Source organism: Xanthomonas vesicatoria ATCC 35937, assembly GCF_001908725.1.
GTDB lineage: Bacteria > Pseudomonadota > Gammaproteobacteria > Xanthomonadales > Xanthomonadaceae > Xanthomonas > Xanthomonas vesicatoria.
This window is the reverse complement of the sequence record NZ_CP018725.1, coordinates 4,055,736-4,171,078: the sequence shown is the minus strand read 5'-3', so window position 1 is coordinate 4,171,078 and position 115,343 is coordinate 4,055,736. Positions and strand designations below refer to the sequence as shown.

Annotated in this window: 101 protein-coding genes, 5 tRNA genes and 3 pseudogenes (2 of these 109 cut by a window edge); 23 read left to right on the top strand and 86 right to left on the bottom strand. The window is 62.9% G+C overall.

Annotated features, from left to right (window positions below; translation table 11 throughout):
• From BJD12_RS18145 to lpxH, 3 genes and pseudogenes are all read left to right on the top strand, one after another.
• A pseudogene (locus BJD12_RS18145) lies at positions 1-654 on the top strand (glycosyltransferase family 4 protein); it begins 482 nt to the left of the window's first position.
• On the top strand, positions 635-1,177 hold the full coding sequence (locus BJD12_RS18140; protein ID WP_039426039.1) for a phosphatase PAP2 family protein: 543 nt from the start codon (positions 635-637) through the stop codon (positions 1,175-1,177). The pseudogene BJD12_RS18145 and the gene BJD12_RS18140 overlap by 20 nt, the downstream one beginning before the upstream one ends.
• A 194-nt stretch (positions 1,178-1,371) precedes the next feature.
• Positions 1,372-2,115 (top strand): UDP-2,3-diacylglucosamine diphosphatase, encoded by a 744-nt coding sequence (lpxH, locus tag BJD12_RS18135; RefSeq protein ID WP_005997319.1) that lies wholly within the window; start codon positions 1,372-1,374, stop codon positions 2,113-2,115.
• A gap of 416 nt (positions 2,116-2,531) precedes the next feature.
• On the opposite strand, the gene BJD12_RS18130 is transcribed toward lpxH, so the two are convergent.
• The 11 genes and pseudogenes from BJD12_RS18130 to BJD12_RS18080 form a co-directional block, all read right to left on the bottom strand.
• The gene (locus BJD12_RS18130) at positions 2,532-2,951 is read right to left on the bottom strand and encodes a hypothetical protein (RefSeq protein WP_005997317.1); all 420 of its coding nucleotides are present in this window, start codon (positions 2,949-2,951) and stop codon (positions 2,532-2,534) included.
• A gap of 130 nt (positions 2,952-3,081) precedes the next feature.
• Positions 3,082-4,335, bottom strand: a complete 1,254-nt coding sequence (locus BJD12_RS18125; RefSeq protein WP_039426049.1) for a zinc-dependent metalloprotease — start codon at positions 4,333-4,335, stop codon at positions 3,082-3,084.
• A 1,023-nt stretch (positions 4,336-5,358) separates the two neighbouring features.
• Positions 5,359-6,183: a ferritin-like domain-containing protein gene (locus BJD12_RS18120; protein ID WP_005993993.1), complete on the bottom strand. Its 825-nt coding sequence runs from the start codon at positions 6,181-6,183 to the stop codon at positions 5,359-5,361.
• A gap of 129 nt (positions 6,184-6,312) precedes the next feature.
• Positions 6,313-7,779, bottom strand: a complete 1,467-nt coding sequence (gene purF / locus BJD12_RS18115) for an amidophosphoribosyltransferase (protein WP_005993992.1) — start codon at positions 7,777-7,779, stop codon at positions 6,313-6,315.
• A gap of 30 nt (positions 7,780-7,809) precedes the next feature.
• On the bottom strand, positions 7,810-8,565 hold the full coding sequence (locus BJD12_RS18110) for a CvpA family protein (protein WP_005993990.1): 756 nt from the start codon (positions 8,563-8,565) through the stop codon (positions 7,810-7,812).
• A 227-nt stretch (positions 8,566-8,792) separates the two neighbouring features.
• Positions 8,793-9,857 carry an SPOR domain-containing protein gene (locus BJD12_RS18105; protein WP_005993988.1) on the bottom strand — a complete coding sequence of 355 codons (1,065 nt, stop codon included), beginning with the start codon at positions 9,855-9,857 and terminating at the stop codon, positions 8,793-8,795.
• A 67-nt stretch (positions 9,858-9,924) separates the two neighbouring features.
• Complete coding sequence (gene folC, locus BJD12_RS18100) at positions 9,925-11,124, bottom strand: bifunctional tetrahydrofolate synthase/dihydrofolate synthase (RefSeq protein ID WP_425509252.1); 1,200 nt, start codon at positions 11,122-11,124, stop codon at positions 9,925-9,927.
• Positions 11,125-11,329: 205 nt separating this feature from the next.
• The gene (locus BJD12_RS18095; protein ID WP_005993983.1) at positions 11,330-11,908 is read right to left on the bottom strand and encodes a hypothetical protein; all 579 of its coding nucleotides are present in this window, start codon (positions 11,906-11,908) and stop codon (positions 11,330-11,332) included.
• 17 nt (positions 11,909-11,925) lie between these two features.
• A complete protein-coding gene (locus tag BJD12_RS18090; RefSeq protein ID WP_005993981.1) occupies positions 11,926-12,570 on the bottom strand; it encodes a histidine phosphatase family protein in 645 nt (214 codons plus the stop codon).
• A gap of 89 nt (positions 12,571-12,659) precedes the next feature.
• Positions 12,660-14,743: pseudogene (locus tag BJD12_RS18085) on the bottom strand (S46 family peptidase).
• A gap of 212 nt (positions 14,744-14,955) precedes the next feature.
• Positions 14,956-17,037, bottom strand: coding sequence for a phosphocholine-specific phospholipase C (locus BJD12_RS18080; protein WP_005996991.1), 2,082 nt, complete (start codon positions 17,035-17,037; stop codon positions 14,956-14,958).
• Positions 17,038-17,141: 104 nt separating this feature from the next.
• Here BJD12_RS18080 and BJD12_RS18075 point away from each other — a divergent pair, with 104 nt between their 5' ends.
• Together BJD12_RS18075 and tdh are read left to right on the top strand one after the other, a co-directional pair.
• Positions 17,142-19,556: a TonB-dependent receptor gene (locus tag BJD12_RS18075; RefSeq protein WP_074059438.1), complete on the top strand. Its 2,415-nt coding sequence runs from the start codon at positions 17,142-17,144 to the stop codon at positions 19,554-19,556.
• A gap of 263 nt (positions 19,557-19,819) precedes the next feature.
• A complete protein-coding gene (tdh, locus tag BJD12_RS18070; RefSeq protein ID WP_005998423.1) occupies positions 19,820-20,854 on the top strand; it encodes an L-threonine 3-dehydrogenase in 1,035 nt (344 codons plus the stop codon).
• Between the two features lie 701 nt (positions 20,855-21,555).
• Here the strand turns inward: tdh and BJD12_RS18060 are convergent.
• The 5 genes from BJD12_RS18060 to BJD12_RS18040 all read right to left on the bottom strand — a co-directional run bounded on the left by BJD12_RS18060 (position 21,556) and on the right by BJD12_RS18040 (position 26,512).
• Positions 21,556-22,272 carry a TorF family putative porin gene (locus BJD12_RS18060; protein ID WP_042828817.1) on the bottom strand — a complete coding sequence of 239 codons (717 nt, stop codon included), beginning with the start codon at positions 22,270-22,272 and terminating at the stop codon, positions 21,556-21,558.
• Between the two features lie 281 nt (positions 22,273-22,553).
• Entirely contained in the window at positions 22,554-23,597 is a 1,044-nt protein-coding gene (locus BJD12_RS18055) for a sulfate/molybdate ABC transporter ATP-binding protein (RefSeq protein WP_005998418.1), read from the bottom strand.
• 7 nt (positions 23,598-23,604) lie between these two features.
• Entirely contained in the window at positions 23,605-24,558 is a 954-nt protein-coding gene (gene cysW / locus BJD12_RS18050; protein ID WP_005998416.1) for a sulfate ABC transporter permease subunit CysW, read from the bottom strand.
• Complete coding sequence (gene cysT / locus BJD12_RS18045) at positions 24,555-25,412, bottom strand: sulfate ABC transporter permease subunit CysT (protein ID WP_039419944.1); 858 nt, start codon at positions 25,410-25,412, stop codon at positions 24,555-24,557. The genes cysW and cysT overlap by 4 nt, the downstream gene beginning before the upstream one ends.
• 2 nt (positions 25,413-25,414) lie before the next feature.
• The gene (locus tag BJD12_RS18040) at positions 25,415-26,512 is read right to left on the bottom strand and encodes a sulfate ABC transporter substrate-binding protein (RefSeq protein ID WP_042828814.1); all 1,098 of its coding nucleotides are present in this window, start codon (positions 26,510-26,512) and stop codon (positions 25,415-25,417) included.
• 92 nt (positions 26,513-26,604) lie between these two features.
• Here BJD12_RS18040 and kbl point away from each other — a divergent pair, with 92 nt between their 5' ends.
• Together kbl and BJD12_RS18030 are read left to right on the top strand one after the other, a co-directional pair.
• Complete coding sequence (kbl, locus tag BJD12_RS18035; protein ID WP_005998410.1) at positions 26,605-27,813, top strand: glycine C-acetyltransferase; 1,209 nt, start codon at positions 26,605-26,607, stop codon at positions 27,811-27,813.
• 2 nt (positions 27,814-27,815) lie between these two features.
• Positions 27,816-28,220: a hypothetical protein gene (locus tag BJD12_RS18030; RefSeq protein ID WP_039419950.1), complete on the top strand. Its 405-nt coding sequence runs from the start codon at positions 27,816-27,818 to the stop codon at positions 28,218-28,220.
• Here BJD12_RS18030 and BJD12_RS18025 read toward each other — a convergent pair.
• From BJD12_RS18025 to BJD12_RS18015, 3 genes are all read right to left on the bottom strand, one after another.
• On the bottom strand, positions 28,159-29,022 hold the full coding sequence (locus BJD12_RS18025; RefSeq protein WP_042828813.1) for a pseudouridine synthase: 864 nt from the start codon (positions 29,020-29,022) through the stop codon (positions 28,159-28,161). The two genes, BJD12_RS18030 and BJD12_RS18025, sit on opposite strands and share 62 nt — an antisense overlap.
• Positions 29,023-29,041: 19 nt before the next feature.
• Positions 29,042-29,554: a hypothetical protein gene (locus tag BJD12_RS18020; protein WP_005998407.1), complete on the bottom strand. Its 513-nt coding sequence runs from the start codon at positions 29,552-29,554 to the stop codon at positions 29,042-29,044.
• 200 nt (positions 29,555-29,754) lie between these two features.
• A complete protein-coding gene (locus tag BJD12_RS18015) occupies positions 29,755-30,852 on the bottom strand; it encodes an OmpA family protein (protein ID WP_005998405.1) in 1,098 nt (365 codons plus the stop codon).
• Between the two features lie 414 nt (positions 30,853-31,266).
• Between BJD12_RS18015 and BJD12_RS18005 the strand changes: the two genes are divergently transcribed.
• From BJD12_RS18005 to BJD12_RS17985, 5 genes are all read left to right on the top strand, one after another.
• Positions 31,267-32,289 (top strand): zinc-binding alcohol dehydrogenase family protein, encoded by a 1,023-nt coding sequence (locus tag BJD12_RS18005; protein ID WP_005998400.1) that lies wholly within the window; start codon positions 31,267-31,269, stop codon positions 32,287-32,289.
• Positions 32,290-32,551: 262 nt separating this feature from the next.
• Positions 32,552-34,591, top strand: coding sequence for an NADPH-dependent 2,4-dienoyl-CoA reductase (locus tag BJD12_RS18000; protein WP_042828815.1), 2,040 nt, complete (start codon positions 32,552-32,554; stop codon positions 34,589-34,591).
• A 224-nt stretch (positions 34,592-34,815) separates the two neighbouring features.
• Positions 34,816-36,126, top strand: coding sequence for an MFS transporter (locus BJD12_RS17995; protein WP_005998396.1), 1,311 nt, complete (start codon positions 34,816-34,818; stop codon positions 36,124-36,126).
• A gap of 1,095 nt (positions 36,127-37,221) precedes the next feature.
• Positions 37,222-37,683, top strand: a complete 462-nt coding sequence (locus tag BJD12_RS17990) for a cell wall hydrolase (protein ID WP_039419964.1) — start codon at positions 37,222-37,224, stop codon at positions 37,681-37,683.
• A gap of 587 nt (positions 37,684-38,270) precedes the next feature.
• Positions 38,271-38,885, top strand: a complete 615-nt coding sequence (locus BJD12_RS17985) for a glutathione S-transferase family protein (protein ID WP_005993413.1) — start codon at positions 38,271-38,273, stop codon at positions 38,883-38,885.
• Positions 38,886-39,077: 192 nt separating this feature from the next.
• Here the strand turns inward: BJD12_RS17985 and BJD12_RS17980 are convergent, their stop codons facing one another.
• Together BJD12_RS17980 and BJD12_RS17975 are read right to left on the bottom strand one after the other, a co-directional pair.
• Complete coding sequence (locus tag BJD12_RS17980; RefSeq protein WP_005993411.1) at positions 39,078-40,064, bottom strand: malate dehydrogenase; 987 nt, start codon at positions 40,062-40,064, stop codon at positions 39,078-39,080.
• Positions 40,065-40,185: 121 nt separating this feature from the next.
• The gene (locus BJD12_RS17975; protein WP_005993409.1) at positions 40,186-40,680 is read right to left on the bottom strand and encodes a peptidylprolyl isomerase; all 495 of its coding nucleotides are present in this window, start codon (positions 40,678-40,680) and stop codon (positions 40,186-40,188) included.
• 244 nt (positions 40,681-40,924) lie between these two features.
• Between BJD12_RS17975 and typA the strand changes: the two genes are divergently transcribed.
• From typA to BJD12_RS17960, 3 genes are all read left to right on the top strand, one after another.
• Positions 40,925-42,754, top strand: coding sequence for a translational GTPase TypA (gene typA, locus BJD12_RS17970; protein ID WP_005993407.1), 1,830 nt, complete (start codon positions 40,925-40,927; stop codon positions 42,752-42,754).
• 16 nt (positions 42,755-42,770) lie between these two features.
• Entirely contained in the window at positions 42,771-43,241 is a 471-nt protein-coding gene (locus BJD12_RS17965) for a DUF2127 domain-containing protein (RefSeq protein ID WP_005993406.1), read from the top strand.
• A gap of 106 nt (positions 43,242-43,347) precedes the next feature.
• On the top strand, positions 43,348-44,958 hold the full coding sequence (locus BJD12_RS17960; RefSeq protein WP_162096966.1) for an amidase: 1,611 nt from the start codon (positions 43,348-43,350) through the stop codon (positions 44,956-44,958).
• A gap of 179 nt (positions 44,959-45,137) precedes the next feature.
• Here the strand turns inward: BJD12_RS17960 and BJD12_RS17955 are convergent, their stop codons facing one another.
• Positions 45,138-46,265 carry a mechanosensitive ion channel family protein gene (locus BJD12_RS17955; protein ID WP_039419973.1) on the bottom strand — a complete coding sequence of 376 codons (1,128 nt, stop codon included), beginning with the start codon at positions 46,263-46,265 and terminating at the stop codon, positions 45,138-45,140.
• Positions 46,266-46,350: 85 nt separating this feature from the next.
• Positions 46,351-47,748 (bottom strand): class II 3-deoxy-7-phosphoheptulonate synthase, encoded by a 1,398-nt coding sequence (locus BJD12_RS17950; protein ID WP_039419975.1) that lies wholly within the window; start codon positions 47,746-47,748, stop codon positions 46,351-46,353.
• Between the two features lie 247 nt (positions 47,749-47,995).
• Here BJD12_RS17950 and BJD12_RS17945 point away from each other — a divergent pair.
• Positions 47,996-50,118 (top strand): annotated as a pseudogene (locus BJD12_RS17945) (TonB-dependent receptor).
• A 442-nt stretch (positions 50,119-50,560) separates the two neighbouring features.
• On the opposite strand, the gene BJD12_RS17940 reads toward BJD12_RS17945, so the two are convergent.
• From BJD12_RS17940 to BJD12_RS17720, 45 genes are all read right to left on the bottom strand, one after another.
• Entirely contained in the window at positions 50,561-51,079 is a 519-nt protein-coding gene (locus tag BJD12_RS17940; RefSeq protein WP_005993394.1) for a disulfide bond formation protein B, read from the bottom strand.
• Between the two features lie 285 nt (positions 51,080-51,364).
• Positions 51,365-51,748 (bottom strand): 50S ribosomal protein L17, encoded by a 384-nt coding sequence (gene rplQ, locus BJD12_RS17935; protein ID WP_003486665.1) that lies wholly within the window; start codon positions 51,746-51,748, stop codon positions 51,365-51,367.
• A 181-nt stretch (positions 51,749-51,929) separates the two neighbouring features.
• Entirely contained in the window at positions 51,930-52,928 is a 999-nt protein-coding gene (locus BJD12_RS17930; RefSeq protein ID WP_002811635.1) for a DNA-directed RNA polymerase subunit alpha, read from the bottom strand.
• Positions 52,929-52,981: 53 nt separating this feature from the next.
• On the bottom strand, positions 52,982-53,608 hold the full coding sequence (gene rpsD, locus BJD12_RS17925) for a 30S ribosomal protein S4 (RefSeq protein WP_002811641.1): 627 nt from the start codon (positions 53,606-53,608) through the stop codon (positions 52,982-52,984).
• 15 nt (positions 53,609-53,623) lie between these two features.
• Positions 53,624-54,016, bottom strand: a complete 393-nt coding sequence (gene rpsK, locus BJD12_RS17920; RefSeq protein ID WP_003486671.1) for a 30S ribosomal protein S11 — start codon at positions 54,014-54,016, stop codon at positions 53,624-53,626.
• Positions 54,017-54,026: 10 nt separating this feature from the next.
• A complete protein-coding gene (gene rpsM / locus BJD12_RS17915) occupies positions 54,027-54,383 on the bottom strand; it encodes a 30S ribosomal protein S13 (RefSeq protein ID WP_003486672.1) in 357 nt (118 codons plus the stop codon).
• A gap of 331 nt (positions 54,384-54,714) precedes the next feature.
• Positions 54,715-56,082, bottom strand: a complete 1,368-nt coding sequence (gene secY, locus BJD12_RS17910) for a preprotein translocase subunit SecY (RefSeq protein ID WP_005993389.1) — start codon at positions 56,080-56,082, stop codon at positions 54,715-54,717.
• Between the two features lie 7 nt (positions 56,083-56,089).
• Complete coding sequence (rplO, locus tag BJD12_RS17905) at positions 56,090-56,533, bottom strand: 50S ribosomal protein L15 (RefSeq protein ID WP_005993387.1); 444 nt, start codon at positions 56,531-56,533, stop codon at positions 56,090-56,092.
• 4 nt (positions 56,534-56,537) lie between these two features.
• The gene (gene rpmD / locus BJD12_RS17900) at positions 56,538-56,729 is read right to left on the bottom strand and encodes a 50S ribosomal protein L30 (protein WP_003486678.1); all 192 of its coding nucleotides are present in this window, start codon (positions 56,727-56,729) and stop codon (positions 56,538-56,540) included.
• A complete protein-coding gene (gene rpsE, locus BJD12_RS17895) occupies positions 56,722-57,264 on the bottom strand; it encodes a 30S ribosomal protein S5 (RefSeq protein WP_003486682.1) in 543 nt (180 codons plus the stop codon). Before rpsE ends, rpmD begins: the two co-directional genes overlap by 8 nt.
• A 158-nt stretch (positions 57,265-57,422) precedes the next feature.
• Positions 57,423-57,782: a 50S ribosomal protein L18 gene (rplR, locus tag BJD12_RS17890; protein WP_005993383.1), complete on the bottom strand. Its 360-nt coding sequence runs from the start codon at positions 57,780-57,782 to the stop codon at positions 57,423-57,425.
• Positions 57,783-57,873: 91 nt separating this feature from the next.
• On the bottom strand, positions 57,874-58,401 hold the full coding sequence (rplF, locus tag BJD12_RS17885; protein ID WP_005993381.1) for a 50S ribosomal protein L6: 528 nt from the start codon (positions 58,399-58,401) through the stop codon (positions 57,874-57,876).
• Between the two features lie 15 nt (positions 58,402-58,416).
• Positions 58,417-58,815: a 30S ribosomal protein S8 gene (gene rpsH / locus BJD12_RS17880; RefSeq protein ID WP_005993380.1), complete on the bottom strand. Its 399-nt coding sequence runs from the start codon at positions 58,813-58,815 to the stop codon at positions 58,417-58,419.
• Positions 58,816-59,019: 204 nt separating this feature from the next.
• Entirely contained in the window at positions 59,020-59,325 is a 306-nt protein-coding gene (rpsN, locus tag BJD12_RS17875) for a 30S ribosomal protein S14 (protein ID WP_005917137.1), read from the bottom strand.
• An 18-nt stretch (positions 59,326-59,343) separates the two neighbouring features.
• Complete coding sequence (rplE, locus tag BJD12_RS17870; RefSeq protein ID WP_005993376.1) at positions 59,344-59,886, bottom strand: 50S ribosomal protein L5; 543 nt, start codon at positions 59,884-59,886, stop codon at positions 59,344-59,346.
• Positions 59,887-59,897: 11 nt separating this feature from the next.
• On the bottom strand, positions 59,898-60,215 hold the full coding sequence (rplX, locus tag BJD12_RS17865; protein ID WP_003486696.1) for a 50S ribosomal protein L24: 318 nt from the start codon (positions 60,213-60,215) through the stop codon (positions 59,898-59,900).
• Positions 60,216-60,230: 15 nt separating this feature from the next.
• Positions 60,231-60,599: a 50S ribosomal protein L14 gene (rplN, locus tag BJD12_RS17860; protein WP_003486699.1), complete on the bottom strand. Its 369-nt coding sequence runs from the start codon at positions 60,597-60,599 to the stop codon at positions 60,231-60,233.
• 14 nt (positions 60,600-60,613) lie between these two features.
• A complete protein-coding gene (rpsQ, locus tag BJD12_RS17855) occupies positions 60,614-60,883 on the bottom strand; it encodes a 30S ribosomal protein S17 (RefSeq protein WP_005993374.1) in 270 nt (89 codons plus the stop codon).
• A gap of 11 nt (positions 60,884-60,894) precedes the next feature.
• Positions 60,895-61,080 (bottom strand): 50S ribosomal protein L29, encoded by a 186-nt coding sequence (gene rpmC, locus BJD12_RS17850; RefSeq protein ID WP_003486703.1) that lies wholly within the window; start codon positions 61,078-61,080, stop codon positions 60,895-60,897.
• Positions 61,080-61,493: a 50S ribosomal protein L16 gene (gene rplP, locus BJD12_RS17845; RefSeq protein WP_003486706.1), complete on the bottom strand. Its 414-nt coding sequence runs from the start codon at positions 61,491-61,493 to the stop codon at positions 61,080-61,082. Before rplP ends, rpmC begins: the two co-directional genes overlap by 1 nt.
• A gap of 5 nt (positions 61,494-61,498) precedes the next feature.
• Positions 61,499-62,233, bottom strand: a complete 735-nt coding sequence (gene rpsC, locus BJD12_RS17840; protein WP_005993372.1) for a 30S ribosomal protein S3 — start codon at positions 62,231-62,233, stop codon at positions 61,499-61,501.
• Positions 62,234-62,250: 17 nt separating this feature from the next.
• Positions 62,251-62,586, bottom strand: coding sequence for a 50S ribosomal protein L22 (gene rplV / locus BJD12_RS17835; RefSeq protein ID WP_002811686.1), 336 nt, complete (start codon positions 62,584-62,586; stop codon positions 62,251-62,253).
• 12 nt (positions 62,587-62,598) lie between these two features.
• A complete protein-coding gene (gene rpsS / locus BJD12_RS17830) occupies positions 62,599-62,868 on the bottom strand; it encodes a 30S ribosomal protein S19 (protein WP_005993369.1) in 270 nt (89 codons plus the stop codon).
• Between the two features lie 6 nt (positions 62,869-62,874).
• Complete coding sequence (gene rplB / locus BJD12_RS17825; RefSeq protein ID WP_003486715.1) at positions 62,875-63,702, bottom strand: 50S ribosomal protein L2; 828 nt, start codon at positions 63,700-63,702, stop codon at positions 62,875-62,877.
• A 10-nt stretch (positions 63,703-63,712) separates the two neighbouring features.
• Entirely contained in the window at positions 63,713-64,012 is a 300-nt protein-coding gene (gene rplW / locus BJD12_RS17820) for a 50S ribosomal protein L23 (protein WP_005993367.1), read from the bottom strand.
• On the bottom strand, positions 64,009-64,614 hold the full coding sequence (gene rplD, locus BJD12_RS17815) for a 50S ribosomal protein L4 (protein WP_016900669.1): 606 nt from the start codon (positions 64,612-64,614) through the stop codon (positions 64,009-64,011). The genes rplW and rplD overlap by 4 nt, the downstream gene beginning before the upstream one ends.
• A 12-nt stretch (positions 64,615-64,626) precedes the next feature.
• A complete protein-coding gene (gene rplC / locus BJD12_RS17810) occupies positions 64,627-65,277 on the bottom strand; it encodes a 50S ribosomal protein L3 (RefSeq protein WP_005993363.1) in 651 nt (216 codons plus the stop codon).
• A gap of 11 nt (positions 65,278-65,288) precedes the next feature.
• Positions 65,289-65,600, bottom strand: a complete 312-nt coding sequence (gene rpsJ, locus BJD12_RS17805; RefSeq protein WP_003486723.1) for a 30S ribosomal protein S10 — start codon at positions 65,598-65,600, stop codon at positions 65,289-65,291.
• A 463-nt stretch (positions 65,601-66,063) separates the two neighbouring features.
• Positions 66,064-67,254 carry an elongation factor Tu gene (gene tuf, locus BJD12_RS17800; RefSeq protein WP_005993360.1) on the bottom strand — a complete coding sequence of 397 codons (1,191 nt, stop codon included), beginning with the start codon at positions 67,252-67,254 and terminating at the stop codon, positions 66,064-66,066.
• Positions 67,255-67,301: 47 nt separating this feature from the next.
• Positions 67,302-69,419, bottom strand: a complete 2,118-nt coding sequence (gene fusA, locus BJD12_RS17795; protein WP_005993358.1) for an elongation factor G — start codon at positions 69,417-69,419, stop codon at positions 67,302-67,304.
• 137 nt (positions 69,420-69,556) lie between these two features.
• A complete protein-coding gene (gene rpsG / locus BJD12_RS17790; protein WP_005993356.1) occupies positions 69,557-70,024 on the bottom strand; it encodes a 30S ribosomal protein S7 in 468 nt (155 codons plus the stop codon).
• 12 nt (positions 70,025-70,036) lie between these two features.
• A complete protein-coding gene (gene rpsL, locus BJD12_RS17785) occupies positions 70,037-70,411 on the bottom strand; it encodes a 30S ribosomal protein S12 (protein WP_003469157.1) in 375 nt (124 codons plus the stop codon).
• A gap of 220 nt (positions 70,412-70,631) precedes the next feature.
• Positions 70,632-74,846: a DNA-directed RNA polymerase subunit beta' gene (rpoC, locus tag BJD12_RS17780; protein ID WP_005993346.1), complete on the bottom strand. Its 4,215-nt coding sequence runs from the start codon at positions 74,844-74,846 to the stop codon at positions 70,632-70,634.
• A 100-nt stretch (positions 74,847-74,946) separates the two neighbouring features.
• A complete protein-coding gene (rpoB, locus tag BJD12_RS17775) occupies positions 74,947-79,098 on the bottom strand; it encodes a DNA-directed RNA polymerase subunit beta (RefSeq protein WP_039423924.1) in 4,152 nt (1,383 codons plus the stop codon).
• A 293-nt stretch (positions 79,099-79,391) separates the two neighbouring features.
• Entirely contained in the window at positions 79,392-79,757 is a 366-nt protein-coding gene (gene rplL, locus BJD12_RS17770; protein ID WP_005993341.1) for a 50S ribosomal protein L7/L12, read from the bottom strand.
• Positions 79,758-79,812: 55 nt separating this feature from the next.
• On the bottom strand, positions 79,813-80,346 hold the full coding sequence (gene rplJ / locus BJD12_RS17765) for a 50S ribosomal protein L10 (RefSeq protein WP_005993339.1): 534 nt from the start codon (positions 80,344-80,346) through the stop codon (positions 79,813-79,815).
• Positions 80,347-80,887: 541 nt separating this feature from the next.
• Positions 80,888-81,586: a 50S ribosomal protein L1 gene (rplA, locus tag BJD12_RS17760; protein WP_005993337.1), complete on the bottom strand. Its 699-nt coding sequence runs from the start codon at positions 81,584-81,586 to the stop codon at positions 80,888-80,890.
• Between the two features lie 3 nt (positions 81,587-81,589).
• A complete protein-coding gene (gene rplK / locus BJD12_RS17755) occupies positions 81,590-82,018 on the bottom strand; it encodes a 50S ribosomal protein L11 (protein WP_005993334.1) in 429 nt (142 codons plus the stop codon).
• A gap of 197 nt (positions 82,019-82,215) precedes the next feature.
• Entirely contained in the window at positions 82,216-82,773 is a 558-nt protein-coding gene (nusG, locus tag BJD12_RS17750; RefSeq protein WP_005993332.1) for a transcription termination/antitermination protein NusG, read from the bottom strand.
• A gap of 13 nt (positions 82,774-82,786) precedes the next feature.
• Positions 82,787-83,194, bottom strand: coding sequence for a preprotein translocase subunit SecE (gene secE / locus BJD12_RS17745; RefSeq protein WP_005993330.1), 408 nt, complete (start codon positions 83,192-83,194; stop codon positions 82,787-82,789).
• A gap of 49 nt (positions 83,195-83,243) precedes the next feature.
• Positions 83,244-83,319, bottom strand: a tRNA-Trp gene (locus BJD12_RS17740).
• Positions 83,320-83,427: 108 nt separating this feature from the next.
• Positions 83,428-84,618, bottom strand: coding sequence for an elongation factor Tu (gene tuf, locus BJD12_RS17735; RefSeq protein WP_074059437.1), 1,191 nt, complete (start codon positions 84,616-84,618; stop codon positions 83,428-83,430).
• Positions 84,619-84,665: 47 nt separating this feature from the next.
• Positions 84,666-84,741: transfer RNA gene (locus BJD12_RS17730), tRNA-Thr, on the bottom strand.
• A 33-nt stretch (positions 84,742-84,774) separates the two neighbouring features.
• A tRNA-Gly gene (locus BJD12_RS17725) sits at positions 84,775-84,848 on the bottom strand.
• Between the two features lie 29 nt (positions 84,849-84,877).
• A tRNA-Tyr gene (locus BJD12_RS17720) sits at positions 84,878-84,963 on the bottom strand.
• A 433-nt stretch (positions 84,964-85,396) separates the two neighbouring features.
• Between BJD12_RS17720 and BJD12_RS17715 the strand changes: the two genes are divergently transcribed.
• Both BJD12_RS17715 and BJD12_RS17710 read left to right on the top strand, forming a co-directional pair.
• Positions 85,397-86,557, top strand: coding sequence for an STY4528 family pathogenicity island replication protein (locus BJD12_RS17715; RefSeq protein ID WP_058564039.1), 1,161 nt, complete (start codon positions 85,397-85,399; stop codon positions 86,555-86,557).
• 969 nt (positions 86,558-87,526) lie between these two features.
• The gene (locus BJD12_RS17710; RefSeq protein WP_005988794.1) at positions 87,527-88,390 is read left to right on the top strand and encodes an integrase domain-containing protein; all 864 of its coding nucleotides are present in this window, start codon (positions 87,527-87,529) and stop codon (positions 88,388-88,390) included.
• Positions 88,391-88,469: 79 nt separating this feature from the next.
• Here BJD12_RS17710 and BJD12_RS17705 read toward each other — a convergent pair whose 3' ends face one another.
• The 14 genes from BJD12_RS17705 to BJD12_RS17640 form a co-directional block, all read right to left on the bottom strand.
• Positions 88,470-90,548 carry a UvrD-helicase domain-containing protein gene (locus tag BJD12_RS17705; RefSeq protein WP_005988795.1) on the bottom strand — a complete coding sequence of 693 codons (2,079 nt, stop codon included), beginning with the start codon at positions 90,546-90,548 and terminating at the stop codon, positions 88,470-88,472.
• Positions 90,548-93,484 carry a site-specific DNA-methyltransferase gene (locus tag BJD12_RS17700; RefSeq protein WP_005988796.1) on the bottom strand — a complete coding sequence of 979 codons (2,937 nt, stop codon included), beginning with the start codon at positions 93,482-93,484 and terminating at the stop codon, positions 90,548-90,550. The genes BJD12_RS17705 and BJD12_RS17700 overlap by 1 nt, the downstream gene beginning before the upstream one ends.
• A 1-nt stretch (position 93,485) precedes the next feature.
• Complete coding sequence (locus tag BJD12_RS17695) at positions 93,486-96,590, bottom strand: BPTD_3080 family restriction endonuclease (RefSeq protein ID WP_074059436.1); 3,105 nt, start codon at positions 96,588-96,590, stop codon at positions 93,486-93,488.
• Positions 96,587-96,730 (bottom strand): hypothetical protein, encoded by a 144-nt coding sequence (locus tag BJD12_RS17690; protein ID WP_005988798.1) that lies wholly within the window; start codon positions 96,728-96,730, stop codon positions 96,587-96,589. Before BJD12_RS17690 ends, BJD12_RS17695 begins: the two co-directional genes overlap by 4 nt.
• A 7-nt stretch (positions 96,731-96,737) precedes the next feature.
• Positions 96,738-97,784 (bottom strand): Fic family protein, encoded by a 1,047-nt coding sequence (locus tag BJD12_RS17685; RefSeq protein ID WP_005988799.1) that lies wholly within the window; start codon positions 97,782-97,784, stop codon positions 96,738-96,740.
• Positions 97,785-98,131: 347 nt separating this feature from the next.
• Positions 98,132-99,343, bottom strand: a complete 1,212-nt coding sequence (locus tag BJD12_RS17680; protein ID WP_039423408.1) for a tyrosine-type recombinase/integrase — start codon at positions 99,341-99,343, stop codon at positions 98,132-98,134.
• A 196-nt stretch (positions 99,344-99,539) separates the two neighbouring features.
• Positions 99,540-100,631 carry a redox-regulated ATPase YchF gene (gene ychF / locus BJD12_RS17675; protein WP_005988802.1) on the bottom strand — a complete coding sequence of 364 codons (1,092 nt, stop codon included), beginning with the start codon at positions 100,629-100,631 and terminating at the stop codon, positions 99,540-99,542.
• A gap of 77 nt (positions 100,632-100,708) precedes the next feature.
• Positions 100,709-101,290: an aminoacyl-tRNA hydrolase gene (gene pth / locus BJD12_RS17670; RefSeq protein ID WP_005988803.1), complete on the bottom strand. Its 582-nt coding sequence runs from the start codon at positions 101,288-101,290 to the stop codon at positions 100,709-100,711.
• A gap of 50 nt (positions 101,291-101,340) precedes the next feature.
• On the bottom strand, positions 101,341-101,976 hold the full coding sequence (locus BJD12_RS17665; RefSeq protein ID WP_005988804.1) for a 50S ribosomal protein L25/general stress protein Ctc: 636 nt from the start codon (positions 101,974-101,976) through the stop codon (positions 101,341-101,343).
• 110 nt (positions 101,977-102,086) lie between these two features.
• Complete coding sequence (locus tag BJD12_RS17660; RefSeq protein WP_074059435.1) at positions 102,087-103,046, bottom strand: ribose-phosphate diphosphokinase; 960 nt, start codon at positions 103,044-103,046, stop codon at positions 102,087-102,089.
• Between the two features lie 163 nt (positions 103,047-103,209).
• Positions 103,210-103,286 (bottom strand) — tRNA-Gln (locus BJD12_RS17655).
• Between the two features lie 3 nt (positions 103,287-103,289).
• Positions 103,290-104,174, bottom strand: a complete 885-nt coding sequence (gene ispE, locus BJD12_RS17650) for a 4-(cytidine 5'-diphospho)-2-C-methyl-D-erythritol kinase (protein ID WP_005988806.1) — start codon at positions 104,172-104,174, stop codon at positions 103,290-103,292.
• Positions 104,156-104,809, bottom strand: coding sequence for a lipoprotein insertase outer membrane protein LolB (gene lolB / locus BJD12_RS17645; RefSeq protein ID WP_005988808.1), 654 nt, complete (start codon positions 104,807-104,809; stop codon positions 104,156-104,158). The genes ispE and lolB overlap by 19 nt, the downstream gene beginning before the upstream one ends.
• Positions 104,806-106,494 (bottom strand): tetratricopeptide repeat protein, encoded by a 1,689-nt coding sequence (locus BJD12_RS17640; protein ID WP_039420923.1) that lies wholly within the window; start codon positions 106,492-106,494, stop codon positions 104,806-104,808. Before BJD12_RS17640 ends, lolB begins: the two co-directional genes overlap by 4 nt.
• A gap of 65 nt (positions 106,495-106,559) precedes the next feature.
• Between BJD12_RS17640 and hemA the strand changes: the two genes are divergently transcribed.
• From hemA to ppk2, 5 genes are all read left to right on the top strand, one after another.
• The gene (hemA, locus tag BJD12_RS17635) at positions 106,560-107,858 is read left to right on the top strand and encodes a glutamyl-tRNA reductase (RefSeq protein ID WP_005988812.1); all 1,299 of its coding nucleotides are present in this window, start codon (positions 106,560-106,562) and stop codon (positions 107,856-107,858) included.
• The gene (prfA, locus tag BJD12_RS17630; protein ID WP_005988814.1) at positions 107,836-108,921 is read left to right on the top strand and encodes a peptide chain release factor 1; all 1,086 of its coding nucleotides are present in this window, start codon (positions 107,836-107,838) and stop codon (positions 108,919-108,921) included. The genes hemA and prfA overlap by 23 nt, the downstream gene beginning before the upstream one ends.
• Positions 108,918-110,624, top strand: coding sequence for an O-linked N-acetylglucosamine transferase, SPINDLY family protein (locus BJD12_RS17625; protein ID WP_005988816.1), 1,707 nt, complete (start codon positions 108,918-108,920; stop codon positions 110,622-110,624). The genes prfA and BJD12_RS17625 overlap by 4 nt, the downstream gene beginning before the upstream one ends.
• A gap of 473 nt (positions 110,625-111,097) precedes the next feature.
• Positions 111,098-111,616, top strand: a complete 519-nt coding sequence (moaB, locus tag BJD12_RS17620) for a molybdenum cofactor biosynthesis protein B (RefSeq protein ID WP_042827637.1) — start codon at positions 111,098-111,100, stop codon at positions 111,614-111,616.
• Between the two features lie 31 nt (positions 111,617-111,647).
• On the top strand, positions 111,648-112,430 hold the full coding sequence (ppk2, locus tag BJD12_RS17615; RefSeq protein ID WP_005988820.1) for a polyphosphate kinase 2: 783 nt from the start codon (positions 111,648-111,650) through the stop codon (positions 112,428-112,430).
• On the opposite strand, the gene BJD12_RS17610 is transcribed toward ppk2, so the two are convergent.
• The 4 genes from BJD12_RS17610 to BJD12_RS17595 all read right to left on the bottom strand — a co-directional run.
• Complete coding sequence (locus BJD12_RS17610; RefSeq protein ID WP_005988822.1) at positions 112,412-113,641, bottom strand: hypothetical protein; 1,230 nt, start codon at positions 113,639-113,641, stop codon at positions 112,412-112,414. The genes ppk2 and BJD12_RS17610 overlap by 19 nt on opposite strands.
• 84 nt (positions 113,642-113,725) lie before the next feature.
• Positions 113,726-113,992, bottom strand: a complete 267-nt coding sequence (locus tag BJD12_RS17605; RefSeq protein WP_005988825.1) for an acylphosphatase — start codon at positions 113,990-113,992, stop codon at positions 113,726-113,728.
• Entirely contained in the window at positions 113,992-114,600 is a 609-nt protein-coding gene (locus tag BJD12_RS17600) for a TlpA family protein disulfide reductase (RefSeq protein ID WP_005988827.1), read from the bottom strand. Before BJD12_RS17600 ends, BJD12_RS17605 begins: the two co-directional genes overlap by 1 nt.
• On the bottom strand, positions 114,597-115,343 hold the 3' portion of the coding sequence (locus tag BJD12_RS17595; RefSeq protein WP_005988828.1) for a YihY family inner membrane protein. 531 nt of this gene lie beyond the right edge of the window; only the last 747 of its 1,278 coding nucleotides appear in the window; its start codon lies off the right edge, out of view; its stop codon occupies positions 114,597-114,599. Before BJD12_RS17595 ends, BJD12_RS17600 begins: the two co-directional genes overlap by 4 nt.

The following is a 115,343-nucleotide window of genomic DNA, read 5'->3' as shown; positions in this document are numbered from 1 at the left end:
GACGGCTTCGAGCGTGTGCAGTTGCTGGCGCGCGCGGTGGACAGCCAGCAGTTCGATCCGGGCCGTCGCGATCATGCCTTGCGCGCCGAGTGGGGCATCGAAGGCGAAGGCTTTGCGGCGATCTATGTCGGACGGATCGCCAACGAAAAAAATCTGCCCTTGGCGGTGCAAGCGTTCCGCAAGCTGCAGCAGATCCGCCCGAAGGCGCGCTTTGTGTGGGTCGGCGATGGCCCGGCGCGCGAGAAGATCGCGCACGAGAATCCCGACTTCATCTTCTGCGGTGTGCAGCGTGGCGAGGCCTTGGCGCGCCACTTCGCCAGCGGCGACCTGTTCCTGTTCCCCAGCCGTAGCGAGACCTTCGGCAACGTGACCCTGGAAGCGATGGCCAGCGGTGTGGCGACGGTCGCCTTCGACTACGGTGCTGCCCGCGAATACCTGCGTAACGACCACACCGGCGCGGCGGTAGACACCGATGCAAACTTCATCCAGGCCGCCGTCGCGCTGACCCAGGACGACGCGCTACGCCGACGCCTGGGTGCGGCAGCGGCACATGCGATGAAAAAGCTGCATCCGGACAATGTGGTGTCCGACTTCGATGCCTTGTTGCTGGGCATCACTGCGGCACGGGGGCGTTATGTCGTCAACGCGGCTTGAGGTCTTGCGCGGCCACGAAGCGCGCTGGTGCCGGCGCGCCAACCATTGGTGCCGCCGACACACGGTGCGCCGCACATTCGCCACCATCAGCCGCCTGGGCGATGGCGTGTTCTGGTACAGCCTGATGGGCCTGTTGGTGCTGCTCGATGGCATAGATGGCGTTCGCGCCTCGGCGCACATGGCTGCCACCGGCGTGCTTGCCTTGACGCTGTACAAGGCACTCAAGCGCTGGACGCGCCGCCCGCGCCCGTATGCGGCCGACGTGCGCATCCGCGCCTGGGTGGCACCGCTGGACGAGTTCAGCTTTCCCTCCGGCCACACCTTGCATGCGGTGTCCTTCAGCATCGTGGCGCTGGCCTATTACCCATGGCTGGCCCCGCTGTTGGTGCCATTCTCGGCCTGTGTAGCGCTGTCGCGCGTAGTGCTTGGGCTGCATTACCCCAGCGACGTACTGGCCGCCACGGCGATCGGGGTGGTGCTGGCGAGTCTGTCGTTGTGGGGGCTGCCGGCGCTGATTGGGTAGCGCTACGCTGCGGCACCGCGTTGCGCGAGCGTGCGTGTGCTTCGCCCCTGGTTGCGCATCGTGATGACACAGCACAGTGCACTCGGGCCGTGTGGCCAGCGCAGCTGAGTACCGCTTCGATGCGCTGATCGCCCGCGCACGTAATCGCAGCTTCCACGTCTCACGATCTGGCGGTCCCGCCGTACAATGGCGCGATGACGACACTGTTCATTTCCGACCTGCATCTGGATCCGGCCCGGCCGGCCATCACCGCGCTGTTTCTGGATTTCCTGCAGACGCAGGTACCCGCTAGCGATGCGCTGTACATCCTTGGCGACCTGTTCGAAGCCTGGATCGGCGATGACACGCCCTCTACCGCCGCGGACGAGGTTGCGGTGGCCTTGCATGCGGTGGCCGACGCTGGCGTGACGATCTTCTTCATGCCTGGCAACCGCGATTTCCTGGTGGGCGATGCCTACGCGCAACGCGCGGGCTTTCGCATCCTGCCCGACCCCACCGTGATCGATCTCTACGGCCATACGACGCTGCTGATGCACGGCGATCTACTGTGCACTGACGACACTGCCTACCAAGCATTTCGTACGCAAACGCGCGACCCGGTGTTTCAAGCGCAGTTTCTGGCGCAGCCGCTGGCCGCACGCGTAGCATTCGCGCAGCAGGCACGTGCGGCAAGTCAGGCCCGCTACGCTGAACTCAAGCAGGGCGACCAAGCGCAGCTCGAAACCGTCACCGACGTGTCGCCGACTGAAGTGGAAGCGACCTTCGTGCGATACGGGCTGGATCGCATGATCCACGGCCATACCCATCGCCCTGCAATCCATACCCTGCAAGCCGGTGACAACACCTGCACGCGCATCGTGCTGGGCGATTGGTACGAGCAAGGCTCGGTGCTGCGGGTGGATGCCGATGGCGTTGTATTGGAGCAATTGCCAATTTAAATCGGCACGCGCAGCTGCACGTGCATGCGCGAATCCGCGCCGCGGTGAGCCCTGATGTGGCCGATTGTGCGCGCGCCGTTGCCGCTACCGCACCGCAGGCCAGTCATGACCAATGCTTCGCAAGCACGACGGCCTGCCGTTGGATACAGCGAGGACTTTCGGTCAGGCCAGCCGATGAAAAACGCACTCACAACGACGCAGCGCGCGTTCGCGTCCCAGTGGAGTGTCGCAGTGAGTCCACCTGGTATCGGACACATCGATGAATCGCGCTGTTGAACAGCCACACTTTACGACGCGTATCGACAACGGATGCCGCGACTAACACAGCGCTGTGGTGCGGAACTCCTCAATTTTCAGCGCTCGCCAGCAACCCAACGCCTGCGCGTAACCCTGACTGGTCAAATCGCTACAGCGCGTCACTGCACGCTGCGCGCACGCTCGGCGTAGTCGACGAAATCCGCATTGACCACGTCGTACCAGAACAACGTGCCATCGGCCTGGACACGGAAGCGGTCGCGCACCGGGCTGGTCTGCGGGTCGCCTGGGCAGCCGTCGCCATGGCGTTCGCGCACGGCAAATTCAAACATATCCGGCGATGGCGGATCGTCCTGTTCGGCCATGATGCTGATGCAGTTGTCCGGGTACACCTTGTCGTTTTGCAGCCGTGTCTCGAGTAGCTGCAACGCGCGCGCTTCGGCAACATTTTCGGTGGCCGGCGCTGGCGCGGCAACTGCGGGTTTGGGTGGGGTGGCGGCAGGCTCGGCAGGTTGCTGTTTGCATCCGGCAAGTGCCAGCGCCACCAGGCACAGCAGCGCATAACGCGAGGACGTGGACATGAGTGCTCCGCTCGACAGGACGTGGCCGGCGGGCGCCGGCGGTGCGTCTAGTCTGCGCGATCATCGCGCCCGCGTGTAGCTGCAAAGGCCCGACACCGCTCGGTGCCGGGCCATGGCAACTACCCGCTGATCAGCGGAAGCCGGCAATGGTGGCCTTGGTGTTGACCAGCACGCGCTGATTGTCGGCGGTGCTTGCATTGCCCATGGGCACGCCGTTGTAGCTGATGTTGGGGTTGGACCAGTAGTTCAACCGCGGGCAGCCGCTGGTGCAATCGTAGGCCATGATGGTGCGCCAGCTGTTGCCGTAGCGGTAGCCGTGACCATAGGCGTATGGCGAGGTACTTGGGTCGTTGGTGGCATCGTGACGGGCGCTCTGCAGATGCCCGATTTCATGCGCAAAGCTGTAGTAGCCAGTGGCGCAATCCCAGTACACCGAGGCGAAGGCGCTTGCAGCGGTAGAACCAATCCCCGAGGCCAGCCCGCAGTAGCTGCTGTTGTCCAGCACGATCACGCCCACGTCTGCCGTATAGGTATTGCGGCTGGTGTGGATGCTGTCCATGTAACCGTCGTTGGTCACCCGGAAGCGCTGCAGGTCGGTAGTGAAGTTGCCGGTTTCGGTGTAGCTGGTGGTCTCATAGCGGGCCAGCTGCAAGGTGATGCCGACATTGCTGTTGATGTAGCCCTGGTTGGCTTCGGCTACCGCCAACTGCACCAGCGACTGCATGTTGCCGCCATACGCAGTCACTGCCTTATTGGTGGCCACGACCAGCACGCGGATGGTGGCCGGACTGCCGGATGAGGCGGCCGCTGCGGTCACGCGTCCGTCGCCAGGCATGTCGAACTTGGGCAGCAGGCTGTATTCGGCCGGATGTTCCTGCGGCATGCGCTGCTCGTCGACCTGCACCAGCACATGGCGGCCATCGGCCAACGGACGCAGGCGATACAGCTTGCCGGCATAACGGATGGTGCCGGTAACGGTGTCGCCGCTACGGACCAGGATGGCCGAGTTCAGCGGGTCCACGCCGGACAAGGTGCGCGCACGGATGCCGGCACGCGGGCCGAGGTTGCCGTACCACACACTGTCGCCACCATCCAACGCGTCTACCTTGGCCTGCGTGGCAGTGATGGTCTGGCCATCCAGTTGCAATTCCAGCAGTTTTTCGCCGGCAGTCACCGCGCCGGCATCGAGCTGCACAACCTGCGCGTTGGTAGTGGACGGGGCGCTCAACAGGCGTTGCAGCGAGGGTTCCGCGGTGGCGGTTGCTGCGGCACTTCGGCTGAGCGCCGGGCCGGTTTGATACAGGGGTTTGCCGGCAGCGGCGGCCGACCCGGCCAGGCACATGGCGATCAATCCAACCGTGGTGCACATCGACTTCGACTTCATCGTCTCTCTCTCCTAAGACATGGAAGCAACGGGTGCGAAACACCGGGCCCCTGTCCCCGGGACGCCATTAGGGCGCGCCGGAATGTACCGAATGCAAGTTGTTGCAAAAGAAACTTACATTTTTGTGATGCTTGCCGATGACTGGATGCGATTCCGGCGCGCATGTGCGACGACGTAGCGCACAGTTCCGGGCGCGCCCGGTATCGGCGTTGTTTGCGGTAGGGGCTGCGCAGGATGTCGCAATGGTGAGGCTCGACCGACCACGCAGATGATCGACAACCAGAGAGCCGGAGCAAATCGCTACGTGCGGATCAGCCGTAGCAGTGCTGTGCGGCCGGGCCTGCACCACGTACACGCTGCATTCCGATCCTGACGACACCTTTGCGGCGATCTATCGCCGTTCGCGGCGTTTGTCAGTCACTCTAACAGCGTGAGGTACCGGGCTTCCCTGGGACGCCTGGTGTTTTGAAAGCATCGTCTAGCAGAGCGTCTGATCTGCGGTTTATCTGCAGGGCCCCTGCCCACCCACCATTGCGGGACACATCGTGAGGCCGCCCGTGGAGGCGCTTTAACAGCGAGAGGGATCGGTTTCTTGGGGAAGCTTGGGTACGTTGAAAGCGTCGATTGCACAGCGCTTGATCTGCACCTTATCTGCAGGGCCCTTGTCCGCCCACCATCGCGAGACACACCGTGAATCCATCCATGGAGCGCTCATGCGGCACCCATGCCGCCTAAGGTCCGGCGACAGTGAGCGGGCAAGGACCAGGCGTGGTGGTCGGTGTGTCCGGTTTTCAAGCCGGCCATCGGCAAGGCACTGATGTGATGTATTCCTTGCCTGCGGGAAACGGCGGCGGCAGGAATGGATTCACTGCGTGTCTTCTGACTGGTGAAGGCACTGCGCCCTCGACCAGCGCAGCTTGCGAAGCTCTGATGACGCCAAGCGCACGAACCGCACCACGCTGCTGGCAGTGCCCAACCAGGCATGCGTATGTTTCGCTCCACCACAGCAGGATCAACCCTTCGTTAGCCAGCCTGCTCCACCAGATCGGCCAGTTCGTCTTCGTCGAACCCGGCGAGCAGCCGCGCCTGCAGATTAAACGGGCCATGCAGATAACCGCCGGCGTATTCGCGCAACAGCGCCTTGAAGCGCGCCCTCGGTTCGATACCGGCCTGTACGCAATACCAGCGGTACCACCGCGAGCCAGCGGCAACGTGTGCCACCTCCTCGCGCAGGATGGTTTCCAGCACCTCGGCCGTTGCGGAATCGCCGAGGGAGCGCAATTTGACGATCATTGCCGGCGTCACATCCAGACCGCGCGCTTCCAGCACCCGCGGTACCAATGCCATGCGCGCTAGGCCGTCATGCGCGGTTTTCTCGCACATTTCCCACAAACCATTGTGCGCGGCGAAGTCGCCGTAGTCGCGATCGTGTGCATGCAGGCGCGCGCGCAGCAGCATGAAATGACGCGATTCGTCGTCGGCCACCGCCACCCAATCGGCATAGAACGCATCCGGCAGGCCGCGGAAGCGATACACCGCATCCCAGGCCAGGTCGATGGCATTGAGTTCGATATGCGCGATCGCATGGATGAAGGCTGCGCGGCCTTCCGGCGTGCCTAATCCACGCCGCGGCAGCTCGCGTGGATGCACCAGGCTCGGTGTTGGTGGCCGCCCCGGCATACGGATCGGGTCGGGCGCGAGCGCAGCCGCATCGATCACGAGATGGCCTGCGCGAAAGGCCGCTGCGTACTGCTGGGTCAACGCGACTTTCTGCAGCGGGTCGGCCTGGTCCAGACACTGTCGCGCAGCAGCGAACAGATCGGCGCGTTCGAACGAACCCATGCTCATGCCGTCGGCCGCAAGGTGTGATCGCTTGTGGCAGACACGCAGTACGCCCGCAAGCGCCCGCAGGCGTGCTCTATTGCACAGCCTGCCGGCAGCATCAGCGCGGCCAATCCGCCGCGCCACCGCAGTAAGTCAGGCGCGGCGACGCTTCTTGGCATCGTCCGAGCGCAGTTGCTGGATGCGTTCGAAATAGCCCGGTTCGATGCCGGTGATGTATTCGCCGTTGAAGCACGAGGAATCGAACTGCTTGATGTCTGGGTTGCCTTCACGCACCGCTATTTCCAGATCTTCCAGGTCCTGGTAAATCAGCCAGTCGCAACCCAGAAATTCCTGGATTTCCAGCTCGCTGCGGCCATGCGCGATCAATTCTTCGGCGGCCGGCATGTCGATGCCGTAGATGTTGGGATAGCGCACCGGCGGCGCGGCCGAGGCCAGATACACCTTGCGCGCACCGGCATCGCGCGCCATCTGCACGATTTGCCGGCTGGTGGTGCCGCGCACGATGGAATCGTCGACCAGCAGCACCACGCGGTTGCGGAATTCCAGATGGATCGGGTTGAGCTTGCGGCGCACCGACTTCTGCCGCTCGCCCTGCCCCGGCATGATGAAGGTACGGCCCACGTAGCGATTCTTGACGAAGCCTTCGCGGTACTTCACACCGAGCACGTTGGACATCTCCAGCGCCACGTCGCGCGAGGTGTCCGGGATCGGAATGATGGTGTCGATATCGTGATCCGGGCGCAGGCGCAGGATCTTTTCGCCCAGCTTCAGGCCCATGCGCATGCGCGCCTTATGCACCGAGATGTTGTCGATCATCGAATCGGGGCGCGCGAAATACACGTACTCGAAGATGCACGGCGCGTTGTTGGTCGGCGAAGCACAGACTTCCGAGAACAGCTCGCCACGCGCGGTGATCACCAGCGCTTCGCCCGGGCGCACGTCACGCACGCGCTGGTAGCCGAGGATGTCCAGCGCGGCCGATTCGGACGACACGATGTATTCGGTGCCTTCGGCATGCTCGCGCTTGCCCAGCACCAGCGGACGGATGCCGTGCGGGTCGCGGAACGCCACCAGGCCCAAGCCCAGCACCACGCTGACCACCGCATAGCCGCCCTTGCAACGGCGGTGCACGCCGGCCACCGCGCGGATTGCCGCCTCGGGGGTAAGCATGCGCTGCGCGTCCAGCTCATAGGCGAACACGTTCAGCAGCACTTCGCTGTCCGAATCGGTGTTGATGTTGCGGCGGTCGGCCTCGAACACCTGCTGGCGCAAGGCCTCGGTATTGATCAGGTTGCCGTTGTGCGCCAGCGCGATGCCGTAGGGCGAATTGACGTAGAACGGCTGCGCCTCATCCATGCCCTCCGAGCCTGCGGTCGGGTAGCGACAATGCGCGATGCCGACGCGGCCTTCCAGCACCGCCATCTTCTTTTCGTCGAAGACATCGCGCACCAGGCCATTGGCCTTTTGCACGCGCAGGCGCGTGCCATCTGCGGTGGCGATGCCTGCGGCGTCCTGCCCACGATGCTGCAGGACGGTCAGGCCGTCATAAAGTTGCCCGGCGACGTTTTGGTTGCCGACAATACCGACGATGCCACACATGGTGCGCGTTCTCCGCTTCGGCTTGCGCCGTTACTGTGAAGGTGGCCGTGCCTGGCCTTGGGATTCGACCCGAGCCGGGTCGCTTTCTCCGCCGCGAACCTGCGCCGGATCGATATTGGCCGGCATCGCCTGCGCCGGATCGCGTCCGTCGCTGGCAGTGTTGCCGGGTTTGCTGGGTTTACCGAGCGCCCGCGACACGGTGTCGCTCAAGCCAGACCCGGACAGCATTTTGCCCAGGTCGGTATTATCGCCTGTCGAAGGCAACTTCCCCAACTCCTTGGGCAAGTTACCGAGTTCCATGGATGGCATGTCCATCGACGACATGCGCCAGGCCGGCAGTTGCGCTCGCATCCAGCCGGCGCCGGGCTGCAGGATCGGCAACAGCACCGATTGCCGCCACGCCGGCTCACGCGGCAACGGCGTGAAGCTCATCAGCAACACCAGCACGCTGGCCAAAAATCCGCCGCGCACCACGCCCAGGCCGAACCCGAGCATGCGGTCGGTCCCGCCGAGCTTGACCGCGTCCACGCCGGCGCGAATGACCATGCCGATCACCGCCACGCTGATCAGCACACCGACAAACACCATGGCGTAGCCGCCAAACGACTCGGTGGCCGATGGATGCTTGCCATCGGCCAGCCAGCGCGCTGCCGCGCCGCCAAACAAAAACGTGGCCCAGCCCGCCAGCAACCACGACAAGGTGCCGACCACGATCGCGACAAAGCCACGCAGCAGGCCCAACAGCGCCGACACCAGGATGATGACGCCCAATACCATGTCGATCATTGGCGAGGTCTCCGCGCGGCGCGTGCACCGGTCCAACGTGGCTTGCTGATCATTGCCTTCCCCTCCGTGGGCGTGAGGCTGTCGAAAACTGCGGGTGTGGCCGAAAGACGCCAGCACTGATCATCCGCCACCGCGGCGCCTGCAACCTGTGGAGAAAGTCGTTTGCTCACGCAGGTTCGCACCGCTGCCGCGCTCGCCTGGCGGCGGCACGGCGCTTGGGCGCCACCTCAAGGATGCGGGCGCACCATGCCGGAAATGCCGACCTTGGCCGCGACCTGTGCGCGCAACTGTTCGGCATCACCACGATTGGCAACCGGGCCAACGCGCACGCGGTTGAGTGCCCCCTTGTCGGTACGGACCTGTTCGACGAAGGCACTGAAGCCGGCAGCGCGCACACGGTCACGCAGGGCATCGGCATCTTCGGCGCGGCCGAATGCGCCCAGCTGCACGGCAAACCCCACACCGCTCGCGGCAGGCGCCGCCGGTGCGGTGGGCGCGGCGGCAACGGGTTTGGCCGGCTCGGGTTTGGTCGATTCGACCTTGGCAACGTCCGGCTTGGCCGGCGCTGGTTTGGGCGCTTCGGCCGGCTTGGGAGCGGCGGCAACCGGCTTGGCCGGTTCCGGTGGCAGGCTTTCGGTCTTGGGCGCGGCGGGGGCGCTGGCGGCGGCCACGCTGCTACTCGGTTTTGCGGCCGGCGCAGGCGTCGGTGTTGCAACCGGCGCCGGTGCGGCGGCATTGGCATCCAACGTCACGACCTGCGCGTTGACGTCGCTGCGCACCTTCACTGCCTGCAACCGCGCCGATTCGGCCTGGGCCTGGTCGGCATACGGCCCCACGCGCACGCGCCAGGCAGGGCGGCCATTGATCTGGGTCTTTTCGCTGAAGCCGGGAAGCTGCGCCTGCTTGAGTCGAGCAATCACCGCATCCGCATCGGCGCTGGTGGCATAGGCGCCGAAATTCACCGCATAGTTGCCGGCCGCCACTTCCGGTGCCGACGGCGCGCTACTGGGGTTCGCCAGGTCGGCGGCGTCCGGGTTGTCCTGCACCGCGGCCGGAGCGCTGGGGGCACCGGCCATGCCCAGCGCACCGCCGGCCGGCGCATTGCCGGGGGTGACCAGCGGCAATTCGCGGGTTTCAAACTCGCCATTGCCGGGCGCGGCAGGCGCGTCCAGCGGCACATCGGCCACACCGCTGGACGGCGCAGGGCCCTTGACCAGCATCGGCAGGAAGATCACGGCAAGCGCCACCAGAACGAGGGCGCCAATCAGTCGCTGTTTCAGAGCAGTGTCCACAGTAAAGAGAGCTACAGGCGTGGCGGGGTGCCGCGGCGATTATAAGGCCGGCGCCACCTCACCGATCCTAATGGGCTGAACGAAGTGCGTTCAGCGCGTCGGCGACCGTATGAAACGAGCCAAACACCAGCACACGGTCGCCCGGCATGGCCAGGGCGAGCACCGCCTGCACCGCGTTGACGACGGTGTCATGGCATGGCGCCTGCCCGGCAGCAGTGCCTTGCAGGCGCTGCCGCAGGGCCTGTGCGGACTGGCCACGAGCGCCCTCCAAACCGGCCAATGCCCAATGATCGACCTGTGCGGCCACGGCCTCCGCCACGGCCGAGACGTCCTTGTCCGCCAGCGCGGCGTAGACCGCATAGGTGCTGCCCGCAATCGGCTGCGTGCCCAGCGCCTGCGCCAGCGCGCGCGCAGCCTGCGGGTTGTGCCCCACGTCCAGCAGCACCTCCACGCCGTCGACGTCGATGCGCTGCAGGCGCCCTGCCACCTGGGCGTCGGCGATGCCCTGCGCCCACGCAGCCTGCGGCAGCTCCACTGGCAAGGCCTGCAGGGCGGCGATGGCGGCGGCGGCATTGGCCAGTTGCACGGGCGCCTGCAATGCCGGCGTTGGCAGTTCCAGGCTCACCGCCACATCGCGCCAGCGCCAATGCTGTGCGTCGACCGGCTCGAAGAAATAATCGCTACCGGCGCGAATCGCGTTGGCGCCTAGCAAGTACGCGCAGCGCAGCACGCTGGAGGGTGGGTCGATCTCGCCCAGCACTACCGGCTTCCACGCGCGGATGATGCCCGCCTTCTCGACACCGATCGCCTCGCGGTCCTCGCCCAGCCAATCGGTGTGGTCGATGTCCACGGTGGTGATCACCGCCACATCCGAATCGATGATGTTGACCGCATCCAGGCGCCCGCCCAGGCCGATTTCCAGTATCGCCAACTCCAGTGCAGAGCGCTGCAACAGCCACAACGCCGCCAGCGTGCCGAACTCGAAATAGGTCAGCGTGGTGTCGCCGCGCACCGCCTCGACCGCCGCAAACGCCTCGACCAGCGCGGCATCGCTCGCATCAACGCCATCGATGCGCACACGCTCGTTGTAGTGCAGCAGATGCGGCGACGTATACGCCCCCACCTTCCACCCGGCAGCACGACCGATCGCCTCGATGAAGGCCACCGTCGAGCCCTTGCCGTTGGTACCGCCCACGACGATGACATGCTTGGCCGGCGCTTCGATCTGCAGGCGCGCCGCGACCTCGCGCACGCGTTCCAACCCCATCGCGATGCTGCTGGGATGCTGCTGCTCGATGTAGGCGAGCCAGTCGGTGAGTGTGGCGGGAGTGGTCACGGGAAGGACTGCGCGGAAGGATGCACATTATCGCTACTGTGGCTTCACTACGCACACCCGCCGGCAAAGAACTCGCGCTTCAGCCGTATCAACCTGACGCCTGCACCCACTCTGCAAGCAACGCGATGACGTCTCGTCAATGAGCTTCAGCAACCGCCGCAATGCGCATGCCCAGCACAGAGCGCTGACCGCTCAATCGCACCGAGACCGGCTGTTCCGGATGACGCCGATACAGGCGCTCATCGATACAGAGATGGCTGGGGAAACGGCCTTCGAGTGGCCCACCGCTCAACCGGTATTTGCACGTCCGTGCGCTGCGTACATAGGTTGTCCGCATGACGTGGCTCTGATCGAAATCTACGCCAGCGATGCGCGTGTAGATCCACGGCGCGCCCATGGCCAACATCATCCAGCACAGCAACCCCAACAGTGGCGGCCCCAGGCAGATCGCCAGAATCGTGTTGAACAGCTGCTTGCCGACCACTGCCTTCCATCCCCCATTGCGATAGGCCTGCACCACGACAAACGCGGTCAAGACGCCGCCCAGGAGCCACATCGGCGCAATCCAGCGCCGTCCTGACAAAAAAGGTGCGGGGATGAAATCGGAGAACACGGCTAGCGCCAACAAAACCGTCAGCCCTGCGAGCGTCGTATGCCGAAACGCTCTCGCCCAGCTGAAAGGTGTCACAGCGTGACGCGCCATGTCATCCAGCATCCTTGCCGAACGCGAACTTACAGCGCGCGATGCTTGGCTTCGCCAAAGAACGGGGTGTGATGGGCGCAGTCGTTGAGGCGCACCACTTCCAGATGATCGACGTCGTCACCTTCGAGCAGGTTGAGTGTGGTCGGGGCCTGGCGGAAGCTCCACAGCTTGGAAAGCGGCAGGCCGAGGATCTTGCACAGGATCACGCGGTTGACCGCGTCGTGCGCCACCACCAGCAAGGTATCGTCGGCGCCCAAGCCGTCGGCGGCACGCGCCAGGCCGCGCCAGCTGCGATCCAGCACCTGACGCAGCGATTCGCCGCCAGGCATCAGTACGGTATCGGGCTCTTCGCGCCAGGCACGCAGACGGGCCGGATCCTTGTCGTTGATTTCGCTTGCAAGCAAGCCTTCCCACTCGCCGTGGGCGATTTCCTGCAGGTCCGGATCGGTCTGCAGCAGGCTTTCGCGCGATGCGCCCAACGCAGCCTTGGCCGTGGCCTGCGCGCGCGACAGCGGCGAGGCGACCGCACGGGTGATCTGCAATGCCTGCAGCCGCTCGCCCAACGCACGTGCCTGACCTTCGCCAACCGGCGACAGCGGAATATCGATCTGGCCCTGGTAACGGCCTTCGGCGTTCCACGGCGTCTCGCCGTGACGAGCAAGCAGGATGCGCATGCGCTGAGAGTTCCTTGGGGGAGGGGCCGGCACGCCCGAGGCGAAACCGGACCGCATCATAACCGCTCACCGCCCCCTGCCCGGCCGACTCAGCGCACACCCAGCTCCTTCAGCAGCTGCGGCGCGGGCGCCACCTCGGTCATGATCCAGCGCAGGTAGCGGCTGTCCACGGCGATCGTACGGGTCATGGCCGGATCGAAGATCCAGCCGCTGCTCACCGATTCCCAGTTGCTGTCAAACGCCAGGCCGACCAGCTTGCCATGCGCGTCCATCACCGGCGAGCCGGAATTGCCGCTGGTGGTATCCAGGTCCGACAGGAAGTCGACCGGCACCGAGCCCAGGCGTTTGTCGTCCAGACCGGCATAGCGCTTGGCCCTCACTGCGTCCAGCAGCGGCTTGGGCGCGTGGAACGGGTCGGCGCCGGTTTCCTTGTCCGTCACGCCCTCCAGCGTGGTGAACGGCGTGTAGGCCATGCCGTCCCTGGGCGCGTAACCCTTGACGTGGCCGAAGGTGATGCGCAACGACTTGTTGGCATCCGGGTAGACCGCCTTGCCCTTACTCTTTTTGTAGTCGGCCAGCGCCTGCAGATAGAGCGGCCGCGCCTTGAGCGTTTCGCCGCTGTCGATCTTGTGCTCGCGCTCGATCTGTAACAGTGCCGGCATCACCGCCACTGCATACCGGATTGCCGGATCGCTACTGGCCTCCAACGCGGCACGGTCGGCAGTCAACCATTTCAGGCGCGCCTCGGTGCTGCCCAAGATGGTGGCATCGAGCTTGGCCAGCGCCGCCTGCACGGCGGCCGCGTTGTCGCCGCCCAGCCACTGGTCGAACGCCGCAATGCGTTGATCGGCGGGCAGCGCGATGTACCGGCTGAGCCAATAATGCTGCAGCTGCCGGTCCATGGCCGGCACGTAGCGGCGCTCCATCTCCTTCATCGTGCCCTCGATGGCCGGCAGGTCGCGGTCCTGATACCCGGATTCGCGCTCGGCATCGGGCTTGGCGCGCTCCAGGGCCAGCCGGTACAGCGTTACCGCTGCACACACGGTGCCGTCGGTATCGAACCGGTCCAGCACGAAGTCGCGGGTCTGGGTGGCCTGGGCGCGCTTGGCCAGCGTCACCAGGGTGTCGTGGGCCTTAAGCGCGGCGCGGCCGTTGGCGCCCTGCCGCTTGAGCCAGGCCAGCACGGCCGCTTCATCGGCCTGCTTCTGCGCCTGCGCACCGATCCGCCTGAATCCTTCCAGCTGACCGTCGTAATTCTTGAAGGAGTTGTTGAGGCCGGCAACGAGGCTGGCGTACTTCACCCGGATGTCCGGAGTCTGCTTGCCTGCCTGCTCGATCAGCGCAACCACTTCCTTCATGTAGCGGCCGACCACCGGGTAGGTCCAGCTGGCGGCGTTGTCGAATTCGGCCGCCAGTGCATAACGGTTGGTCTCGTATGGATAGCCGGCCACCATCACGAAGTCGCCGACGCCAAGCGGTTGATCGGCGAACTTCAGGAAATGCCTGGGCTGATAAGGCACGTTGTCCTTGGCGTAGGCGGCAGGCTTGCCGTCCTTGCCGACATAGGCGCGGTAAAACGAGAAATCGCCGCTGTGACGCGGCCACATCCAGTTGTCGACGGTGCCGCCGAACTTGCCCACGCTGGTAGGCGGTGCATAGGCCAGGCGTACGTCCTTGATCTCCAGGTTCTTGAACAGCCGATAGGCGTTGCCGCCGGCAAAGCTGAAAAACTGGCAGCGATAGCCGGGCTGCGCTTCGCATTGGGCGATCTGCTGCTTGCTGAAGTCCTCCAGCGCCTGGGCGCGCTTGAGCGGGTCATCGCCAAGGCCGCCATGGCGGCCTTGGCGGCGGTGGTCACATCAGCGATGGACTCCAGCACATTGATGCGCGTGGTGGGGCCGGCGCTGAGTTCGTCATCCGGTGTTGCCGCGCTGAATCCATCCTTGATCAGGTTTTTCTGCTCGGTGGAATTGAGCTGGATTGCGCCGTAAGCGCAATGGTGGTTGGTCACCACCAGACCTTGCGGCGACACGAAGCTGGCGGTGCAGCCGTCCAGCGCCACCACCGCGCCCATCGGGTCGCCGGTGAGATCGGCCAGCTGTTGCGGCGACAGTTGCAAGCCGGCCTGCTTCAACGGTCTGGCGATATCGGGCAGTTGCTGCGGCACCCATATCCCCTCACCCGCCCGTGCGGAAGACGCAATGGCGAGTGTGGACAACATTGAAACGGCAAACAGGTGTGGACGCATCGTATGATTCCGGCATACATTATTGTTATACTATAACAATACCGGCCACAACCAAACGTATGACCAATGGCAGGAGGTGAGCCACCTCTCGCCCGTGCCCCCTTCATGCGCAGCTGGCCGGCCTGGGCCACTGCTGCTCAGGCGCGGCCGAAGCTGGGATCGCTGCGGCTTGGCCGCCCGGTCTCCAGATGCCCGGCCAGCCGGCGACGGAAAGCGCTGCCCGGTTCTTCCACCACTAGGTCATACCAGTGATCGCTGGCGGCAAGCGCCAGGCGAATGGTCTCGCGCTGACCTGCGGCCAGCGGCAAGGTGCGCGCACTTGGGTCTGCGTGTTCAAGCGCACGCAGTTGCACAGTGCAGGCGCGCTGCCCGGCATTGCCGATCTCCAGCACCAAGGCGTCGCCGTCCTGTCGCGCCTCCACCCATGGCGCTACCGATGGCGCAGAGGCACGCGGCACCTGCCCGGCGAACTCGCGCAAGAAGCCATTCGGCCCGTGCACGCGTAACGCATACGCGCCGTCGTGCATGGCGCCCATCGGAACGTCATCGAGCCGGGTGCCAGGCAATACCGTGTAGTACCAGGGCCCGCCAGTGGGCGCGCTGGTGTAGACGTTGAATGCAGCTGCAGCCGTGCCGGTGTTGACGAACTGCAACTGCAGCGTGCCATCGCCCTGCACGCGTGCGTTCACCTGCAAGGCATAGGGCAATGCGCGGGCCGGGCGTTGGCCTGGCTCCTGTCGCGGCATGACGGCGTTGGTCGGCGGCACCGGCAATGGTTTATTGCGTAGCGCCGCCGTGCGTGCGCGGTAGTCGTCGATGGACGGCAATGCGCTCAGCGCCGAATCGTCCGGTTTGCGGAAATCGAACACGCTGGTGAGATCGCCACTGATCGCGCGGCGCCACGGGCTGATGTTCGGCTCGGCCACACCGAAGCGACGTTCCAGCAAGCGCAGTACCGAGGTGTGATCGAAGACCTGCGAATTGACCCAGCCGCCGCGCGTCCACGGCGAAATCACCAGCATCGGCACACGGATGCCCAGGCCCACCGGCACGCCGTTGTAGGCCTCGCCGCGCACATCGACATTGCTGCGGCCCATGCGCGCGTCCAGCGCCGGCAATGGCGCGGGCACATGGTCGAAAAAGCCGTCGTTCTCATCGTAGTTGATGATCAGCGCGGTCTTCGCCCAGACCTCCGGATTGGAGGTCAGCGCATCGATCAACCGCGCCACCAGCGATTCGCCGTAGGCCGGCGGCGCTTCAGGATGTTCGCAATACGCAGTCGGCGGAATGATCCACGACACCTGCGGCAAGCGATTGCCCTGCACATCGGCCGCGATCGCGGCAATCAGGTGATCGGCCTGCGTGGTGGCTGCATTGTCTGCAGTAGACCCGGGCACGCAGGCACGTGCGCGGCGATAACGTTCGTCAGCGGTGTCCAGTCCACGGTAGTGCGCAAAATACGCCAGCGAATTGCAGCCGAAGTTGTCGTATTCCTGATAGACGCGCCAATCGATGCCGGCCGCCTGCAGGCGCTGCGCGTAGGTGGTCCAGCCCATCGCCGCATAGCCGGGTTTGTCGCGCGCCATGTCGGCGGTCCAGTTGCCGTCGTCGGCGTTGTCGGCCACCTGCGCGCGGGTATCGCCCACACTCAGGCCGCTGGTGCCGGTGAACAGGTACATGCGATTGGGATTGGTCGGCCCGTGCATCGAGCAGAAATAACCGTCGCAGATGGTGAACGCATCGGCGAGCGCGTGGTAGTACGGAATGTCGTGACGTTGGAAGTACCCCATCGTTAGCTCGCCCTTGTAGGGTACCCATGCGTCGTATTCGGCCCAGCGCGCCGGGTCCTGGCCGTGGCCGGCTTTCCAGGAGTGATCCAGGCTCTTGATCAATGGCGCGCTGGTGGTTTGCGTATCGAACGCGAACGGCAACAGGCGACGTCCATCAGCTGCAGGCTGGCTCCAGACCGGGTTGCCGTCGCGCAGTTGCAATGCATGCCGGTCACCGAAGCCGCGCACACCGCGCAGTGCGCCGAAGTAATGATCGAACGAGCGGTTTTCCTGCATCAGGATCACCACATGCTCGATATCGCGCAGCGTGCCGGTACGCGCATTGGCCGGCAGTGCCAGCGCGCGACCGATCGACGACGGGAGTGCCCCGGCGGCGGTGAGCGCGGCCACGCGCTTGAGGAAATCGCGGCGCGAAGAAGATGACGTCATGGCGAAACACCCTGCAAAAGTCGGCGACGCGCAGCGCAGATGGCGGCCGCACACGACACGTATAGCGGGCAAGCACGACAGTTTTGCGACAGCCGCCGTCATCAATGTTTCATGAGCCGTTGACACCCTGCGTCGCGAAACGCCGGTCTTGCACCGTGCGTCCGCCCTCAGCCGTGCTCGAACAGGACTCCCCCATGACTTCCGCCCGTCGTCTCCATGTCACGCCGCTCGCCCTTGCCCTGGCCGCGCTGCTTCCGGTCATCGCGCATGCCGCCGATCCCGTCACTGCCAACGTCGCAGACGCACCCGCCACGCCCGCCGACGCCGCAAACAACGCGACCCAGCTGGATGCGATCAACGTGGTCTCGCAGGGCAGCACGCGCCAGGTGCAGCGCATCAGCCGCCAGGACATCGAGCAACTCACACCGGGCAGCAGCGCCTTCAAGGCCGTGGAAAAATTGCCCGGCGTGCAGTTCCAGTCGGCCGACCCGTTCGGTACCTACGAGTGGTCCACGCAGGTCACCTTGCACGGCTTCGATCAGAGCCGCCTGGGCTACACGCTCGACGGCATTCCGCTGGGCAACATGAGTTACGGCGTCACCAACGGCCTGCACATCACCCGCGCCATCATTTCGGAAAACCTCAGCTCGGTGGAGATCGCCCAGGGCGCCGGCGCGCTGGGCACCGCGTCCAATACCAACCTCGGCGGCACCATGCAGTTCTACTCCGCCGATCCGCAGACCACGCCCGGTGCGCGACTGGTGCAGACGGTGGGCAGCGATGCAACGCGCCGCACCTTCGTCCGCGCCGATACCGGCGATCGCAATGGCCTGTCGGCGTATCTGTCCTACGCCAATGCCACCACCGACAAGTGGAAAGGCTTTGGCGATCAGCAATCCGAACAGGCCAACCTCAAGACCGTGTACCAGTGGGGCGACGGCAATCGTCTGAGCCTGTTCCTGGATACCTCGCGACGCAAGGAATACGACTACATGGATCTGTCGTTGACCAGCCAGCGCGCGCTGGGGTGGGACTACGACTACCTGCAGCCGGATTGGGCCACTGCGGTGCAGATGGCGCGCGCCTACCAGACCACCGGCGCCACCAGCGGCGTGGCCAATGGCTACCCGCAATCGCTGGCCGGGTTGCCCAGCGACTACAGCTGGCTCGATGCCAGTTATTACGCCGGCGGCGGTCTGCGTCGCGACAATCTTGCCGGCCTGTCGGGCACGTTCGTGTTCGGCGGTGCAACTCTGGATGCCGCCGGCTACTACCACGCCAATCGCGGCGAAGGGCAATGGGTGACGCCGTATGTCGTCACCTCGGCGCAGATCCCGGTGTCGATGCGCACCACCGACTATGGTCTTGATCGCTTCGGCGGCACCAGCGCCTTGAAGTGGTCGTGGGGCAATCACGACCTGGAAGCCGGCGTGTGGGCCGAGAACGCACGTACCACGCAAGGGCGCAACTACTTCGCGCTGGGCAATGAGGGCTACACCTCGCTGTACAACGTCTACGAAGCGCAGACCCCGTTTCGCCGCGACTTTTTGCAGCGCTACGCCACCCAGACCCGCATGCTGTACCTGCAGGACACCGTGCGCCTGCTCGATGACCGCCTGACGCTGAACTACGGCGCAAAGGCGCTGGACACCACCACGCGTGCGCAATCGCTGGTGCCGACCACGTCGCTGGCGCAAGGCCGCATCCGCGCCGAAGACAACTTCCTGCCGCAAGTCGGCGTGAACTACAAACTGGACGAGCGCCAGGACGTCTACGCGTCCTACAGCAAGAACATCGCCGCCTTCGGGTTTACCCCGTTCGCCACCTCGCAGGCCGCGTTCGATCGCAGCCGCTCCACGCTGGAGCCGGAGGAGTCGCAAACCGTGCAGATGGGGTACCGCATGCAGGACGAGCAGTTCCAGCTCTCGGCCGATGCCTACTTCACCAAGTTCTCCAACCGTCTGCTGACCACCTCACCGTGCACCGCGGTGCAGACCTGTGCATCGATCCTGAGCAATGTCGGCGCGGTGCACAGCGCCGGTGCGGATCTGGCGCTGATGTGGCGCCCGGTCGAAGGCCTGAGCTGGTTGAACTCGCTGTCGTGGAACCGCTCGCGCTATCAGGACGATTATCTCAACAACGGCGTAGTGGCGACCTCGGGCAAGGACGTGGTCGGCATCCCGGCACTGATGTTCTCTTCCAGCGCCAGCTATCAATTGGGCAACCTGCGCCTGGATCTGGACGGCAAGTACGTCGACAAGCGCTACATCACTTTTCTCAACGACTCGCAGGTGCCCTCCTACTGGCTGTTCAACGCCGGTGCGCGTTATGACTTCGGGCGCGTCGGCGGCGTGGCGGATATCGCCCTGGCCCTGAACATCACCAACCTCACCGACAAGCGCTACTTCGCCAGCACCGGTACCAACGGCTATGTCGCCTCCGATCCGGACGGCTACAACCAGACCATGGTGGTCGGCGTCCCACGCCAGTACTTCATGAGCCTGGACGTGAAGTTCTAAATCAGTTTCGCGCCGCGCCTGCCGCTTCCTCTCCGGCGGGAAAATAAAGCCCCTCTCTTGGCGGGAGAGGGGTTGGGGTGAGGATACGGTGTACCCGGCCAGTCACCTGACATGCGAACCGTTCGACATCGCCACGCGCGGCGGTGCCTTGCCCTCCACGCGATACCGGACGTCGTTCCCGGCAGCATCCCGCACCGCCGCATGGCTTCCCTGCCGCGGCGCTTATAATTGCGGACTTACTTTTACTCAGCAGGCCCCGCCAGATGGCGCAGACGATGAAGGCGCTGGTCAAGCGCGAAGCGAACAAAGGCATCTGGCTGGAGCAGGTCCCCGTACCCACGCCCGGCCCCAACGAGGTGCTGATCAAGCTGGAAAAGACCGCCATTTGCGGCACCGATCTGCATATCTACCTGTGGGACGAGTGGAGCCAGCGCACCATCACGCCTGGCCTGACCATCGGCCATGAATTCGTCGGCCGCGTGGCCGAGCTCGGTTCGGCGGTCACCGGTTACCAGGTCGGCCAGCGCGTCTCGGCCGAAGGCCACATCGTCTGCGGCCATTGCCGCAACTGCCGTGGCGGCCGCCCACACCTGTGCCCCAATACGGTGGGTATCGGTGTCAACGTCAACGGCGCCTTTGCCGAATACATGGTGATGCCAGCGTCCAACCTGTGGCCGATCCCGGACCAGATCCCCTCCGAGCTAGCCGCGTTCTTCGATCCCTACGGCAATGCGGCCCATTGCGCGCTGGAGTTCGATGTCATCGGCGAAGACGTGCTGATCACCGGCGCCGGCCCGATCGGCATCATTGCCGCCGGCATCTGCAAGCACATCGGTGCGCGCAATGTGGTGGTCACCGACGTCAACGACTTCCGCCTCAAGCTGGCGGCCGACATGGGTGCGACGCGCGTGGTCAACGTGTCCAACACCTCATTGAAGGAGGTAATGAAGGACCTGCATATGGAAGGATTCGACGTGGGCCTGGAAATGAGCGGCAACCCGCGCGCGTTCAACGACATGCTCGATTGCATGTACCACGGCGGCAAGATCGCCATGCTCGGCATCATGCCGCGCGGTGCCGGCTGCGACTGGGACAAGATCATCTTCAAGGGCCTCACCGTGCAAGGCATCTACGGCCGCAAGATGTACGAGACCTGGTACAAGATGACCCAGCTGGTGCTGTCGGGTTTCCCGCTGCAGAAAGTGCTCACGCATCAACTGCCGATCGACGACTTCCAGAAAGGCTTCGACCTAATGGAAGAAGGCAAGGCCGGCAAGGTCGTGTTGAGCTGGAACTGACAAACCATCAGTGAAGATTCGTAAAAGGCGCCGCGAGGCGCCTTTTGCATCTGCCTCTTCAGAAGCGCTGGAAACGCCGCGAGCAATCCTCGGCACAGGTGGAGCGCTTCAAGAACACGACGTCAGCGAGGATGCAGACAAAGCTCAGTCGGTCGAGTGTGCGGTGCCCTCGCCGCTCGCGGGCCGCGCCGCAAGTACGTCCTTGTAGGCTCGATGGCAGCATCCATGCCGCCACGGTCCCGCAAGCGGCGAGGACACCGCACCAAAGAGTTGGCTGATGCCTCAGATAAAGAACAAAACACCGCAGCACACAGTGGGCCGGTGACGTCATTGAAGACGAAAAAATCGCAACAGACGATGGCAGCGCTTCATTGAAGACGCTGCGCACCGACCCTCTCAACAGGTCCTTGTCCGGCCACCGTCGCGGGACCTTATGCGGCATGGATGCCGCATAAGAGCCTACAGGGACGTACTTGCGGCGTGTCCTGCGATGGTGGGCGGACAAGGGCCCTGCAGCCCAAACGCAGATCGATCGCTCTAGGTGTGATCGACACGCATAGCCCGATCATTTCAATCCACAACACAACCGAGATGTTGCGTCCTCACGCCCCTTGGATGCAGAGAGGAAAACTCTGCGCGCCGACATCTTCCGACCAACAACGCCGCGGCGAAGGTGTCGAAGCTGCGTCAGTCAATCGCGCTCACGGCCAGGTAACCGTTGCAGTCGCCACCAGATGGTTCTGCGAATTCTGCCGCCCGAAGCCGAATTCGGCTGCTTCGCTGGTGTCGTAATAGCCCACAGTCAGACCCAGCGGGCCGAAGGTCTTGCCCACGTTCACGCCGAAGTCGTTGTAATCGTGATCCACCTGGCTCAGCGCGGAGGTGTAGATGCTGTGCCCGGCGTGCGCGCCAACGGTGAAGTCGTGCGGCAACGTCCAGTTGGCATCCAGCGCGTAGTAGTACCCGTCGGTGTCGGTGCCGTACAGATCGTTGGTGTAAGCAACGGTCAGGCTGTAGGTTTTCAGGAACGTGGTCTTGGTGATCAGCTCGGCATAGTTGGAGGCTCCGGCACCCAGGTATTGATAGCGGTTCACCATCACGTCCAGGTTGAAATTGGTGCTGAGGTCGGTGTTGTAGCCGACAAAGCCGTCCACTTCCCAATCCGGATCACCGGCGCCGTAATCGACGTTGGAGGTCCAGGTGCCGACGTAGAATCCGTACGGCAGTTTGTAGGTCAGCCCAGCCTGGAATGCGGGTTCTTCGTTAGTTTGCGAGATACCGCGAAACAGGTAATCGCTGGTCACCGCAAAGGTACCGCTGAGCGGCGAGGCGGGCGCGTCTTCGTCCTGCGCCTGTGCAAGCGGCGCCACACCCAACAGCAGTAACGACAGACAACAAGCGAGCGGGTAAGGCTTCATGGACATCTCCTGAAACGATGGACGATCGGTTGGCGAACGAAGACTGCACAGACTTCTTAGTCCAACTGTCATTGCAGCGCAACATAAAAGTCGCGTCCGCTTGATCCAGCGCACATCCGCAAGGGCGATGCGTCAATCGGATCTCCGCCTCATCGACCGGTTGGGCCGAATCTTGATGGCAGAGACTGGAGAGTGGGAATTTGGATTTGCAACAGCAAAAACAGGACACCTGCGCTACAAATCTTCAATGCGATGGCTATCCCACGGACGCACGGCGTCGTCTATCGACCTGCGTCAGCCGGAAATACGCCGTAGTGTCGTGCGGCCAGTCGCAACTGCTGGCCGGGTTCGAAGCTTCCTGCCGAGGCCGGTAGTTCCACCTCCACCTCGTTGCCTGCCGGCTGCAGTGTGGCGCGCAGCCGCAGCCGTGGGCCGCTGCGCTGCGACCAGGCCACCGTGGCCGGCCAGCCGGCGTCGTCGGGTACCAGATCCTCCGGCCGCACGTACACCTCGACCGGGCCGGCCGCCAGCGCTGCATTGGCGGCAGGCAACGCGTGGCCTGCAACCTGGATCTGTCCTTGCGCCAGCACACCGGGAATGCGGTTCACCGCGCCCACGAACGAATACACGAATGGCGAAGCGGGCTTGTCGTAGATCATCGCCGGGGTGTCGAGTTGCTCGATGCGGCCACGGTTGAGGATGGCGACACGGTCGGCCAGTTCCAGTGCTTCTTCCTGGTCATGGGTCACGAACACCGTGGTCAAACCGGTCTGCTCATGCAGCGCGCGCAGCCAGCGACGCAGATCACGGCGCACCTGCGCATCCAGTGCGCCGAATGGTTCGTCCAGCAGCAGCACACGCGGCTCGATCGCCAACGCACGCGCCAGTGCCACACGCTGACGCTGCCCGCCCGATAGCTGTGTCGGGTAGCGCTGCTCCAGGCCCTGCAATTGCACCAGCGCCAGCAGCTCTTCCACCCGCGCACGGATGCGCGCCTCGGCCCAGCGCTCGTTGCCGCGGCGTACCCGCAGCCCGAAGGCGATGTTCTCGAACACGTCCATATGCTTGAACAACGCATAGTGCTGAAACACGAAGCCGACCCGGCGCGACTGCACGCTCATCCGGGTGGCATCTTCATCGCCGAACAGCACCTGCCCGCCATCGGCGTGCTCCAGCCCGGCCATGATCCGCAGTAGCGTGGTCTTGCCCGAACCGGAGGGGCCGAGCAAGGCCAGCAACTCGCCCTGACGCACATCCAGAGTGATGTCGTCCAGAGCGGTGAAGGTCTCGAACTGCTTGCGCAAGCGGTGGATACGAATGCCCATGGTCACCTCAGTGGCGGTGGTTGGCGGCCAGCGAATCGCCGTGCCGCCATTCCAGATACGTCTTCAACGCCAGCGTCAGCAGCGCGGTCAATGCCAGCAGCGACGCGCACGCGAATGCGGCGCTGTAGGCGTATTCGTTGTAAAGAATTTCCACATGTAGCGGCAGCGTATTGGTGCGCCCGCGGATATGCCCGGATACCACCGACACTGCGCCGAACTCGCCCATCGCGCGTGCCGCGCACAGCAGTACCCCATACAACAGACCCCAGCGGATATTGGGCAAGGTCACGCGCCAGAACATCTGCCAGCCATTTGCACCCAGGCTGAGCGCGGCCAGTTCTTCGTCGCTGCCCTGCTGCTCCATCAGCGGCATCAACTCGCGCGCAATGAACGGGAAGGTGACGAAGGTCGTCGCCAGCACGATGCCCGGCAGCGCGAACACGATCCGCGGCAGCTGGATCACAAATTCGCCCAGCGCCGGCAGTTGCACGCGCCAGCCTTCGTCGATCAACGGCCAGGCCCAGCCGCTGCGCCCGAAGATCAGCACGAAGATCAAACCCGCCACCACGGGCGACACCGAAAAAGGCAGGTCGATCAGGCTGACCAGCAAGCGTTTGCCCCAGAACTGATGTTTGCTGATGGCCCACGCGGCGGCAACGCCGAAGATCAGATTCAATGGCAACACGATCGCCGTCACCAGCAGCGTCAGCTTGATCGCCGACAGCGCGTCCGGGTCGACCACTGCACGCAGAAACGTTTCCCAGCCCCCGCGCAGCGCTTCGGCAAACACCAGCACCAGCGGCAGCAGCAAGAACGCCAGCAGAAAGACCAGCGCCCCCAGAATCATCAGCCACTGCACCCAGCGCGGCTCGTTGGTGGCCGAATCAGTGATGCGGCGTGCCTGTTCTGTCATCTGGCGGGTCTGCAACATGGCGGGCAGCGATGAAACAGCATCGCTCATGCGGACCTCCGTTGATAGCGCAGCAGGCGTGCCTGCAGCGTATTGACCAGCAGCAGGATCACGAACGACAGCAGCAACATCGCAGCTGCAATTGCGGTGGCACCGGCATAGTCGAACTCTTCCAGCCGGATGGTGATCAGCAGCGGCGCGATCTCGGTGGAATTGGGCAGGTTGCCGGCGATGAAGATCACCGAGCCGTATTCGCCCACTCCGCGCGCAAACGCCAGCGCAAACCCGGTTAGCACCGCCGGCCACAGCCCCGGCAAGACCACCCGCCACACCGTCTGCCAGCGCGAGGCGCCCAACGTGGCGGCGGCAGCTTCCAGCTCACGCTCGCTCTCGGCCAGCACCGGCTGCACCACCCGCACCACGAACGGCAGGCCGACAAACACCAACGCCAGCACGATACCCAGCTGGGTGTAGGCCACCTTGATGCCGATCGCCTCCAGCCAGCGGCCGACCCAACCGTTGCCGCCATACAGCGCGGTCAGCGCAATGCCGGCAACTGCCGTCGGCAACGCAAACGGTAGGTCGATCACCGCATCGAACAAGCGCTTGCCCGGAAACTGATAGCGCACGAACACCCACGCCACCCAGGTGCCCATCACCGCATTGAATGCGCCCGCCGCGAACGCCGTGCCAAAGCTCACCCGCAGCGCCGACAGCACGCGCGGCTCGCTCCAGACCTTCCACAAGCCTTCCCAGCCCAGCCCGCTGGTCTTGATGAAGATCCCCAGCAGCGGGATCAGCACTATCAGGCCCAGCCAGGTCAGGGTGATCCCCAGACTCAGGCCCAGCCCCGGCATCACGCGTCGGCGCGATGGCGACGTTGGGCGTGCAACCGACGTCTGCATGCCTACTTCTTGGCCTGGATCTGGTCGAACAGGCCACCATCGGCAAAGTGTTCCTGCTGTGCCTTATCCCAGGAGCCGAACGCCTGCTGGATGGTGACCAGCTTGATGTCCGGGAAGCGGGCCAGGTCCGCCGGGTCGGCATATTCGCGGTGACGCGGGCGATAGAAATGCTTGGCGGCCAGCTTCTGGCCTTCGGGCGCATACAGATAGCGCAGGTAGGCTTCGGCTACATCGCGGGTGCCATGCTTGTCGACGTTCTTGTCGACCAGCGCCACCGACGGCTCGGCCAGGATCGACAACTTCGGCACCACGATCTCGAACTTGTCTTTGCCCAGCTCTTCCCGCGCCAGCAGCGCCTCGTTTTCCCAGGCCAGCAGCACATCGCCGATGCCGCGCTGCACGAAGGTCGTGGTGGCGCCGCGTGCGCCGGTGTCCAGCACCGGCACGTTGCGGAACAACGCCTGCATATAGCGCAGGATACGTTCGCGGTCGCCCTTGAAGATGTGGTCGGCATAGGCCCAGGCGGCCAGATAGTTCCAGCGCGCGCCCCCGGAGGTCTTGGGGTTGGGGGTCACCACCGACACCCCCGAGCGCAGCAGGTCCGGCCAATCCTTGATGTTCTTCGGGTTGCCCTTGCGTACCAGGAACACGATCGTGGAGGTATAGGGCGCGCTATTGTCGGGCAGGCGCTTCTCCCAATCGGTATCGATCAGCTTGGCCTTCTGCGCGATGGCATCCACGTCATAGGCCAGCGCCAGCGTCACCACGTCCGCTTCGATCCCGTCAATGACCGCGCGCGCCTGCTTGCCGGAACCACCATGCGATGTCTCGACGGCAACCGTGTCCTGCGGATGCTGCTGCTTCCACTGCGCGGCGAAGGCGGTGTTGTAGTCCCGGTAGAACTCACGGGTGGGGTCGTAGCTCACATTGAGCAGCTCGATGTTGCGCGCACCTGCCGGGCCGGCCAGGGACAGCAGGGCGCAAAACAGGGACGCAAAACGGATATGGGGGTATGTCACAAACGATCTCCTGGCCGGTGGGCGCAGCTGAACAGCAAGCATGCCATGCTGCGCAGCGTCACGCGGGCGGTGAAATGACATCAGCGCTATCGCTTATGCCGATTTTGCATGACGTAGTGGTATGCCATTGTGATCGTTAACATTGCGCTTCTCTCTTTGCCACAGCGACCGCCATGACCCGTCCGCCTGCCGCGCTCACCGCCCATTACGCCGCCGAACTGGACTCCATCCAGTCCCAGGGTCTGTTCAAGTCCGAGCGCATCATCACCGGCCCGCAGTCGGCGCGGATCACCCTGGCCGACGGCCGCAGCGTGCTCAACTTCTGCGCCAACAACTATCTGGGCCTGGCCGACCACCCGGAGATCATCCAGGCCGCCAAGGACGCGCTGGATACGCACGGTTTCGGCATGGCCTCGGTGCGTTTCATCTGCGGCACCCAGGATCTGCATAAGCAGCTTGAGCGCACCATCGCCGACTTCTTCGGCACCGAGGACACCATCCTCTATGCGGCTTGTTTCGATGCCAATGGTGGCCTGTTCGAGCCATTGCTCGGCGAGCACGATGCCATCATTTCCGACGCGCTCAACCATGCCTCCATCATCGACGGCGTGCGTCTGTGCAAGGCCAAGCGCTTCCGCTACGCCAACTGCGACATGGCCGACCTGGAAGCGCAGCTGCAGGCTGCGGATGCGGCCGGCTGCAAGACCAAGTTGATCACCAGCGACGGCGTGTTCTCAATGGACGGCTTCATCGCCCCGCTGGACGAAATCACCGCGTTGGCGCGCAAGTACAACGCGCTGGTACATATCGACGAATGTCACGCCACCGGCTTTCTCGGCGCTACCGGCCGCGGCTCGGCCGAGGTCAAGGGGGTGCTGGACCGGATCGACATCTTCACCGGCACCCTGGGCAAGGCGATGGGCGGCGCGCTGGGCGGTTTCACCACCGCCAAGCGCGAGGTGATCGAATTGCTGCGCCAGCGCTCGCGCCCTTACCTGTTTTCCAACTCGCTGCCGCCGCACGTGGTGGCCGCAGGCATCAAGGCATTCGACATGTTGGAAGCGGCCGGCGAGCTGCGCACGCAACTAGTCGAAAACACCCGCTATTTCCGCGAACGCATGACCGCCGCCGGCTTCGACCTCAAGCCCGGCGTGCATCCGATCAGCCCGGTGATGCTCTACGACGCGCCGCTGGCGCAGAAGTTCGCCGAGCGCCTGCTGGAAGAAGGCATCTACGCAATTGGCTTCTTCTTCCCGGTGGTGCCCAAGGGCCAGGCGCGTATCCGCACCCAGATCAGCGCTGCGCATACCCGCGAGCATCTGGATCAGGCCATCGACGCCTTCATCAAGATCGGCCGCGAACTGGACGTCATCAAGGCCTGAGCATGCGTACGGTGCTGCGCCAACGGCTCCTGCTTGCGGCGCACACCGATGCCCAGGCGCAGTTCCTCGCCGGCAGTTGGGAAACCCGTTGCCTGCATTGCCGTCGCCGCCTGCACATCGGCATCGACGGCGAACCGCTGGGGCACACCACGCTCGAACACGTGGTTCCGCAGGCCTGGTTCGGGCGCCGCGCAGCCGCTGCGCTGTGCGCGCAGGTGGGCGACGACCCCAACGATGCGCGCAATCTGGCGCTGGCCTGTGCCGGCTGCAATCACGCCAAAGGACGGCGCCACGATGCCAATGGCGCCGGCGATGCACGCGCGGTGGAAGTGGTCAGTGCCTTGCTCAGCGTGCGTCTGGCGCGCTGGCGGGAGCCGACGTCAGCGCCAGGACTTCCGCCGCGCTGAGCATCCGCCAGGCGCCTTTGCCCAGCTCGCCCATTGCCAGCGGCCCGATCGCCACGCGCACCAGCCGTAGCACCCCGATGTCCACTGCAGCCAGCAGCCGACGGATCTGTCGGTTGCGGCCTTCGTCCAGCACGATTTCCAGCCACGCATTGCGCTCGCCCTCGCGTAGCAGGCGCACCTGCTTGGCACGCAGCAATGCGCCATCACCGTCGGGAGCGGGATCGATCACCCCGGCCTGCAACTGCGCCAGCTGCTCGGCGCCAGGGCGGCAATCGACCTGCACGTGATAGGTCTTGTCCGGGCCGATGGCCGGATCGGTCACCGCCGCCGCCCATTGCGGGTCGTTACTGAAAAGCAGCAGGCCCTCGCTGGCCTTGTCCAGGCGCCCCACCGGCGCGATCCATGGCAGGCCGGCGCCATCGAAACAGCGATACACCGTGTCCCTGCCCTGCTCGTCGCGCACCGTTGTGACCACGCCACGCGGCTTGTTGAGCATCAGGTAGACCCGCGCAGGCCCGGCCAATGGTTGGCCATCGACCGTGATCGCCTCGTGCTGGTCGGCACGGATCGGGAATTCGGGGTCGTGGATCACCCGCGCATCCACGCTGACCCGCCCCTCGGCGATCCAGCGTGCCGCCTCGGTGCGCGAACACACACCCAGCTTGGACAACACCCGCGCCAGCCCATGGCGTGGCGCGGTGGTTGCCGATCCCGCCGCCGAGTTAGGCGCCAAGCGGGTCGGTGCCGCCGCCGACCCACGCTTGCGATGCCGGGACGTGGCCGGCGGAGGACGCCGGGTCATGCCGTCCCGACCGCGCGGCTTACTTGTTTTCGACCGGCTTGGCGTCAGCCGCCGGTGCTGGCGCCGCTGCTGCCGGGGCTGCGCCAGCGACCGGGCGTGCCTTGACCACACGCACGCCGCGCGACTTCATCCAGGCATCGAATTCTTCGGCAGTCATACGCTTGCCGTTCTGGCTCATGTCGAAGCGCCACGGCGTGTTGTCGAACGCAGTGGTGGCCTTGTACGCGGCTGGGTCGTTCGGGTTGACGGTGCCGCCCGGCGGAATGACCTTGGCCAGATCCTGACAGCCTTCCACGCGTAGGCGCAGCAGCACGCGGTCCACCGATTGATCGCTGCTGTACGGCTGCGCCAGCACGCCGGTGGGCATGCCCAGCTGCACGCTGCGGGTGTAAAACTCGGCGGCCGCCGGTGCGATGACGGTGGCGGGCAACGGCAGCGGCTGGGACACCGTGCTGCCGGCGCAATTCGGAGCGGCGTAGGCGGCGGGAATCAAGGCGAGACAGAGCAATCCTGCCGAAGCGGTACGCAGCATCGTTGGTTCTTCCAGTAAGAGTGTGGTGTCGACGCGGCGAGTGTAGGCAGCGATGAACGCTGTTTCAACCAGAACCGTGCCGAGATGGCAACGCAGACAGCATTGCAGCCTGCGCGCGGAGGAATTTGGGACTTTCGGAGCGCACATAGACAAAACCCGGCGCAAGGCCGGGTTTTGTATGGAACAAGCTAGCGGTCCAATTAGTTCTGGACGTTCAGCTCGGTACGACGGTTCTTCGCACGACCTTCCGGATTGTCGGAACCATCCGGGTTGGCGTTCGGAGCAATCGGGCGGCTTTCGCCGTAGCCGATCGGGCCGACCAGACGCGACGCATCAACGCCGTTCTTGGTCAGGTAGTCGTACACGGTGGTCGCACGACGCTCGGACAGCTTCTGGTTGTACGCGTCGGTACCCTTCGAGTCGGTGTGACCGGCAACCTCGACCTTCAGGTCGGGGTAACGCTTCAGGATCTCGGTCGCTTCGCTCAGGATGGACTGTGCGTCCGGACGCAGGGTCGACTTGTTGAAGTCGAAGTTCACGCCCTTCAGGTCGATCGACACAGGAACCGGGCAGCCGTCCGGACCGATGGTCTGGCCAGGCTGCGAAGCCGGGCACTTGTCGTCGCAGTTGTTGACGCCGTCACCGTCGTCATCCAGGTCTGCGCAGCTCGGAGCAACCGGAGCCGGAGCCGGCGGCGGAGCGGTCGACGGAGCCGGTCCCAACGGGATCACGACACCGACCGAAGCCAGCACGTCGCCGAACCAGTCTTCCTGCGGAGCAGCAACGCTCTGGTCGTTGAAGTCAGCGCGGTAGGCCAGTTCAGCACGCACGGCGACGCGCTTGTCGAAGGTGGTCTGCAGACCGACACCAGCCTTGGCGGCAAAGTTGCCGTCCTTCTGCTGGCCCGGCGAAACCGGGTTCGGAGTCGCGTCGAATTCTTCTTCCGAACGCTGGTAGCCCAGACCGAACAGCAGGTAGGGGTTCCAGCCGCGGCCTTCCTGAATGAAGTGGCGACGCAGGTCGAACGAGATGCCGTACTGGCTCCAGTTCTGATCCTGGTTGGCATCGAAGTTCGGGTTCTGATAGTTCAGTTCACCGTCGATCGACCAGTTCGGGCTGACAAACTTGCCCAGGCCGAGGGTGACGAACGGAGCATCATTGGTCAGACGATCGCTGTCCTGGAAGTTGAAGCCAGCGCTACCGGTCAGGTACCAACGGTCATCGAACTCCTGCGCGGACGCAGCCTGGGCAACTGCCAGACCGCCGAGCAACGCGGCAGTGAGAATTTTCTTGTTCATTTATACAGCTCCTTCTTTGGGAGATAAACCGATAGAGGCGTTGTTCTTGGTAAAGATGCTCGTCACATCCAGAGCCATCGGGGCGCAGATTAAGCCGGCTTCAGTGAAGATCGCGTTAACGGTCATATAACATGTGAAAGCAATCACCAGAGGTGCAAAGCCCAGCCAATACTACGTATACAGTTTCATGAAGGAAAGGACCGGTCACACACTTCCACTAGCTACTCCGTCTGAATGGCAGCCCAACTAAGGCGATTGAATACGGTTCCAGGCATACCTGTTTCCATACCGCGAAGTGATCTTCAAAACCACATTGGTGAACGCAAGACCCCGTCCGAGCTGAATTGTGGGGTCGGTTGTTGCAGCTATCTCATCTCACAACGCACCCTGAACCCCCTACCAGGAGCGCCCCCAATGAAAGCCGTCGCCCTCACCCACTATTTGCCAATCGACGATCCGGCATCGCTGCTCGACATCGACCTGCCTGCTCCCGCGGCGCCGTCGGGGTATGACTTATTGGTACGCGTCGAAGCGATCTCGGTGAATCCGGTCGACACCAAGGTACGTGCGCCCAAGCCCCAGTCGCTGACCGAGCCGAAGATCCTGGGATACGACGCGGCGGGCGTGATCAAGGCGGTGGGACCTGACGTCACCGCGTTTGCTGTGGGCGACGAGGTGTACTACGCCGGCGACATCGGCCGGCCAGGAAGCAATGCGCAATATCAACTGGTGGATGCGCGCATCGCTGGCTGCAAACCCACTTCGCTGAGTTTTGCGCAGGCAGCCGCACTGCCGTTGACCACACTGACCGCCTGGGAGCTGCTGTTTCAGCGTATGCCCTTCGCATTCGATGGCGCACGCAACCGCGGCCGACATCTGTTGATCATCGGTGGCGCCGGTGGGGTGGGATCGATCGCGATTCAGTTGGCGCGCCATGCCGGCTTCACGGTGATCGCCACCGCTTCCCGCCCGGAGAGCATCGAATGGGTGCGCCAGATGGGCGCACACCATGTCATCGACCATCACCAACCGCTGCATCCGCAGCTGCAGGCATTGGGCCTGCAACAGGTGGATGCGGCGCTGAATCTGGCCGACACCGACCGCTACTGGCAACAGGTGGGCGAGGTCCTGGCGCCGCAGGGGCATGTAGGCCTGATCGTCGAGCCACGCGGCCCGCTGATGATTGGCGACCCCTACAAATCCAAGTGCATCGGCATCCACTGGGAACTGATGTTCGCGCGGTCGCGTTACGCCACCGACGACATGGTCGAGCAGCATCGCATCCTTAATCGTGTTGCAAGCCTGATCGACGCTGGCGAGCTGCGCACGACGCATACCGAAACGCTATCGCCGATCAATGCCAACAACCTGCGCGACGCGCATCGGCGGTTGGAGACCGGTAGCACCATCGGCAAGCTGGTGCTTGCCGGCTGGTAGCCGCCGCGAGTGGCGCCGCCTGTTTGCATGGCAACCCTACAGACACGGCGGGCCGACTCCCAGGTTGGGCTGGGTCAGCGCTTGATCCATTATCATCGCTAGCGGTCAGACGCTGCGCATGAGGGCCTGCGCCTGACAGGTAGTGGAATCGGCCAACCTGCAGCTGCAGCGGCGCCAGCGGAGCCAAATCGACACCCGGGGACTTGCCGCCACGCGCGTTTGCCTGCATCGTGCGCACTCCGTACGCCAGCGTATCCATATCATGTCGCCCGCCACCGGCCCTTCCGCCCTGTCGTTCCCGCACCTGTTCACACCACTCGATCTGGGTTTCACCCAAGTGCGCAATCGCGTACTGATGGGCTCGATGCACACCGGGCTGGAGGATCGTGCGCGCGATTTCCCCAGGCTGGCCGCCTATTTCGCCGAGCGGGCAGCGGGCGGCGTCGGCCTGATCGTCACTGGCGGCTTCTCGCCGAACGTGGTGGGTTGGCTCAAACCTTTCGGCGGCAAGCTGTCGTGGCCCTGGGAAGTACGTCCGCACCGCCAGGTCACCCGCGCAGTGCACGAACACGGCGCCAAGATCTGCATGCAGTTGCTGCACGCCGGGCGCTATGCGTATCACCCGTTGTCGGTGGCGCCGTCCAAACTGCAGGCACCGATCAACCCGTTCACCCCGCGCGCGTTGTCCGCAGCGGCGGTGGATCGGCAGATCGCCGCGTATGCACGCGCCGCGCGGCTGGCGCGCGAGGCCGGCTATGACGGCGTCGAGGTGATGGGCTCGGAAGGCTATCTGATCAACGAGTTCACCGCCGCGCGTACCAACAAGCGCAGCGATGCCTGGGGTGGCGACGCAACCAAGCGCATGCGGTTTGCGGTGGAGATCGTGCGCCGTATCCGCGAAGCCTGCGGGCCGGACTTCATCATCATCTACCGGCTATCGCTGGTGGACTTGGTCGAAGACGGCAACCAGTGGCAGGAGATCCTGGCGCAGGCGCAGGCCATCGAAGCCGCCGGCGCGACCATCATCAACTCCGGCATCGGTTGGCATGAAGCCCGCGTGCCGACCATCGCTACCTCGGTGCCACGCGCCGCATTTGCCGGCGTCACCGCCAAGCTCAAACCGCATCTGCGCATTCCGGTGGTGGCGAGCAACCGCATCAATATGCCGGAGGTGGCAGAACGCATCCTGTCCGACGGTGCAGCGGACATGGTGTCGCTGGCACGCCCGCTGCTGGCCGACCCGCAGTGGACCAACAAGGCCCGCGCCGGCCAGTCACACACCATCAACACGTGTATCGCCTGCAACCAAGCCTGCCTGGACCATGTGTTCGAAAACAAACTGGCCACCTGCCTGGTCAACCCGCGCGCCGTGCACGAAACCGAACTGATCTACACACCCACCGCGACGCCCAAGCGCATCGGCGTGGTCGGCGCGGGACCTGCAGGCCTGGCTTGCGCAACAGTGGCGGCCGAACGCGGGCATCGCGTCACCTTGTTCGATGCGGGCAGCGAAATCGGCGGGCAGTTCAATATCGCCAGGCGTATTCCGGGCAAGGAAGAATTCAACGAAACGCTGCGGTATTTCCGTCACCGTATCGAAGCGACCGGCGTGCAGCTGCGTCTGGACACGCACGTGCAGGCAGCAGATCTCAAGGACTTCGACGAGGTCGTGCTGGCAACCGGCATCGAGCCGCGCAAGGTCGACTTTCCCGGTGCCGATCACCCCATGGTGGTGAACTACCTGGATATAGTGCTGGGCCGGCATGTAGCTGCCCCCAAGGTAGCGATCATCGGCGCAGGCGGCATCGGTTTCGATGTCGGGGAATTTCTGGTGCACGCCGGGGAGTCACCGGCGCTGGATCCGCAGCGCTGGATGGCCGAATGGGGTGTGGATCCGACCTTTGAAGCGCGCGGCGCGCTGGCCAAGCCGCAACCCGAGCGCCCTTCCCGTCAGGTCTGGCTGCTGCAGCGTAGCGCCGGGCGGCCGGGTGCTCGCCTGGGCAAGACCACCGGCTGGATCCACCGCGCAACGCTCAAGGCCAAGGGCGTCAAGATGCTAGGCGGCGTGGAGTATCTGGGTGTGGACGACGCCGGTCTGCGCATTCGCGTAGAGGGCAACGAGCAACTGCTCGATGTCGGCACCGTGGTGATCTGTGCCGGTCAGGAACCGCGACGCGAGCTGCTGGCCGCGCTGCAGGCCAACGGCCAGCAACCGCATCTGATCGGCGGTGCGGACGTGGCCGCAGAACTGGACGCGAAACGCGCGATCAACCAGGCCAGCCGACTCGCTGCGCTATTGTGATACGTGCGCTCACCAGATGAGTCGGTACCGCGCCATCCCGGAAAGATAACCATCGCATTGCAAGCCCCTCTTCGCTTGGAAGGGGCCTCTGAAGTTGCGGCGCAATGCCTGCCGCCCTGCCTACGATAGCGGCCTCATTGCGAACTCGCGTTCGCGCGCATGCCCCCCTTCTTCTTAATGTCTTGGATCGGCGTTATAAGCGGCGGATGCCGCCATCGCCGAAAATGCCCCCGCGCACTGCCCTGTCGATGGAAACGTTGCTGGCGTACACCGCCGCGCACGTCGGCAAAAGCCTGCTCTGGTACACCGGCGAGCTGTTGCTGATCTTCGCTCTGACCGAATACGTGGGGTTGGGGGCAACCGCCGCTGGCGTGTCGGTCGCTGCCGGGCTACTGGTCAGTGCAGCAATGGGGCTGTTCACTGCGCGCCGCTGGCATGCCGGCGTCAGCCTGGCATGGGCCGGGCGCGCGCAATGGCGAGGCATCGCGATGGCTGCGGTGACGATGTCATTGCTGTTTCTGGTTCCGCTATTACCACCACCTGTACGCCTGCCGTGCGTGCTGTTACTCAGTCTGCCGTTTCGCGCGGCGTACGCCATCGGTGATGTTGCACAAAACACATTGCTTGGACTCAGCTGTTGGCCATGGCGTGGAGCACAAGGCGTAAGCGCACTACGCTTGATCGGTAGCGGTCTGGCTGCCTTGTCGATGAGCGCAGCGATCGGGCTTCTGCTTTCCAGGCCGCATGCGGGTGCTGCTACCGCCATGGCAGTTGTTTGCAGTGCGAGCTGTATCGCAGTGTCCTCGTCGTGGTGGTTGCGCCAGACGCTGCAATCGCAGACGCACGACATCAAGAGCGTGCCTGCCCATCGATCGGGTGCGCCATCGCGTCACCATCAACTGTTGCCGCTAGTGGTGATTGCGATGCTGTCACTAACCTTACCCACGTTTACCAAACTGGCGCCATATCTGGCGCAAACACTGGTCGTTTCGCGACGTTGGGGCAGCGCGGTGCTGATTAGCTACGCCATTGGCTCGGTGATCGTACAACCGCTGGCAGCGCGCCTGCATACAGGAGCTTTCCGACGACTGGGGTATAGCGGTGCCGTGCTGGCCGGCTGTGGGCTGCTGTTTGCGATGCAGACAACGCGCGGCATCTGGCTGGATGCGGCATTGGCACTTTGCGTGGGCATGGCGGCGGGCAGCGCCGGACAATGGGTCTGGGCGCGTCATTGCGAACTTTCTACGCAGTACGGCCCGGCACAACAAGCTCACCGCTTCGCCACACTGACAGCGCTGGCCCAGGTTGCGCTTGCGCTGGGTAGTGCTGCCATCGGCATCCTGCTACGCCTGTACAACGATCATGGCGCCGCTCAGGCGCAGCTGGCATGGTCGATGGCGATTGGGCCCGTCGTCTGCGGCGCGGCTTGTGTGCTGTTGGCCTGGAGCAGCCGTATGTCGCTAGAACGACGGCTGCCCGCCGAAACCGCACCGACATCGACGCCGCTAAAAACGTGGCTGCGCCCGTGGGGATGAATGATACGTAGATCATCGAAGACAACAGAGCGCCGCTATGTCGTTGGATCTGCATCAAAACAGTTAGCGGCAAAAAATGTCAGGCAGCAGCCCGGGTGGATGATGAGGGCGCACTGGACCAAAGCTGACGCGTTGCATATGCCGCACCGCACACTGGCCGAGCACGTAGGGCGGCTGCGCCGTTTTTCTAGACGCTGTCAGCGCCACTCTCCTTAATGGCTAACTTGGCAGGCACTGGACAAGAATTCTTTCGCTGTAATTGCGAAGTCGCCTGCTTGTCCAATACGCGTAGGTGCCCGACTCACTCCGTCACATTGATGCTGCGATTGCAGGCAGGCGTGTGATCGCAGATTGGAGTTAGCATCCACCGATGATGCGCATGAACGTTGCGCAGGACCGTGATGAAAGCGCCGCACAGCTTGGCACTCTCGACCGATTGCCTAGCGAGAGGTATCCAAAGCAAATTGCACGCGGCAGTCGAGCAACCAAGATCGCGATAGCCTAGCCCTCGGTTTTGCTGCGATGCCATCGCAAACGCGACGTTCGAAATTGAATGCGACTCTCATGCGCATATCCGCAGGCAACAAAGTGCTCAACGAAGTCGATGTGTGCGATACATGCGCGCAAATCACGTGCAACTGAATATCATTTTATTAGGCAATAACGCGCACACTCGCCCCGCGCTTTTTTCGCTCATCAGACAGCTTGTGCAGCCTGCGTGAAAGCAGAACGCTTCACCACTTAGCTGCGCCGTTCGCGACCTTTCAAGGCCGAACACAGTGCGCAATCAGCTGTCGCCGAGCGAATGCGACGCGAGTCGCTTCGTGAGTTGCTCTACGCGGAGTTGACGCAATGCCGACGCAGCCGATGCCATGCCGCGTCAAGCCTGCCCATTCAGCCAAGATTGTGTGATCGCCGCCTACCTTGCGCCAACTTTTTGACCCACCGCATTTGGTGGGCACCTTCGGTAAATCTCGCTTTCGCCGAAGACCGGGCGACCCGTGACAGGTCGCCTCCCCATGACGCCAAGCCTTTCGCACTGGTGCATCCACCTTAGATGCTCTGCGGACTGGCCCATACGGAGCAAGGAGTTGTATGAAGATGATTTGGATATTCTGGCTGGCGCAATTGATGCCACAGCCAGCTGCAGATTCGCTGTGTTTGAGTACCACCGTTTACCTGGAAGCACGCGACCAGACCTTGCGCGGCCAGCAGGCCGTGGCAGAAGTTGCGTTGCGTCGGCTGGACAGCGGCTTGTGGGGCAACTCGATGTGTGAGGTGGTCACCGCACGCAAACAGTTCGCACCGACGATCGTCTCGCCGGGCACACAGTTGAAGAACGACGATGCCTGGAACAAGGCGCTGGGTGTCGCGCTCGCGGCAGAACAGAACTGGGCGTTGCCAGTGGGCCAGCGCAAGGAAATCGTGCCAGGCGCGAGCCACTTTGCTGCAAGCGCAATCGCCAGCCCGAGTTGGCGTAATGCGTACCAGGTTGCCACCATCGGCGATCACACCTTCTACCGTGTGCAGAAGCTGCGCCCACGTACTGCGTCGTAGCGACACGATAGGTTGATAGCACGCCGCAGTGTGTCCGCACCGTTGCGACACCGCGCTCAGCCAACAACTCAATAGTCTGGCGCCAGCAGCTCAGTGGCCGATTCTGCGCACGATGCCTCTAGGTGGGCGCGAGCGCCCGATGTGCGCTACCAGCAAGCTGTGACGCGTAACTACATCGACGACAGGCAGCGTGACTGGTCTGTCCACCACGGCCACGCAGACCAGCATGGCCACCCGTGGATCGACATCAAACCGTTTCGCAAGGTGGCCAACACAATACTGAGCACAACACACTCGCGATGGTGAACAGCGGCTCAAACATTGCGCCAGACGCTCCATTTCCTCGCCGCTTCACGTTTGCGCGATTGCAGAACTGCCGCACTCGCTATCGATACGACGGCGTTGCCAGAACACCAGGCCATGCCCGTTTTGCACTGGGATGCATTTCAACGCAACGCAGCGCGCTGCCCGTCGCGCCAGAGGACGCGATACGCCCCTCGACGCATGGCCACACTGAGGATCTGAAGACCGCACAACTGGCCGCCAACCCGGCTAAGCTTGCGCACCCTCTGGCTCACTGGATTCACATGAAGCTCTACACCAAGCCCGGCGCCTGTTCGCTTGCAGACCACATCGTGTTGCGCTGGTCCGGGCTTCCGTTCGACCTGGTTGTGGTCGATGCCGCCACGATGAAGTCGCCCGAGTATTTGCAGCTCAATCCCGCAGGCGCAGTGCCGTTGCTGGTGGTCGATGACTGGGCGTTGACTCAGAACGCAGCCATCCTGAATTACATCGCCGATGTTGCGCCGCTCAGCAGCCTGGGCGGTGACGGCAGCGCGCGTCGCCGCGCCGAAATCAATCGCTGGATCGCCTTTTCGAATGCCGATGTGCATCCGACCTTCAAGCCGATCTTCGGCAGCACGGCGTATCTGCAGGACGAGGCATTGATTGCGCGCAGTCATGACGATGCACGCAGCAAGTTGCGCGTTCTCTACACGCGCGTTGACGCGCACCTGCAGGGCCGCGAGTGGTTGGCCGGCGACAGCCATACCGGCGCCGATGCCTATCTGTTCGTGACCTTGCGGTGGGCCAATAAAGCCGGCGTCGACCTCACCGGTCTGACCGCACTGGATGCGTTCTTCAAGCGCATGCAGGCCGATGCCGATGTACAGGCCGCGCTGAAGGCCGAAGGCCTGTCGTAATCGGCAAGGCTGTGTGACGGATGACTCAACGTCATGCGGCAGGTCAACTCATCACATCGCTTACAGGTCATCGCGACGCATTGCCGCACACGATCACAACAGATCGCGCTCCGCATGCAGGCCAAGTGCCTGCATGCGGACAAAAAAACGCCGGGCAGTGCCCGGCGTTCTTGTGGCAATGACTGCTGAGACTCAGCTCAGCAGATGCGCCACGCCGCTGCGCTCTTCTTCCAGCTCGGCCAGGGTCTTGTCGATGTACTTCTGGCTGAAGTCGTCGATCGGCAGATCCTTGACGATGGTGTACTTGCCGTTTTCGGTGGTGACCGGGAAGCCGAACATCACGCCTTCCGGAATGCCGTAGGAGCCGTCCGACGGCACGCCCATCGTCACCCATTTGCCGTTGGTGCCCAGCACCCAGTCATGGATGTGGTCGATGGCGGCATTGGCGGCGGAAGCGGCCGAGGACAGGCCACGGGCTTCGATGATCGCCGCGCCACGCTTGCCGACGGTCGGGATGAAGGTGCCGGCATTCCATTCCTGGTCGTTGATCGCATCGCCGACAGAGGCGCCGTCGGCGGTGGCGAAACGGTAATCCGGATACATGGTCGGGCTGTGGTTGCCCCACACTGCCAGCTTCTCGATGCCGGCCACCGGCTTGCCAAGCTTGGCCGAGAGCTGGCTCAGCGCGCGGTTGTGGTCAAGGCGCAGCATGGCGGTGAAATTCTTCGGGTCCAGGTCGGGCGCCGACTTCATCGCAATATAGGCATTGGTGTTGGCCGGGTTGCCGACCACCAGCACCTTCACGTCGCGCTTGGCGACCTTGTTCAGGGCCGCGCCCTGCGCGGTGAAGATCTCCGCGTTGGCCAGCAGCAGGTCCTTGCGCTCCATGCCCGGGCCGCGCGGACGCGAACCGACCAGCAGGGCGACATCGATGTCCTTGAAGGCCACTTCGGCGTCGTCGGTACCGACCATGCCGGCCAGCAGCGGGAACGCGCAGTCTTCCAGTTCCATCATCACGCCCTTGAGGGCGGCCTGGGCCTTCTCGATCGGCAGTTCAAGCAACTGCAGAATGACCGGCTGGTCCTTGCCCAGCATTTCGCCGGAGGCGATGCGGAACAGCAGGGCATAGCCGATCTGGCCGGCAGCGCCGGTCACAGCAACACGAACAGGTGCTTTCATGGGGTGTTTCCTCTGCTAAAAAGCGTTGGTGGGGGTGGCGCGCTGGCGGGGCGCAAGGCCTGGCGGCGCGCGTTGACAAGCAAACGGTCGCGCAAGGCGGCCGTTCGACGGGGGGCTGCGATCAGGCGGCGAGGATCTTGTTCCACTCCGCGACGCGGTCGGCCTTTGCGGCCAGCACGGCGTCGGTGTCGCCTTCGATGGTGAGCGTATTGATGGTGTCGCCCTGGGCGACGCTGTCCACCACGTCCAGGCCCTGGATGACCTTGCCGAACACGGTGTGCTTACCGTCCAGCCACGGGGTGGCGGTGTGGGTGATGAAGAACTGGCTGCCATTGGTGTTCGGGCCGGCATTGGCCATGGACAGCACGCCGCGCTCGTGGCCGACGCCGTTGTTGGCTTCGTCTTCAAAACGATAGCCCGGGCCGCCGCGGCCGGAACCTTCCGGGCAACCGCCCTGGATCATGAAATCGGCGATGACGCGGTGGAAGCTCAGGCCGTTGTAGAAGCCGCGCTTGGCCAGGTTGACGAAGTTGGCCACGGTGAGCGGGGCCTTCTCCGGATACAGTTCAACAACGATCGGGCCGCGGGACGTGTCGAAAGTGGCGATCAGGGACATGGAAATCCTTGCAGGTTCTGGGGTGATCAACAGCCCATTAGGATACACCCGGGCGCGTGGACGACCGCGCAGGTACGACCATGGTCCAAGGCCGTTGCCGGGCGTCGTGTCGAGCAGCGATCACGCCGCCTGAATGGGCGATCTGAATCAACTTGCGCCAATCCGCAACGGCAGCGCAACGAAACCGCTATAATGTCGGGCTTACCTCATCTCAAGACTGGCGCCAGACAGGGGCCCTTTCCGCATGTCCATTGAAAAACTCCGCAATATCGCCATCGTCGCGCACGTTGACCATGGCAAGACCACCCTCGTCGACTGCCTGCTGAAGCAGTCCGGCACCCTGTCCGAACGCACCGTCTTGGCTGAGCGTGTGATGGACAGCAACGATCAGGAAAAGGAACGTGGCATCACCATCCTGGCCAAGAACACGGCCATTACCTGGAACGGCAACCGCATCAACATCGTCGACACCCCGGGACACGCCGACTTCGGTGGCGAAGTCGAGCGCGTGCTGTCGATGGTGGATTCGGTGCTGATCCTGGTCGACGCGATGGACGGCCCGATGCCGCAAACCCGCTTCGTGACCCAGAAGGCCTTTGCGATGGGCTTCAAGCCGATCGTGGTGGTCAACAAGATCGACCGTCCCGGCGCACGCCCGGACTGGGTCATCGACCAGGTGTTCGACCTGTTCGACAAGCTCGGCGCCACCGACGAGCAGCTGGACTTCCCGATCGTCTACACCTCCGCGTTGAATGGCTACGCCAGCCTGGATTCGGATGTGCGCGACGGCGACATGACCCCGTTGTACGAAGCGATCATGCAGCACGTGTCGGCTCCGGACGTCGATCCGGATGGCCCGTTCCAGATGCGCATCAGCCAGCTGGACTACAACAACTTCGTCGGCGTGATCGGCATCGGCCGCATCCAGCGCGGCGTGCTGAAGAAGAACATGCCGGTCAGCGTGATCGACCGCGAAGGCAAGAAGCGTCAGGGCAAGGTGCTGCAGGTGCTGGGCTTCCTGGGCCTGGAGCGGATCGAGCAGGACACCGCCGAGGCCGGCGACATCGTCGCCATCTCCGGCGTGGCCGAGCTGACCATTTCCGACACCGTGTGCGCGCTCGAGCACCCCGAATCGCTTCCGGCGCTGACCGTGGACGAGCCCACCATCTCGATGACCTTCCAGGTCAACAACTCGCCGTTCGCCGGCAACAAGGACCTGTCCGGTGGCAAGTTCCTGACCAGCCGCCAGCTGCGCGACCGTCTGGACCGCGAGAAGGTGCACAACGTTGCGCTGAAGGTCGAGGAAGGCTCCGACGCCGACAAGTTCCTGGTCTCCGGCCGTGGCGAATTGCATCTGTCGGTGCTGATCGAAAACATGCGTCGCGAAGGCTACGAGCTGGCCGTGTCGCGCCCGGAAGTCATCATCAAGGAAATCGACGGCAAGCAGATGGAGCCGATCGAACAGCTGGTGGTGGACATCGAAGAACAGCACCAGGGCGGCGTGATGGAAAAGCTGGGCACCCGCAAGGGCCAGCTGAAGAACATGGAGCCGGACGGCAAGGGCCGCGTGCGCCTGGATTACATGATCCCGGCGCGTGGCCTGATCGGCTTCCAGAACGAGTTCCGCACCCTGACCCAGGGGTCGGGCCTGCTGTTCCACGTGTTCGACCATTACGGCCCGAAGGAACAGGGCGCCATCGCCAAGCGCCAGAACGGCGTGATGATTGCCAACGCACCGGGCGCGACGCCGGCCTATGCGCTGGGGCCGTTGGAAGAGCGTGGCCGTCTGTTCGCCGCTGAAGGCGACAACGTGTACGAAGGCCAGCTGATCGGTATCCACTCCAAGGACAACGATCTGACCGTCAACGCGATCAAGACCAAGCCGCTGACCAACATGCGCGCTTCGGGCAAGGACGACGCGATCAAGCTGACCCCGGCGATCAAGTACACGCTGGAACAGGCGCTGGACTTCATCGAGGACGACGAGCTGGTCGAAGTCACCCCGAAGGAAATCCGCCTGCGCAAGAAGTTCCTGACCGAAAGCGACCGTAAGCGCGCTGGCCGTTCCGGCTAAGCACTGGCGTCCAATCGTGAGCAAGACGCCCTACAGCCCGGATCCGCGCGCGCATCCGGGCCTCCACGCGATCGCCTTGCTAGAGGCGATCAAGGGCGGGCTTGCGCTGCTGGCGGCGACGGGCCTGGAAATTCTGGGCCCGCTCCCGCTGCAGCATGCGGTCAGTACGCTGATCCGCCGTTTCAACCTGGATCCGGACCACGGCGCATTGCCGTCGTTACTCAAGACCATCAGCCCCGATGCGGTGCATCTGGCTGCCGCCGCCATGCTGGCCTACGGCCTGCTGCATGTGGTGGAAGCCTGGGGTCTGTGGCGTGCCAAGGCCTGGGCTTCGGTACTGGGCTGCCTGTCGGCGGCCATCTATCTGCCTTTCGATATCTACGCCATCGTCCGCCACCCTGGCTGGACCGCCTGGGCCGTGCTCGCGATCAACCTGATCGTGGTCGGCGTGCTGGCACGCGATCTGGTCAAACGCCGACGCCGCTGATCCTGCATGCCCATCCACGGGCAGCGCCAGCACGTTGTCACCCCGACGCAGCGACGTTAGCCTGCGCGACGTCTCCCGCGGAAAACCGCCGATGCGCTCCACCACCTTGTGCGTTGCGTTGCTGCTGGCGCTGTCCGGCTGTGTGCATACCGATGACCCGCGCCCGGTCACCGGCACCACGTCGGCTGCCACACCGCTCGACCTGATCGAGGCCGATGTCGCCGGCCTGCAAGCCCGCATGACCCGGGGCGATACCACCAGCCTGGCCCTGACGCGCGCCTACCTGCAGCGGATCGACACCATCGACCGCGCCGGCCCCACGCTCAACGCTGTGATCGAGCGCAACGCGCAGGCCGAAGCGGACGCCCGCGCCCTGGACGCGGAACGCGCTGCCGGCCGCGTGCGCGGACCGTTGCACGGCATCCCGGTGCTGCTCAAGGACAACATCGACGCCGTGCCGATGGTCAATAGCGCCGGCTCGCTGGCCCTGTCCGCGTTTCGCCCTTCCCGCGATGCATTCCTGGTGCAGCGCCTGCGCGCGGCCGGCGCGGTGATCCTGGGCAAGACCAACCTCAGCGAATGGGCCAACTTCCGTTCCACCCAGTCCAGTTCCGGCTGGAGCGGCCGCGGCGGGCTGACCCGTAATCCGTACGCACTGGATCGCAATCCCTGCGGCTCCAGCGCCGGCACCGGCGCGGCGATTGCCGCCAGCCTGGCCACCGTGGGCATCGGCACCGAGACCGACGGCAGCATCACCTGCCCGGCCTCGGTCAACGGCCTGGTCGGGCTGAAGCCGACGGTAGGCCTGGTCAGCCGCGACGGCATCATCCCGATTTCGGCAAGCCAGGACACCGCCGGGCCGATGACGCGCAGCGTCGCCGACGCGGCTGCGTTGTTGCAGGCGATCGCCTCACCCGACCCGCAAGACCCGGCCACGGGCAATGCGCCGTCGCCCACACCAGACTATCTCGCCCACCTCACACCCGATGGCCTGCGCGGCGCGCGCCTGGGCCTGCTGCGCAATCCCCTGCGCGAGGATCCCGCGATCGCCGCCGCGTTGGACCGCGCCGTGCAGACCTTGCGTGCGGCAGGTGCCACGCTGATCGAAACCCGCCTGGCGACCGATGGGCAGTGGGATGCCGCTGAGCAAACGGTTCTGTTAGTCGAATTCAAGGCCGGCTTGAATGCCTACCTGCGCAGCCGTGCCGCGCCGGTCAAAGACCTGGACGCGCTGGTCGCCTTCAATCGCGCCAATGCGCAGCGCGAGATGCCCTACTTCGGCCAAGAGTTGTTCGAGCAGGCGCAGGCTGCGCCGGGGCTGGAGGACCTGGCTTATCTGAGCGCGCGTGCCAGCGCCAGATGGCTTGCCGGCGAACAAGGCATCGACGCAGCACTGAAAGCCGACCGCCTGGACGCCTTGATCGTGCCGACCACCGGCGCCGCCTGGGTCACCACACTCGACAAGGGCGACACCTTTCCCGGTGCCGGCTACGGCGCTGCGGCAGTGGCCGGGTATCCCAGCCTGAGCGTGCCGATGGGGCAGACCCAGGGCCTGCCGCTCGGGTTGTTGTTCATGGGCACAGCCTGGAGCGAGCCACGGCTGATCGAACTGGCCTACGCCTACGAGCAACGCAGCCACGCGCGGTTTGCGCCCCGCTACGCGCCGAGCGCACCGCCGGCGACACCGGGCGCATCGCAACCGAAGACGGCCGACTGACCGCACCGCAAAGCGGCACGTCCGCGGTGCAAGCAACGACATGCTGCGACTGCACCACCAGGATGTCGCACTGCTTGTCGCCCAGGCAACGGCGCACCGCCCTGTGTCGATACGCCGCACCGGAGAAGCGGGTGGCCGCTAGCGCGCGCCACTGCGACCAGGCGCGCCAGCAGGCAACGCTAGAGCGATGCTGCAGGCTCGCCGTCTTCCGCCCCCGGCGAACGCACGCTCTCCGGGGAGATCGGTTCTGCGGCACGCGACACCGGCTTTTCCTGCGCTGCAATTTCGGCGCGGATCCTGGGCAACGCGTATGCGTGCTCGCGGGTCAGAAAGTCGATCATACGCTCGCGTACCAGGCAGCGCAGATCGAACGCGTCGCCAGAATTACGCGCGCTCACCAACAGGCGGACCTGGATGGTGTTGTCGCTGGTATCGGTGATCTGGGTGACGCAGACGCGTCCATCCCACAGCGGCTCGCTCTGGCAGATGCGCTCCAGTTCCGCGCGCACCGCCGCGATAGGCGTGCGGTAATCCAACCACAGGAATGCGGTACCGAGCAGGTCCGCACTGGCCCGGGTCCAGTTCTGGAACGGGTTTTCGATGAACCAGGTGAGCGGCACTACCATGCGCCGCTCATCCCAAATACGCACCACCACATACGAGCTGCCGATCTCTTCGATCCGCCCCCACTCGCCTTCCACGATCACCACATCGTCCAGGCGAATCGGCTGGGTCAGCGCAATCTGCAGGCCGGCGATCAGGTTGCCGAAGACCGGTTTGGCCGCGATACCGGCTACCAGCCCGATGATGCCCGCCGAGGCCAGCAGGGTCTTGCCGATCTGGCGCACCTGCTCGAAACCGAGCAGCACCACCGAGATACCAAGCAGGATCACCGTGCCCATCACCACGCGACTCAAGACCCGTGTCTGGGTCTGGATGCGTCGCGCGGTGAGGTTGTCGGAGACTTCGATGGGGTTGCTGCGCAGGATCGCCGCCTCGCCGGCGGCCACCGCTCGCACCAACAACCAGGTAATGCAGCCGACGATGCCGACATGCAACAGGCTCTGCAGCGCAGTCAGCCCCTTGCCTTCCAGAGGAATCGCTTCTGTGGCGATCCGCAGAAACAGCAATGGCAGGATGAACGCCGCCGGCAACGTGACCACGCGAATGATGCGCGCACGGCGATAGTCGCGTCCCTGCATGCGGCGAAACAGCCACAGCATCAGCGACCAGGTGACGGCGCCGGCCAACAGCGCGGCGCCCAGTGGAATTGCGTATTCGCGGATGACGTTCCAATCGGCAGTCAAACCGTTCCTCCTGTGGGGGGAGAGAGGGATGGCTGCAGGAGCATGCCGCATGCGGCATGAGCATCACGTCATGCGCACAATGCGGTCACGCACCCAGCGGCTGCGAACTTACCTGTTGCTGCTTACGCACGATCGCCATCGCAATTTCCAGCGACTGCTCATAGTTCAAGCGCGGGTCCACACTGGAGCGGTACGCGCGCTCCAGATCGCGCTCGGTCAGCTCGCGCGCACCGCCGGTGCATTCGGTGACATCTTCGCCGGTGAGCTCCAGATGCACGCCGCCCAGCCGCGTACCGGCCGCCGCATGCAAGTCGAACGACAACTCCACTTCGCTGCGGATGTTGTCGAAACGCCGGGTTTTATAGCCGTTTCCGGTGCTTTCGGTATTGCCATGCATCGCGTCGCAAACCCACAACACGCGCCGGCCATCGCGCTTGACCGCATCCAGCAGCGGCGGCAATTTCTCTGCAATCTGTGTTGCCCCCATGCGATGGATGAAGCTCAAACGTCCGGGTTCGTCCTCCGGGTTGAGCACATCGATCAGGCGCAGCAATTGGTCCGGCTGCACCGACGGCCCGACCTTGATCGCGATCGGATTGCGCACGCCACGCAGATATTCCACGTGCGCGCCATCCAGCGCTGCGGTGCGCATGCCGATCCACGGGTAGTGCGTGCTGAGGTTGAACCAGCCCCACTGACGCGGCACCTGACGGGTCAGGCCTTCTTCGTAGGGCAGCAACAGCGCTTCGTGCGAGGTATAGAAGTCGATGCGATTGAGGTTGTACACCTCAGAGCCGGACAGGGTTTCCATGAAGCGCACCGCATCGCCGATCGAGGACACCATCTTCTGATAGTCCGCCGCCAGTGGCGAATAGCCCACCCAGTCCAGATTCCAGTATTCGGGGTGATGCAGGTCGGCGAAGCCGCCATCGATCAGCGCACGCACGAAATTCATCGTCATCGCCGAGCGCGAATGCGCGGTGATCATGCGACGCGGGTCGGGCACGCGCGCAGCTTCGGTGAAGGCCGGCGCATTGATCACATCGCCGCGGTAGCTGGGCAATGTCACGCCATCGCGCGTCTCGGTATCGGCCGATCGCGGCTTGGCGTACTGTCCGGCAAAGCGACCCACCCGCACCACCGGCAGGCGCAGGCCATGCACCAGCACCAAGCTCATTTGCAGCAGCACTTTCAGCCGATTGGAGATCGTGCCCGACTCGCAATCGCTGAAATTTTCCGCGCAATCGCCGCCCTGCAGCAGGAAGCGCTTGCCTTCCTGCGCCTCTGCCAGCTGGCGCTTGAGGGCGAAGATCTCCCACGAGGTCACCAGCGGTGGCAACTGCCCCAACTCGTCCATCGCAGCCTGCAGGGCAGACTGATCCGGATACACCGGCAGCTGCAGTGCGGGTTTGTCCCGCCAGCTGCCGGGCGCCCACGCGGGAGCGGCAGAATCGGACACGGGAGAAGGGGGGGAAGGATTCATGGCAACAGCACTCCTGGACAGCCTGCGATGGTGGCAGAGCTGGTGCGTCACGCAAAGCACTGATCTGCCTGACGACGTGCCTGGGCGAAGCGATTGCTGACGTGGCAAGGCATGCCGCGCAGACGAGCGCGACTGAACGGCGAACAAAGCCACCCGCCCAGGCATGACTTTCAGCCTACGCTAGCGCCCGCTCATGAGCAGAATGTTATGAGGTAACACATCCTCCCTAGCCCGTCCTGCGACCGCCATGACTCCTCGCCTCCTCTCCGCTGCCATCGTTTCCGTCCTGTTGTCCTCCGTTGCCGGCACTGTACTGGCCGCAAATGCAGCTGCCGCGCAAACCACTGACATGGACACCGTCACCGTCACCGCCAAGCTCGAAGCCGCGCGCAACGCCCTGTCACCGGATATCGGCAGCAGCCAGTTCGTCATCACCGCCGACGACATCGACCGCCTGCCGCTCGGCGCGTCCACCCCACTTAACCAGGTGCTGCTGCAAGCGCCGGGTGTGGTGCAGGATTCGTATGGCGGCATCCATGTGCGCGGCGACCATGCCAACCTGCAGTACCGCATCAACGGCGTGATGCTGCCCGAGTCCATCTCCGGCTTTGGCCAGAGCCTGGAACCACGCATCATCAAGAACCTCAAACTGCTCGATGGCGCCTTGCCCGCGCAGTTTGGCGACCGCACCGCCGCGGTGGTGGACATCACCACCAAGACGGTGCCGAACTGGGCAATGGCGGCAGTGTCGGCATCACCGGGGGCTCGTACGACACGGTCAATCCAAACGCATCGCTGTGGGGAAGTAGCGGGCGCTGGAGCTGGTTCGTCACCGGCGATTACGAGCAGAACACGCACGGGCTGGAAAACCCGGTCGACAGCCGCTCGCCCCAGCACGACAAGACCCGTCAGGGCAAAGGCTTTGCCGATCTGAGTTATCTGATCAATGAGAACACCCGGCTCAGCCTGTTGGTCGGCTATGCCAACAACCGCTTTCAAATCCCCAATAATCCCGGCCAGACCCCGGCATTCGATTACCTGGGCACCACCGATTTCGACTCCTCGCGCCTGGACGAAAATCAGCGCGAAACCACCCGTTTCGGTACCTTGGCACTGCAAGGCACGCTTGGCGGGACCAGCTATCAGCTGTCGGCCGGCCAGCGCTATAGCAGCGTCGCGTTCTCGCCCGATGTTGCCGGCGATCTGATCTTCAACGGCATCGCCTCGCAGGTGGACCGCAGCAATCGCGCCAACACCGTGCAGGCGGATTTCTCCACGCCCTGGGGCAGCGCGCACACGCTGCGCTATGGCCTGTATGGCAACTTCGAACACGCCATCGCCAGCAACAATTCTTTTGTCTTCCCCGCCGATGCCGACGGCAACCAGAGCAGCAACGTGCCGGTGTTCATTCCCGATAGCAGCCGTTTCCACGCCAGCACCTACGCGCTGTATCTGCAGGACGAATGGAAAATCGGTGAGGACTGGACGGTCAACTACGGCGTGCGCGGCGACCGCTACAAGGCCTTCGGAGCAAGCGAGGGGCAGCTCAGCCCGCGTCTGGGCGTAGTCTGGACAGCAAGCGACAGCACCACCGTGCACGCAGGCTACGCGCGCTACTTCACCCCGCCTGCCAGCGAGCTGATCTCCACCAGCGATATCGCGCTGTACGACGGCACCACCAACCAGCAATCCACCGGCGGCGGCCCGACCACGCCGTTGAGCGAACGCAGCGACTACTACGACCTCGGCATTTCGCAAGTGGTGAGCGATCACCTGACCCTGGGCCTGGATACTTACTACCGCAAGGCCGACCGATTGCAGGACGAAGGCCAATTCGGCGCCGCCTATGTCTATTCCACCTTCAACTATCGCTACGGCCGCATCCGTGGCGCAGAGTTTAGTGCTGACTACAGCAATGGCCCGGTGACCGCATATTTCAACCTGGCCTATAGCAAGGCCATGGGCAAGCAGGTCATGACCAGCCTGTACAACTTCGACCCGGATGCCCTTGCGTACGCTCAAAACGACTGGATCCATCTGGACCACGACCAGAAGCTGACGTCCTCCGGCGGCATCAACTATGTCTTCGGCGACAGCAGTCGGATCGGGGCCAATTACCTCTACGGCAGCGGCCTGCGTACCGATACCGACACCGTGCCCAACGGCGGCGAGCTGCCCTCGTACTTCCAGTTGAACCTGAGTGCCGGGCACGATTTCGCGCTCACCGCGCACCCGCTGCACGCGCAACTGGCCGTCCTCAACGTGTTGGATCGCAGCTACCAGCTACGCGACGGCGGCGGCATCGGTGTGTTCGCACCGCAGTGGGCACCTCGCCGCGGTGTTTACCTGAGCCTGCAGCAGACCTTCTGAGCGCGTCGCCAGACGCACTGTTACATACACAACGAGGCAAGGATCTGGTCGATCCCAGGTCCTTACTGCCTGTGTGGGATTAACAACCAGCACGACCTGACCGGGATGCGTCAAAACCTGATCACAGGGCACGCGGACGAGCGGTTTACCGCCGCGTTTTGACATCCGCCACTGCCTGCCTACTCAGGCGACACACATCGGTGCCGGTGCAGCCAACGATGTAATTGGCGCACTCAGGAAGCGCCGTGCCGAGCCGACACGTTGCTGCAATCTGTCCCCTGATGACGTCGAACGGATTATTCGAAGCACCAAAGCAAAAGCAGCCAAAGAGTAACCATGCGGCGGAGTGCTTAAAGGATTCAAGCGCTCGCAGCACTGGTTCAAGCGCCGCCCTTGCTGCCCTTCGATCGGCACAGCGCTACCAGCCAGAATCGACGCAATGTCAGTGATGGACAGATGTCCGACGCGCTTTAAAACCGGCGTACAGCGCCCACAAGGCCAACGAGACGAACCACACCATGCTCCACATCGGCATGCTCAGGCCCAAGAACCGCCAATCGATATTGCCGCAATCCCCGGTGCCGGTCAGCACGGTGCGGAACACTTCAAAGGGCCCCATCGTCTCGCTCAGAAAGCTCAGCGGCGGGCCGCACGACGACATCATGTCCTTAGGCCGGATCTGCACCCACACATGTCGCGCCGCGATGCCCATGCCCACACCTGCGGCGATAAAACTCAGCACGCCGTAGACCTTGCGCCCACCGGCAGCACGCGGCCCATGCAACGCGCCAAGCAGAAAAAGCACCGCCAGCGCCGCGAACGCGATCCGCTGAAAAATACACAGCGGACACGGCTCCAGCCCCAGGTGCAACTGCACATAGATGGCGTAGGCCAGCAGTCCAGCACACGCAAGAAACCCCAACAGAAACTGCGCCCGGAAACTCCAACGGAATGGATTCATCGTGACCGCTTGCCTAGGACCAGGGCATCGATTATCAGCCATGACCGGCGCCATGACCACGAATGCATGCGCCTGCCGAAGCGCCTGCTACGACGTACTGCAACATCTGCGCAGCGCTGTTCGCGCTATCGGTTTCGTGCAGAGCGGTTGCCCCTACTGCTGCACCGCAATCAGGCTAAAACAGCCATGCAATCCAACGCTGCATCGATCGATAACCCAACCGCTCCCATAAAAAAAGCCCGGCGCGAGCCGGGCTTTTTCGAGAATCTTGACGAAGCGATCCGATTACTCGGCCACTTCTTCCGCCACGACCGGGCGGTCGACCAGCTCGACATACGCCATTGGCGCATTGTCACCGGCACGGAAGCCGGCCTTCAGGATGCGCAGGTAGCCGCCGGGACGGGTCGCGTAACGCGGGCCCAGTTCGACGAACAGCTTGCCCACCGCTTCCTTGTCGCGCAGGCGAGCGAACGCCAGACGACGGTTTGCCACGCCATCGACCTTGCCGATGGTGATCAGCGGCTCGGCGACGCGACGCAATTCCTTGGCCTTCGGCAAGGTGGTCTTGATCAGCTCGTGCTTGAACAGCGAAGCAGCCATATTGCGGAACATGGCTTCGCGGTGCGCGCTGGTGCGGTTGAACTTACGACCGGATTTCTGGTGACGCATGAGTTTGGTTTCCTAAGGAATATTGAGACTGCTTCAGAGACGTTGTCGCCATCCTGGCGCTGTTGAATGGACTGCGGTTGGTCCGAACCGGCCGTCCTTCGACCGGGTGTCACCGCGGGCTTTGGCCCGTCGATGTGGAAAAACAAACATGGGCGCCCGAAGACGCCCATGCAGTGACGCATTAACCAAGCATGCCGTGCTGGGCAACACCGGCCGGCGGCCAGTTCTCCAGCTTCATGCCCAGCGCAAGACCGCGCTGTGCCAGCACTTCCTTGATTTCGGTCAGCGACTTCTTGCCCAGATTCGGGGTCTTGAGCAGCTCCACTTCGGTCTTCTGGATCAGATCGCCGATGTAGTAGATGCTCTCGGCCTTGAGGCAATTGGCCGAACGCACGGTCAGCTCAAGGTCGTCGATCGGGCGCAGCAGCACCGGATCCACGCCGCTGGCAGCCGGCTTGGCCGCACCGCGATCGCGGTGGGTGAAATCGCCGAACACCGACAGCTGATCGCTGAGGATGTCGGCGGCGGTGCGCACGGCTTCCTCGGCATCGATCGTGCCGTTGGTTTCGATATCGATCACCAGCTTGTCGAGGTCGGTACGCTGTTCGACACGCGCAGCTTCCACAGCGTAGGCAACGCGACGCACTGGCGAGAACGACGCATCCAGCATCAGACGACCGATGGTGCGGGTCTCTTCGTCCGGACGACGACGGGCGGCGGCCGGCTGGTAGCCGAACCCACGCTCGATCTTCAGGCGCATGTTCAGTGCGGTGTCTTTGGTCAGGTGGCAGATCACATGGTCGCCGTTGATGATCTCAACGTTGTGATCGGTCCTGATGTCGGCCGCAGTGACCGTGCCCGGACCCTGCTTGGACAACGACAGCGTTGCGCTGTCGCCACTGTGCATACGAATCGCCACGTCTTTCAGGTTGAGCAGGACGTCAAGCACGTCTTCCTGCAGCCCTTCGACCGTGGTGTACTCGTGCAGCACGCCGTCGATCTCGACCTCGGTGATCGCAAAACCGGGGATCGACGACAACAGCACACGACGCAGGGCATTGCCCAGCGTGTGCCCGTAACCGCGCTCCAAGGGCTCGATCACGACCTTTGCGCGATTGTCGGTAAGACGTTCGATCTGCGGACCACGGGGGCGCAGAACCTGGTTGGCGGTAACCGTCATGTTGCGGGGTCTCCTGCGAACCTCCGGCGGTGCCGAAGGCTCTCCAATGTGAATTACTTCGAATACAACTCGACGATCAGCGCTTCGTTGATATCCGAAGGCAGGTCAGCGCGATCCGGAACGGCCTTGAACACGCCGCTGAACTTCTTCGAATCGACTTCGACCCACGACGGCGTCATGTCGTGCTGCTCAGCCACGGTCAGGGCTTCCTGCACGCGGAGCTGCTTTTGTGCCTTTTCCGACAGCGTGATCGCATCGCCAGCCTTGATCTGGTACGAAGCCAGATTCACCGACTTGCCATTGACCAGCACGCCACGGTGCGACACCAGCTGGCGCGCTGCCGGACGGGTGACGGCAAAGCCCATGCGGTAGCAGACGTTGTCCAGACGGGTTTCCAGCAACTGCAGCAGGTTCTCGCCGGTGTTACCCTTCTTGGTCGAGGCCTTCTTGTAGTAGTTGCGGAACTGACGTTCCAGCAAGCCGTAAATGCGCTTGACCTTCTGCTTTTCGCGCAGCTGGGTTGCGTAGTCGGAGAGCTTGCCCTTGCGAGCCGCGCCGTGCTGGCCGGGCTTCTGCTCAAGCTTGCACTTGGAGTCCAGCGCACGCGCCGGGCTCTTGAGGGAAAGGTCGGCGCCTTCGCGGCGCGCGAGCTTACAGGTAGGACCGATATAACGAGCCATTTCTTATCGCTCCCTTTAGACGCGACGCTTCTTCGGCGGACGGCACCCGTTGTGCGGGATTGGCGTCACGTCGATGATGTTGGTGATCTTGTAGCCCACGTTGTTCAACGAACGCACGGCCGACTCACGGCCCGGACCCGGACCCTTGATACGTACTTCCAGCGACTTCACGCCGTAATCGAGCGCAGCGCGGCCAGCCTTTTCGGCGGCAACCTGGGCAGCGAACGGGGTCGACTTACGCGAACCACGAAAACCGGCGCCGCCGGACGTAGCCCACGACAGTGCATTGCCCTGGCGATCAGTGATGGTGACGATGGTGTTGTTGAACGAAGCGTGGACGTGAGCGACGCCGTCAGTGATGACGCGCTTGATCTTCTTCTTCGTTTTCTTTTCTGCTGGCTTTGCCATGATCTATCCCTTACTTCCTGATCGCCTTGCGCGGACCCTTACGGGTGCGGGCGTTGGTACGGGTGCGCTGACCACGCAGCGGGAGACCACGGCGATGACGCAGACCGCGATAGCAGCCCAGGTCCATCAGTCGCTTGATCGCGATACCGATTTCGCGGCGCAGGTCGCCTTCGACGACATACTTGCCGACTTCGGCGCGCAGGCGCTCGATTTCGGGTTCGGACAGATCACGAATCTTCGTGGTCGAGGTAACACCTGCGGATTCGCAGAGCTTCTTCGAACGGGTACGGCCGATGCCGTAGATGCTTTGCAACCCGACCCAGACGTGCTTCTGGGCTGGCAGGTTGACGCCTGCAATACGCGCCATGACGCGATTCTCCAACTGAGTGATGGCCCGACGGCGCCCAAGCGCCATCCGGCAGGATGGATCAAAAGTGAACTTGGAATTGTAGCAAGGCCTCGGATTGCTTTGAAGCCCGTGAAACCAAGGTTCCATGGACCCGGCGTGGGGAGTGTGCCCTCGCTCCGGCGCCGGACGATGTTGATCCAGAAAACTTCTCCGAATCGCCTGTACTACTCCCGCACAGGACCACCTCGTCACACCCGCGCGCGAGACGTCGCGCGAGCCGCCCTTCTGATCGGAAGATCGTGGCCCGGGAACCAGGCCGTCTTCACGCAATGAAGATCTAGTGTACCACTTAACTGCGAGCCAAGCCGCCGCGCGAGCCACCCTTCAGGTTGGCCTTCTTCAGCAGGCTCTCATACTGATGCGACATCAGGTGCGCCTGAATCTGCGCAATGAAGTCCATCACCACCACCACCGCAATCAACAGCGAGGTGCCACCGAAGTGAAACGAGGTACCCAGCTGCGTACGCATGATTTCCGGCAATAGGCAGACGATGACCAGGTACAGCGAACCGGCCGCCGTCAAGCGCGTCAGCACGCCGTCGACGTAATCCGCCGTGGCCTTGCCCGGACGAATACCAGGAATCAATGCACCCGACTTCTTGAGGTTGTCAGCCGTTTCCTGCGAGTTGAATACCAGCGCGGTATAGAAGAACGCGAAACCGATGATCAAGGCCGCGAACACCAACATGTGCACCGGCTCACCCGGTCCAAGCGAATTGGCGATCTTCTGCAGCCACGAACCCACGCCACTGCCCGATGCCGCCTGACCCGACCACATCGACAGCGTCGCCGGGAATGCCAGGATGCTAGACGCGAAGATCGGCGGAATCACGCCGGCCATGTTGAGCTTCAGCGGCAGGAACGAGGTCTGGTTCATGTACGCATTGCGACCGCCCTGGCGGCGCGCGTAATTGACCGTGATACGCCGTTGCCCACGCTCGACGAACACCACAAACAGCGTAAATGCCAGGATGGTGATAACGATCAGCAACAGCGAAATGAAGCTCAGATTGCCTTCGCGGAACGCTTCGACGGTCTGGATCGCCGCCGAGGGCAGACCGGCCACGATGCCGGCAAAGATGATCAGCGATACGCCATTGCCGATTCCGCGCTCGGTGACCTGCTCGCCAACCCACATCAGGAAAATGGTACCGGCCGTCAGTGCGATCACTGCAGTGAGCACAAAGCCCATGCCCGGCGCATACACCACTGGAGCGCCGCCCGGCGCCGTCTGGTTCTGGAGCGCGAGCGCAATACTGCCGCCCTGCACCACCGCCAGAAGCACCGCGCCAATGCGCGAATACTGGGTGATCTTGCGTCGGCCCGACTCGCCTTCCTTCTGCATCGCCTTGAGGGCAGGAAAGATGTGCGTGGCCAACTGGATCACGATCGATGCCGAGATGTACGGCATCACGTTCAACGCAAAAATACTGAAACGGTGCAGGGCGCCGCCCGAGAACATGTTGAACATGTCCACGATGCCGCCGCCCTGCGCCTGCATCAACGAAAGCATGGCATCGGGATTCACGCCCGGCACCGGCACATAGCAGCCGATGCGGTAGACGATCAATGCCCCGAGGACGAACAGTAGCCGCTGGCGAAGTTCCGTGAACTTGCCGAGCCCGCCACCGAGGTTACCAATGCCAGCCTGCGCCATCTGTCGATTACTCCTCTACGCTGCCGCCAGCAGCTTCGATTGCTGCCTTGGCGCCTGCGGTAGCCGCAACGCCCTTCAGCATGAACTTCTTGCTCAGCTCGCCCTTTAGCACGATCTTCGCCTTCTTGGCGCGGCTCGGGACCAGATTGGCCGCACGCAGCGCTGCAAAGTCGACATCACCGGCATCCAGCTTGTCCAGCTGGTAGGACAACACTTCAGCGGTATCGCGCGCCATCTTGGAGCGGAAACCGATCTTCGGCAGACGGCGCTGCATCGGGGTCTGGCCGCCTTCGAAGCCGGCCTTGATCTTGCCGCCACCCTTACGGGCAAACGAACCCTTGTGACCGCGACCAGCGGTCTTGCCGAGGCCCGAACCGATACCACGACCGACGCGGGTGCGCTCGGTACGGGCGCCGTCGGCCGGCTTGAGGTCATTAAGACGCAGAGTCATTGGATTACTCCTCAACCTTGACGAGGTAGTGAACCGTATTGATCAGGCCACGCACCTGCGGGCTGTCCTTGAGTTCACGCACATCGTTGAGCTTATTCAGGCCCAACGCACGCACCGACAGGCGGTGACGCGACTGGGTTCCACGCAGGCCACGCACCAGGCGCACCTTGACGGTCTTGTTGGTGTCCTTAGCCATGGTTGAGCTCCTCCACCTTCTTGCCGCGCTTGGCCGCAACACGTGCCGGCGACTGCACTTCCGACAGACCCTTCAGGGTTGCACGGACCAGGTTGATCGGATTACGCGAACCGACCGCCTTGGCCAGCACGTTCTTCACGCCAACCGCTTCCAGCACGGCGCGCATTGCACCGCCGGCAATGACGCCGGTACCTTCGGAAGCCGGCTGCATGTAGACGCGTGCGGCACCATGGCCGGACTTGACCGCGTGCCACAAGGTGCCATTGTTCAGATCAACCGTCGCCAGGTTCTTGCGCGCCTGCTCCATCGACTTCTGGATGGCGACCGGCACTTCGCGCGCCTTGCCGTAACCGAAACCGACCTTGCCCAGGCCATCGCCGACCACGGTCAGCGCGGTGAAGGTGAACTGGCGACCGCCCTTGACCGTCTTGCTGACGCGATTGACCGCGACCAGCTTTTCGATCATGCCATCGTCGACTTTCTCTTCGCGGTTACGGTCGCGATCACGACCCCGCGGTGCACGTTCTTCTGCCATCTTGATTCCTTGATTGATTGAGTATGTACGGCTCGAAGCCGCTTATGGTTGTAGAGTGAAACGGTGTTCCCGTAGCCGCTGCAAAAGAACGGGACGGTCCGGCATCTCCCTGCCGGCGGAAACGCGGATGCGGCCAATGGCCACATCCGCAGCAGTACTTAGAACTGCAGGCCGCCTTCGCGAGCTGCGTCGGCCAGCGCCTTGATGCGGCCGTGGTAACGGTAGCCCGAGCGGTCGAACGCGACCTTCTCGATACCGGCAGCCTTGGCGCGCTCGGCGATCAGCTTGCCAACCTTGACGGCTGCATCGCTGTTCTTGCCGTTCTTCAGACCATCCTTGACGTCGGCCTGCAGGGTGTTCGCCGCGGCGATCACCTTGGAACCATCGGCAGTGAAGACCTGGGCATACAGGTGCTGACCGGTGCGCAGCACCGACAGACGCGCGACGCCCAGCTCGCGGATGTGTGCACGGGTCGACTTGGCGCGACGCAGGCGGGCGATGTTCTTGTTGATGCTCATGATATTTATCCTACGAAAGCTGAAGGAAGACAGGCTTTTGCATTGAAAAGTCCGGCCATCGATGGCCGGGCTCCTCGCAGAGGGACCTGCCTTACGCCTTCTTGGCTTCCTTGCGAATGATGACTTCACCGGCGTACTTCACACCCTTGCCCTTATAGGGCTCCGGCGGACGGAAACCGCGGATCTTGGCGGCGACTTCGCCGACGCGCTGCTTGTCGGCGCCCTGGACCACGATCTCGGTCTGGGTCGGGGTCGACAGCGTGATGCCTTCCGGCGCCACGAACACCAGAGGATGCGAGAAACCGAGCGCCAGGCTCAGGTCCTTGCCCTGCATGGCGGCGCGGTAACCGACGCCCACCAGCTCGAGCTTGCGCTCAAAGCCTTCAGACACGCCCTTGACCATATTGGCCAGGATGGCGCGCACGGTGCCGGTGATGGCGCGCTGCGACGGATCGTTGGCCGACAAGGTTGCAACATCGCCGTCGATGGCGATTTCCACGCCCACCGGCTTCGGCAGGGTCAACGTGCCCTTCGGGCCCTTGACGCTGACCAGCTCAGGCTGGACGTTGAGCTCAACACCCTTCGGAAGGGACACAGGCTTCTTGGCTACACGGGACATGTTCGATTCCTTCCCTTAGGCCACGAAGCACAGGACTTCACCACCAACGCCGGCTTCGCGAGCCTGCGCATCGGTCATGATGCCCTTCGACGTGGAGATCATGGCGATACCCAGGCCACCGAGGACCTTGGGCAGCTCGGTCTTGCCGCGGTACTGACGCAGACCCGAGCGCGAAAAACGCTTCAGGGTCTCGATGACCGGACGGCCTTCGAAATACTTCAGCACGATTTCCAGCTCCGACTTGTTGTTTTCGGTGGCCGTAACGCGCAGGTCGGTGATGTAACCCTCGTCCTTCAGGACCTGGGCGATCGCAACCTTGATCTTGGACGACGGCAATTTCACCGTCTGCTTACCAACCGCGGCCGCATTCTTGATGCGAACCAGCAGGTCGGCGATGGGATCAGTCATGCTCATATGAGTACCTTTGAGTGCACCGATATCCGCTTTCGCGAAAATCTTGTGTTTTCCTGGGGACGGGCCAGGACCCTTGACGCCATGCCGAGCCCGGACGGGCAAGACAGAAGCGGAAGTATACGACAAAAGAGCCCGACTTGCGTCGGACTCCCTTGTTGAACAGAACCATCCTGTTCAAACCGGCCGCGAACGACCGGGATGCTGTTACCAGCTTGCCTTGCGCAGGCCCGGAACGTCGCCGTTCATCGTCGCCTTGCGGAGCATATTGCGACCCAGACCGAACTTGCGGTACACACCGCGCGGACGACCCGACAGCTCGCAACGGTTGCGGTGACGGCTCGGCGACGAGTCGCGCGGCAGCTTCTGCAACTTGGTCGATGCATCGATCTTCTCTTCGTAGGACGCATCCTGACTGGAGAGGATCTTCTTCAGCGCATCACGCTTGCCGGCAAATTTCTTCGCCAGCTTTGCACGCTTGATGTCGCGGTGGATCATGGAGGTCTTTGCCATTTCGGATGTCCTCTATGGTCAGTTACGGAACGGGAACTTGAACGCTGCCAGCAGCGCCTTCGCTTCCGCATCCGTCTTGGCGGTGGTGGTGATGGCGATATCCATACCGCGGATCGCGTCGACGGCGTCGAAGTCGATTTCCGGGAAGATGATCTGTTCCTTCACACCCATGTTGAAGTTGCCACGACCGTCGAAGGAGCGACCGGACACACCACGGAAGTCGCGCACGCGCGGCAACGAGATGTTGATCAGGCGATCCAGGAACTCGTACATCTTGGCGCGACGCAATGTGGTCTTGCAGCCGATCGGCCAACCGTCACGAATCTTGAACGATGCGACCGAAACGCGCGACTTGGTGACCACCGGCTTTTGACCGGAGATCTTGGACATGTCGGCGACCGCATTTTCCAGAATCTTCTTGTTGGTAGCGGCTTCGCCCACGCCCATGTTGAGCGTGACCTTGACCAGCTTCGGCACTTCCATCGGATTGGTGTAGCCGAATTCCTTCATCAGAGCCGGCACCACGCTTTCCTTGTAAAACTTTTCGAGACGCGTATTCATGATCTCATTCCTCAGGCGTCGAGCGCCTCACCGCTGGAGCGGAACACACGCAATTTGCGTCCATCCTCCAGCACCTTGAAGCCAACGCGCTCGCCCTTGCCCGTTGCCGGGTTGACGATATTGACGTTGGAGATATGGATCGACGCTTCACGCTCGACCACGCCGCCGGCGACACCCGCCTGCGGGTTCGGCTTGGTGTGGCGCTTGATGACGTTGGCATTGGAAACGATCACGCGATCGCCGTCCACACGCACAACTTCACCTTGCTTACCCTTGTCCTTGCCGGTGTTGATGACGACCTGGTCGCCCTTCTTGATACGGTTAGCCATGTGTATGTCCTCCGCTCACAGCACTTCGGGAGCGAGCGAGACGATCTTCATGAACTTCTCGGAACGCAGCTCGCGCGTCACCGGCCCGAAGATGCGGGTCCCGATCGGCTCCTGCTTGTTGTTCAACAGCACAGCGGCATTGCCATCGAAGCGGATCAGCGAACCGTCGGGACGGCGCACACCCTTGCGGGTACGCACCACGACGGCGTCGTAGACTTCGCCTTTCTTGACCTTGCCACGCGGAATGGCGTCCTTGACGGTTACCTTGATGATGTCGCCAATGTGTGCGTAGCGGCGCTTCGAGCCGCCCAGCACCTTGATGCACATCACTTCCTTGGCACCCGAATTGTCGGCCACATCGAGGTAGCTCTGCATCTGGATCATGATTCAGATCTCCCTTAGCCGGCCGAACGGGTGACGATTTCGACCACCCGCCAGTTCTTGGTCTTGGACATTGGAGCAATCTCGGTCACACGCACGACGTCGCCTTCATTGCAGGCATTGTCGGCATCGTGTGCGTGCAGCTTGGTCGAGCGCTTGATGTACTTGCCGTACAGAGCATGCTTGACCTGGCGCTCCACCAACACGGTGACCGTCTTGTCCATCTTGTTGCTGACGACACGGCCTTCGACCGTGCGCAGCGCTTGCTTTTCGTTGTTGTCGCTCATCGCGGCCGTCCTTACTTGGTGCTGCCGAGCAGGTGCTTGACGCGAGCAATCTCGCGGCGCACCCGGCGGGTTTCGTGGGTCTTCGGCAGCTGGCCGGTGACCTGCTGCATGCGGAGCGAGAACTGCTCCTTACGCAGATCGGTCAGGTGGGCCTTCAGTTCGTCAGCCGACTTCTCGCGGAGTTGTTTGATATCCATCAGCGCACCGTCCGGGTCACGAAAGTGGTCGTCACCGAGAGCTTGGCAGCGGCAAGGCGGAACGCCTCACGTGCGGTCTCTTCGGGAATACCCTCGATTTCATAGATCATGCGACCCGGCTGAATCTGCGCGACCCAGTACTCCACGTTGCCCTTACCGGAGCCCATGCGGACTTCGATCGGCTTCTTGGTGATCGGCTTGTCGGGGAACACACGGATCCACATCTTGCCGCCCTTTTTGACGTGGCGGCTGATCGTGCGGCGTGCTGCTTCAATCTGGCGTGCGGTCAGCTGACCGTGCGCCGTGGCCTTGAGGCCGTATTCGCCGAAGCTGACGGCGTTTCCGCTCCATGCCAGGCCGTCATTGCGGCCCTTGTGCATCTTGCGATATTTGGTTCGCTTGGGTTGCAACATTGCCGTTACCTCGCTTCACGAGCCGGGCGCGACGGGCGGTCACCACGGTCGCCGCGATCGTTACGATCGTTGCGCGGGCTGTCGTCCTGCTTTTCCTGGCCAACCTGAGAGAAGTCGAAGACTTCGCCCTTATAGATCCAGACCTTGATGCCGATGATGCCGTACGTCGTGGACGCCTCGGCAAAACCGTAATCAATGTCGGCACGTAGCGTGTGCAGCGGCACGCGGCCTTCGCGGTACCACTCCGAACGGGCGATTTCTGCACCGTTGAGGCGGCCAGCCACATTGACCTTAATGCCCAGGGCACCCAAGCGCATCGCGTTACCGACCGAGCGCTTCATTGCGCGGCGGAACATGATGCGACGCTCAAGCTGCTGCGCGATCGACTCGGCGACCAGCTGCGCATCCAGCTCCGGCTTGCGCACTTCGGTGACGTTGATGTGCGCCGGAACGCCCATCAGCTCGCTCACTTCCTTACGCAGCTTTTCGATGTCCTCGCCACGCTTGCCGATCACCACGCCCGGACGGGCAGTGTGGATCGTGACGCGGGCGGTTTTGGCAGGGCGCTCGATCAAGATCTTGCTGACACCTGCCTGCGCGAGCTTCTTGCGCAGCATTTCACGCACTTTCAGGTCGGCTGCCAGATAGGCAGCGAAATCGCCCTTGTTTGCGTACCACTTGGAGTTCCAGTCTTTGGAGATACCAAGACGGATTCCAGTCGGATGAACTTTATGACCCATGGTCTTTTCCTTTCCGCTTACTTGGCGGCGCCGACAATCACAGTGATGTGACTGGTGCGCTTGAGGATGCGGGTACCGCGGCCTTTCGCCCGCGCCATGAAACGCTTCAGGGACGGACCTTCATCAACCATGATGGTCTTGACCTTCAGCTCGTCGACATCCGCGCCCTGATTGTTTTCGGCATTGGCAATAGCCGACTCCACGACCTTTTTGATCAGGTGTGCAGCCTTCTTGTCCGAGAACTTCAGCAGATTGACCGCACGTTCGGCGGACAAACCACGCACCTGGTCAGCGACCAGGCGGGCCTTCTGCGGGGAGATGCGCGCGGTGCGCAGGATTGCTTTCGCTTCCATCGTCATCTCTCCTTACCTGCTCGACTTCTTGTCGCCACCGTGACCCTTGAAGGTCCGGGTGACGGCAAATTCGCCGAGCTTGTGGCCGACCATATTCTCGTTGACGAGCACCGGAATGTGGTTCTTGCCGTTATGCACGGCGATGGTGATGCCTACCATTTCCGGCAGGATCATCGAACGGCGCGACCAAGTCTTGATCGGCTTCTTGCTACCCGCAGCGGATTCCACCTTCTTTGCAAGGTGGTGATCGACGAACGGGCCCTTCTTAAGTGAACGTGCCATGGTCGATTAGCCCCTACGATCGCGGACGATGAATTGCTGGGTGCGCTTGTTCTTGCGCGTCTTGTAACCCTTGGTCGGAACACCCCACGGGGTGACCGGATGCGGATTACCCTGACCAGCCTTCGCTTCACCACCACCGTGGGGGTGATCGACCGGGTTCATGGCTGCACCGCGGACGGTCGGGCGAACACCGCGCCAACGCTTGGCGCCGGCCTTGCCCAACTTCTCGAGGTTGTGCTCGTCGTTGCCGACTTCGCCGATGGTGGCGCGGCACTCGACCGGCACCTTGCGCATTTCGCCCGAACGCAGACGCAGCGTGGCATAGATGCCTTCGCGAGCGACCAGCTGGACGGCTGCGCCGGCAGCACGTGCGATCTGAGCGCCCTTACCCGGCTTCAACTCGATACCGTGAACCGTCGTACCGACCGGGATGTTGCGCAGCGGCAGCGTGTTGCCGGTCTTGATCGGTGCGTTGGCACCGGCAATGACCTGATCGCCAGCCTTCAAGCCCTTGGGGGCGATGATGTAGCGACGCTCGCCGTCGACGTAGCACAGCAGGGCGATATGAGCGGTACGGTTCGGATCGTATTCGATCCGCTCCACACGCGCCGGAATGCCTTCCTTGTTGCGCTTGAAGTCGATGATGCGGTAGTGCTGCTTGTGGCCACCACCGACGTGACGCACGGTGATGCGGCCATGGTGGTTACGACCACCGGACTTGCTCTGCGAATCGAGCAGCGCCGCGTGCGGTGCGCCCTTGTGCAGATCGGGAGTAACCACGCGCACGGCGGAACGACGGCCGGGAGAGGTGGGTTTGAACTTCATCAATGGCATGGGATGGACCTCAGGCCTTGGCCGTTACGTCGATGGACTGACCATCAACCAGGCGGACGTACGCCTTGCGCCAATTGCCACGGCTGCCAGCACGGTTACGGAAGGACTTGCTCTTGCCCTTGACGTTGACCACGTTGACTGCCTTGACCTTGACGTCGAACAGCTGCTCAACCGCGGCCTTTACATCGGCTTTGGTGGCTTCAGTCGAAACTTCGAAGACATACTGGTTGGAGATTTCCTGCAGGCGCGCGGTCTTCTCAGAGACTCGCGGAGCACGCAGCACGCTGAAGATTTTTTCGTTGCTGCTCATGCCAGCCACTCCTCGACCTTCTTGACCGCATCGGCGGTGATCACGACCGTATCGGCCCCGACCAGAGCGACCGGATCCAGACCCTGCACATCGCGCACCTGCACATAGGGCAGATTGCGAGCGGACAGGTACAGGTGCTCGGAGGCTTCTTCGGTGACGATCAGCGGGCGCTTGCCCACATCCAGCCCCTTCAGCTTCTCGATCAGACCCTGGGTCTTGGTGGTTTCGACGTCGAACGCATCGACGATCATCAGGCGACCCTGGCGGTTAAGCTCAGAGAAAATCGCGCAGATGGCCGCACGGTACATCTTGCGGTTGACTTTCTGTTCGAAACTGCGCGGCTTGGCCGCGAAGGTCACGCCGCCGCCGACGAAGATCGGAGCCGTCAACGCGCCATGACGCGCACCGCCGCCCTTCTGCTTCTTCGACTTCTTGGTCGTGCCCGCAACTTCCGAACGCGTCTTCTGAGCCTTGGTACCAGCGCGACCGGCATTGCGATAAGCGACGACGACCTGGTGGACCAGATCTTCGCTGAATTCGCGACCGAACACGGCATCGGAGACCGAGACCTTGTTGTTGCTACCCGTGATAACGAGTTCCATCGTCATCTCTCCTTATGCCTTGCTCGCCGGACGGACGATCACGTCGCCACCAGCTGCGCCAGGCACGGCGCCGCGGATAGCAATCAGACCACGCTCGACGTCGACCTTGACCACTTCCAGGTTCTGCGTGCTTTGCTGCACGGCGCCCATGTGGCCCGACATCTTCTTGCCCGGGAAAACGCGACCCGGGGTCTGGCGCTGACCCAACGAACCCGGCGCGCGATGCGACAGCGAGTTACCGTGAGTTGCATCGCCCATACGGAAGTTGTAGCGCTTGATGGTGCCCTGGAAACCCTTACCCTTGGTGACGCCCTGGACATCGACCTTCTGGCCGACCTCGAAGATGTCCGCCTTGATTTCGCCGCCAACGGCGAAATCGCCGAGCTGCGCATCTTCAACGCGGAATTCCCACAAGCCACGACCCGCTTCGACCTTCGCCTTGGCGAAGTGACCGGCGGCCGGCTTGTTGACCAGTGCGGCGCGACGCGCGCCAACGGTAATCTGCACTGCGCTGTAGCCGTCGGTTTCAACGGTCTTGATCTGCGCGATACGGTTCGGAGTTGCTTCGATCAGCGTAACCGGCACCGAGCGGCCATCTTCAGTGAAGACGCGGCTCATGCCAGCCTTGCGGCCCACGAAGCCCAACGAATATTTCTTCGTCATGGTCGTAGTCCTCAGGTCAACTTGATCTGTACGTCGACGCCAGCCGCGAGCTCGAGCTTCATCAGCGCGTCCACGGTCTTGTCGTTCGGGTCGACGATATCGAGCACACGCTTGTGCGTGCGGGTTTCGTATTGGTCACGCGCATCCTTGTCGGCATGCGGGGATACGAGGATGGTGTAACGTTCGATCTTGGTCGGCAACGGAATCGGGCCACGCACTTGCGCGCCGGTCCGCTTAGCCGTTTCGACGATCTCGCTGGCCGAACGGTCGATCAAACGATGATCGAACGCCTTCAACCGAATCCGGATCTTTTGTTCCGACATGACGGAAGCTTCCTTCGTTAAAAGAGCGACGGGCAAGGCCTCTGGGATACCTGCCCCGATATTCCTGCGTTGGTGAAATCGCCAGCCATCCTGCCGACGAGGGCTTTCCTCCGCCCAAAAACTGAGGCAGCCCGGTAAACCGGCCTGCCCAGACGGAAAAGTATAATGCGCAGCTAGAGCACGGTCAACAACACGTGAGTTGTTGAGTGCTCCATGCAACGCGACCCTCCCGGTCTGGCGAACACGAGCGGCGTCCTGCCGTTCTTTTCGCTGTGAACTCAGCGCCCTACCCAGGGACACCTAGCCGCGCATTATAGCGATAGAGATTTAGACGCGCAAGCGCCTATGCAAACGAATAAGGCGGCCCACTTGCATGCTCATCTTCCTTCAATAAAAAAAGGGCCGGCTTGCGCCGACCCTCCGATTGCATCGGCGACCGAGGTCGCCGGACTGCAGGTGTTACTTACTTGATGACCTTGGCAACCACACCGGCGCCGACGGTACGGCCACCTTCGCGAATCGCAAAGCGCAGACCCTCGTCCATCGCGACCGGGTTGATCAGGGTCACGACCATCTTCACGTTGTCGCCCGGCATCACCATTTCCACGCCTTCCGGCAGCTGGCAGGCGCCAGTGATGTCGGTGGTACGGAAGTAGAACTGCGGACGGTAGCCTTTGAAGAACGGGGTATGACGACCACCTTCATCCTTGGACAGCACGTAGACTTCGGCTTCGAACTCGGTATGCGGCTTGATCGAACCCGGCTTGCACAGCACCTGGCCGCGCTCCACGTCGTCACGCTTGGTGCCGCGCAGCAGCAGACCGGCGTTGTCGCCTGCCTGGCCCTGGTCCAGCAGCTTGCGGAACATTTCCACGCCGGTGACCGTGGTCTTCTGCGTGTCGCGGATACCGACGATTTCGATTTCGTCGCCAACCTTGATGATGCCGCGCTCGATACGACCGGTCACCACGGTGCCGCGACCGGAGATCGAGAACACGTCTTCGACCGGCATCAGGAACGGGCGATCGACGTCGCGGGTCGGATCCGGAATGAAGCTGTCCAGTGCATCGACCAACTTCAGGATCGCCGGCACGCCGATGTCGCTCTGATCACCGTCCAGCGCCAGACGCGCCGAACCGTGGATGATCGGAGTGTCGTCGCCCGGGAAGTCGTACTTGCTCAGCAGCTCGCGCACTTCCATTTCGACCAGCTCGAGCAGCTCGGCGTCGTCGACCATGTCGGCCTTGTTCAGGAACACGACGATGTGCGGCACACCGACCTGACGCGAGAGCAGAATGTGCTCGCGAGTCTGCGGCATCGGGCCGTCAGCGGCCGAACACACCAGGATCGCGCCGTCCATCTGCGCCGCACCGGTGATCATGTTCTTGACGTAGTCGGCGTGGCCGGGGCAGTCAACGTGGGCGTAGTGGCGGTTCGGGGATTCGTATTCGACGTGTGCGGTCGAAATCGTGATGCCGCGCGCCTTCTCTTCCGGTGCTGCGTCGATCGCGTCGTACGCCTTGAACTCGCCACCGAAACGCTCTGCACCGATCTTGGTCAGCGCAGCGGTCAACGTGGTCTTGCCATGGTCAACGTGACCGATGGTGCCGACATTGACGTGCAGCTTGGTGCGCTCGAATTTAGCTTTTGCCATGACTTACTACCTCTAATTGGAAAATTTTTTGAAGCGGCTGAGCGAACTCAGCCCTTCTTGGTGACGGCGTCGGCGATGTTGGCCGGTGCCTCTTCGTAATGGTCGAATTCCATCGAGAACGTCGCACGGCCCTGGCTCATCGAGCGCAGCGAAGTCGCGTAACCGAACATTTCGCCCAACGGAATCATCGCGTTGATGATCTTGCCCGACGGGCTGTCGTCCTGACCCTGCAACACGCCACGACGACGGCTTACGTCGCCCATCACGTCGCCCAGGTAATCCTCCGGGCTGACGATTTCGACCTTCATGATCGGCTCCAGCAACACCGGGCTAGCTTTCGCAAAGCCCTGCTTGAACGCCATCGATGCGGCCAGCTTGAACGCCATTTCCGAGGAGTCGACGTCATGGTACGAGCCGAACACCAGTTTGACCTTCACGCCCACCACCGGGAAGCCGGCAATCGGACCACTGGTGATCGTCTCGCGCAGACCCTTTTCGACCGAGGGGATGAATTCCTTCGGGATGATGCCGCCGGTGATGTCGTTGATGAAGAGGAAATCATCCTTGACGTTGTCGCTCTTGCGATCTTCCTCGGTCATCGGCGACAGCTCGATCACCACGTGACCGTACTGACCCTTACCACCGGACTGCTTGGCGTGCTTGTAGTCGGACTTGACGTCGGACTTGCGGATGGTTTCGCGATAGGCCACCTGCGGCTTGCCGACGTTGGCCTCGACATTGAACTCGCGACGCATACGGTCGACGATGATGTCCAGGTGCAACTCGCCCATGCCCGAGATGATGGTCTGGCCGGATTCTTCGTCGGTCTTGACGCGGAACGAGGGATCTTCCTGCGCCAGACGGCCCAGGGCCATGCCCATCTTTTCCTGGTCCGACTTCGTCTTGGGCTCCACCGCCATCGAGATCACCGGCTCCGGGAACACCATGCGCTCCAGGGTGATGATCTTGTCCTGCGCACACAGCGTGTCGCCAGTGGTGACGTCCTTCAGACCCACGGCAGCGGCGATGTCGCCAGCGCGCACTTCCTTGATCTCTTCGCGGTTGTTGGAGTGCATCTGCAGGATGCGGCCCACGCGCTCTTTCTTCGACTTGACCGGGTTATAGACCTGGTCGCCCGAATTCAAGGTGCCCGAGTAGACGCGGAAGAACGTGAGCGAACCCACGAACGGGTCGGTCATGATCTTGAACGCCAGCGCCGAGAACGGCGCGGTGTCGGTTGCAGCGCGGGTGTCTTCCTTCTCGTCTTCGTCGATACCTGCAACCGGCGGGCGATCGGCCGGCGACGGCAACAGGTGCACGACGCCGTCGAGCATGGCCTGCACGCCCTTGTTCTTGAACGCCGAGCCACAGAACACCGGCACGATCTCGACCTTCAGGGTGCGCTCGCGCAGACCCACCAGGATCTCTTCTTCGGTCAGGTCGCCTTCGTTGAGGTACTTGTCCATCAGGTCTTCGCTGGCTTCTGCAGCCGCTTCGACCATGAACGAACGCGCCTCGGTCGCAACATCGACCAGATCGGCCGGGATGTCGCGGTATTCGAAGGTGGTGCCCTGCGAAGCGGTATCCCAATGGATCGCCTTCATCTTGAGCAGGTCGACCACGCCCTCGAAGCCGTCTTCGGCACCGATCGGCACCTGCATCGGCACGGCATAGGCACCCAGGCGGGCCTTCAGCTGCTCAACGACCTTGTCGAAGTTGGCACCGGTGCGGTCCATCTTGTTGACGAAGGCCATGCGCGGCACGGAATACTTGTTGGCCTGGCGCCACACGGTCTCGGACTGCGGCTGCACGCCACCGACCGCACACAGCACGAACACCGCACCATCGAGCACGCGCAAGGAGCGCTCCACTTCAATGGTGAAGTCGACGTGCCCGGGGGTGTCGATGATGTTGAAGCGGTGCTGCGGCATGGACTTGTCCATACCCGACCAGAACGCCGTGGTCGCAGCGGAGGTGATGGTGATACCACGCTCCTGCTCCTGCTCCATCCAGTCCATCACTGCAGCGCCGTCATGGACTTCGCCGATCTTGTGACTGACACCGGTATAGAACAGGATGCGCTCGGAGGTGGTGGTCTTGCCGGCATCGATGTGGGCCATGATGCCGAAGTTGCGGTAACGCTCGATAGGGGTGGTGCGGGCCACGGGGAGCCTCTCAATTTCTTGGATTTCGGATGGCCGAACGCCGCCTTTCGGCGGCCTTCGGATTGGATGCGACGCAACATGCGCCGCAAACAGCACTCATATGGTGCTGAAGGGCCCCGTTACCAAGGCCCCCGAGGTCACCAGCGGTAGTGTGCGAACGCCTTGTTCGCTTCCGCCATACGGTGGGTCTCTTCGCGCTTCTTGATCGCGCCGCCGCGGCTTTCCGAGGCGTCCAACAGTTCTGCAGCCAGCTTGCGCGGCATGGTGTTCTCGCCACGCTTGCGCGCGGAATCGATCAACCAGCGCATTGCCAGCGCCATGCGACGGGAGGAGCGCACTTCGACGGGCACCTGATAGGTAGCACCACCAACGCGACGCGATTTGACTTCGACAGCCGGGGCCACGTTGTCCAGTGCTTTCTGCACCAGCTCGACGGCATTCGGATTCTTTTCGCCAATGACGTCCATCGCGCCATAGACAATTTTCTCAGCAACCGACTTCTTGCCACTTTGCATCACCATATTGATGAAGCGGGCAATGGTTTCGCTGCCATGCTTGGGATCAGGCAGGACGGTGCGCTGCGGAGTAGAACCTTTACGGGACATTAGAGTATTTCCTTAGCTCTTCGGGCGCTTGGCGCCGTACTTGGAACGACCTTGACGGCGCTTTGCGACGCCGGCGGCGTCCAGCGAACCACGGACGGTGTGATAACGCACACCGGGAAGATCCTTGACGCGACCACCACGAATCAGGACCACGGAGTGCTCCTGCAGGTTGTGGCCTTCACCACCGATGTAGCTGATGACCTCTTCCTGGTTCGTCAGGCGCACTTTGGCAACCTTACGCAGGGCCGAGTTCGGCTTCTTCGGGGTAGTGGTATAGACGCGTGTGCAGACGCCACGACGCTGCGGACACTTGTCCAGTGCCGGGGAGGCACTCTTGTAGGTGGTCGCTTGCCGGGGCTTGCGGACCAGCTGATTGATCGTTGCCATCAGTCGATTCTTCTGATTGGAGGCCGAAACGGCCTTGCATGAAAACGAAGGCAGGCCGCGAAACGGCCCACCGAGACAGAGAAGTATAGCTGGCAGGACGAAACTCCGTCAACTTCACGGAAACCTAACCCTGCTGGCCCATCCAAGGCCGGAAAACGGAGGGCATCCTGCCCTCCCTTTCGCTTGGCTTACGGCGGTCTCGCGACCGCCGTCGGAGCGCTTACTCCTCGTCCGCGCCAGCGTCGGCCACGGCTGCGACCGGTTCGGCTACTGCGGGCTTGCCCGACAGCGTTTCCATTTCCGAGTCGGTCAGACCCGACGACTTGCGACGGCCGGCGTGATACGCCAGACCGGTACCGGCCGGGATCAGACGGCCCACGATCACGTTTTCCTTGAGACCGCGCAGGTTGTCGCGGGTGCCGCGCACGGCAGCCTCGGTCAGCACGCGGGTGGTCTCCTGGAACGACGCCGCCGAGATGAACGACTCGGTGGCCAGCGAGGCCTTGGTGATACCCAGCAACACCGGATCGTACTTGGCCGGCAGTTCGTTGCGCGTGGTCAGGCGTGCATTTTCCTCGATGACGCGCTGGCGCTCGACCTGCTCGCCGTTGAGGAACTTGCTGTTGCCCTGGTCGACGATCTCGACCTTGCGCAACATCTGACGCGTGATCACTTCGATGTGCTTGTCGTTGATCTTCACGCCCTGCAGGCGATAGACGTCCTGGATTTCCTTGACCAGATACGCAGCCAACGGCTCGACACCCAGCAGACGCAGGATGTCCTGCGGGCTTGGCTCGCCGTCCACCACGGTTTCGCCCTTGGTGACATGCTCGCCTTCGAACACGATGATCTGGCGGTACTTCGGGATCAGCTCTTCGTGTTCCGAACCATCGGTGTCCTTGATGATCAGGCGCTGCTTGCCCTTGGTGTCCTTACCGAAGCTGATGATGCCCGAGCGCTCGGCCAGGATCGCCGGATCCTTCGGCTTGCGTGCTTCGAACAAGTCGGCAACGCGCGGCAGACCACCGGTGATGTCGCGGGTCTTGGACGCTTCCTGCGGGATCTTCGCAACCACGTCGCCCACGCCGACGGCAGCGCCGTCCTGCAGGTTGACGATGGAGCGCGGCGGCAGCAGGTACTGCGCCGGCAGATCGGTGTTCGGGATGGTGAGGTCGTTGCCCTTGCCATCGACGATACGCACGATCGGCCGCAGTTCCTTGGCATGTGCGCCACGACGCTTCGGGTCGGTGATTTCGCGCGACGCCAGGCCGGTCAGCTCGTCGGTCTTCTCGATGACGGTGACGCCGTCGACGAAGTCGATGAAGCGGATGAAACCGGCCACTTCCGACACGATCGGGTGGTTATGCGGATCCCAGTTGGCCACGCCCTGGCCAGCCTTGACCGCATCACCGTCCTTGGCCGTGATGGTGGCACCGTAGGGCAGCTTGTAACGCTCGCGCTCGCGACCGTGGCCATCGAGCACGGATAGTTCGCCCGAACGCGAGACCGCAACCAGCGACCCATTGGCGTGCTCGACCGACTTCAAGTTGTTGAACTTGATCGAACCGGTGGTCTTGACCGTGATGTTGTCCACTGCCGCCGCACGCGATGCCGCACCACCGATGTGGAACGTACGCATGGTCAGCTGGGTACCCGGCTCACCGATCGACTGGGCGGCGATGACGCCGACCGCTTCACCGATGTTGACCTGGTGACCACGTGCAAGATCGCGACCGTAGCAACGTGCGCACACGCCGAACGACGACTCGCAGCTGATGGTCGAACGCACCTTCACCGACTGCACGCTGGCGTCTTCCAGCTTGGCGACCCAGGCTTCGTCGAGCAGCGTGTTGCGGGTGACGATCGGTTCTTCGTCGTTGCCCGGCAGGTACACGTCCTCGGCCACGACGCGGCCCAGCACGCGCTCCTTCAACGGCTCCACCACGTCGCCGCCTTCCACGATCGGGGTCATGATCAACCCTTCGGTGGTGCCGCAATCGACTTCGGTGATCACCACGTCCTGCGCCACGTCGACCAGACGACGGGTCAGATAACCCGAGTTCGCGGTCTTCAACGCGGTATCGGCCAGACCCTTACGCGCACCGTGGGTGGAGTTGAAGTACTCCTGCACGTTCAAGCCTTCGCGGAAGTTCGCCTTGATGGGCGTCTCGATGATCGAGCCGTCCGGACGCGCCATCAGGCCGCGCATACCGGCCAGCTGACGGATCTGCGCCTGGCTACCACGCGCACCGGAGTCGGCCATGATGTAAAGCGAGTTCATCGACTTCTGGTCGATGGTCTCACCCTTGGCGTTTTCGACCTTTTCGGTACCGATGGTATCCATCATCGCCTTGGCGATGCGCTCGCTGGTGCGCGACCAGATGTCCACGACCTTGTTGTAGCGCTCGCCGGCGGTGACCAGGCCCGACTGGTACTGCTCCTGGATTTCCAGCACTTCGGCTTCGGCCTCGGTGAGGATGCCCTTCTTCTCGTCGGGGATCAGCATGTCGTCGATGCCGATCGACACGCCTGCGCGGGTCGCATAGGCATAGCCGGTGTACATCAGCTTGTCGGCGAACACGACGGTGTCCTTCAAGCCCAGCAGACGGTAGCTGGAGTTGATCAGACGCGAGATGTTCTTCTTGGTCATCTCGGTGTTGGCCAGCTGGAACGGCAGGCCTTCGGGCAGGATTTCGCTCAGCAGCGCACGACCGACCGTGGTGTCCACGATCGAGGTGCCGCTGCTGCGCTTGCCGTCGGCTTCCACGTCCACCTGGGTGATGCGGACCTTGACCTTGGCGTGCAGTTCCACCACGCGGTTGTCGTAGGCGCGCTTCACTTCGCTGGTGTTGGCGAACACCATGCCTTCGCCCTTCTTGTTCTCCAGGGCGCGGCTCATGTAGTACAGGCCCAACACCACGTCCTGCGATGGCACGATGATCGGCTCGCCGTTGGCCGGCGACAGGATGTTGTTGGTGGACATCATCAGCGCACGCGCTTCCAGCTGGGCTTCCAGCGAGAGCGGCACGTGGACGGCCATCTGGTCACCGTCGAAGTCGGCGTTGAACGCAGTACACACCAGCGGATGCAGCTGGATGGCCTTGCCTTCGATCAACACCGGCTCGAACGCCTGGATGCCCAGGCGGTGCAGGGTCGGCGCACGGTTCAGCAGCACCGGGTGCTCGCGGATCACTTCTTCCAGGATGTCCCAGACTTCGGCTTCTTCGCGCTCGACCAGCTTCTTGGCGGCCTTGATGGTGGTGGCCAGGCCGCGACGCTGCAGCTTGGCGAACACGAACGGCTTGAACAGCTCCAGCGCCATCTTCTTCGGCAGGCCGCACTGGTGCAGCTTGAGGTACGGACCGACGGTGATGACCGAACGACCGGAGTAGTCCACGCGCTTGCCGAGCAGGTTCTGACGGAACCGGCCCTGCTTGCCCTTGATCATGTCGGCCAGCGACTTCAGCGGACGCTTGTTGGTGCCGGTGATGGCACGGCCGCGACGGCCGTTGTCCAGCAGCGCATCGACCGATTCCTGCAGCATGCGCTTTTCGTTGCGCACGATGATGTCCGGCGCATTGAGCTCGAGCAGGCGACGCAGGCGGTTGTTACGGTTGATCACGCGGCGGTACAGATCGTTCAGATCCGAGGTCGCGAAGCGGCCACCATCCAGCGGCACCAACGGACGCAGGTCCGGCGGCAGCACGGGAAGCACGGTCATGACCATCCATTCCGGACGGTTGCCCGATTCCAGGAAGGCTTCGATCAGCTTGATGCGCTTGGTGAGGCGCTTGAGCTTGGTTTCCGAACCGGTGCTGGCGATTTCTTCGCGCAGACGGGTCATTTCCGACTGCAGGTCGATCGTGCGCAGCAGCTCGTACACGGCCTCGGCGCCCATGGCGGCGTCGAAGTCGTCGTTGTACTCCTGGCGTGCGGTCAGGTACTGCTCTTCGGTCAGCAACTGGCGGCGCTCGAGCGGGGTCAGGCCCGGCTCGGTGACCACATAGGCTTCGAAGTACAGCACGCGCTCGATGTCACGCAGAGTCATGTCCAGCATCAGGCCGATACGCGACGGCAGCGACTTGAGGAACCAGATGTGCGCGACCGGCGAGGCCAGGTCGATGTGGCCCATGCGCTCGCGACGCACCTTGGCCAGGGTGACTTCGGTGCCGCACTTTTCGCAGACCACGCCACGGTGCTTCATGCGCTTGTACTTGCCGCACAGGCACTCGTAATCCTTGATCGGTCCGAAGATGGCGGCGCAGAACAGGCCGTCACGCTCGGGCTTGAAGGTACGGTAGTTGATGGTTTCGGGCTTCTTCACTTCGCCGTAGGACCATGAACGGATCAGGTCAGGCGATGCCAACGCGATCTTGATCGCGTCGAAATCTAGCGTCTGGCGCTGCTGATTGAAGAGGTTGAGCAGGTCTTTCATTTGATATCTCCGGGTCGGAGGAATTTCGTATCTGAGATGAAACCGAGGGCCTTACGTTCCGGATCCCGGCAGCGCATTGCGGCGCCGGGACCCGTCTCGATCACTCTTCCAGTTCCATGTTGATCGCCAGCGAGCGGATTTCCTTCACCAACACGTTGAAGGATTCCGGCATGCCCGCGACCATCTCGTGCTCACCATCGACGATGTTCTTGTACATCTGGTTGCGGCCCTGCACGTCGTCGGACTTCACCGTCAGCATTTCCTGCAGGGTGTAGGCCGCGCCGTAGGCTTCCAGCGCCCAGACTTCCATTTCGCCGAAGCGCTGACCGCCGAACTGCGCCTTGCCGCCCAGCGGCTGCTGGGTGACGAGCGAGTACGGGCCAGTCGAGCGTGCATGCATCTTGTCGTCGACCAAGTGGTTCAACTTCAGGTAGTGCATGTAGCCGACCGTGGTCTTGCGATCGAACGCCTCGCCGGTGCGACCGTCGTACAGCTGGGTCTGGCCGCTCTGCGGCAGTTCGGCCAGTTCCAGCATGCGCTTGATTTCCGCTTCGCTGGCGCCGTCGAACACCGGGGTGGCCATCGGCACGCCATCGATCAGGTTCTTGCCCAGGTTGAGCAATTCCTCATCGCTGAACTGCGACAGATCCACGCGCTGTGCATTGATCGCATTGTCGTGGTTGTAGATGTCGTCCAGGAACTTGCGCAATTCGCTGACCGCCGCCTGGGCTTCCAGCATGCGCTGGATCTTGCGACCCAGGCCCTTGGCGGCCCACCCCAGATGCACTTCCAGAATCTGGCCGATGTTCATGCGCGACGGCACGCCGAGCGGGTTCAGCACGATGTCCACCGGCTCGCCGGTGGCCATGTACGGCATGTCCTCGACCGGCACGACGTTGGAGACCACACCCTTGTTGCCGTGGCGGCCTGCCATCTTGTCGCCCGGCTGGATGCGGCGCTTCACGGCCAGGAACACCTTGACCATCTTCAGCACGCCCGGTGCGAGGTCGTCGCCCTGGGTGATCTTGCCGCGCTTGTCGGCAAACCGTGCTTCGAATTCCTTCTCGTGCGCCTGGATCTGCTTCTGCGCGCGTTCGATGGCATCCGCGGCGTCTTCGTCCTTCATGCGCAGCTGGAACCAATCGGACTTCTTCAGCCCGTCCAGGTACGCGTCGGTGACGTTGTCGCCCTTCTTCAGGTTCGGACCGCCGTTGGCGACCTTGCCCACGATCTGCGAGCGCAGACGTGCGTAGATGGCCGCTTCCAGGATGCGGAACTGGTCGTCGAAGTCCTTTTTGACGCGCTTGATCTCGGATTCCTCGATCTGGCGCGCACGCTTGTCCTTCTCGATGCCGTCGCGGGTGAAGACCTGCACGTCGATGACGGTGCCGTCCATGCCCGGGGGCACGCGCAGCGAGCTGTCCTTCACGTCGGACGCCTTCTCACCGAAGATCGCACGCAGCAGCTTTTCTTCCGGAGTCAGCTGGCTCTCGCCCTTCGGCGTGACCTTGCCGACCATGATGTCGCCGGCGCGCACTTCCGCACCGATGTACACCACGCCGCTCTCGTCCAGACGGTTCAACGCCTGCTCGGACACGTTCGGGATGTCGGCGGAAATTTCCTCCGGCCCCAACTTGGTGTCGCGCGCAACGCAGGTCAATTCTTCGATGTGGATCGTGGTGTAACGATCCTCTTCCACCACGCGCTCGGAGAGCAGGATGGAGTCTTCGAAGTTGTAGCCGTTCCACGGCATGAACGCGATCAGCATGTTCTGACCCAGCGCCAGCTCACCGATGTCGGTGGACGGGCCGTCGGCCAGCACGTCGCCGCGCGCGATCACGTCGCCCACGTTCACCAGCGGACGCTGGTTGATGCAGGTGTTCTGGTTGGAGCGGGTGTACTTGATCAGGTTGTAGATATCCACGCCGGCATCGGTGCCGCCGCCGATTTCTGCCTCGTTGACCTTGACCACGATGCGGGCCGCGTCGATCTGCTCGATCACGCCACCACGCAACGCATTGACGGTCACGCCCGAGTCGCGCGCAACCGCACGCTCGATGCCGGTACCCACCAACGGCTTCTGCGAACGCAGCGTCGGCACGGCCTGGCGCTGCATGTTGGCGCCCATCAGTGCACGGTTGGCGTCATCGTGTTCCAGGAACGGCACCAGCGCCGCGGCAACCGACACGGTCTGCATCGGCGAGACGTCCATGAAGTGCACTTCGGCCGGCGGCTTCAGCAGCGACTCGCCCTGGAACCGGCACGGCACGAACTGCTCGGTGAGCATGTTCTTGGCGTCGGTCAGCGCGTTCGCCTGGGCGATCACGTACTCGTTTTCCTCGATCGCCGACAGGTACTCGACGTCGTCGGAGACCTTGCCGTCCAGCACCTTGCGGTACGGCGTCTCGAGGAAGCCGTACTGGTTGGTGCGGGCGAACACGGCCAGCGAGTTGATCAGGCCGATGTTCGGACCTTCAGGCGTTTCGATTGTGCAGACGCGGCCGTAATGGGTCGGATGCACGTCGCGCACTTCGAAGCCGGCGCGCTCGCGGGTCAGACCGCCCGGGCCCAGAGCGGAGACGCGACGCTTGTGCGTCACTTCCGACAGCGGGTTGTTCTGGTCCATGAACTGCGACAGCTGCGAGGAGCCGAAGAACTCCTTGATCGCCGCGGCCACGGGCTTGGCGTTGATCAGTTCCTGCGGGGTCAGGCCTTCGGATTCGGCCATCGACAGGCGTTCCTTGACCGCGCGCTCGACGCGGACCAGGCCCACGCGGAACACGTTCTCGGCCATTTCGCCGACCGAACGCACGCGACGGTTGCCCAGGTGATCGATGTCATCGACCACGCCGCGACCGTTACGGATTTCGGTGAGCACCTTGATCACTTCCAGGATGTCGGAGGTGTCGGTGTGCTCGGCGACCAGACGCTTGGATTCCTCGTCGTTACGCTCGGCAAAGTACTTCTTGTCGTACAGCACCGACTCGCCCAGCACTTCCTTGCGGCCAACGCGACGGTTGAACTTCATGCGGCCGACCGTGGACAGGTCGTAGCGCTCGAAGGTGAAGAACAGGTTGTGGAACAGGTTCTGCGCGGCTTCCTTGGTCGGCGGCTCGCCCGGACGCATCATGCGGTAGATCTCGACCAACGCTTCCAGCTGCGTCTTGGTCGGATCGATGCGCAAGGTGTTGGACAGGTACGGACCACGATCCAGGTCGTTCACCCACAGGGTGCCGACCGCATCGACGCCGGCCTTGCGGAACGCAGCCAGCTGATCTTCACTGATTTCGTCGTTGGCGTTGGCCAGCAGCTCGCCGGTCGAACCATCGACCACGTCGTGCGACAGGATGCGGCCGACCAGGTAGTCGTCCGGCACAGCCAGCGCGGCAACGCCCGCAGCTTCCAGCTGCTTGACGTGACGCGCAGTGATGCGCTTGCCCGCTTCCACGATGACCTTGTCGCCATCGGCCAGGTCGAAGTTCAGCGTTTCACCACGCAGACGCTCCGGCACCAGCTCCAGCTGCACGCCTTCGTCCGGATTGATGTGGAACGTATTGATCTCGAAGAACTCGGCCAGCATCTCTTCGTTGCTGTAGCCAAGCGCACGCAGCAGGATCGACACCGGCAGCTTGCGGCGACGGTCAATACGGGTGAACAGCGCGTCCTTCGGGTCGAACTCGAAGTCCAGCCAGGAACCGCGGTACGGAATGATGCGAGCGCTGTACAGCAGCTTGCCCGAGCTGTGCGTCTTGCCACGGTCGTGGTCGAAGAACACACCCGGCGAGCGGTGCAGCTGCGACACGATCACGCGCTCGGTGCCGTTGACGATGAAGGTACCGTTGCCGGTCATCAGCGGGATTTCGCCGAGATAGACCTCCTGCTCCTTCACGTACTTGATGGCCTTGGTCGACGACTCGCGGTCGTAAATCACCAGGCGGACGGTCACGCGCAGCGGCGCGCCATAGCTCATGCCACGCTGACGGCATTCACGCTCGTCAAACACCGGCTGACCCAACTTGTAGCCCACATACTCGAGCGCAGCGTTGCCGCTGTAGCTGGAGATCGGGAACACCGACTTCAGAGCAGCATGCAGACCGAGGTCCTTGCGCTTGGTCGGCTCCACGTCTTCCTGCAGGAATTCACGATAGGAATCCACCTGGATGGCAAGCAGGAACGGCACTTCGAGAATCGAGCGCTGCTTACCGAAATCCTTGCGGATACGCTTTTTTTCGGTGAACGAATAAGACGTCATGAGGTCTTCACCCTAGGCTGCGGGGGCCACGTCGCGGCGGCCCTGAAATAACAAAATTGTCAGTTGGAAGTCGCTGGTATTGCCGGCACCAGCACGCCTTCTCCTGCTACTTCCAACTACCAACTCGGTGAGGCCGAGATTGGGACGGACGAGATTGAGATGGGCAAAGATTCTTCCGAATCCCGAATGCCGCCCGTCAAATCCCTGCTTTCCATCAACGGCCAAAGGCCGGGGGCTTTGGGCCCCCAGCCTTCAGTGCATCACCATGAAACGCTGGCGATGCAAGATGCTGCTTACTTGACTTCGACGGTCGCGCCGGCTTCGGTCAGTTCCTTCTTGATCTTCTCGGCTTCGTCCTTCGACGCGCCTTCCTTCAGGATGCCACCGGCTTCGGTCAGATCCTTGGCTTCCTTCAGGCCCAGGCCGGTCACGGCGCGGACGGCCTTAATGACGCCGACCTTGTTGGCGCCGCAGTTGACCAGCACCACGTTGAATTCGGTCTGTTCTTCGACCACAGCGGCCGGGCCAGCTGCAGCGGCAGCGACCGGAGCGGCGGCAGAGACGCCGAACTTCTCTTCGATGGCCTTGACCAGCTCCATCACTTCCATCAGGGACTTCTCGGCGATGGCGTCGACGATCTGTTCGTTGGTAAGGGACATTGTGATTACCTTTTAGAAATTGATTCTGGAATGGTTTCTAGCAGACGCTAGGACATCAAGCTTCGGCAGTCTCGGCGACCGGCGCGGCGGCTTCGTCGCCACCACCCTGCTTGTCGCCAACGGCCTTGACGGCACGGGCGAACATGGCAGCCGGTTCGGACAGCACGCGGGCCAGCATGGCCAGAGCCTGATCGCGGGTCGGCAGCGAAGCCAACACGTCGACGTGGCTCGCCGGGAACAGTTCCCCACCGATTGCCACAACCTTGGCCTGCAGCTTGTCGTTGCTCTTGGCGAATTCCTTGATCAGGCGACCGGCAGCGCCGGGCTCCTCCATCGAAAACGCATACACCAAAGGACCAACCAGCTTGTCAGACGCGACAGCAAATTCGGTACCTTCGACGGCACGCACGGCCAGGGTGTTCTTGACAACTTTCAAGAACACGCCGGTTTCGCGGGCCTGCTTGCGCATCGCGGTCATCTGGGAGACCGTGGTGCCAGCGTATTCGGCGGCGATCAGGGAGTGGGCCTTGGCGGCGATGTCTGCCAGCTCGGCGACTACTTCTTGCTTCTGGGACAGATTGAGAGCCATTGCACTCCTCCGTTAAAGCCGGGATTGGTGATTGGTGATTGGTGATTCGTCGAAAGCCATGAAGCAGCTCCTGCAAATCCCCAATGCCGAATCCCTAGTCCCGCTTCAAACTACTCCGCTCGCGGCTCCTGCCGGTTGCGGTCCAGGGCAGCTTCCTTCCTGGAAGCCGGGAACATCGACCGATGTTCCTTTGGTGGCCGTTCTAGACCTGGAGTGGACTCATCCGGGAAATCCCAGAAGCGCGTAAACCAGAAAACTCCAGAAGGGCGACACCATCTACGCCGGCCAGTTCGAAACGAACCAATTAAGCGATCCCGCTGCATCGACGGCGACTCCATGCCAGTGCGAGCATCCCTGCCCGTCGTCGATCTGCGCTGACCGCGCCTGCGGTCTTTGACGGCTACCGCCGGACATGCCGGCGATCGCCTTCAAAATGTCCGTTACCCCAAAGGAGGGAACGGACTCCCAGCACACGGTGACCCGGGCCGGAAAAACAATGCGGTACTGCACACGTCAGGCGAATGACGCCCGACGCATTCGATTACTTCAGCGACAGGCTCGACTGATCAACCGTCACGCCCGGGCCCATCGTCGAGCTGACCGATACCTTCTGCAGGTAGGTGCCCTTCGAGGTTGCCGGCTTGGCCTTGACCAGATCCAGCAACAGCGCCTGCAGGTTCGACTTCAGCGCTTCGTCGTCGAAGCTGGCCTTGCCGATGGTGCAGTGGATGATGCCGGCCTTGTCGGTGCGGTAACGCACCTGGCCCGACTTGGCGTTCTTGACCGCTTCGCCCGGGTTCGCCGACACGGTGCCGACCTTCGGATTGGGCATCAGGCCGCGCGGACCCAGCAGGGTGCCGAGCTTACCGACAACGCGCATGGCGTCCGGGGTCGCGATGACCACGTCGTAGTTCAGGTCGCCGGCCTGCATCTTCTCGGCCAGGTCGTCCATGCCCACTGCCTCGGCGCCTGCGGCCAGGGCTTCGTCAGCCTTGGCGCCTGCCGGTGCAAACACCGCAACGCGCACGCTCTTGCCGGTACCGGCCGGCAGTACGGTCGAACCGCGCACCTGCTGGTCGGACTTCTTGGCGTCCACGCCCAGGCGCACGGCAACGTCGATCGACTCGACGAACTTGGCCTTGGTGGCGGTCTTCAGGATCTTGATTGCGTCTTCGAAGGCATAGCTCTTGCCCGGAACGACAGCGGCCGCAATGGCCTTAACGCGCTTGTTCTGTGCCATGTCTTAGCCCTCCACCGTCAAACCCATGCTGCGGGCGGTACCCGCAATCGTGCGAACTGCCGCTTCGAGCTCGGCTGCCGTCAGATCGGCTTCCTTGGTCTTGGCGATCTCTTCCAGCTGCTTGCGCGTCACCTTGCCGACCTTGTCGCTGTTGGGACGTTTCGAACCGGACGTAACGCCCGCCGCCTTCTTGAGCAGCACGCTTGCCGGGGTGCTCTTGGTGACGAAGGTGAAGGTACGGTCGGAATACGCGGTGATGATCACTGGCGTCGGCAGACCCGTCTCCAGCTTGGAAGTCGCAGCGTTGAACGCTTTGCAGAATTCCATGATGTTCAACCCGCGCTGACCCAGTGCAGGGCCGACCGGCGGTGCAGGATTGGCCTGACCGGCCTTGACCTGCAACTTGATGTAGGAAGTTATCTTCTTAGCCATTTCAATACTCTCCGGGTGCTATCGCCTGACAACAGGCTCCCCATCGGACCGGGAGAATCACGCGTCCCGGCGTCGCGTTGTGTAAAACATGCAGATGGCCGCCATGCGGCAGCCATTATTTCCCGGCGGTCGCCAGGTGAGCGAGCCGCGCACTATAGCAGCATTTGGAGAAGGCGCCTAGCAGGCGCCCGCTCAGGTCAACCCTTCTCGACCTGGCCGAACTCGAGCTCGACCGGCGTAGATCGACCGAAGATGAGCACGGCGACACGCAAGCGGCTCTTCTCGTAGTTGACTTCTTCAACGACACCATTGAAATCGTTGAACGGACCATCGGTGACACGCACCATCTGACCGGGCTCAAACAACACCTTCGGACGCGGCTTCTCGACGCCGTCCTGCACACGCTGCAGAATCGCATCAGCCTCTTCGTCGCGAATCGGCAATGGGCGATCTGCGGTACCGCCGATGAAACCCATCACCTTGGAAGTTTCCTTCACCAAGTGCCAGCTTTCATTGTCGATGCGCGGAATGCCGGCTTCTTCGTGGGTTTCGATCTGCACCAGCACGTAGCCGGGGAAGAACTTGCGCTCGGACCGACGCTTCTGGCCGGCGCGCATTTCGATGACTTCCTCGGTCGGCACCAACACGTCACCGAAACGATCTTCCATCTCGGTGCGGACGATGCGATCGCGCAATGCCTGCGCAACCGATTTTTCAAAGCCTGAATAGGCGTGAACGACGTACCAACGCTTCACTGCTTGATTCTCCTCAACGAGCCAGGAACCACTGCGTGAGCTTCTGGATGACGAAGTCGAAGCCGCCCAACAGCAAACTCAGAATGATTACAACAACAATGACAACCCAGGTCGTGCGAATGGCTTCCTGACGGGTTGGCCAGACCACCTTGCGCAACTCAAACCTGGATTCGGACATGAATTCGCGGGTTTCCCGGCCTTTGCCGGTCCCCAGGAAGACAAATGCACCCGCTACCAACCCAACGATGACAGCCAGCGCACGCAACTGCGGCGTCCAGGCTCCCAACTGCGTGGCACGCTCCGGCGCAGAAAACCAGAACCACACAAACAAGCCCGCAACCACCAGGATCGCGGAGAGAACGTATTTCACAATATCAGCGCTCGCAGACGCGCTCTTGGAAGGCTCGATTTTGCTATTCATCCGGCTCTAGTTACCGATCTGACCCGAATCGCTGGGCCGGAAAGAGGAGTGGCACGCCAGGAGGGACTCGAACCCCCAACCTGCGGTTTTGGAGACCGCTGCTCTGCCAATTGAGCTACTGGCGTATGTACTCGTTTACCGCAAACCCTAAGACAACGAAGGCGGACCGCGGTTCAGCCGGCCCGCCATTCGCGCAAATTCGGCGACCGAAGCCGCCGAACTGCAAGTGGTGCTTACTTGATGACCTTGGCAACCACACCGGCGCCGACGGTACGGCCACCTTCGCGAATTGCGAAGCGCAGGCCTTCGTCCATCGCGACCGGGTTGATCAGGGTCACGACCATCTTCACGTTGTCGCCCGGCATCACCATTTCCACGCCTTCCGGCAGCTGGCAGGCGCCAGTGATGTCGGTGGTACGGAAGTAGAACTGCGGACGGTAGCCCTTGAAGAACGGGGTATGACGACCACCCTCGTCCTTGGACAGCACGTAGACTTCGGCTTCGAACTCGGTATGCGGCTTGATCGAACCCGGCTTGCACAGCACCTGGCCGCGCTCCACGTCGTCACGCTTGGTGCCGCGCAGCAGCAGACCGGCGTTGTCGCCTGCCTGGCCCTGGTCCAGCAGCTTGCGGAACATTTCCACGCCGGTGACCGTGGTCTTCTGCGTGTCGCGGATACCGATGATTTCGATTTCGTCGCCAACCTTGATGATGCCGCGCTCGATACGACCGGTCACCACGGTGCCGCGACCGGAGATCGAGAACACGTCTTCGACCGGCATCAGGAACGGGCGATCGACGTCGCGGGTCGGATCCGGAATGAAGCTGTCCAGTGCATCGACCAACTTCAGGATCGCCGGCACGCCGATGTCGCTCTGATCACCGTCCAGCGCCAGACGCGCCGAACCGTGGATGATCGGGGTGTCGTCGCCCGGGAAGTCGTACTTGCTCAGCAGCTCGCGCACTTCCATTTCGACCAGCTCGAGCAACTCGGCGTCGTCGACCATGTCGGCCTTGTTCAGGAACACGACGATGTGCGGCACACCGACCTGACGCGAGAGCAGGATGTGCTCGCGGGTCTGCGGCATCGGGCCGTCAGCGGCCGAACACACCAGGATCGCGCCGTCCATCTGCGCCGCACCGGTGATCATGTTCTTGACGTAGTCGGCGTGGCCGGGGCAGTCAACGTGGGCGTAGTGGCGGTTCGGGGATTCGTATTCGACGTGCGCGGTCGAAATCGTGATGCCGCGCGCCTTCTCTTCCGGTGCTGCGTCGATCGCGTCGTACGCCTTGAACTCGCCACCGAAACGCTCTGCACCGATCTTGGTCAGCGCAGCGGTCAACGTGGTCTTGCCATGGTCAACGTGACCGATGGTGCCGACATTGACGTGCAGCTTGGTGCGCTCGAATTTAGCTTTTGCCATGGGTGCAAGTTCTCGGTAATCGTTTGGAGTTTAAGACGATTGAGTAATGGTGCTCACGAAAGGAATCGAACCTTCGACCTCCTCCTTACCAAGGAGGTGCTCTACCGACTGAGCTACGTGAGCGAGTTTTGCATTATGCCATGCATTTGCGTTCAATGGAGCGGGAGACGGGAATCGAACCCGCACCATCAGCTTGGAAGGCTGAGGTTCTACCGTTGAACTACTCCCGCGCCGGGAACTGCATGCCACAACATGAAACTGGTGGAGGGAGGTGGATTCGAACCACCGAAGGCGTAAGCCAGCAGATTTACAGTCTGCCCCCGTTGGCCGCTTGGGTATCCCTCCAGCTTTTACTACCGGACCGTAGCGCTGCGAGGCGATTCGGTTCGGGGTGAAGCAGCCCGTTATTTTGTTGTGGGACGCACCCGGTGTCAACAAAAATTTTGAACTCTTCGTCACCACTGAATACGCGCGACGCTCACCGCCGCGCGCAACGGATCAGACGTTGATCACACGTTTAAACGTTGATCGGTCGGCAAAGTCCCGTGAGCACTAGGTTTCGCGGAGAAATCGGGCCACGGCCTTTGCAGGAATCGCTGGAAGTACCCCCAGTTGTACCCCCATAGGGGGATAGATCAGTCTGGATGCCGGTGCCAGCGCTGCGCGTGGCCGGATAAAACGGTTATGGCGCAGACCGCATTGTTGGCTGACGTGATGCTTGGCGCGCGATGAGATGCAGGGGAACGGGCCGCTGCGGCCCATACCCTGGAGACCTCTCATGGCAGACCATCACACCCGTCACAACCCGCCGGGACAAGACACCCTGTTCGCTACGCCGGCCTCGCTCATGCTCGATGCTCGCCTCACACCCCTGGAACGTAACGGATGGCAGGTGCTGCGCATGCTGCGCGCTGCCGAGGGTATCAGCCCGCTGGCGAACCTGGGGCAACTGCGCCGCTATCTCACCTCTACCCCACTGGGCCAACGTGCCGGATACGAAACGGCTTGGCGCGTTCTCATCGTGCTTCGGCTGACAGGGTGGATCAGTCTGGTGGGCCAGCACCGCGACCCTCTGACCGGCCATGTGCTCAGCGAGCTGTATCAGGTTCACGAAAGCGCCCTGGACTTCCAGCAGGCCTGCGCGCTCGATGCCAGTCTGCCCGCGCTTCTGCAAGCCTCCATCGGTCACGAAAACAACCAGGTGGATCGGGTGACCATCCACATCCAGGCAACGCAGCCGCAGGCGCCTGAAGCGGCTTCCCTCGCGGCCCACGATCAGGGCCACGACGACGATGATTTGCCCCCTACGCCACCGCCGCCACAAGTGAACCAGACGGCGGGCCAGGCACCATCGGCCGGCGGTTCTGCTGGCAGCACGGCTGTTCCGCAACAGACCGGACACGAACGCCAGATGACGGCTGAGCAAGGCAGTACGTATAAGACGTATATGTATAAAAAAGAACGTACGTACCGCGCGCGCGAAGATGACGGCTATCCCGCATCGCGGCCGGTGGATTTGCCGCCTTGCCTGAGCAATGCCCAGCCAGATCAACAGAAGGACGTGCAGGCCGCCTTGCGGCGGCTACCGCCGCAACATCGCCAGGAAGTGCTGGACGAATTGCAGGCACGCAGCCAGAGCGGCACCGTGCGCAATGTCGTGGCCTACTTCTTCGCCTTGGTGAAGCGCGTTTTTTCGGGCGAGTTCCGCCTGTGGGCGGGACGCAAGCAGGTAGTGCCTACCCCTGAGCCTGCCGGAAGTCGCGCTGCCGCCTCCACCCGCACCGAAGCCGATCCTGAACTTGCGGCGCAACCAGCATCGCGTGAAACGGCGCTGGCGCACATCGCCAATATCCGCAAGATGCTCCACGCGCCGATGAATGCGGGCAATCTTGCCGCACAGGTGATGCAGGCCCGGGGATGGCGGCCTCGCCCAGCCTAGTTCGCCTTGCCTTCGCGGGCTGCGGCCTTGACCAAGAGGCGCTGCCTCTTGGAACGCCGTTCTCGCCGAAGGGCAAGGGTGCAGGGGGAAGAACATCCCCCTGCACCCAGCCGGTAGGCTGGTGCGCTGCATGGACGTCAAGGGTGCGCTGCGGCTTGCGCGCCCGCCATTGACCCCCACTGCGCGCGAAACCCGCTCGGAATCATGGCGCGCCTTGGATGCCGTGCGATCCGCTTCATGCACAAGCTGCCTGTGCAGGAGTGGCATGGGCACCATGCCGCCCCTGCGCAGGTAGCCGACAAGGCGAACGCCGCGTCAGTGCCGCAGGCAGGGGCATATCCACATCTGCCGCAGCGCCCTTCGCCCGGCACAGGCAAGCCGAAATGGGCCGTCACTGCAAGCCGCAGTGACGGCCCCGCACAAGCCAGCAACAATGCGGGCGAACGCCATATTCTATTGTGTGCGGCAGACGTGATGATGGCCGCATACACTGACCGGGAGTTGCCAAGACCGATGGGCTTTGTACATCGGCAACCCCAACAGCGCAGGTTCCTGCAGGCGCTGGCCCAACAGGGTGGAACCGCCCCAGGTATGCCCAGGCCCCGATCGCATACCGGCCCTACCCATGGGCGGAGCCTTCTTCCTCAGCTTGCCATCATCCCTTGCGCGCCGCCTGGCGCACTGTCCCTTGCGGCCATCATCCGTACGCAATGCACGGGGTTCCCGCCGCTTTTTCTCATCCCACTCACTTCAAAGGAGGACTCATCCACGCTGACAGCTTGTTCATCTCGCACGACCTCCGTCCGGCCTTCCAGCAGGAAGCAAGACGGATGCCTCATTCGAGGCTCTGGTGTCTCCTGAACACCATGCCCTTGCCCTCACGGGATCTCGCCCTGGCGAGTTGGCACCAACACTAACCGATTGAGTTTCAGGACAACGCACTACGGCGCTTTGCCGGGAGGCCGGACGATGGACGACTTGACCTATACCCTGCGCCAGCTTTGCCAGCGCAACCGTGACGGCAGCTACACCACGCAGGCCGACCGGATGCGTTCGCTGTCGCTGGCCGCGTGGCAACTGCGCGAGGCCGGTTTCCGGCAGATGAAGGCATCGTCCCTCAAAGGCAAGCACGTCCAGGCGCTGCTGGAGCGCTGGCAAGGCGAAGGTTTGTCATCCGGCACCCTTAAGAACCGGCTCTCACACCTGCGCTGGTGGGCTGAGAAGATCGGCAAGGCCGGAATCCTGCCAGCGGACAACACGCAGCTTGGCGTGCCCGAGCGCCGCTATGTCACCAATATCAGCAAGGCCCAGGAACTGGGCACAGGTCTTGACCGGGTCACCGATGCCCACGTGCGCATGAGCCTTCAGCTACAGGCGGCCTTCGGATTGCGTCGAGAGGAGGCGATCAAGTTTCAGCCCAGCTACGCGGATCGTGGGGATCACATCGCCCTCAAGGGATCGTGGACGAAGGGCGGTCGGGAGCGAACTGTGCCCATCACGACAACAGAGCAACGCGATGCGCTCCAGGCTGCACACTGTCTGGCGGGCGCAGGGTCATTGATCCCGGCAGACAAGACTTTCATCCAGCAGCGGCACGTCTACGATGGTCAGTGCAAGGCGGCGGGGCTGAGCAATATGCATGGGCTGCGCCATCGGTATGCACAGATGCGATATGAAACACTAACGGGGTGGAAGTCACCGGCAGCAGGCGGGCCTGGCACGGCCCAACTCGACCTATCGCGACGCCTGGCCGACCAACATGTCCGGCAGCAGATCAGTCGTGAACTCGGACACGAGCGGGTGAAGGTGACAGCTATCTATCTGGGGAGCTAAGGTCGCACGCTGCGCAAGCGCCTGGGGTAACACAGCCTATGCACTCCGTCACCGCCTGGCGCATCCAATACGCGCATAGTTACTTTTGCAGTAGATCCCCCAGAAATTCCGACTCGGGATTCACCGCTGAGACATGCAATTGATCGCGGGCACGGGTACAAGCCACATATAGCAACTGGCGCTCAGTGTTGTAGATTTCGGTCAGCTCGGCCTCGTCAGCGGCAGTGTCGATGCGCGCCTGTGAAGGAATGATTTCATCATCGCAGGCCATCACCGCGACCACGCGGAATTCCATGCCCTTGGCCAAATGCATGGTGGTGATGCTGACGAAGCCCTCTTCCGTCGCCATGTCCTTGCCAAGCACGCGCCCCTGTAGGCCAGCGGCCTTTACTGCCGCCTGTGCGCGAGACAGTTCGCTTTCGGATCGGACGAAGACGCCGATTTCCTGTGGCAGCACGCCACTGCTGTTGCACTGCTTCAACCATACACCGACGGCTTGGCTTTCCGTCAGGGCACCGGCATAGCCACAGATGGTCGGCTCCGGCCCATTGAACACGGAAATCGTGCCCTTACGGCTTTCGACGTTTCCATCCACATCGGATACCTCGGGGCCGAGTAGACGATCGGCCTGCGAGCGAATCTGGTGTGAGGTGCGGTAATTGATACTGAGCGTACGCGAGCGACCACGCACATCAACGCCAAGATGTTTCCATGAGAATGGCGTCTGGAAGATGCGTTGGCCGAGATCGCCGGCGAAGAAGAGTGCGTTGGCTCGGTTGCCGGCAATCGCCGCAAGGAAGCGCAGTTGTTGCACGCTGATGTCCTGAGCCTCGTCCACCACGATGTAATCGAATACCGGATGCTTGCGCTTGGGTATGGCTTCGGCAAGCTTGGCGAACATTTCGGCGGTAGTGATCTTGCCGGCCTGTTTCAATTGCGCCTGCACCTGGGCGAACACCTGCCAATACAAGGCGCGCTGCGCTTCCGGCAGGCGCGTCTTTCGGCCCAGCCGCTTGGCATCGCGGTAAGTCTCCCAGTCATCGACCTGCCAGGTGTCCACCACATCCTCCCATTCGGACAGCAGGAACGCAGCATTGGCTTTCAGGCCACCGACCTGCGCGGCAGCGGCCCTCAGTAGTGCGGAAATCTCATCGCGGCCAACGAATGCCGGCTTGCCGAATTCCGCCGAATACAAGCGAATGCCGATGGCCTCCATCGCAGCGACGTCGATGCGTTCACCGAGTTTGGGGGTATTCCAGATCAGCCGGTACAGATTGCCCCGCAGCGCATTGGCGAGCGTATCGGAAAACGTGGAAAGCAGCACGCGCGCGTCCTCGTCCTTACGCGCCAGGTATACGGCGCGGTGCAAGGCCACCACGGTCTTGCCGGTACCAGCCGAGCCGGACACGCGCGCCGCACCGTTGTAGTTTCGATCGATCAGTTGACGCTGTGCCGGATGCAGGAACACTGTCCACTTGTCCCACGGGTACTCCAGGGCGCGGGCCAACTCGTCCATATCGGACATCACGCGGAAGCGACGTTGTGCGTCCGGATGTCGGAATGGATCAGCCCCCTTGTCCGCCACTTCCGGCAACGCCGGCGTGCCACCGGTTGCCAGTTCGAGCAGGGATTCCGCCGCTTCGCCGGGCAGGTGGTTGGCTAGTTCCAGCAGCGAATCCTCGTCGGCAGCCTTTACATCGGGCAGCCATTCCTGCGGCACGCCATAGGCCAGCAGTTGCGCATCGCCGTATTTCGCGAACAATTTCGGCTTCTGCTGCGCGGCCGGCGTACTGTCCTCGACGTACTTCGGAACGAGGACTTCTTCGACACGCTCGCGGATTTCGACGAGTTGTGCCGCACCGGTGGTTGGATGCACTTCAAGCTTGCGTCGCTCTGCCCATTGATAGGCCCTGTCGTGGTGATCGACGTAGCACAGCAGCAGGCTGCCCGCTGTCTTGTGGGCAATCAGACGGATGTCGCGGCTAACGCGCACCGACCAGAAATTCGGGTCTTTGGATCTGTCGAGCTTATGAAAGCTCATGCCCTTGCCGCTCGGATCAACCTGCAAATCGAATGCAGTGGTCTTTGCAGCCTTCTGCTCATCACCGGTCAAGCGGCCGAGGCTGGTAGTAAACGTATCGGCGATGCGGAATTCCATCAGTTCACCTTAAATACCTTCATCACCTCATCGCCGAGGTGATTAATGACCTTCACCGCAAACCGGCCGTTGCTCGGCTTCGGGAAGGGGCGCGAGGTGTCGGAGTTGAGTGTCGCCCAAGCGTCGGGGTCGATTTCAGCCTTTAGCGTAGTCTTCAGCGCCTTATACGGATCGTTCGCGCCGAGGAAGTAGGCATGGCGGACGAAGAAGGATTCCTCGTTGTAGTCGGTGTCCAAAAACCAGCAGGCGATGCCGTCCGCGCCGTCACTGCGGACTTCGCCGGTGCTGGGGTGGAACACGTCCACGCCGTTGATACGCACCACTAATTGTTCGTCGGCAGGCACCTCGATGACGTCACGCTTGCCATCGTATCTGCGGATGCTGCGGCCTTGCGTGTCCAGCACGTCCACATCCGGCTCGCCAAAGATGACGAACAGGTTGCCCTTGCCGGTGTTCTTCAGGTCTTCGGCCATGTGCAGGTCGGCGTTCATGCGCGCCTTGAGCACGTGGATGCGGCCGAGCTTGCTGAACTCACTGGCCGGCGCGTCATAGTTGAAAGCGCAGGCGATGAGCACGTCGAAGTTGGCATCACCTGCCTCGCGGGCGGCATCGACCAGGTCAGCACGGGTGACGGTGCCGAACTCGGGGCCGACCAGAATGCCGGCACGCTTTACCTGTCCGTTTTCAAGATAACGGCCTTCAGCGCAGATCAAGTCACCGGGCCACGGTTCCAGTGAGGTGAATTCGATCTTGTCAGCTTTGTGCGCCTGCTGCACGCCGGCGGTGCGCAGATTGGCGAGGATTAAGCTGGCGAAGTCCTGGCCGTATTGGGCCTGGGTTTCGGCCACGTGGTCGATCAGCTCGTCTTCTTCGTCCACACCCAGCACGCGGTGCGGGCTGAGCGATTCCACGGTAAAGGGGCCGGCCACGCGCACCTTCTTCTTGTCCTCGTAGGGTTTGTTGTAGAGATACTCGAACTCGGCCTTGGCGACGATGGACGCGTCAATCTCCTTCTGGCGGGCGATGCATTGCTGCCACCAATCGACGTGCAGCTTTTTCGCAGCCTCGCTCCATTTAGCGTCGGCATCGCGCGGGATTTCCCATTCCTGCCAATGCTTACCGAGCGCCTTGTTCAAGTCTGCGCGCAGCGGCTCCAGCATGGTCTGGAACTCGTCCCAGATGACGTCGATTTCGGCGTTATTGGCGATAGACTTAAGCGTGATATGCGGTACCCGCTCATAGACGAATCCGTGGGCGATGTTGCCGTATGTGGGCTGGCTGGACGGCACGCTACGCGTGATCTCGGCTTCCTTTAACTGGCCTTCGCGGGAATCAGCGAGCAGGTAGAACGGATAGCGCGCGCCCATGATGCGGGCACGGGCCAGTGCCAGCGCGACGCGGCTGGTGTCAGTCGTGATCCAGCGACGCCCCCATTGTTCAGAAACCGTTGCTGTGGTTCCCGAACCACACGTTGGATCGAGAACCAAATCACCCGGATCAGTAGTCATCAAAATACAACGCTGAACCACCAAAGAGTCGGTTTGAACAACGTAAATTTTCGGATCTGAATTTGAAAACCCCGCACTCCCTGTATCCAGCCACTGTGTCGAATAGGATTCAACAGAAAAATCATCAAAATACCGTATGAAATTTAGTTGAGAACCGAGTCCAAATAAGCGTTGAGATTTCCACAAGTTGTCCAATCCTTGTGGATTTGTGGTCTTCCAGTGACGATGCGCACCGCAATCGTAATTTTTCCCACGAAAACTATATATGCGATCTTCAGGTTTTCCTGGGTCACCCGAAACGCAGAAACTCAACTGCGCTAGCTTCCAGCCCTCTGGAATTGAGCTAGCATCCGACTTTTCGTTTACTGTAGCGGAACGTGCCACTAAGGTATCGGACGAAACAAGATATTTATAGCTTTTCAACTCAGTCATATCTTTTTTCTGAAAAATAGGTCGATACTTTATTTTTTCTTTATCGCGCGCAAACCAAACCAAGAAATCATTTTCTGTTGGCAACAAATTGGATGATGTTCTAGCCGTCTTTCGGAATATTATTTCCGCACAGAAATTCTGTTCACCAAACACTTCATCCATCACAGCCCTGACTCGGTGGAGATTCTCGCCGCCAATCTGCACGAAAATAGAGCCGGATTCGGTCAACAAATCCCGTGCCACCATCAACCGGTCGCGCAGATACGTCAGATACGAGTGAATGCCGTCACGCCACGTATCGCGGAAGGCCTTGACCTGCTCGGGTTCGCGGGTGATGTGGTCGGCGTTGCCGTCCTTCACGTCCCGGCTAGTGGTGGACCACTGGAAGTTGCTGTTGAATTTGATGCCATACGGCGGATCGAAATAAATGCATTGCACCTTGCCACGCAGCCCTTCGCGCTCGGCCAAGCTGGCCATCACCTGCAGGCTGTCGCCCAGGATGAAGCGGTTCTGCCAGTGGCCCTCATGCTGGTAGAACTCGGTGCGGTCCGCTCCTTCGGGCAGGCCGTTGAAATCGCCGAACAGGTCCAGCGTGTCCTGCTGCGGTGCGGCGGCTTCGCGCCGTTCTTCGGTTTGGCGGCGCAGGTCGTCGATCAGCGCCTTGGGCTTGACTTTTTCCTGGATGTAGAGCGGCGGCGCGTTGACGACCAGATCGCTCCAATCCTGCTGGTCCTTGCCGCGCCAGATCAGTTGCGGATCCAGATCGCGGTTGAGCCGCTGCTGGAATTCCGGGGACACCTTGTCGCCGTCGTGCAGCGCGCACAGTTCCGTCAGCCAGTGCCGGTTGGCGCGCGGATAGGCCACCTTAACCGGCGCCTGCTCGTGCTGCTGCATCACCGACTGGTGCTCCACGGTCGGGATGTTCTTGCGTTTGGCCTCGGGGTGCGTGATCTGCTCAATGCTCTTGCCGGGCTTCTGTGTTTTCTTAGTTGCCATCTCAGTGTTCCTTGTTTCCCGGCGCGGGCACAGCCGATTCAATCATTTGGTTGAACTTCGCTTCGACCTCTTTAGCAAAGTCATCCTGCATTTCGTACACATCGCCGAACTCGGCGAAGGCCCAACGGCCGTGTGTGCCGAGGTGATTCACGCCGGGAATCCAATAGGTGTCCATGGTGGATTTTTTCTCCTTCGCATCCTCTCGCCGGTAGCCCTTAATCTCGACTATCAGGTTCAGTGGATCGTTCTTGCCGCGACCATCGTCCACTTGCACGATGAAGTCCGGGAGATAAATGCGGTTGGCCGAACCAAAGCGGTAGGGCACTTCCAGGCCGAAGTTGTGGTTCTTTGTGTAGGCCAGCACTTTGGGATGCGACTCGGCAACTCTGCAGAATTCACCTTCCCAGCCGCTGTCCAGGATGACCCAGTTGACGTGGTTCTTCGGCTGGTTGTCCACGCCGAGGGTTTCCCAGCGTTCTTCGCGCGAGGTGTTGAAGCGCACATGCGCAGTACTGCCAGTTGCGTTGAACGGGTCGAGGATGGCCTTGACCTGCCGGCCCTTTTCCAACTCGTGCTTGACGATGCCGCGGGTGATCTTCTGGCAGGCCAGGTCTGCCAGTTGACGATGCATCAACTGTGCCGGGTAGGTGCCGCCCTTGCATTCCAGGCATTCGTCCAACCATTGGCGCACGATGCGTTTGAGCTGGCCGAACAAAGCAATGGGCGCATCCTGGCCTGACTCGCGCCAATGCCTGAACAGTAGATGCGTGGTCAATTCCATCAGCAGGGTGGACTGGCGCACGTCGCTCAGGTGTTTGATGTCCAGTTCCACGGTCTCGCCGATGATGCCGGCGTTGTGGGTCCTGGTTGGCACTTCATCCGGTGTCAGCGTCAGGTGATCGTCGGTGCCGAAGGCTGCCTCCAGCCGCTCCTCCGGCAGTTCCACGCGATAGCCCTGCACACGCGGGAAACGAATTTCCAGGTGGTCGCGCTGCGGGCGCAGCGCCTTGACTGTGACGGTTTCGCGGGGTTTGGGCGGGGTGACAACGACCGGCTTGGCGGTGAAATCGAAGGGAATGCCGAATACGTCGGCGTACTCCACGTCGAACAGGCCTTGCTCGTTCAACTCATAGGACTGTCGGCGCAAGGCTCGGCCTATCACCTGCTCGCAAAGCAACTGGGTACCGAAGGCACGTACGCCGAGGATATGGGTGACAGTGTTGGCATCCCAGCCTTCGGTGAGCATGGATACCGACACCACACAGCGGATTTGCTCACCCAGGCGGCCCTGCTTACCAACGGTGTTCATCACCTCGCGCAGCAGTTCGCTGTCGCTGAGGTTTTCGGCCTGGCGGCGGTCGCCGGTGCGCTCAATGATCTCGCGCTTGAAGCGTTCGATCTCATCGGCGGCCATGCCCCGGAAATTATCGTCCAGTGCCTCTCCGGATTCGAGCTGCTCGCTGTCGATCAGCAGAGTGTTCGGGCGTGCCAGTGGATTGCCATGCTCGTCGAAGTTGCGGAACAGCTCCAATCGACCAGCCTGGTAGCTGACACTGTCATCGTCATTGCGACGCTCGAAACCGGAGATGTAATCGAACACCAACTTGGAAGTGGCGGTGTTGTTGCACACCAAGATGAAGCATGGCGGCACCTTGATGCCGGCTTGCTGCCAGGCTTCGTAGGTTTTGACGTAGTGGCCGTAGAGGGCTTCGAGTGCGGTCTCCAGGGTTCTGGGAATGGTCGATGGGTCGATCTGGGCGTTCTTGCCTCGGCCCTTCTTCGGCATTGCTTTGCCGATGTGCTTCCAAAGGTCACGGTAGATGGGCATGTCCGCGCCGGGAATGTTGTCAGCCACCGGCACGCGCGGCAATTTGACGATGCCGCACTCGATGGCATCCATTAATGAGAAGTCGCTCATCGTCCAGGGGAACAGCGTGCCTTCCACGTAGCCGGAACCGGCTAGGAAGAATGGCGTGGCCGAGAGGTCAATCACCTGTTGCAGGCCCAGCTTGCGGTTCACGGCTTCGAGGCCAGAGATCCACAGGCGCGCGGCTTCGTTCTCGTCCTTGACGTGCTCCTTGGCGGCTTTGAGGTCATCGCCAGTCAGGGGGTTGCCCTTGTCGTCAATGAAGTCGTCGTCGGAAGCGGGCTTTTCACGATAGCAATGGTGCGCCTCGTCGTTGATGGCGAGGATGTTCTTTAGTCCCATTAATTCCGGCATGACCCGCTGAAGCATCTGGCCTTCGGTTTCTTGCGTGTCCAGCTCGCTGCCGGTGCGGCCTTGCAGCAAGCGACGGCCGCCCTTGGACAACTCCATGCGCTCCCGCAGTTTGAAAGCGTGGTAGTTGGTGATGATTATCTTGGTCTTGTCCAGATCCGCCAGCATGTCGCGGGGCACGATCTCGCGGCTGGCGTAATAGCTGTCCGCATCATTGGGCAGCAGCACGCGCAGACGATCCTTGATGGTCAGGCCAGGGGCGACCAGCAGGAAGCCTCGGGTGAATTTCTTGCTCTGCGGATGGCGCACGGCATTGACGGTCTGCCAAGCGATGAGCATGGCCATGACCGTGGTCTTACCAGCACCGGTGGCCAGCTTCAGCGCCAGACGCATTAAGCCGGGATTGGCATCGTTGCTGGCCTTTTTCAGGTGATCGAGGAAGCGCTCACCGTTCTTGCCAAGCTGCGGAGCGACTTCGGTCAGCCAGATGGCGGTCTCGGCTGCTTCGACTTGGCAGAAGAACGGGCGCACACCGGCGAACTTGTGGTTGCGCCAATGTTCCAGTAAACGCGCTGTTTCGGGGGTGACGCGCCACTGCGCTGGTGGCAAGCGACGCCAAGCATCGACCTCGCGCCGCACCGAATTGATCAGTTCAGAGTGTCGGTAGCGCTGCCCGTCGTTAGACAGGTTCTCAACTTCGTCCAGCGCCAGAGTAGTCTGCTCACCATGGTGCCGGCGTGGTTTTGGAATCGGGCTAATGAAGCTGGATGCTCGGCGAGATTCGACGATTTGCTGTGTAGGTTGCCCCTTCTCGTCGAGCTCCCAGTGCAAAGATGGGTAGCCGTATGGAGAATTGAGAATAGGCTGCTTAAAGAACTGGTCACTCACTTCTTCAGTCCCCTGATATGTAGGCTGTTTCGGGGCAAGTCAAAGCACGATGCCGCGATCTTCAGCCGTGCCGCTGGCCGAATGGTTTGCTTGAGGTTGTCACCCAGCAAGCGGCTGATGTTTCCGATCAGTTCCACCATGATCCCCTCACCCTTGCTTGATCCATTTCGCCCCTCGTCCTTTGCCTGTTGACTCGATCAATCCCTCTGATTTCATTGCCCGCAGCACCAATCGCACCATGTCCCGGCTCACGCCTGGGCAGGCTTCCTCGATCTCAGAAATTGAAAACGGTAGGGTGCGGCCCAGGACTTCCGCTCGCACCCGGTCGCCTTTACTGCCACGGCCACGCTCAATGGTGCCGACACGCTCCTCGAACTCGCGATAGGCCCGTAGCAAAGCACCCCAGAAGTAATCAAGCCAAGGTTTTACGTCGTGCTGCCCCTGGTGCCAGCCCTGAGAGCTGGCTTCCAGCGTCTCGTAATAGCCTTCCTTGGTATCTTCGAAGATGCGTTCCAAGCTGATGTAGCGACCCACGGCATAGTCAAAGTGGTAAAGCAGCAGCAAGGTTAGCAAGCGAGACATGCGGCCGTTGCCGTCGGGAAACGGATGGATGCACAGGAAGTCGAGCAATGCCAGCGGCGTCAGCACCAGAGGGTCGGCCAGGTGCTGGTCCAGTGCGGTGGCGTACCGCCCTGTCAGATCAGTCATGGCCATCGGCGTCAGGTATGCAGCGACTGGCTGGAAGCGTAGCCGCGACGTGCCGTCCGGGTGACGTTCGATGATGTCGTTGTTGGTAGCCTTCCAGCGTCCGCCAGCCTGCGGCATATAGCGATACAGCAGGGTGTGCAGTTGCACTACCACGCCCTCACTGAAGGGCATGTGCGCGGCCGATTCGTGGATCAGCGCCAGGGCATCACGGTAGCCGGCGATCTCCTGTTCGGAACGGCTCTTTGGCGTTGCGTTACGGATGACCAGAGACTTCAACCGCGAGGGTGCAACGACAACACCTTCCAGCCGGTTGGATGACTCGGTGGACTCCACCACCGCGATCTGGCGTAGGCCTTTCAGGGCTTCAGGCGACTGCGCAGCATAAAGCTGTTGCTTGCCCTGGTACTCGCCCAGTGAGCGCAACGTGGCAGCCTGGGTGCCATCGAAGCGAAGCGCGGCAAGGTACTCGGGTGTGAGCGAGTGCATGGAAATGTAAGCTCAGGCCATCTAAATGGGGTAATCATAGCCATTAAAAGGGGCATTGTCTCTAAAAATACCTCATTGCAAGTGTCTGATTACCCCATTTTCTGAACGCAGGATTGGTCGTGAGGGGCCGGCATAGCGGACCAGGAAGGAAATGGGTGACATAAATCTTAAAAAGGGGAATCAAGCACTGATTGCCCCATTTACCCCATTCTTTACCCCATTCCCCACGCCTAGCCTTCGGCAAAGGCAAATGGCAAGGGAACGGTACGCAAGGGACAAAGGCCTTATCCAGAAAAGGAAAAGGCCGCCCCTGTCGATTCGCTCTGCAACACCCAGCCAAATCGCCCCTATGCCGTGACGCTGCCTTCCGCCGCACTCAGATAGTCCGCCCAGTCCTGCAACAGCGTTCTTCTCTGATCCAGCAGCAGCGCCTTGTTGTACGTCGCCCGCACTTTATTGCTTTCCACGTGGGCAAGCTGCCGCTCAATCGCATCAGGCCGGTATCCGTTCTCATTGGCCCAGGTCGAAAAGGTTGTCCGCCAGCAGTGCGGCGTCGTACCCCGGCCCAAGTTCATGTCACGCATCGCATAGGTGAGCCTATTGGGCGTAGTAAAGCCCTTTCCGCTGCGGTGCGGAAACAGATAGCGCCCGCCACCCGTGATGTGCTGCAAGTCTTTCAGCACCGCTATGGCCTGCGTGGACAACGGACTGACATGGTCACGCCGCGCTTTCATTTTCGCCGCAGGCCGACGCCACAGTGCATCCTCAAAGTCGAACTCATCCCATTCGGCATCCGCCGCTTCCCCTGGACGGCAGGCGGTCAGCGCAATCAGACGTAGGCACAGCGAGGTTTCCGGATAGCCCCGGTAGCCACGCAACTCCTGATAGAACTTCTGGATTTGCTCTCGCGTCATCGCCGCCTTGCTCTCGCTGAACGGCACGCGCAGCAGCCCGCGCAGACTGGGAATCGGATTGGCCTCGACCAAACCACGCACCACCGCGAACTCGAAGATGGCCGAAAGATCGCCTTTGACATGGATGGCCGCCCACGCGCCATGAGCTTTGCATTCCTCCAGCAGCGGGCGGATTTGCTTCACGCCAATGTCGCTCATCGGCATCCCATCGAACTTGGGCGACAGGTACTTCCTGACGCGGGATTCTTTCGTGCGGTAGGAACTGAGCGCAAAGACTGGCTTGATCTCGGCCAGGTACGCCTGCGCCACCTTGGCGAACGAGCTTTCCTTTGCGCGCTTGCGTTCCTCCAGCGCTTCGAGGTTGCGCTGCTTGACCTGCTGCCGCTCATGTGCGGGATGGATGCCTTGCTTGACCAATGCGCGCGCAATCTCGCGGGCCGCGCGCGCCTCCGCAAGGCTTACTTGAGGAAAGCCGCCAATAGCAAAGAGGTTCTCTTTGCCTTGCAGACGGTACTTCCACCGCCAGAGCTTGCCGCCGGTGGGCTTGACCAGCAGGAACAAGCCCCCGCCGTCTGATAGTTTCCAATCTCGATCAGTCGATTTGGCCGACCTGACCTTGAGGTCAGTGAGTAGGTTTTCGGGCATCGTTGGACTCCACTGCGGGGAAAAGTACCCCCACGGTTGAACACGAGTACCCCCAACGCTACCCCCGAATTTTTCAGACCTCGATGAACAATAGGAACGCTCAGCAGACCGTATTGTTTACGCAACCCATTGATTTCAAATGGGCCAGCCTGTCCACCAAGCGCTACTGAGCGCCACCGAGATCCAGCAAAAATCGTCAGACGTTGAAACGGAAGTGCAACACATCGCCTTCCTGGACCCGATATTCCTTGCCTTCCAGGCGCAGACGCCCCGCGTCGCGCGCACCCGCTTCGCCGCGATACTTGATGAAATCGTCGAAGCCGATGGTCTCGGCGCGAATGAAGCCTTTTTCGAAATCGGTATGGATGACCGCAGCCGCCTGTGGCGCGGTGGAGCCAGCCCTGACCGTCCAGGCGCGCACCTCTTTGACGCCTGCAGTGAAGTAGGTCTGCAGGCCGAGCAGCTTATAGGCCGCACGAATGACGCGATTCAGGCCGGGCTCGCTCAGGCCGAGATCGGCCAGGAAGGTGTCGCGATCTTCGTCGTCGAGCTGGGACAGCTCTTCTTCGATGGCGGCCGAGACCGGCACCACTTCTGCACCTTCGGTGGCGGCATGCGCACGCACCGCGTCCAGGTGCGGATTGTTTTCAAAGCCGTCTTCCAGCACGTTGGCGATGTACATCACCGGCTTGAGCGTCAACAGGAACAAATCGCGCACCAGCGCCTTCTCTTCCTCGTCCAGACCCGCCGCACGGCCGGATTTGCCGTCGGCCAGCGCGGCCTGCAGCTTGGCCAGCACCGGCTTGCGTGCCGCCGCGTCCTTGTCGCCGCCCTTTGCGCTGCGTTCGGCGCGATTGAGCGCCTTTTCCACGCTGTCCAGGTCGGCCAGCGCCAGCTCGGTATCGATGGTCTCGATATCGCTGATCGGGTCGACCTTGTTGTTCACGTGGATGACGTCGTCGTTTTCGAAGCAACGCACCACGTGGGTGATCGCATCGACTTCGCGGATGTGCGCCAGGAACTTGTTACCCAGGCCTTCGCCGCTCGCCGCACCGGCCACCAGGCCGGCGATGTCGACGAACTCGACCGCCGTGGGAATCAGCTTCTGCGGTTTGACGATCTCGGCCAACTGGTTGAGGCGCGGATCCGGCACCGGCACGATGCCGACATTTGGCTCGATAGTGCAGAACGGAAAATTAGCCGCAGCGATGCCCGCCTTGGTCAGCGCGTTGAACAGGGTCGACTTGCCGACATTGGGCAGGCCGACGATGCCGCATTTGATACCCATGGGTTTTCCAGTGAATGGAGAATCGGGAATCGGGAATGGCAAGAGCAGCGCCTTGTCCATTCCCTATTCCCCATTCTCTATTTTTTTTCGGTATGCAGGCGTTTCATCGCCTCGTTGAAATTGCCGTCCATCGCCAGCGGCAGGACATCGATGGCCGCATCCACTGCGTTGCCGATCGCCGCATCGTCGTCGCGCCCTGCCCGCCCCAGTACCCATGGCACCACGCGGTCCTTGTGACCAGGGTGACCGATGCCGACGCGCAAGCGGTGAAATTTGCCGTGCCCGAGCAGGCGGATCGTGTCGCGCAGCCCATTCTGACCGCCGTGTCCACCGTCGAACTTGAGCCGTGCCGTGCCCGGCGCCAGATCCATCTCGTCATGTGCGACGAGCATCTGCTCCGGTTCGATCTTCCAGAACCGCAACGCGGCAGTGATCGATTTGCCACTGAGATTCATGAAGGTGGCCGGCTTGAGCAGCCAGACCGGTTGCCCTGCGATATCGACCTTGGCCGTTTCGCCGAACAACTTGCTGTCCAGACCCCAGCGGGCGCCACTGCGCTCGATGAGGGCATCGACGAAGCGAAACCCGGCGTTGTGCCGGGTTTGCGTGTGTTCCGGGCCCGGATTGCCGAGCCCGACGATCAGCCGAAGTGCAGACATGCCAGTCACCGCAGCCGATTCCCCGCCGATGCGAGGAACCGGCCGGCGGATTACTTGGTTTCTGCGCCTTCGCTGCCTTCTTCACCGGCAGCGTCTTCTTCTTCGACGCGCACGTGCTTGGCAGCCACCACGGCGACGTCGTGTTCCTTGCCCAGCTTCAGCTCGGGGATTTCCACACCGGCTGGCAGCTTGATTTCGGACAAGTGGATCACGTTGCCCACTTCCAGGGCACCGAGGTCGACTTCAATGAACTCCGGCAGGTCCTTCGGCAGGCAGACCACCTGGACTTCGTTCAGTTCGTGGGTCACGACCACTTCGCTGGACTTACCGGCCGGCGAGCTTGCTTCGTTGACGAAGTGCAGCGGCACAGCGGCGCTGAGCTTCTCGTTGGCGCTGACGCGCTGGAAGTCGATGTGCATGATCAGCTGCTTGAACGGATGGCGCTGCATGTCACGCAGCAGCACCTGCTGCACGTCGCCGTTGAGGTTCAGGTCGAGGATCGACGAGTAGAACCACTCGTTCTGCTGGGCAAGCCAGATCTGCTCATGGTTGAGCTGGATGCTGACCGGCTCGAGTTCGCCACCGTAGACGATGGCCGGAATGACGCCAGCGTGACGCAGGCGGCGGCTCGCACCCTTCCCCTCGTCTGCGCGGCGCTCGACCTTGATTTCGTGAGTCTTTGCCATGTTGTTTCACTACCTAGATTGGAATACCGCCTCGCGGCGATGAAGCGTCTCACCCGCGACCAGGAGAGACGTGGTACCGGCACCCGGAGATCCGGGCGCCGAATGCGGGATCAGTCGACGTAGAGCGAGCTGACCGATTCGCCGAAGGCGATGCGGCGAATGGTCTCGGCCAGCACCTCGGCCACGCTCAGCTGACGAATCTTCGGGCAGGTGCGCGCCGCTTCGTTGAGCGGAATCGTGTCGGTGACCACCAGCTCGTCGAGCTGTGAATTGTTGATATTGTCCACCGCCGGACCCGACAGCACGGGGTGGGTGATGTAGGCGACCACCTTGAGGGCGCCGCGCTGCTTCAGCGCTGCGGCGGCCGCACACAAGGTGCCGGCGGTATCAACCAGGTCATCGACCAGCACGCAGGTCTTGCCCTGCACGTCGCCGATGATGTTCATCACCGTGGCCACGTTGGCGCGCGGACGGCGCTTGTCGATGATGGCCAGATCCGCATCATCCAGACGCTTGGCGACGGCGCGCGCGCGCACCACACCACCCACGTCCGGCGAAACCACGATCAGGTTGTCGGTGCCGTAGGCGCGCCAGATGTCGGCCAGCAACAACGGCGAGGCGTAGACGTTGTCGACCGGAACATCGAAAAAGCCCTGGATCTGGTCGGCATGCAGGTCGACCGTCAACACGCGGTCCGCCTCCATCGCGCAGATCATCTTGGCGGCGACCTTGGCGGTGATCGGCACGCGCGAGGAGCGCATGCGGCGGTCCTGACGCGAATAACCGAAGTACGGGATCACTGCGGTGACGGACTGGGCACTGGCGCGCTTGAGCGCGTCGATCAGCACCAGCAGTTCCATCAGGTTTTCGGCGCTCGGCGCGCAGGTCGGCTGGATGACGAACACTTCCTGCCGGCGCACGCCCTCCTCGATCTCGACCTGTACTTCGCCATCGGAAAAGCGCGTGACCAGCGCCTTGCCCATGCGTACCCCGAGCTCCTTGCAGATGCTCTGGGCAAGCGGCTTGTTGGCATTGCCGGAGAACACCAGCAGGTTACGTTGGTCTTGCATGGGATCTCTCGGGCGGCGGCGAAGAGCGTGCGATGGTGGAGCTGGAGAAAGCCGACCTAATGCCGGGCTGGTTGTTCAATCCCCGCACAAGGATGTACGGGCTGTTGCAGGGGGACCTGCATCTACGGCTGTTGCAGGGGACCTGCATCAATGCATCAAAAACTGGCAGGGGCGGTAGGATTCGAACCTACGAATGCCAGGATCAAAACCTGGTGCCTTGGGCCTCTTGGCGACGCCCCTGCATCAAAACGTTGTTGCATCCAGTGCGTCGAGCAATGGCGAGTGCGCTGCACCCTCCACCACCCACGCCCGCAGGCTGCCCGGCAACTGCGCCAGGGCCTGCTCTGCAGCAGCGCGCGTGGCGAATTCGACGAAACACCCACTTCCCGACCCGGTCAAACGTGGCGTGCCGATCTGGGACAGCGCCTGGAACACGGCCTCGACGGCGGGTTCGCGGCGCCGCAGGACCGGCTCGAACGCATTGTCGAGCTGAGAACCGGAAGCGAAGTCCGCTATTTTCACGGGCGCGGCATCCCGCGTCAATTCCTGTGATTGAAATAACGCCGGCGTGGGCACGTGGACGCCTGGGTCGACCAGCAGGTAGGCGGCCGGTGGAAGCGCAATCGGGGTGAGCTGCTCGCCCACGCCCTCGGCCCAGGCGTTGTGTCCGCGGACGAAGACCGGCACGTCCGCACCCAGCTGCAAACCCAGCGCGGCCAGTGCATCGACCGGCAAGCCCAGGCTCCACAAGGCGTTGAGTGCGACCAGCACGGTTGCCGCATCCGACGAACCGCCGCCAAATCCGCCGCCGGCGGGAATGCGCTTGTCGACGCGGATCTCCGCGCCCGTCCGCGTGCCGGTAGACGATTGCAGCAGCCGCGCGGCGCGGACCACTAGGTCATCGTCCTCGGCAACGCCGGGCAAACTGTCGCCGACGCGCCGAATCAGGCCATCGCTGCGCAAACGAAGATGAATGGTGTCCCCCCAGTCCAGCAGCCGGAACACGGTCTGCAGCAGGTGGTAGCCGTCGGCGCGGCGCCCGATGATCTGCAGAAACAGGTTCAGCTTGGCCGGCGCGGGCCACGCCGACCAGCCATCCAGCGCTGCCATCAGGGCGATACCGTCCACTGATCGACTAGCAGGCGGACCTTGGCGCTGCCGTTATGGGCTTCGATACGCTGCGGCAGCTCGGGTTGGCCGCCGCTGGCAGGCGCCCAGGCGAGAAATTCGATGGTCCAGCCGTCCTGTTGCACCGTGCGCGGGCGCCCGGCGGCGTCCAGATCGACGCGCTGCGCGCCGGCATCGGCAATGCGCAGCGCGCGCACCCAGTCCGGCATCTGATTGACCGGAATGGTCCAGCCGGTCGCCTCCAGCAAGACCTGTTCGGCGTCCGGGCCGCTGCGTGGACCACCGTCCAGGCCATCGAGTCGGCCGGCGCCGGTGGTGGTGTCGCCGGTGAGCACCCAGCTCTGGCGGGTCACCGGGGCACTGAGCTGCACGCGGTACTGCGCGCCATCCTGCTGCCAATCAATGCGCCCACTACCACCGTTACGGTCCTTGCTGATCGCTACACGCCCCTGGAACGACCAGTTGGGATGGGCCAGCAGCCAGGCCTGGCGAGCGGCTTCGGCTTCGCGGGCGCTGCCGGACACGTGATCGACCACCGCCGCGCCGCCGCCCTGCCCGCGCGGCACGCTGACGCAGGCCGACAGGCCGCACAGCACCACCCCGCTCAAGGCGAGCGTGCGGAACGACTTGCTCATAACCCGAACTTTTCCACGGCGCGTTGCAGCGCGCGGTTGTCAGGATCCAGCCGGCGGGCTTCATCGAAGTAGCGGCGCGCCTCGTCCTGCTTGCCGCTGACCCACAGCACCTCGCCGACGTGCGCGGCGATCTCCGGGTCCTTGACCAATGCCCAAGCGCGGCGCAGCTGCACCAGGGCTTCCTTGGTGCGCCCCATGCGGTACAGCACCCAGCCGTAGCTGTCGACGATGGCCGGGTTGTCCGGGTCGGCAGTGCGGGCGCGGTCGATCAGCGCCAGCGCTTCCTTGTAGCGGGTGGTGCGATCGGCCAGGGTGTAGCCCAGCGCATTCAAGGCCGCCACATTTTCCGGTTCGGCGACCAGGATCTTGCGCAGGTCGGCCTCGGCGCGCGCCACGTCGTCGCGGCGCTCCCAGGCCAGGCCGCGGGCGTATAGCAGCGCGCCATCGTCCGGGTAGGCGGCCAAACCACGTTCGAAGGCGTCCAGCTCACCAGGGGCGTCGTCGGCGCGCTGGTGCAGCTCGGCTTCCAGCACATAGGCGTCGCGGCGGGCGTCGTCATCGGCACTGGCATCGCTCTGCAATGCACGCACTTCGGCCAACGCCTCAGGCTTGCGACCCAGCTCGTACAGGGCGCTGGCGGCACGCAAACGCGCTTCGCTCAATTGCGATCCGCCAGGCACGCCGCGGTACCACTCCACCGCCTCGTCGTACCGCTTGAGGAATTCGGCGATCTTGCCCAGCAGCAGGCGGCGGTCCGGGTCGGGCTTGGTAGCGTTGCTCTTGAGCTCGCCATACAGTGCTTCCAACGCGGTGCGGTCCTTCTCTTTGGCGAGCATGGACGCACGTAACCCGTAAGTCTGGGTGTCCTGCGGCCCGGTAGACAGCACGCGCGCGGCCGCTTCGGTCTGGCCCATGGCGTCGTAGGCGAAGGCCAGCGCGCCGCGCAACTCGGAGTTCTTCACCGCCTGCGGTTCGACGTTCTTCAGCAACGCCAGCGCTTCGTCGTTCTTGCCTTCCTGCTGCAACTGGGTGGCATGCAGCAAGGCCACCCGCGGCTCCTCCGGGAAGCGGCGCACCACTTCGTCGACGATGCGCTTGGCCAGCGTCGGGCGCTCCATGCGCAGCGCGAGCCGGCCGAATTCCTGCCACACCTCGATCTGGTTGGGGATGGCACCGGCCTTGACCAGGTCTTCGAGCACGTCGGCCGAGGCTTCCGGCTCGCGGCCGCCATTGGCCAGCGCGATCAGCGCAAAGCGCCAGCCGCGCGGGTCGGGCTCCTTGAGCAGGCCGAGCAAATCACGGCGCGCCGTGCGCAGATCGTTGCGGCGCAGGGCCAGCGAGGCTTCGGTGCTGCGCATCGACATCGACGACGGCGCGCGGGCCCGCCACAGCGCCAGGGCCTCGATCGCACGCGGGTCGTCGTTGGCCAGCATGGCGATGCGGGCGGCACGCTCGGCCAGCCCGGCGTCGCCGGCTTCGGCCTTGGCGGCGTCCAGATAGGCGCGGGCAGCATCATCCAACTGCCCGGCCTGCAAGGCGAATTCGCCAGCGAGCACAGGTTCCAGCGAGGTGGCGCCGGCACTGCTGGCCGGTCGAGCGGGCGGTGCTTTCGTGGGCGCTGCGGCGGCGTTGGCAGAGACTGCGACCAGCAAAAGAACACTCAGGATGCGAATCGGTACAGGCATCGGGGGCAACCGGGCCGTAAAATGGGGCCCTGAATGGCCGCCAGCTTATCGCAAGCAACTGAACAATGACGTTGTGGGTGCTCGGACTGAATCACCAGACCGCACCTGTGGACCTGCGCGAACGCGCGGCGTTCGCAGGTGACGCGTTGCCGCGCGCGCTCGAATCGTTGCGAGCCTTGCCGCAGGTGCGCGAGGCCGCGCTGCTGTCCACCTGCAACCGCACCGAGCTGTATGCGATGGCCGACGATGCACAGACGCTGGCTGGCTGGCTGGACGCGCATGCGCCGGGACTGAGCGGCTATCTGTACCAGCATCAGGATGCCGACGCGGTGCGCCACCTGTTCCGGGTCGCCACCGGGCTGGATTCGATGGTGCTGGGCGAGCCGCAGATCCTGGGCCAGGTGAAGGATGCCTGGGCGGTGGCACGCGCGCATGGCGCACTGGGCAGTGGGCTGGATCGATTGTTCCAGCAGACCTTTTCGGTGGCCAAGCGCGCGCGGACAGACACCCGCGTCGGTGCCAACCCGGTGTCGGTGGCCTCCACCGCGGTGCGCCTGGCGCAGGAATCCTTTGCGCGGCTCAACGAATCGACGGTGTTGCTGATTGGCGCCGGCGAAACCATCGAGCTGGCCGCCAAGCACCTGAGCGAAGGCCGCGTGCGCCGCCTGTTGATCGCCAACCGCACCCTTGCGCATGCGCAGACGCTGGCCAGCCAGCACGGCGGCTACGCCCTGCCGCTGACCGATCTGGACCGCCATCTGGCCGAGGCCGACGTGGTGTTTTCTGCCACTGCCGCGCGCGAGCCGGTGGTGACGCGGGTGCAGGTAGAACAGGCGTTGCGCGCGCGCAAGCGCAAGCCGATGCTGTTGTTCGACCTGGCAGTGCCGCGCGATATCGACGCCTCGGTGGCCGAGCTCGGCGACGCCTACCTGTACACCGTTGACGATCTGGAACGTGCGGTCGAAGACAACCGCCGCAGCCGCCGCGAGGCCGCAGACCAGGCCGAGGCAATCATCGACCTGCAGGTGGCGCGCTATGTCGAGACCGTGCAGGCCAACGCACGCCAGGCACCGCTCAAGCGGCTGCGTGCGTTCGGCGACAGCACCCGCGACGAACTGCTGGCCAAGGCGCGTCAGCAGTTGAGCAACGGCAAGCCGGCCGACGAGGTGCTGGAGCAGCTGGCGCATGCACTGACCAACCGCCTGTTGCACCCGCCGACCGCGGCGCTGCGCGATGCCGCGCTCAATAACGACCTGGAATTGACCAGCGCGGCCGAGCGGCTGTTTCCGGAAAAACCCGGTTACCAACATCCCCCTGTAGCTACCCCGATCGTGAGGACTGATGACGCCGACCCTGCGCCGTAAGCTCGAAGCGCTGGCCGAGCGCCGCGAAGAACTGCAGCACCTGTTGTCCGACCCGGACGTGGTCAACAACAACGACAAGTTCCGCAGCTTGTCGCGCGAGCTGTCGCAGCTGGAGCCGGTGGCCATAGCCCTGGAAGACGAGGCGCGCGCCAAGGCCGACCTGAGCGCGGCCGAAGCCATGCGCAACGATCCGGAAATGCGCGAACTGGCCGAAGAGGAGATCGCTGCCGCACAGGCGCGTTTGGATGAACTGGATGCGCAGCTGGCCTTGCTGCTGGTGCCGCGCGATCCACGCGACGACGGCAACCTGTTCCTGGAAGTGCGCGCCGGCACCGGCGGCGACGAAGCGGCGATCTTTGCCGGCGACCTGTTCCGCATGTACGCCCGCTATGCCGAGCGCCAGGGTTGGAAGGTGGAAATCGAATCCGACAGCCCCGGCGAGCACGGCGGCTACAAGGAGGTGGTGGCACGCGTGGTCGGGCGCGGCGCATATTCGCGGTTGAAGTTCGAATCCGGCACCCATCGCGTGCAGCGCGTGCCGGCGACCGAATCGCAGGGCCGCATCCACACCTCGGCAGCGACGGTGGCGATCATTCCCGAAGCCGATGACATCGAAGAGATCGTGATCAACCCGGCCGACCTGAAAGTGGACACCTTTCGCTCCTCCGGCGCCGGTGGCCAGCACGTCAACAAGACCGAGTCGGCGATCCGCATCACCCATGTGCCCAGTGGCGTGGTGGTGGAATGCCAGACCGAGCGCAGCCAGCACGCCAACCGCGACAAGGCGATGAAGCGACTGAAGGCGCAATTGGTGGAAGCCGAACGCAGCAAGGCCGCGGCGGCCGAAGCGCAGACACGCAAATTGCAGGTGGGCAGCGGCGACCGCAGCCAACGCATCCGCACCTACAGCTTCCCGCAGGGCCGCATCACCGACCACCGGGTGGAAGGACTGACCCTGTACGACCTGCCCAACATCATCGAAGGCGATCTGGATGCCTTGATCGCACGCTTGCTGCACGAACATCAGGCCGACGAACTGGCGCGGTTGAGCGACAGCCCATGAGTGCCAACGTCCCGCGCGAGCTGCTGCAGCTGCGCGAGGCGGTGCGGCGCCAGCCCGGCGATTTCGTTGCGTGGCTGATGCTGGCCGATGCCGAACTCGGCATGGGTGGCATCGCCGCCGGCGAGTTAGCCGTGCAACGCGCATTGGCCTTGCATCCAGGCCACCCGGAGGCGATCGCGCGGCTTGGGCGCGTGCGTTGGGCGCAACAGCGACATGCCGAGGCGTCGCGCTTGTTGCAGCAGGCAGCGGACCTGGTGCCGCAGCATCCGGGCATCGCGCTGTGGCTGGGCCATGCATTGGAAGATGCCGATCAGCCGGAGCAGGCGGCAGCGGCCTACGCACGCGCGTATCACCTGCTGCCCGACGAGCCGTACATCGCGGCGCAGCTGCTCAACTGGCGACGTCGTTTATGCGATTGGCGCGGCCTGGATGCCTTGGCCGCGCAGGTCCGCACCGCCGTGGCACATGGCGCAGCGGCGGTGGAGCCGTTCGCGTTCTTGAGCGAGGACGCCACTGCGGCCGAGCAACTGGCCTGCGCGCGCCTGCGTGCGCAGGCAATCGCCTCGAGCCTGCAACCGCTGCCACCGGTTGCGATACGCAGCCGCGGCGCGTTGCGCGTGGGCTTTGTGTCCAATGGCTTCGGCGCGCATCCCACCGGTCTGTTGACCGTGGCACTGTTCGAAGCATTGCAGCGACGCCAGCCGGCGCTGCAGCTGCACCTGTTCGCGACCAGCCGGGACGACGGCAGCGCAATTCGCGCGCGTCTGACGCAGGCTGCGACGTTGCACGATGTCAGCCTGCTTGGGCATCTGGCCACCGCGCAGCACATCCGCGCGCAGGGTGTGGACGTATTGTTCGATCTACGCGGCTGGGGCGGCGGCGGGCGCCCGGAAGTGTTCGCACTGCGGCCGGCGCCGGTGCAAATCAATTGGCTTGCCTACCCGGGCACCTCCGGTGCGCCGTGGATGGATTACGTGCTGGGCGACGCCTTTGCATTGCCGCCGTCGCTGGCGCCGTTCTACAGCGAACGAGTGCTACGCGTGAACCGCGTATTCCAGCCGTCGGACACCACGCGCACGCTTGGCGAGCCGCCATCGCGTGCCGAATGCGGTTTGCCCACGCAGGGCGCGGTGCTTTGCTGTTTCAACAATAGCTACAAACTCAATCCGCGCAGCATGGCGCGCATGCTGGCGGTCCTGCGTGCGGTGCCCGGCAGCGTGCTGTGGCTGTTGTCGGGGCCGGGCCAGGTCGATGCGCGGTTGCGTGCGGCAGCACAGGCGCACGGCGTGGATGGGCAGCGCCTGGTCTTCATGCCGAAGTTGCCCCATCCGCAGTACCTGGCGCGTTACCGGCACGCGGATCTGTTTCTGGATACGCATCCTTACAACGCGCACACCACCGCCTCCGACGCACTGTGGGCAGGTTGCCCGGTACTGACCACGCCCGGCGAGCCGTTTGCCGCGCGGGTAGCGGGCAGCCTCAATCAGCATCTGGGGCTAGAGGAGATGAACGTGGCCGACGACGCTGCGTTTGTGGCCAAGGCGGTGGCGTTGGCAGGCGATGCTGATGCGTTGGCTGCTCTGCGTTCGCGTCTAGGCGAGCAACGGCAACGCAGTGGGGTTTTCGATATGGATGGGTTTGCGGACGATCTGGCGGCCCTGCTGCAGACGATGGCACGGGAACGTGGTTGGTTGGGGATTTAGTTGGCGGTTGGCGGTTGGCGGTTGCGGCATGTCAGGGAATGTTGAGGGCGGCTGTGGCTCAAGCCGCTGCCTGCAACGGAGTTAAGCCAACCGCTGCCGAGAGAGCAGCGTCCTTCTCGGGACCAGATGAGCGCAGCGCCCGGTGAGGGTGCACGCAAGGCTGTAACGCTCAGGCCGCGACTGCTTTTGCTCGGGGCTCTGCTGATCGCTGCGGCCTTGAGCCCCCAAATGTAAGAAGTGCTGATTGGAGGCTTCGCCCGTACCGTCACCCTACCCCTCTCCCGTAGGAGAGCGGATTTGATCCCTGGGCGTTGAGAGTCAGAGCGCGCGCGATGCTGACGCCCGCCATTTCCAGTATTGATCGACGTCCAACACCGATCGAATTCAGGCACCGTCCGTATCCACCACTCGGCGTCACTCAAATTGACATCGCGGCACTGTACCCAGCCGCTGCGGCTGGTTACGCTGCCGGCATGCCTTCTACTCCCGACTTCATCCCCCTGCGCCTGTGCGTGCTGACGGTGTCCGACAGCCGTACGCTGGCCGACGACCGCTCCGGCGATTATCTGGCCGACTCCCTCACTCACGAAGGCCATGTGCTGCACGACCGCGCGCTGTGTCCGGACGACCGTTACCGCATGCGTGCGATCGTGTCGGCGTGGATTGCCGATGCGCAGGTGGACGGCATCCTGGTCACCGGCGGTACCGGCTTCACTGGCCGCGATAGCACGCCGGAGGCGATCACACCTCTGCTGGACAAGGTCATGCCGGGCTTCGGCGAGATGTTCCGCGCCATCAGCGTGGACGAAATCGGCACCTCTTCGCTGCAGTCGCGTGCATTTGCGGGGCTGGCCAATCACAGCTTCGTGTTTTGCCTGCCCGGCTCCACCTCGGCGTGCCGCACGGCGTGGGAAAAGATCGTGCGTGCGCAGCTGGATGCGCGCACCAAACCGTGCAATCTGGCGACACTGCGTCCACGGCTGGGCGAATAGCCTGCGCGCTCGATCGCCGAACGGAACGCGCATGTCGCACCTGAAACGCAAGGCCTACAAAAAGTTACTGGCACCGCTGCAGTTGGAGCTGGTGGGCATGGCGCGCTGGCTGCGCCACACCAATCAACGCGCCCTGGTGCTGGTGGAAGGCCGCGACACCGCAGGCAAGGGTGGCGTGATCCAGACCATCGCCAGCCATCTCAACCCGCGGCAATGCCGCGTGGTGGCACTGCCTAAGCCCAATGATCGCGAAAGCACGCAGTGGTACTTCCAGCGCTATGTGACGCATCTGCCGGCTGGCGGCGAGTTGGTGCTGATGGATCGCAGCTGGTACAACCGCGCCGGCGTGGAACGGGTCATGGGCTATTGCACCGACGCGCAATACGAGGCCTTTCTGGAGCAGGCGCCGCGCTTTGAACAGATGCTGGTCGATGACGGCATTCTGCTGTTCAAGTACTGGTTGTGCGTGGACCAGGCCGAGCAGGAAGAACGCTTTGCTGAGCGCCACGAAGACCCGCTCAAGGGCTGGAAGCTGTCGCCGGTGGATCTGCAGTCGCGCACCAAGTACGACGATTACACCGCTGCGCGCGAGCGCATGCTCGAAGCGACCCACACCCCGGATGCACCATGGACGCTGGTGGATTTCAACGACCAGAAACGTGGTCGATTGAGCCTGATCCGCGATCTGCTGGATCGGTTGCCGGACACCTCGGTGCCGGAAGAGCCGCTAGCGCTGCCGCCCTTGCACGGCAAGCCGCACAAGGAGCGCTATGGCGTGCTGGAGCCGATCGACGATTACGCCGGCCAGTCCTGAGAGACTTCGTCGCTGGCCGTGGAGGCACGTGGCAGCGGGTGTAGGCCGGCCTGACGTTCGGCCTGCTCGGCCTGCACCACGAGCTGGCTCAGACGCTGACTGAACAACTGCATGAAACCGCGGTGCAGCGGGCGCATCGCCTCCATGTAGTCCACATCATCGGCTTGCGCGCCGAGCGGGCTGCAGGACGATAGGAGTACTTCGTCCAGGCGCAGGGCGCTGTCGGGCAGACGCACCAGTGCGGCGCGACGCAACCAGTCGCGCATGCCTTCGCGATATTCGGCAGCCAGGATGTAGGCCACTTCGACCTGGTCCAGGTCCACGTCCGGGTTCCATGCCAGCACCTGGATCACCTGCGAGCGCTCGTCCAGCATGCGGCCTTCGGCAACCAAGGCATGCAGTTGCTGCAGCAGCCGCCACTGCACGCCGGCCGCGTCGCGTTGCGCGGCGGGCATCACTTCAATGGCCAAGGCCAGCCGGCGTGCGAACAGAGCCGGCACGTCGGCCAGGACGATCGGGCCCGCATCGGCGCCCAGCAGGAAACGCTCGGTGCGCAGCGCGGCGGTGTCGGGCAGGTAGCCGTCCTGCAACGGGCGCATCACGCCGTGATCGAGCAGCGACAGCACCACGTCAAGCCAATAACGACGCTCCTGCTGCAGCGTGCGGTTGACCGACGCGTTCTGCCAGGCGGTGCGCACTTCGTCCAGGCGTGCGATGCAGGCCTGGGCATCCATCCCATCCCACGGCGCGCGGGTGGCATCGTTGGGGTCGAAGGTCTCGGGGCTGAGCATGCCGGCCCCGAAGCGGTGCCAGGCAGCGCCGCGCTGGGTGTCAGTCGGGTCGAGGCGGGGTGTGGCAGATACGGTCGGCGCCACCGGGCGCAACAGCGTCGCATAGGCATCGGTCCAGGATTCGGGCAGACGTGCAGACATCGGGTAGGTTGCCGACGGCTGCGCCAGACCGCGACGCGCCAGACGCAGGCTCCACGCCACCGCACCGATCACGATGCCACCAAACGTCCATGCCAGCAGCCAGCTGGTGGCGGCCTGTTCGGGCTGCAGGACGCGGGTGGACGGCTGCACGAACAGCAACCAGCCACTGCCCAGCAACGCGCCGAGATACAGCCACGGCCCGAACTGCGTCAGCTGGCGATTGCGGCGCTGTGCCGCCAGATCGTGCCCGTCGTTGTGATCTTGAGATGGAGCGGCCATTACATTCCCCTGAACGCCTGATCGCGTTGAGAAGGTTATCGGCGAGGCAACGCAACTCTTTTGCCCCGCCGTGGCGGCACGCACTCAGCCAGTTACAAATTCTTCAGTCGGCGGAATCGGGCACGCCGTGCGCGTCACCGCCGTCACCTGCGCTGCTGGCGGGCCCTGCCACAGCCAGGTTTCCAACGCCTCCAGCGCGGCCGCGCTGCCGGCGGCGACCACCTCCACGCTGCCGTCAGGCTGGTTGCGGGCGTGCCCGTACAGGCCCAGCGCGAGCGCGCGCTCGCGGGTGGAGGCGCGGTACCACACACCCTGCACGGTCCCGCTGACCACAAAGCGCGCGGCCTGCATCACCCCGCCTTGCCGGTGATGCCGACCGCCGCTTCGATGTCGCGTGCGGTGACCGGGCCGAGGAACTGCTTGGCCACCTTGCCGTCCGGGCCGATCAGATAGGTCATCGGCAGGCCGCGCGGGGTGGCGAAGTCCTGTGGCGGCTGATACGGGTCCAGGATCGCCACCGGGTAGGACACCGGGTGGTCTTTCAAAAATGCCTGCATGTCGGCGGCGGTGATGTCTTCGTACGCCAGGCCTACCACTTCGACGCTGTCGCGCATGGTGTGCAGTGCCGACAACTCGGGCATTTCCTTCAGGCAAGGCGCGCACCAGGTGGCCCAGAAGTTGACCACCACCCACTTGCCGCGATGCGCCGCCAGGTCGTAGGTCTCGCCCGACACCGTGGGCAGCGACAGCTTGGGCATCTCGGCGGTCTGCTGCACCACCGAAGTGTTGGCCGCGCTTGCCGGGTCAGCGGCAGGTTTTTCGGGTGCCTGGGTGGTTGCGGCAGGCTTCGCCCCCGAATCGGCCACAGCGGGCGTGCCTTGCCCGGTGGGCTTGCAGGCGGTCAGGATCAACAGCGGCAACAGCAGCGCGCACGCGCCGCGCACAAGGCGCATCGTCATGAGGGATCTCCGGGGAGGTGGGTGTAGAGGTCGCCGACCGGTTGCGCCAGCACGCCGCGCAATGGTTGACGCAATTGTTCCAGCGCAGCGGCGGCGGCCTGGCCGTAGGCATCGTCGCGGCACGGCAACGGGCGGTCTTCGATTGGCACGCGCAGCTGGCAGTTTTCGTAGAGTTCGGCCAACGGCACCACATCCAGATCGCGCGCCAGCAGCCATTGGCCGCGTTCGTCTCGCCGCAGCAGGCGGATGCGTTTGAGCTCGCACAGCAGCTCCTGCATCAGCGTGTCGGTGAGCATCGGCTCCAGCGCGAGGATGCGGTCTTCGTCCAGTCCATTGCCGTGGATACGCGCCTGCCGGAACCGGCCGAGCAGACGCAACAGGCCGTAGATTTCGAAACCCGGTGGCAGGCGCATGGCTTCAGGCTGATAGCGAAACGCAGACATCGACGAGGCAAGCGATGCACCCAGCAATACCGACACCCAGCTCAGATAGATCCACAGCAGCAGGATCGGCAGCGCCGACAGCGCACCGTAGATGCGTTGATAGGTCTGGAAATTGCCGAGATAAAAGCCGAAGCCCCACTTGACGATTTCCATCAGGATCACCGCCAGCAGCGCGCCTGGCAGTGCATGCCGCAGGCGCACCACGTGCTGCGGCACCACGCGATAAATCAGCACGATGCAGACGAATTCCACCGCCATGGGCGCCAGGCGCCAGGCGAATCCGGCCAGCCACTGGCCTTC

Bases quoted from the DNA above. Each gene is read 5' to 3' on its own strand.
- rpoB (WP_039423924.1), bottom strand. From the start codon at position 79,098: ATGACGTCTTATTCGTTCACCGAAAAAAAGCGTATCCGCAAGGATTTC.
- BJD12_RS18015 (WP_005998405.1), bottom strand. From the start codon at position 30,852: ATGAACAAGAAAATTCTCACTGCCGCGTTGCTCGGCGGTCTGGCAGTT.
- BJD12_RS17940 (WP_005993394.1), bottom strand. From the start codon at position 51,079: ATGAATCCATTCCGTTGGAGTTTCCGGGCGCAGTTTCTGTTGGGGTTT.
- BJD12_RS18030 (WP_039419950.1), top strand. From the start codon at position 27,816: ATGCGTACGGTGCTGCGCCAACGGCTCCTGCTTGCGGCGCACACCGAT.
- BJD12_RS17700 (WP_005988796.1), bottom strand. From the start codon at position 93,484: ATGGCAACTAAGAAAACACAGAAGCCCGGCAAGAGCATTGAGCAGATC.
- rplN (WP_003486699.1), bottom strand. From the start codon at position 60,599: ATGATCCAGATGCAGAGCTACCTCGATGTGGCCGACAATTCGGGTGCC.
- tdh (WP_005998423.1), top strand. From the start codon at position 19,820: ATGGCGCAGACGATGAAGGCGCTGGTCAAGCGCGAAGCGAACAAAGGC.
- BJD12_RS17930 (WP_002811635.1), bottom strand. From the start codon at position 52,928: ATGACGGTTACCGCCAACCAGGTTCTGCGCCCCCGTGGTCCGCAGATC.
- typA (WP_005993407.1), top strand. From the start codon at position 40,925: ATGTCCATTGAAAAACTCCGCAATATCGCCATCGTCGCGCACGTTGAC.
- BJD12_RS17715 (WP_058564039.1), top strand. From the start codon at position 85,397: ATGGCAGACCATCACACCCGTCACAACCCGCCGGGACAAGACACCCTG.
- rpsD (WP_002811641.1), bottom strand. From the start codon at position 53,608: ATGGCTCGTTATATCGGTCCTACCTGTAAGCTCGCGCGCCGCGAAGGC.
- kbl (WP_005998410.1), top strand. From the start codon at position 26,605: ATGACCCGTCCGCCTGCCGCGCTCACCGCCCATTACGCCGCCGAACTG.
- folC (WP_425509252.1), bottom strand. From the start codon at position 11,124: ATGGGGTTGGAACGCGTGCGCGAGGTCGCGGCGCGCCTGCAGATCGAA.
- rpsL (WP_003469157.1), bottom strand. From the start codon at position 70,411: ATGGCAACGATCAATCAGCTGGTCCGCAAGCCCCGGCAAGCGACCACC.
- moaB (WP_042827637.1), top strand. From the start codon at position 111,098: ATGCCTTCTACTCCCGACTTCATCCCCCTGCGCCTGTGCGTGCTGACG.
- rplB (WP_003486715.1), bottom strand. From the start codon at position 63,702: ATGCCATTGATGAAGTTCAAACCCACCTCTCCCGGCCGTCGTTCCGCC.
- BJD12_RS17985 (WP_005993413.1), top strand. From the start codon at position 38,271: ATGAAGCTCTACACCAAGCCCGGCGCCTGTTCGCTTGCAGACCACATC.
- BJD12_RS17600 (WP_005988827.1), bottom strand. From the start codon at position 114,600: ATGACGATGCGCCTTGTGCGCGGCGCGTGCGCGCTGCTGTTGCCGCTG.
- rpsC (WP_005993372.1), bottom strand. From the start codon at position 62,233: ATGGGTCATAAAGTTCATCCGACTGGAATCCGTCTTGGTATCTCCAAA.
- rpmD (WP_003486678.1), bottom strand. From the start codon at position 56,729: ATGGCTAAGGACACCAACAAGACCGTCAAGGTGCGCCTGGTGCGTGGC.
- cysW (WP_005998416.1), bottom strand. From the start codon at position 24,558: ATGAGCGATGCTGTTTCATCGCTGCCCGCCATGTTGCAGACCCGCCAG.
- BJD12_RS17710 (WP_005988794.1), top strand. From the start codon at position 87,527: ATGGACGACTTGACCTATACCCTGCGCCAGCTTTGCCAGCGCAACCGT.
- rplR (WP_005993383.1), bottom strand. From the start codon at position 57,782: ATGAGCATCAACAAGAACATCGCCCGCCTGCGTCGCGCCAAGTCGACC.
- BJD12_RS17990 (WP_039419964.1), top strand. From the start codon at position 37,222: ATGAAGATGATTTGGATATTCTGGCTGGCGCAATTGATGCCACAGCCA.
- rplO (WP_005993387.1), bottom strand. From the start codon at position 56,533: ATGACTCTGCGTCTTAATGACCTCAAGCCGGCCGACGGCGCCCGTACC.
- rplF (WP_005993381.1), bottom strand. From the start codon at position 58,401: ATGTCCCGTGTAGCCAAGAAGCCTGTGTCCCTTCCGAAGGGTGTTGAG.
- BJD12_RS17705 (WP_005988795.1), bottom strand. From the start codon at position 90,548: ATGGAATTCCGCATCGCCGATACGTTTACTACCAGCCTCGGCCGCTTG.
- BJD12_RS18130 (WP_005997317.1), bottom strand. From the start codon at position 2,951: ATGTCCACGTCCTCGCGTTATGCGCTGCTGTGCCTGGTGGCGCTGGCA.
- rplC (WP_005993363.1), bottom strand. From the start codon at position 65,277: ATGACGAAGAAATATTCGTTGGGCTTCGTGGGCCGCAAGGCTGGCATG.
- lpxH (WP_005997319.1), top strand. From the start codon at position 1,372: ATGACGACACTGTTCATTTCCGACCTGCATCTGGATCCGGCCCGGCCG.
- BJD12_RS18025 (WP_042828813.1), bottom strand. From the start codon at position 29,022: ATGACCCGGCGTCCTCCGCCGGCCACGTCCCGGCATCGCAAGCGTGGG.
- rplK (WP_005993334.1), bottom strand. From the start codon at position 82,018: ATGGCTAAGAAGATAACTTCCTACATCAAGTTGCAGGTCAAGGCCGGT.
- rpsH (WP_005993380.1), bottom strand. From the start codon at position 58,815: ATGAGCATGACTGATCCCATCGCCGACCTGCTGGTTCGCATCAAGAAT.
- rpsM (WP_003486672.1), bottom strand. From the start codon at position 54,383: ATGGCGCGTATTGCAGGCGTCAACCTGCCAGCCCAGAAGCACGTCTGG.
- BJD12_RS17665 (WP_005988804.1), bottom strand. From the start codon at position 101,976: ATGGCAAAGACTCACGAAATCAAGGTCGAGCGCCGCGCAGACGAGGGG.
- rpsG (WP_005993356.1), bottom strand. From the start codon at position 70,024: ATGTCCCGTAAAGGTTCTACTCCGCAGCGCACCGTCCTGCCTGATCCC.
- rpsN (WP_005917137.1), bottom strand. From the start codon at position 59,325: ATGGCAAAGACCTCCATGATCCACCGCGACATCAAGCGTGCAAAGCTG.
- BJD12_RS17975 (WP_005993409.1), bottom strand. From the start codon at position 40,680: ATGTCCCTGATCGCCACTTTCGACACGTCCCGCGGCCCGATCGTTGTT.
- rplJ (WP_005993339.1), bottom strand. From the start codon at position 80,346: ATGGCTCTCAATCTGTCCCAGAAGCAAGAAGTAGTCGCCGAGCTGGCA.
- BJD12_RS17610 (WP_005988822.1), bottom strand. From the start codon at position 113,641: ATGGCCGCTCCATCTCAAGATCACAACGACGGGCACGATCTGGCGGCA.
- BJD12_RS18125 (WP_039426049.1), bottom strand. From the start codon at position 4,335: ATGAAGTCGAAGTCGATGTGCACCACGGTTGGATTGATCGCCATGTGC.
- rpmC (WP_003486703.1), bottom strand. From the start codon at position 61,080: ATGGATATCAAACAACTCCGCGAGAAGTCGGCTGACGAACTGAAGGCC.
- BJD12_RS18020 (WP_005998407.1), bottom strand. From the start codon at position 29,554: ATGCTGCGTACCGCTTCGGCAGGATTGCTCTGTCTCGCCTTGATTCCC.
- BJD12_RS17690 (WP_005988798.1), bottom strand. From the start codon at position 96,730: ATGGTGGAACTGATCGGAAACATCAGCCGCTTGCTGGGTGACAACCTC.
- cysT (WP_039419944.1), bottom strand. From the start codon at position 25,412: ATGCAGACGTCGGTTGCACGCCCAACGTCGCCATCGCGCCGACGCGTG.
- rpoC (WP_005993346.1), bottom strand. From the start codon at position 74,846: ATGAAAGACCTGCTCAACCTCTTCAATCAGCAGCGCCAGACGCTAGAT.
- hemA (WP_005988812.1), top strand. From the start codon at position 106,560: ATGACGTTGTGGGTGCTCGGACTGAATCACCAGACCGCACCTGTGGAC.
- BJD12_RS18090 (WP_005993981.1), bottom strand. From the start codon at position 12,570: ATGCGCATCCTGCTTGCTCGTCACGGCGAGACGCCGTGGAACGCCGAA.
- BJD12_RS18005 (WP_005998400.1), top strand. From the start codon at position 31,267: ATGAAAGCCGTCGCCCTCACCCACTATTTGCCAATCGACGATCCGGCA.
- rplP (WP_003486706.1), bottom strand. From the start codon at position 61,493: ATGTTGCAACCCAAGCGAACCAAATATCGCAAGATGCACAAGGGCCGC.
- tuf (WP_005993360.1), bottom strand. From the start codon at position 67,254: ATGGCAAAAGCTAAATTCGAGCGCACCAAGCTGCACGTCAATGTCGGC.
- rplL (WP_005993341.1), bottom strand. From the start codon at position 79,757: ATGTCCCTTACCAACGAACAGATCGTCGACGCCATCGCCGAGAAGTCC.
- BJD12_RS18000 (WP_042828815.1), top strand. From the start codon at position 32,552: ATGTCGCCCGCCACCGGCCCTTCCGCCCTGTCGTTCCCGCACCTGTTC.
- rpsS (WP_005993369.1), bottom strand. From the start codon at position 62,868: ATGGCACGTTCACTTAAGAAGGGCCCGTTCGTCGATCACCACCTTGCA.
- BJD12_RS17685 (WP_005988799.1), bottom strand. From the start codon at position 97,784: ATGCACTCGCTCACACCCGAGTACCTTGCCGCGCTTCGCTTCGATGGC.
- rplQ (WP_003486665.1), bottom strand. From the start codon at position 51,748: ATGCGTCACCAGAAATCCGGTCGTAAGTTCAACCGCACCAGCGCGCAC.
- pth (WP_005988803.1), bottom strand. From the start codon at position 101,290: ATGTCTGCACTTCGGCTGATCGTCGGGCTCGGCAATCCGGGCCCGGAA.
- BJD12_RS18075 (WP_074059438.1), top strand. From the start codon at position 17,142: ATGTTTCATGAGCCGTTGACACCCTGCGTCGCGAAACGCCGGTCTTGC.
- rpsQ (WP_005993374.1), bottom strand. From the start codon at position 60,883: ATGAGCGACAACAACGAAAAGCAAGCGCTGCGCACGGTCGAAGGCCGT.
- rplW (WP_005993367.1), bottom strand. From the start codon at position 64,012: ATGAGCAGCAACGAAAAAATCTTCAGCGTGCTGCGTGCTCCGCGAGTC.
- BJD12_RS17625 (WP_005988816.1), top strand. From the start codon at position 108,918: ATGAGTGCCAACGTCCCGCGCGAGCTGCTGCAGCTGCGCGAGGCGGTG.
- BJD12_RS18055 (WP_005998418.1), bottom strand. From the start codon at position 23,597: ATGGGCATTCGTATCCACCGCTTGCGCAAGCAGTTCGAGACCTTCACC.
- BJD12_RS18040 (WP_042828814.1), bottom strand. From the start codon at position 26,512: ATGTCATTTCACCGCCCGCGTGACGCTGCGCAGCATGGCATGCTTGCT.
- rplX (WP_003486696.1), bottom strand. From the start codon at position 60,215: ATGGCTAACCGTATCAAGAAGGGCGACCAGGTCGTCATCAACACCGGC.
- BJD12_RS17660 (WP_074059435.1), bottom strand. From the start codon at position 103,046: ATGCAAGACCAACGTAACCTGCTGGTGTTCTCCGGCAATGCCAACAAG.
- rpsE (WP_003486682.1), bottom strand. From the start codon at position 57,264: ATGGCAGAAGAACGTGCACCGCGGGGTCGTGATCGCGACCGTAACCGC.
- rplA (WP_005993337.1), bottom strand. From the start codon at position 81,586: ATGGCACAGAACAAGCGCGTTAAGGCCATTGCGGCCGCTGTCGTTCCG.
- BJD12_RS17680 (WP_039423408.1), bottom strand. From the start codon at position 99,343: ATGCCCGAAAACCTACTCACTGACCTCAAGGTCAGGTCGGCCAAATCG.
- lolB (WP_005988808.1), bottom strand. From the start codon at position 104,809: ATGAGCAAGTCGTTCCGCACGCTCGCCTTGAGCGGGGTGGTGCTGTGC.
- BJD12_RS17605 (WP_005988825.1), bottom strand. From the start codon at position 113,992: ATGCAGGCCGCGCGCTTTGTGGTCAGCGGGACCGTGCAGGGTGTGTGG.
- rplV (WP_002811686.1), bottom strand. From the start codon at position 62,586: ATGGAAGCGAAAGCAATCCTGCGCACCGCGCGCATCTCCCCGCAGAAG.
- BJD12_RS17995 (WP_005998396.1), top strand. From the start codon at position 34,816: ATGCCCCCGCGCACTGCCCTGTCGATGGAAACGTTGCTGGCGTACACC.
- BJD12_RS18060 (WP_042828817.1), bottom strand. From the start codon at position 22,272: ATGAAGCCTTACCCGCTCGCTTGTTGTCTGTCGTTACTGCTGTTGGGT.
- secE (WP_005993330.1), bottom strand. From the start codon at position 83,194: ATGAATAGCAAAATCGAGCCTTCCAAGAGCGCGTCTGCGAGCGCTGAT.
- BJD12_RS18110 (WP_005993990.1), bottom strand. From the start codon at position 8,565: ATGATCGACATGGTATTGGGCGTCATCATCCTGGTGTCGGCGCTGTTG.
- rplE (WP_005993376.1), bottom strand. From the start codon at position 59,886: ATGAATACGCGTCTCGAAAAGTTTTACAAGGAAAGCGTGGTGCCGGCT.
- purF (WP_005993992.1), bottom strand. From the start codon at position 7,779: ATGTGTGGCATCGTCGGTATTGTCGGCAACCAAAACGTCGCCGGGCAA.
- tuf (WP_074059437.1), bottom strand. From the start codon at position 84,618: ATGGCAAAAGCTAAATTCGAGCGCACCAAGCTGCACGTCAATGTCGGC.
- BJD12_RS18080 (WP_005996991.1), bottom strand. From the start codon at position 17,037: ATGACGTCATCTTCTTCGCGCCGCGATTTCCTCAAGCGCGTGGCCGCG.
- BJD12_RS18095 (WP_005993983.1), bottom strand. From the start codon at position 11,908: ATGCTGGATGACATGGCGCGTCACGCTGTGACACCTTTCAGCTGGGCG.
- ychF (WP_005988802.1), bottom strand. From the start codon at position 100,631: ATGGGTATCAAATGCGGCATCGTCGGCCTGCCCAATGTCGGCAAGTCG.
- secY (WP_005993389.1), bottom strand. From the start codon at position 56,082: ATGGCGCAGGCTGGCATTGGTAACCTCGGTGGCGGGCTCGGCAAGTTC.
- BJD12_RS18120 (WP_005993993.1), bottom strand. From the start codon at position 6,183: ATGAGCATGGGTTCGTTCGAACGCGCCGATCTGTTCGCTGCTGCGCGA.
- rpsJ (WP_003486723.1), bottom strand. From the start codon at position 65,600: ATGTCGGAACAAAAGATCCGGATTCGGTTGAAGGCGTTCGATCATCGT.
- prfA (WP_005988814.1), top strand. From the start codon at position 107,836: ATGACGCCGACCCTGCGCCGTAAGCTCGAAGCGCTGGCCGAGCGCCGC.
- BJD12_RS17640 (WP_039420923.1), bottom strand. From the start codon at position 106,494: ATGCCTGTACCGATTCGCATCCTGAGTGTTCTTTTGCTGGTCGCAGTC.
- rpsK (WP_003486671.1), bottom strand. From the start codon at position 54,016: ATGGCAAAGCCAGCAGAAAAGAAAACGAAGAAGAAGATCAAGCGCGTC.
- BJD12_RS17980 (WP_005993411.1), bottom strand. From the start codon at position 40,064: ATGAAAGCACCTGTTCGTGTTGCTGTGACCGGCGCTGCCGGCCAGATC.
- BJD12_RS18140 (WP_039426039.1), top strand. From the start codon at position 635: ATGTCGTCAACGCGGCTTGAGGTCTTGCGCGGCCACGAAGCGCGCTGG.
- ppk2 (WP_005988820.1), top strand. From the start codon at position 111,648: ATGTCGCACCTGAAACGCAAGGCCTACAAAAAGTTACTGGCACCGCTG.
- BJD12_RS17950 (WP_039419975.1), bottom strand. From the start codon at position 47,748: ATGAATCCTTCCCCCCCTTCTCCCGTGTCCGATTCTGCCGCTCCCGCG.
- rplD (WP_016900669.1), bottom strand. From the start codon at position 64,614: ATGGAACTCGTTATCACGGGTAGCAACAACAAGGTCTCGGTCTCCGAT.